General features: G+C 51.3%; 96 protein-coding genes (2 of these 96 cut by a window edge). 35 read left to right on the top strand and 61 right to left on the bottom strand.

The window, feature by feature from the left end:
• From ACYU87_RS11070 to ACYU87_RS11050, 5 genes are all read right to left on the bottom strand, one after another.
• Positions 1 to 1,136, bottom strand: the 5' end (the start) of a protein-coding gene (locus ACYU87_RS11070) for an FtsW/RodA/SpoVE family cell cycle protein (protein ID WP_461134127.1). The gene continues 2,833 nt to the left of window position 1, outside the view; the window shows 1,136 of its 3,969 coding nt (coding positions 1–1,136); its start codon is at positions 1,134 to 1,136; its stop codon lies beyond the left edge, outside the window.
• Positions 1,137 to 1,172: 36 nt separating this feature from the next.
• Positions 1,173 to 2,462 carry a serine/threonine-protein kinase gene (locus ACYU87_RS11065; protein ID WP_461134126.1) on the bottom strand — a complete coding sequence of 430 codons (1,290 nt, stop codon included), beginning with the start codon at positions 2,460 to 2,462 and terminating at the stop codon, positions 1,173 to 1,175.
• A gap of 6 nt (positions 2,463 to 2,468) precedes the next feature.
• Complete coding sequence (locus tag ACYU87_RS11060; protein ID WP_461134125.1) at positions 2,469 to 4,034, bottom strand: serine/threonine protein kinase; 1,566 nt, start codon at positions 4,032 to 4,034, stop codon at positions 2,469 to 2,471.
• A complete protein-coding gene (locus tag ACYU87_RS11055; RefSeq protein WP_461134124.1) occupies positions 4,034 to 5,503 on the bottom strand; it encodes a PP2C family protein-serine/threonine phosphatase in 1,470 nt (489 codons plus the stop codon). Before ACYU87_RS11055 ends, ACYU87_RS11060 begins: the two co-directional genes overlap by 1 nt.
• Before the next feature lie 172 nt (positions 5,504 to 5,675).
• On the bottom strand, positions 5,676 to 6,692 hold the full coding sequence (locus ACYU87_RS11050) for an FHA domain-containing protein (protein WP_461134123.1): 1,017 nt from the start codon (positions 6,690 to 6,692) through the stop codon (positions 5,676 to 5,678).
• 309 nt (positions 6,693 to 7,001) lie between these two features.
• Here ACYU87_RS11050 and ACYU87_RS11045 point away from each other — a divergent pair, with 309 nt between their 5' ends.
• A complete protein-coding gene (locus ACYU87_RS11045; protein ID WP_461134122.1) occupies positions 7,002 to 7,526 on the top strand; it encodes a hypothetical protein in 525 nt (174 codons plus the stop codon).
• A 22-nt stretch (positions 7,527 to 7,548) separates the two neighbouring features.
• On the opposite strand, the gene ACYU87_RS11040 is transcribed toward ACYU87_RS11045, so the two are convergent.
• The 5 genes from ACYU87_RS11040 to ACYU87_RS11020 all read right to left on the bottom strand — a co-directional run bounded on the left by ACYU87_RS11040 (position 7,549) and on the right by ACYU87_RS11020 (position 14,488).
• Positions 7,549 to 8,685: an acyltransferase family protein gene (locus ACYU87_RS11040; RefSeq protein WP_461134121.1), complete on the bottom strand. Its 1,137-nt coding sequence runs from the start codon at positions 8,683 to 8,685 to the stop codon at positions 7,549 to 7,551.
• 169 nt (positions 8,686 to 8,854) lie between these two features.
• Positions 8,855 to 11,404, bottom strand: a complete 2,550-nt coding sequence (locus tag ACYU87_RS11035; protein WP_461134120.1) for a family 20 glycosylhydrolase — start codon at positions 11,402 to 11,404, stop codon at positions 8,855 to 8,857.
• A 91-nt stretch (positions 11,405 to 11,495) separates the two neighbouring features.
• Positions 11,496 to 13,214, bottom strand: a complete 1,719-nt coding sequence (locus ACYU87_RS11030) for a GMC oxidoreductase (protein ID WP_461134119.1) — start codon at positions 13,212 to 13,214, stop codon at positions 11,496 to 11,498.
• Between the two features lie 42 nt (positions 13,215 to 13,256).
• Positions 13,257 to 13,796, bottom strand: coding sequence for a gluconate 2-dehydrogenase subunit 3 family protein (locus tag ACYU87_RS11025; RefSeq protein ID WP_461134118.1), 540 nt, complete (start codon positions 13,794 to 13,796; stop codon positions 13,257 to 13,259).
• A gap of 251 nt (positions 13,797 to 14,047) precedes the next feature.
• The gene (locus ACYU87_RS11020; protein WP_461134117.1) at positions 14,048 to 14,488 is read right to left on the bottom strand and encodes a response regulator; all 441 of its coding nucleotides are present in this window, start codon (positions 14,486 to 14,488) and stop codon (positions 14,048 to 14,050) included.
• A gap of 689 nt (positions 14,489 to 15,177) precedes the next feature.
• On the opposite strand from ACYU87_RS11020, the gene ACYU87_RS11015 reads away from it, so the two are divergent.
• Positions 15,178 to 15,465, top strand: coding sequence for a GNAT family N-acetyltransferase (locus ACYU87_RS11015; protein ID WP_461134116.1), 288 nt, complete (start codon positions 15,178 to 15,180; stop codon positions 15,463 to 15,465).
• A gap of 26 nt (positions 15,466 to 15,491) precedes the next feature.
• A complete protein-coding gene (locus tag ACYU87_RS11010) occupies positions 15,492 to 16,448 on the top strand; it encodes a polysaccharide deacetylase family protein (protein ID WP_461134115.1) in 957 nt (318 codons plus the stop codon).
• Positions 16,449 to 16,470: 22 nt separating this feature from the next.
• Here the strand turns inward: ACYU87_RS11010 and ACYU87_RS11005 are convergent, their stop codons facing one another.
• From ACYU87_RS11005 to ACYU87_RS10995, 3 genes are all read right to left on the bottom strand, one after another.
• Positions 16,471 to 17,202 carry a potassium channel family protein gene (locus tag ACYU87_RS11005; protein ID WP_461134114.1) on the bottom strand — a complete coding sequence of 244 codons (732 nt, stop codon included), beginning with the start codon at positions 17,200 to 17,202 and terminating at the stop codon, positions 16,471 to 16,473.
• A complete protein-coding gene (locus ACYU87_RS11000) occupies positions 17,199 to 17,909 on the bottom strand; it encodes a hypothetical protein (RefSeq protein ID WP_461134113.1) in 711 nt (236 codons plus the stop codon). Before ACYU87_RS11000 ends, ACYU87_RS11005 begins: the two co-directional genes overlap by 4 nt.
• Before the next feature lie 95 nt (positions 17,910 to 18,004).
• A complete protein-coding gene (locus tag ACYU87_RS10995; RefSeq protein WP_461134112.1) occupies positions 18,005 to 18,685 on the bottom strand; it encodes a response regulator transcription factor in 681 nt (226 codons plus the stop codon).
• A gap of 339 nt (positions 18,686 to 19,024) precedes the next feature.
• Between ACYU87_RS10995 and ACYU87_RS10990 the strand changes: the two genes are divergently transcribed.
• The 3 genes from ACYU87_RS10990 (at position 19,025) to ACYU87_RS10980 (ending at position 24,711) form a co-directional block, all read left to right on the top strand.
• Complete coding sequence (locus tag ACYU87_RS10990) at positions 19,025 to 20,347, top strand: TolC family protein (RefSeq protein ID WP_461134111.1); 1,323 nt, start codon at positions 19,025 to 19,027, stop codon at positions 20,345 to 20,347.
• Between the two features lie 3 nt (positions 20,348 to 20,350).
• Positions 20,351 to 21,454 (top strand): efflux RND transporter periplasmic adaptor subunit, encoded by a 1,104-nt coding sequence (locus ACYU87_RS10985; protein ID WP_461134110.1) that lies wholly within the window; start codon positions 20,351 to 20,353, stop codon positions 21,452 to 21,454.
• 110 nt (positions 21,455 to 21,564) lie between these two features.
• Positions 21,565 to 24,711 (top strand): efflux RND transporter permease subunit, encoded by a 3,147-nt coding sequence (locus tag ACYU87_RS10980; RefSeq protein ID WP_461134109.1) that lies wholly within the window; start codon positions 21,565 to 21,567, stop codon positions 24,709 to 24,711.
• A 75-nt stretch (positions 24,712 to 24,786) separates the two neighbouring features.
• On the opposite strand, the gene ACYU87_RS10975 is transcribed toward ACYU87_RS10980, so the two are convergent.
• The 3 genes from ACYU87_RS10975 to rho all read right to left on the bottom strand — a co-directional run bounded on the left by ACYU87_RS10975 (position 24,787) and on the right by rho (position 29,093).
• Complete coding sequence (locus ACYU87_RS10975) at positions 24,787 to 25,632, bottom strand: ThuA domain-containing protein (protein ID WP_461134108.1); 846 nt, start codon at positions 25,630 to 25,632, stop codon at positions 24,787 to 24,789.
• Between the two features lie 36 nt (positions 25,633 to 25,668).
• On the bottom strand, positions 25,669 to 26,559 hold the full coding sequence (locus tag ACYU87_RS10970) for a sterol desaturase family protein (RefSeq protein WP_461134107.1): 891 nt from the start codon (positions 26,557 to 26,559) through the stop codon (positions 25,669 to 25,671).
• Between the two features lie 143 nt (positions 26,560 to 26,702).
• Positions 26,703 to 29,093 (bottom strand): transcription termination factor Rho, encoded by a 2,391-nt coding sequence (gene rho / locus ACYU87_RS10965; protein WP_461134371.1) that lies wholly within the window; start codon positions 29,091 to 29,093, stop codon positions 26,703 to 26,705.
• Positions 29,094 to 29,641: 548 nt separating this feature from the next.
• Between rho and ACYU87_RS10960 the strand changes: the two genes are divergently transcribed.
• The 3 genes from ACYU87_RS10960 (at position 29,642) to lptC (ending at position 32,466) form a co-directional block, all read left to right on the top strand.
• Positions 29,642 to 30,442 carry a type III pantothenate kinase gene (locus ACYU87_RS10960; protein WP_461134106.1) on the top strand — a complete coding sequence of 267 codons (801 nt, stop codon included), beginning with the start codon at positions 29,642 to 29,644 and terminating at the stop codon, positions 30,440 to 30,442.
• A complete protein-coding gene (locus ACYU87_RS10955; protein WP_461134105.1) occupies positions 30,399 to 31,703 on the top strand; it encodes a hypothetical protein in 1,305 nt (434 codons plus the stop codon). The genes ACYU87_RS10960 and ACYU87_RS10955 overlap by 44 nt, the downstream gene beginning before the upstream one ends.
• Positions 31,704 to 31,875: 172 nt before the next feature.
• A complete protein-coding gene (lptC, locus tag ACYU87_RS10950; RefSeq protein ID WP_461134104.1) occupies positions 31,876 to 32,466 on the top strand; it encodes an LPS export ABC transporter periplasmic protein LptC in 591 nt (196 codons plus the stop codon).
• A 17-nt stretch (positions 32,467 to 32,483) separates the two neighbouring features.
• Here lptC and ACYU87_RS10945 read toward each other — a convergent pair whose 3' ends face one another.
• The 10 genes from ACYU87_RS10945 to ACYU87_RS10900 form a co-directional block, all read right to left on the bottom strand.
• Positions 32,484 to 32,906 carry a c-type cytochrome gene (locus ACYU87_RS10945; RefSeq protein ID WP_461134103.1) on the bottom strand — a complete coding sequence of 141 codons (423 nt, stop codon included), beginning with the start codon at positions 32,904 to 32,906 and terminating at the stop codon, positions 32,484 to 32,486.
• The gene (locus ACYU87_RS10940; RefSeq protein ID WP_461134102.1) at positions 32,903 to 33,571 is read right to left on the bottom strand and encodes an SCO family protein; all 669 of its coding nucleotides are present in this window, start codon (positions 33,569 to 33,571) and stop codon (positions 32,903 to 32,905) included. The genes ACYU87_RS10945 and ACYU87_RS10940 overlap by 4 nt, the downstream gene beginning before the upstream one ends.
• Positions 33,537 to 33,992 carry a viral A-type inclusion protein gene (locus tag ACYU87_RS10935; protein ID WP_461134101.1) on the bottom strand — a complete coding sequence of 152 codons (456 nt, stop codon included), beginning with the start codon at positions 33,990 to 33,992 and terminating at the stop codon, positions 33,537 to 33,539. Before ACYU87_RS10935 ends, ACYU87_RS10940 begins: the two co-directional genes overlap by 35 nt.
• Before the next feature lie 62 nt (positions 33,993 to 34,054).
• The gene (gene recN / locus ACYU87_RS10930; protein WP_461134100.1) at positions 34,055 to 35,728 is read right to left on the bottom strand and encodes a DNA repair protein RecN; all 1,674 of its coding nucleotides are present in this window, start codon (positions 35,726 to 35,728) and stop codon (positions 34,055 to 34,057) included.
• 65 nt (positions 35,729 to 35,793) lie between these two features.
• Positions 35,794 to 36,699, bottom strand: a complete 906-nt coding sequence (gene porD, locus ACYU87_RS10925) for a type IX secretion system protein PorD (RefSeq protein ID WP_461134099.1) — start codon at positions 36,697 to 36,699, stop codon at positions 35,794 to 35,796.
• A gap of 35 nt (positions 36,700 to 36,734) precedes the next feature.
• Positions 36,735 to 37,955, bottom strand: coding sequence for a bifunctional phosphopantothenoylcysteine decarboxylase/phosphopantothenate--cysteine ligase CoaBC (coaBC, locus tag ACYU87_RS10920; RefSeq protein WP_461134098.1), 1,221 nt, complete (start codon positions 37,953 to 37,955; stop codon positions 36,735 to 36,737).
• A 123-nt stretch (positions 37,956 to 38,078) separates the two neighbouring features.
• Positions 38,079 to 38,393 carry a DNA-directed RNA polymerase subunit omega gene (locus tag ACYU87_RS10915; protein ID WP_461134097.1) on the bottom strand — a complete coding sequence of 105 codons (315 nt, stop codon included), beginning with the start codon at positions 38,391 to 38,393 and terminating at the stop codon, positions 38,079 to 38,081.
• Between the two features lie 98 nt (positions 38,394 to 38,491).
• Positions 38,492 to 39,391 (bottom strand): outer membrane protein assembly factor BamD, encoded by a 900-nt coding sequence (locus ACYU87_RS10910; RefSeq protein ID WP_461134096.1) that lies wholly within the window; start codon positions 39,389 to 39,391, stop codon positions 38,492 to 38,494.
• A gap of 122 nt (positions 39,392 to 39,513) precedes the next feature.
• On the bottom strand, positions 39,514 to 40,161 hold the full coding sequence (locus ACYU87_RS10905) for a T9SS type A sorting domain-containing protein (RefSeq protein ID WP_461134095.1): 648 nt from the start codon (positions 40,159 to 40,161) through the stop codon (positions 39,514 to 39,516).
• Positions 40,162 to 40,256: 95 nt separating this feature from the next.
• Entirely contained in the window at positions 40,257 to 42,122 is a 1,866-nt protein-coding gene (locus ACYU87_RS10900; protein ID WP_461134094.1) for an OstA-like protein, read from the bottom strand.
• Between ACYU87_RS10900 and tilS the strand changes: the two genes are divergently transcribed.
• Both tilS and ACYU87_RS10890 read left to right on the top strand, forming a co-directional pair.
• Positions 42,123 to 43,463 carry a tRNA lysidine(34) synthetase TilS gene (gene tilS / locus ACYU87_RS10895; RefSeq protein WP_461134093.1) on the top strand — a complete coding sequence of 447 codons (1,341 nt, stop codon included), beginning with the start codon at positions 42,123 to 42,125 and terminating at the stop codon, positions 43,461 to 43,463.
• 136 nt (positions 43,464 to 43,599) lie between these two features.
• Complete coding sequence (locus ACYU87_RS10890) at positions 43,600 to 45,882, top strand: OmpA family protein (RefSeq protein WP_461134092.1); 2,283 nt, start codon at positions 43,600 to 43,602, stop codon at positions 45,880 to 45,882.
• A gap of 70 nt (positions 45,883 to 45,952) precedes the next feature.
• On the opposite strand, the gene ACYU87_RS10885 is transcribed toward ACYU87_RS10890, so the two are convergent.
• The 6 genes from ACYU87_RS10885 to ACYU87_RS10860 all read right to left on the bottom strand — a co-directional run bounded on the left by ACYU87_RS10885 (position 45,953) and on the right by ACYU87_RS10860 (position 50,924).
• Complete coding sequence (locus tag ACYU87_RS10885; RefSeq protein ID WP_461134091.1) at positions 45,953 to 46,144, bottom strand: hypothetical protein; 192 nt, start codon at positions 46,142 to 46,144, stop codon at positions 45,953 to 45,955.
• Positions 46,145 to 46,250: 106 nt separating this feature from the next.
• Positions 46,251 to 46,760 carry a DinB family protein gene (locus ACYU87_RS10880; protein WP_461134090.1) on the bottom strand — a complete coding sequence of 170 codons (510 nt, stop codon included), beginning with the start codon at positions 46,758 to 46,760 and terminating at the stop codon, positions 46,251 to 46,253.
• Between the two features lie 9 nt (positions 46,761 to 46,769).
• Entirely contained in the window at positions 46,770 to 47,558 is a 789-nt protein-coding gene (locus ACYU87_RS10875) for a glucose 1-dehydrogenase (RefSeq protein ID WP_461134089.1), read from the bottom strand.
• A gap of 100 nt (positions 47,559 to 47,658) precedes the next feature.
• Positions 47,659 to 48,855, bottom strand: coding sequence for a hypothetical protein (locus tag ACYU87_RS10870; protein ID WP_461134088.1), 1,197 nt, complete (start codon positions 48,853 to 48,855; stop codon positions 47,659 to 47,661).
• A 76-nt stretch (positions 48,856 to 48,931) separates the two neighbouring features.
• Positions 48,932 to 49,774, bottom strand: a complete 843-nt coding sequence (locus tag ACYU87_RS10865) for a type 1 glutamine amidotransferase (protein WP_461134087.1) — start codon at positions 49,772 to 49,774, stop codon at positions 48,932 to 48,934.
• A 49-nt stretch (positions 49,775 to 49,823) separates the two neighbouring features.
• On the bottom strand, positions 49,824 to 50,924 hold the full coding sequence (locus ACYU87_RS10860; RefSeq protein WP_461134086.1) for a carboxylate-amine ligase: 1,101 nt from the start codon (positions 50,922 to 50,924) through the stop codon (positions 49,824 to 49,826).
• Positions 50,925 to 51,053: 129 nt separating this feature from the next.
• On the opposite strand from ACYU87_RS10860, the gene ACYU87_RS10855 reads away from it, so the two are divergent.
• From ACYU87_RS10855 to ACYU87_RS10845, 3 genes are all read left to right on the top strand, one after another.
• On the top strand, positions 51,054 to 51,311 hold the full coding sequence (locus tag ACYU87_RS10855; RefSeq protein ID WP_461134085.1) for a hypothetical protein: 258 nt from the start codon (positions 51,054 to 51,056) through the stop codon (positions 51,309 to 51,311).
• A gap of 77 nt (positions 51,312 to 51,388) precedes the next feature.
• A complete protein-coding gene (locus ACYU87_RS10850; protein WP_461134370.1) occupies positions 51,389 to 51,940 on the top strand; it encodes an RNA polymerase sigma factor in 552 nt (183 codons plus the stop codon).
• A 4-nt stretch (positions 51,941 to 51,944) separates the two neighbouring features.
• Positions 51,945 to 52,283, top strand: a complete 339-nt coding sequence (locus ACYU87_RS10845) for a hypothetical protein (RefSeq protein WP_461134084.1) — start codon at positions 51,945 to 51,947, stop codon at positions 52,281 to 52,283.
• A gap of 185 nt (positions 52,284 to 52,468) precedes the next feature.
• On the opposite strand, the gene ACYU87_RS10840 is transcribed toward ACYU87_RS10845, so the two are convergent.
• From ACYU87_RS10840 to ACYU87_RS10765, 16 genes are all read right to left on the bottom strand, one after another.
• Positions 52,469 to 54,112 carry a hypothetical protein gene (locus ACYU87_RS10840; RefSeq protein WP_461134083.1) on the bottom strand — a complete coding sequence of 548 codons (1,644 nt, stop codon included), beginning with the start codon at positions 54,110 to 54,112 and terminating at the stop codon, positions 52,469 to 52,471.
• A 25-nt stretch (positions 54,113 to 54,137) separates the two neighbouring features.
• A complete protein-coding gene (locus ACYU87_RS10835) occupies positions 54,138 to 56,348 on the bottom strand; it encodes a hypothetical protein (protein WP_461134082.1) in 2,211 nt (736 codons plus the stop codon).
• On the bottom strand, positions 56,345 to 57,538 hold the full coding sequence (locus tag ACYU87_RS10830; RefSeq protein ID WP_461134081.1) for a BatA domain-containing protein: 1,194 nt from the start codon (positions 57,536 to 57,538) through the stop codon (positions 56,345 to 56,347). Before ACYU87_RS10830 ends, ACYU87_RS10835 begins: the two co-directional genes overlap by 4 nt.
• Positions 57,539 to 57,576: 38 nt before the next feature.
• The gene (locus tag ACYU87_RS10825) at positions 57,577 to 58,428 is read right to left on the bottom strand and encodes a DUF58 domain-containing protein (RefSeq protein ID WP_461134080.1); all 852 of its coding nucleotides are present in this window, start codon (positions 58,426 to 58,428) and stop codon (positions 57,577 to 57,579) included.
• Positions 58,429 to 58,646: 218 nt separating this feature from the next.
• Entirely contained in the window at positions 58,647 to 59,633 is a 987-nt protein-coding gene (locus tag ACYU87_RS10820) for an AAA family ATPase (RefSeq protein ID WP_461134079.1), read from the bottom strand.
• Between the two features lie 88 nt (positions 59,634 to 59,721).
• On the bottom strand, positions 59,722 to 60,339 hold the full coding sequence (locus ACYU87_RS10815) for a DUF4159 domain-containing protein (protein WP_461134078.1): 618 nt from the start codon (positions 60,337 to 60,339) through the stop codon (positions 59,722 to 59,724).
• 178 nt (positions 60,340 to 60,517) lie between these two features.
• On the bottom strand, positions 60,518 to 61,027 hold the full coding sequence (locus ACYU87_RS10810; protein ID WP_461134077.1) for a GNAT family N-acetyltransferase: 510 nt from the start codon (positions 61,025 to 61,027) through the stop codon (positions 60,518 to 60,520).
• Between the two features lie 15 nt (positions 61,028 to 61,042).
• The gene (locus tag ACYU87_RS10805) at positions 61,043 to 61,714 is read right to left on the bottom strand and encodes a Uma2 family endonuclease (RefSeq protein ID WP_461134076.1); all 672 of its coding nucleotides are present in this window, start codon (positions 61,712 to 61,714) and stop codon (positions 61,043 to 61,045) included.
• Between the two features lie 210 nt (positions 61,715 to 61,924).
• On the bottom strand, positions 61,925 to 63,262 hold the full coding sequence (locus ACYU87_RS10800) for a TldD/PmbA family protein (RefSeq protein WP_461134075.1): 1,338 nt from the start codon (positions 63,260 to 63,262) through the stop codon (positions 61,925 to 61,927).
• Positions 63,263 to 63,367: 105 nt separating this feature from the next.
• Positions 63,368 to 65,008: a TldD/PmbA family protein gene (locus ACYU87_RS10795; protein ID WP_461134074.1), complete on the bottom strand. Its 1,641-nt coding sequence runs from the start codon at positions 65,006 to 65,008 to the stop codon at positions 63,368 to 63,370.
• A 298-nt stretch (positions 65,009 to 65,306) separates the two neighbouring features.
• A complete protein-coding gene (locus tag ACYU87_RS10790; RefSeq protein ID WP_461134073.1) occupies positions 65,307 to 66,671 on the bottom strand; it encodes a TldD/PmbA family protein in 1,365 nt (454 codons plus the stop codon).
• A 90-nt stretch (positions 66,672 to 66,761) separates the two neighbouring features.
• Positions 66,762 to 68,420: a TldD/PmbA family protein gene (locus tag ACYU87_RS10785; RefSeq protein WP_461134072.1), complete on the bottom strand. Its 1,659-nt coding sequence runs from the start codon at positions 68,418 to 68,420 to the stop codon at positions 66,762 to 66,764.
• Between the two features lie 377 nt (positions 68,421 to 68,797).
• Positions 68,798 to 69,208, bottom strand: a complete 411-nt coding sequence (locus ACYU87_RS10780) for a hypothetical protein (RefSeq protein ID WP_461134071.1) — start codon at positions 69,206 to 69,208, stop codon at positions 68,798 to 68,800.
• Between the two features lie 96 nt (positions 69,209 to 69,304).
• Positions 69,305 to 70,402: an ATP-grasp domain-containing protein gene (locus tag ACYU87_RS10775; RefSeq protein ID WP_461134070.1), complete on the bottom strand. Its 1,098-nt coding sequence runs from the start codon at positions 70,400 to 70,402 to the stop codon at positions 69,305 to 69,307.
• Between the two features lie 155 nt (positions 70,403 to 70,557).
• Positions 70,558 to 70,998, bottom strand: a complete 441-nt coding sequence (locus ACYU87_RS10770) for a DinB family protein (RefSeq protein WP_461134069.1) — start codon at positions 70,996 to 70,998, stop codon at positions 70,558 to 70,560.
• A gap of 10 nt (positions 70,999 to 71,008) precedes the next feature.
• Positions 71,009 to 71,713, bottom strand: coding sequence for an esterase family protein (locus ACYU87_RS10765; protein ID WP_461134068.1), 705 nt, complete (start codon positions 71,711 to 71,713; stop codon positions 71,009 to 71,011).
• A gap of 146 nt (positions 71,714 to 71,859) precedes the next feature.
• On the opposite strand from ACYU87_RS10765, the gene ACYU87_RS10760 reads away from it, so the two are divergent.
• Together ACYU87_RS10760 and ACYU87_RS10755 are read left to right on the top strand one after the other, a co-directional pair.
• On the top strand, positions 71,860 to 72,699 hold the full coding sequence (locus ACYU87_RS10760) for an alpha/beta hydrolase (protein WP_461134067.1): 840 nt from the start codon (positions 71,860 to 71,862) through the stop codon (positions 72,697 to 72,699).
• Positions 72,700 to 72,799: 100 nt separating this feature from the next.
• Complete coding sequence (locus ACYU87_RS10755) at positions 72,800 to 73,618, top strand: glycoside hydrolase family 16 protein (RefSeq protein WP_461134369.1); 819 nt, start codon at positions 72,800 to 72,802, stop codon at positions 73,616 to 73,618.
• Between the two features lie 206 nt (positions 73,619 to 73,824).
• On the opposite strand, the gene ACYU87_RS10750 is transcribed toward ACYU87_RS10755, so the two are convergent.
• Positions 73,825 to 75,060 (bottom strand): PQQ-dependent sugar dehydrogenase, encoded by a 1,236-nt coding sequence (locus ACYU87_RS10750; RefSeq protein WP_461134066.1) that lies wholly within the window; start codon positions 75,058 to 75,060, stop codon positions 73,825 to 73,827.
• Between the two features lie 330 nt (positions 75,061 to 75,390).
• On the opposite strand from ACYU87_RS10750, the gene ACYU87_RS10745 reads away from it, so the two are divergent.
• Complete coding sequence (locus ACYU87_RS10745) at positions 75,391 to 76,110, top strand: YciE/YciF ferroxidase family protein (protein ID WP_461134065.1); 720 nt, start codon at positions 75,391 to 75,393, stop codon at positions 76,108 to 76,110.
• A 112-nt stretch (positions 76,111 to 76,222) separates the two neighbouring features.
• Here the strand turns inward: ACYU87_RS10745 and ACYU87_RS10740 are convergent, their stop codons facing one another.
• From ACYU87_RS10740 to ACYU87_RS10730, 3 genes are all read right to left on the bottom strand, one after another.
• The gene (locus ACYU87_RS10740; RefSeq protein ID WP_461134064.1) at positions 76,223 to 76,525 is read right to left on the bottom strand and encodes a hypothetical protein; all 303 of its coding nucleotides are present in this window, start codon (positions 76,523 to 76,525) and stop codon (positions 76,223 to 76,225) included.
• A gap of 47 nt (positions 76,526 to 76,572) precedes the next feature.
• Positions 76,573 to 77,013, bottom strand: a complete 441-nt coding sequence (locus tag ACYU87_RS10735; RefSeq protein WP_461134063.1) for a hypothetical protein — start codon at positions 77,011 to 77,013, stop codon at positions 76,573 to 76,575.
• Between the two features lie 141 nt (positions 77,014 to 77,154).
• A complete protein-coding gene (locus tag ACYU87_RS10730; protein ID WP_461134062.1) occupies positions 77,155 to 77,904 on the bottom strand; it encodes an SDR family oxidoreductase in 750 nt (249 codons plus the stop codon).
• 116 nt (positions 77,905 to 78,020) lie between these two features.
• On the opposite strand from ACYU87_RS10730, the gene ACYU87_RS10725 reads away from it, so the two are divergent.
• From ACYU87_RS10725 to ACYU87_RS10660, 14 genes are all read left to right on the top strand, one after another.
• On the top strand, positions 78,021 to 78,923 hold the full coding sequence (locus ACYU87_RS10725) for a histone deacetylase family protein (protein WP_461134061.1): 903 nt from the start codon (positions 78,021 to 78,023) through the stop codon (positions 78,921 to 78,923).
• A 98-nt stretch (positions 78,924 to 79,021) separates the two neighbouring features.
• A complete protein-coding gene (locus ACYU87_RS10720; protein WP_461134060.1) occupies positions 79,022 to 79,783 on the top strand; it encodes an HpcH/HpaI aldolase family protein in 762 nt (253 codons plus the stop codon).
• A 126-nt stretch (positions 79,784 to 79,909) separates the two neighbouring features.
• Positions 79,910 to 80,227, top strand: coding sequence for a 50S ribosomal protein L21 (gene rplU / locus ACYU87_RS10715; protein WP_460935569.1), 318 nt, complete (start codon positions 79,910 to 79,912; stop codon positions 80,225 to 80,227).
• A 98-nt stretch (positions 80,228 to 80,325) separates the two neighbouring features.
• The gene (gene rpmA, locus ACYU87_RS10710) at positions 80,326 to 80,607 is read left to right on the top strand and encodes a 50S ribosomal protein L27 (protein WP_461134059.1); all 282 of its coding nucleotides are present in this window, start codon (positions 80,326 to 80,328) and stop codon (positions 80,605 to 80,607) included.
• 206 nt (positions 80,608 to 80,813) lie between these two features.
• Positions 80,814 to 81,416: a NifU family protein gene (locus tag ACYU87_RS10705; protein ID WP_461134058.1), complete on the top strand. Its 603-nt coding sequence runs from the start codon at positions 80,814 to 80,816 to the stop codon at positions 81,414 to 81,416.
• A gap of 371 nt (positions 81,417 to 81,787) precedes the next feature.
• Positions 81,788 to 83,224: a DUF5723 family protein gene (locus ACYU87_RS10700; RefSeq protein ID WP_461134057.1), complete on the top strand. Its 1,437-nt coding sequence runs from the start codon at positions 81,788 to 81,790 to the stop codon at positions 83,222 to 83,224.
• Positions 83,225 to 83,394: 170 nt separating this feature from the next.
• Entirely contained in the window at positions 83,395 to 85,503 is a 2,109-nt protein-coding gene (gene recG / locus ACYU87_RS10695) for an ATP-dependent DNA helicase RecG (protein WP_461134056.1), read from the top strand.
• 167 nt (positions 85,504 to 85,670) lie between these two features.
• Complete coding sequence (locus ACYU87_RS10690) at positions 85,671 to 88,886, top strand: SusC/RagA family TonB-linked outer membrane protein (RefSeq protein ID WP_461134055.1); 3,216 nt, start codon at positions 85,671 to 85,673, stop codon at positions 88,884 to 88,886.
• Between the two features lie 16 nt (positions 88,887 to 88,902).
• Positions 88,903 to 90,759: a RagB/SusD family nutrient uptake outer membrane protein gene (locus ACYU87_RS10685; RefSeq protein ID WP_461134054.1), complete on the top strand. Its 1,857-nt coding sequence runs from the start codon at positions 88,903 to 88,905 to the stop codon at positions 90,757 to 90,759.
• A 99-nt stretch (positions 90,760 to 90,858) separates the two neighbouring features.
• Entirely contained in the window at positions 90,859 to 94,281 is a 3,423-nt protein-coding gene (locus tag ACYU87_RS10680) for a VCBS repeat-containing protein (RefSeq protein WP_461134053.1), read from the top strand.
• An 18-nt stretch (positions 94,282 to 94,299) separates the two neighbouring features.
• Positions 94,300 to 95,598, top strand: coding sequence for an McrC family protein (locus ACYU87_RS10675; protein WP_461134052.1), 1,299 nt, complete (start codon positions 94,300 to 94,302; stop codon positions 95,596 to 95,598).
• Between the two features lie 17 nt (positions 95,599 to 95,615).
• Complete coding sequence (locus tag ACYU87_RS10670) at positions 95,616 to 96,932, top strand: gluconate:H+ symporter (protein ID WP_461134051.1); 1,317 nt, start codon at positions 95,616 to 95,618, stop codon at positions 96,930 to 96,932.
• A gap of 59 nt (positions 96,933 to 96,991) precedes the next feature.
• A complete protein-coding gene (locus ACYU87_RS10665) occupies positions 96,992 to 97,441 on the top strand; it encodes a hypothetical protein (RefSeq protein ID WP_461134050.1) in 450 nt (149 codons plus the stop codon).
• 216 nt (positions 97,442 to 97,657) lie between these two features.
• Positions 97,658 to 97,894: a hypothetical protein gene (locus ACYU87_RS10660; protein ID WP_461134049.1), complete on the top strand. Its 237-nt coding sequence runs from the start codon at positions 97,658 to 97,660 to the stop codon at positions 97,892 to 97,894.
• 145 nt (positions 97,895 to 98,039) lie between these two features.
• Here ACYU87_RS10660 and ACYU87_RS10655 read toward each other — a convergent pair whose 3' ends face one another.
• On the bottom strand, positions 98,040 to 99,341 hold the full coding sequence (locus ACYU87_RS10655; protein ID WP_461134048.1) for an esterase-like activity of phytase family protein: 1,302 nt from the start codon (positions 99,339 to 99,341) through the stop codon (positions 98,040 to 98,042).
• 290 nt (positions 99,342 to 99,631) lie between these two features.
• Between ACYU87_RS10655 and ACYU87_RS10650 the strand changes: the two genes are divergently transcribed.
• Complete coding sequence (locus ACYU87_RS10650) at positions 99,632 to 99,910, top strand: hypothetical protein (RefSeq protein ID WP_461134047.1); 279 nt, start codon at positions 99,632 to 99,634, stop codon at positions 99,908 to 99,910.
• A gap of 75 nt (positions 99,911 to 99,985) precedes the next feature.
• Positions 99,986 to 100,243, top strand: a complete 258-nt coding sequence (locus ACYU87_RS10645) for a hypothetical protein (protein WP_461134046.1) — start codon at positions 99,986 to 99,988, stop codon at positions 100,241 to 100,243.
• A 538-nt stretch (positions 100,244 to 100,781) separates the two neighbouring features.
• Here the strand turns inward: ACYU87_RS10645 and gndA are convergent.
• From gndA to tal, 3 genes are read right to left on the bottom strand one after another with little or no spacing between them, the layout of a single operon-like run.
• On the bottom strand, positions 100,782 to 102,248 hold the full coding sequence (gene gndA, locus ACYU87_RS10640; RefSeq protein WP_461134368.1) for an NADP-dependent phosphogluconate dehydrogenase: 1,467 nt from the start codon (positions 102,246 to 102,248) through the stop codon (positions 100,782 to 100,784).
• On the bottom strand, positions 102,223 to 102,873 hold the full coding sequence (locus tag ACYU87_RS10635; RefSeq protein WP_461134045.1) for an HAD family hydrolase: 651 nt from the start codon (positions 102,871 to 102,873) through the stop codon (positions 102,223 to 102,225). Before ACYU87_RS10635 ends, gndA begins: the two co-directional genes overlap by 26 nt.
• Positions 102,874 to 102,884: 11 nt before the next feature.
• Complete coding sequence (gene tal / locus ACYU87_RS10630) at positions 102,885 to 103,991, bottom strand: transaldolase (RefSeq protein ID WP_461134044.1); 1,107 nt, start codon at positions 103,989 to 103,991, stop codon at positions 102,885 to 102,887.
• 233 nt (positions 103,992 to 104,224) lie between these two features.
• Between tal and ACYU87_RS10625 the strand changes: the two genes are divergently transcribed.
• Positions 104,225 to 106,192, top strand: coding sequence for a hybrid sensor histidine kinase/response regulator transcription factor (locus ACYU87_RS10625; protein WP_461134043.1), 1,968 nt, complete (start codon positions 104,225 to 104,227; stop codon positions 106,190 to 106,192).
• A 41-nt stretch (positions 106,193 to 106,233) separates the two neighbouring features.
• Here the strand turns inward: ACYU87_RS10625 and ACYU87_RS10620 are convergent, their stop codons facing one another.
• Positions 106,234 to 106,764, bottom strand: a complete 531-nt coding sequence (locus ACYU87_RS10620) for a DUF4269 domain-containing protein (RefSeq protein ID WP_461134042.1) — start codon at positions 106,762 to 106,764, stop codon at positions 106,234 to 106,236.
• Positions 106,765 to 106,879: 115 nt separating this feature from the next.
• Between ACYU87_RS10620 and ACYU87_RS10615 the strand changes: the two genes are divergently transcribed.
• Positions 106,880 to 109,435: a glycosyltransferase gene (locus tag ACYU87_RS10615; protein ID WP_461134041.1), complete on the top strand. Its 2,556-nt coding sequence runs from the start codon at positions 106,880 to 106,882 to the stop codon at positions 109,433 to 109,435.
• Here ACYU87_RS10615 and ACYU87_RS10610 read toward each other — a convergent pair.
• The 4 genes from ACYU87_RS10610 to ACYU87_RS10595 all read right to left on the bottom strand — a co-directional run.
• A complete protein-coding gene (locus ACYU87_RS10610) occupies positions 109,432 to 110,787 on the bottom strand; it encodes a glycoside hydrolase family 2 TIM barrel-domain containing protein (RefSeq protein WP_461134040.1) in 1,356 nt (451 codons plus the stop codon). The two genes, ACYU87_RS10615 and ACYU87_RS10610, sit on opposite strands and share 4 nt — an antisense overlap.
• Before the next feature lie 183 nt (positions 110,788 to 110,970).
• Positions 110,971 to 111,168 (bottom strand): hypothetical protein, encoded by a 198-nt coding sequence (locus ACYU87_RS10605; protein ID WP_461134039.1) that lies wholly within the window; start codon positions 111,166 to 111,168, stop codon positions 110,971 to 110,973.
• A 253-nt stretch (positions 111,169 to 111,421) separates the two neighbouring features.
• Positions 111,422 to 112,375, bottom strand: a complete 954-nt coding sequence (locus ACYU87_RS10600) for a glutaminyl-peptide cyclotransferase (RefSeq protein ID WP_461134038.1) — start codon at positions 112,373 to 112,375, stop codon at positions 111,422 to 111,424.
• 395 nt (positions 112,376 to 112,770) lie between these two features.
• Positions 112,771 to 115,343: the 3' portion of a DUF7133 domain-containing protein gene (locus tag ACYU87_RS10595; protein ID WP_461134037.1), read on the bottom strand. It continues 52 nt past the right edge of the window; 2,573 of the gene's 2,625 nt are visible here — the last part of the coding sequence; its start codon lies beyond the right edge, outside the window — the gene reads right to left on this strand; the stop codon is at positions 112,771 to 112,773.

Here is a 115,343-nt window from a genome sequence, read left to right as displayed (position 1 = left end):
AACCGGACCGAAGAACGGTTTTGCCAGGTAAATAACCAGTCGTAGCGCCAGGTAGCGTAGAAACGACCTACGTTAAGCTGGGACAAAACCGTCATACCAACCAGTCCGAAAATGATGCCTTGTACCGTTTGCCCGGCGAAAAGAGTATCCTGCAATGGGTCTTGAATAGCTAGTAAAATGAGCACCGACAAGCCCGTGAGAAGCATCAGGATCGGTAGCAGAAAAGGGTCCGGGTGAAAGCGCCGAAGGGACCAGACGCCATTGACGGCCCAAAAAGCCAGGAAAAAACCGGCCACAATGCCCCAGAATAGCCAGGTAAACGAAGCCGGGGTTCGAACAGTGAACGCGTGGTCCGTTTTGAGTTGCCCGTACACGGTCGATCCGATCAGGCGAAGCTGGTGCGGCCGGGCGGTAAAGTCAACGGTCTGGTTGCTGGTCAGGTGAGCGGTGCCGCGCCGACTGCCAAACTCGAACCCCGGCTTCAACGGTACGACGCTATAACCCGCTCCCGACGTCAGCCCTGCGAAGGTAAACTGGCCGTCGGTATCCGTTCGGGCATAAACAAAACGGTCGGGCAGCGTATCGGGCTGGGCCGTTGCCGGATGCCGCTTTAGCTGAACCAATACTCCCGACATGGGTCGATCATCCCGACGGACTCGCCCTTCAAACGAAACCGAGCCACTCCCGACCTGAACAACGGCCGGATAGGTTTTGGGGTTGTTCAGTTCCCGGTTGTACAGCACCGAGTCGAAACCCATTTGCTGGCGCGACAATCGGAGTCGGCTCTGAAAGTCGGCACCGCCAATCCGGCTGCGCCACGAAACCGGAGCCAGGACCGAAAACTGACGCTTATTGATTGCCCCCAGGTTATCGAGCGTTCCGGTCCGGGCGAGTTTGGCGGGCAGTGAATCCGCCACCAGGTCAATGTCGCGGCTGTCGGTATAGTAATTCCCGTTCGTCAGCAGCCGTCGAATAGCGGATGATTTTATTCCTTTGTCAAGGGTAAGCGATTGCCCGGTAGTGTACGCTTGTTTTGCCTGATTGAGGGCGGGTACGAGGTTGGTATACAGCCGCGTAAACAGCAGCAATAACAGAATTGATGCACTCGGCAAATACAAACGGTCAAACGATTTCATTCAGTAACGGGAGGGTCTACAGTAGGTGAACGTAGGTCAGTGGCCGGTTGAGTCAGTGACGGCTGTTGAATCGGCTGGCGCAACCGTCGTCGGGGTTGTTGCGATCGTCTCCGAAGGGGGTGTGCTGACCACCGCGGAATCGGTTGCCGTCTCTTCATCAACCGGCTCATTAATAGGGGCCATTGTTGAATCGATAAACAGTTCGCCCGACTTTACCGAATCAGTGTTGGTCACCGTCGAATCAGGAAACGGTTGCGCAGGTGATTCCTTGTGGCGTATATTGTACATAAAGGCAAAGACCGCCAGAATGACTACGAAAACTACCGCCAGAATGACTGGCCAGTTTGTGGTTCTGGCGGGCACTTCGTCTATCGGTTCAGGCGGGTACGCGCTGACCGGCCCAGGGGCGGGTACGGGAGCAACCCGCGTTTGGGAACGGGGAACAACAGATGCCTGACGACTACCAGGGCGATTCGCCTGTAATAACTCTACGTTGGCCTGGCCCAGCAACAAGGCCAACTCCGTAACCTCATTCAACCGGTCGGCTGGATTTTTGACCAGCGCCCAGTCCAGCAGTGTTGTTAGGCTGGGGGGGAGGTATTGACCGGATGGTAAGGCTAGTGCCGGTGGTGGCGTGCGTAATACCTGGCTCATGAAGGTTGCGATCCCCGCCGTATCAGCCATCGAAAAGGGCACCCTGCCGGCCAGGCACTCATAAAGCACAACCCCCAGCGAGTAATAATCGGTGGCGACATCGACGCCTTTGGGGTTATCGAACTGCTCGGGCGAGGCATATTCGTAGGTCATCAGCGACTGCCCCGTCATGGTTTGCGACTGTTCCCGAATGCGGGCTACGCCGAAGTCGGTAATGAGAAAATGCAGTTCGCCACTGGGTAACGGCCGGTAGAGAATATTCTCGGGTTTAATGTCCCGGTGGATAATGCCCTGCGGATGAATAGCGTGGAAAGCTTCCGACATCTGCAACCCAAGCCGGATCGTTGTGGCTACTGTCAGAGAACCCTGCTCATCGATAAGCGTTCGAAGACTGCCGCCTTCCACCCATTCCATAACAATGAAAGGCAGGGGCATATCGAGTTGTACCTCGCGCACCCGCACCACGTTCGGGTGGCGGATGCCGGTCATAATCTCCGATTCGACCCGGAACCGCCGAAGGGTTTCCAGGTCTGTATGCAGGGTAAAGTGTTTAATGGCGACCAGATCTCCCGATTCCAGATGGCGTGCTTTCAGAACGCGGGCGTTGGACCGCCCCAGTTCACCGATAATTTCATAGCCCGGGAAATGGGTATTTATACTGACAGTTGGCATTGATACTTAGTTTAACGGCTCGGCTGACGTAGTCAGCGAGTCTGAATTCTGGGGGATGTCTGGCGACTCGTACCGCAGCACTTTGCACGTTACTTTCGTTCCCCGATCACTATCCGGAGCGGTCTGGATAGGTGATGAGTTTGGCTCCACGTTGTTGAAATAGACGGTTTCCGTTTTGTAGAGGCCGCCACCGTCCTTGATGTAATTGACCTGCACCACGACGTAAGTAAAGCGTAAACGGGTTGGATTGCTGAGTTGAAGCTGAAGCTGCTTGATCCCGCCAAACAGCCCAACCTTAAAATTGGTGGCCTTGGCTTTAACGCTCTTAACGGCAATCAGCGCTTCCTGCCGTAATTGCTCCAGTCGCTGCGCTTCTTCGGCTTGTTGCTGGGCCCGAATCGCTGCGGTATCGGGTACGGCGTTGGTTGCCAGCGTAGTCGCACTATCTACAGGCTGGTCTGTCAGAACCGAACTACCGGTTCCGGCTGTAGGTTTGGCTGTTGGCCTGGTTGTGATGTAATAAACACCCGCCAGAATAACCAGCACGAACGCGAGGAAACCGATAATCTTCGCCGGACTCATGCTTTTAGGCGAGCCAGAATCCACCGTTGACAGATCCCTGTGTTTCACTGGTTCTGTCGGTTGCTGATGCGCTACTGTGCGAGACGCCAACGGGGGAACAGAAGTTGGTATCGAAGAGTCAGTCCGGCCAGTCCGACCGGCCTGTAAATAAGTAAGTTCGGCTTGTTTAAGCAGCCAAGTCAGTTCGTCGGGATCGCTTAATCGCTCGGCGGCTTTCTTCTGTAACAGACCTTCCAGCAGGGGGGTAAACGGCCCCAGCGACTGCCCATTGGCGGCAACCGTTAAAACGGGGGGAGCGTCGGATAGTACCTTGTTCATGAAAGTAACAATGCCCGAATGGTCACCCAGCGCGAAGGGTACCTTGCCGGTCAGGCATTCGTAGAGCACAATCCCCAATGAATAATAATCGGTAGCGACCCCCACGTTTTTAGGATCGTTGAACTGCTCGGGAGAAGCATATTCGTAGGTCATCAGCGACTGCCCCGTCAGGGTTGTTGACTGTTCATGCAGCCGGGCCACGCCAAAGTCGGTGAGCAGAAAATGCAGTTCGCCACTCGGTAACGGGCGGTAAAGAATATTGTCCGGTTTTACATCGCGGTGAACGATACCCTGCGCGTGGATAGCCCGAAAGGCCCCCGCCATTTGCAGACCCAGCCGGATGGTGGTTGGCACATCCAGATGCCCCTGCGCTTTGAGCAAGTCGCACACGCTGCCTCCCTCAATCAATTCCATCACGATATAAGGCAGCTCGGCTTCCAGCTGCACCTCCCGAACCTTAACGATGCTGGGGTGGGCAATGCTGGTCATGATGACCGATTCGCGCTGAAACCGGCGAAGTGTTTCCGCGTCGGTGTTCAGCGCGAAATGTTTAATCGCAACAAGATCACCTGAGTCCAGATGGCGGGCCTTCAGAATACGGGCGTTGCTACGGCCCAGTTCACTCAGGATTTCGTATCCGGGAAACTGGGTGTTAAATCGAACGGTAGCCATCAGGGATGAGTTGGTTTAGGGGCAACGGTTTGTTTGGGCGTAACAGGCTGCTTTTGTACAGAAATAGAAATCACGGTATTCAGGCAGGTATCTTGCCGAACGGTTGCCCGAACGGGAAAATCGACTTGTCTGAAGTAGACGTTGCTGAGTTGAAGTGTTGCCTCTCCGGTGGTTTCAATACCTGTTTTGAACCCGCGAATAACCACATTTTCCAGCGTAACAGCACCCCGTCGGTCAACACGTATGGCGAGCTGCGCGCGGGTTGAATCAAGCGGTACAATAACGGTCTGGGGGCTGCTGCCAACAATAGCCAGTAACGAATCCGTTAGTATCAACGGTTCATGGATACGAATCGTATCGTCGGACAGCATAAGCCGATGGTCGGGACGTCGGTTTGCCATGTTGATCAGCGAATCCATTCGGGAGCGGCTCGTCGACAGGAGAAAGGTTGTATCGTCCGGTGCAGATCCATTTGCACGCAGGCTATCGCTTGTCGCGGGGGTGTTGCCCGATGGCCAGGACTGGTACCAGACAATACCTGCCACCAGCGCGGCCAGTAAAGCGAACGACAACACCCAGCGGCCCGCCGATGAACGGTTGGCTGGCGCAGCTGCCGGGTGGGGTTGCTCCGATGGTGGAATCGCCGATGCGGCCGTGCTGTGGGTACGGCTGGGGGAGGAGGTAACCAGCGGTTCAGTACCCGATGGGTTGTTTACCTGCTTCGTGTTTCGAGCCAGCACAACCGTAATGTTATCATTACCTCCCTGGTGGTTCGCCAGCCGGATCAGTTCGGAAAGTTGATCGTCCAGCGAAATGTCCCGGTTCAGGATCGCCTTAATCTGCCCCTGCGTGATCATATCGGTTAGTCCGTCACTGCACAACAGCAGTTGATCGCCCGGCAGAAAGTCGGTTTCATCCGATTCCAGAAAATCGGGATCGTCGACCCGGTGCGTGGTGGAACCCACTTCGCGCAGGATTTCGTTTCGGCGGGGGTGGTTCATGGCTTCCGCTTCAGTCAGTTCGTTGGCGTCTTCCCGAACGCCCACCATCGAATGATCGCGGGTAAGCTTGATCAGATTTCCCTGCCGGTAGCGGTACAGTCGGGTATCCCCCACGTGAACAAAATAGAGTTTTCTACTTTGGCTATCGGCCAGCGCGGCCGTCAGTACGCAGCACATCTGGCCTATCTGACGATCGTTCTGCCGCTCGTCGTTGATCCGGTTGTTGGCAAAAACGACGGCCTCGCGGAGCATGGACAGCGGATCGCCGTTCGGCGTAGCCATGTATCGCTCAATCGACTCTTTGGCAATGGCAGCTGCCCGATCACCACCGGCGTACCCGCCCACGCCATCAATCACGACCAGCAGGGCGCTGGCTTCCGACCAAAGCGTGGTGCAGATAAAGGTATCCTGATTATCCTTGCGCCGTTGGCCCACATCGGTCTTCCCGGCAATCAGCAAGTCATTCATATACGGTAAGTCAGAATTAGTAGTTGTGGCATGTTGTCGGTTGTGCCGATAAAGACAAACAACCGACAACATGCCACAAACAGAATTAGCGGGGTAAGTCCTGAAAATGCCTGATGACTAATAAGCAGACACCGAGGAAAAGCAGCAAAACAAGCAGGCCGTCGATCATGGGTTATGCGTTGCTTTGAAAGGTAAGGGTGACCATGCTGTTGAGCAGAATCTGCGCTTTGTCGGGCAACTCAAACCAGTTTGGACTCGCTGGTTCACTGCGCGGAATAAGCCGCTCGTTGACACGGGTTTCGTTGCGGCTGAAGGAGGCTATCTGAAACGAACTGGTCGCGTCGTTGTATCGAATTCGAGCGTGCGGATTGGACACGTAAGCTGATTCCAGCAGCAGGTAGTTCGGAAAATGCTGGTTGTCCGTATCCTTTCGGGCGATTACAATTTCCCGGTCGCGCATCGGGTACGTGTCTTCCTTGTTCAACTCCGAAATATAGTAGCTGATGTGGGCCAGTCCGGCGTCGAGACTACGGGGCAGCGCTGAGGGCACTAATTTAGTCGCACCGGCTACGGCTGTATTACCGGCCGAGCCGGACGAAGGTAACGATGCATCGAAGTTGAATTTTACAATAAACGCACCCGGCTCACGAAAATCAATGTGATGAAACGAATTCAGATCGACATCTACTTTCTCGTAGCGGTTCGTTTGTTTCACGCGACGCGTAACGTTCAGTTTTTCGGCTGGCGCATTGGCCTGTCCGTTGCCGGGTAAAATGCCGGTCAATGCCCCAATTACTTTTACGTCGGTTGGGCTGATCTCCTCATTGCCAAACTCACGGCCCGCGCCAAACTTGAAAAACCAGCTCGATGCAACCGGCGATACCCGTCCGTAGGCGCTCTTGTTCGATTCGATCACGGCCTTGAATGACTGAACCGCTTCGTTGACGATCACCGGGAATGCATTCTGGCGATCTTCGTACGTGTCAGGGTGCAGAATGATCAGAAAGTGAGCGTTGAACAACAGGCTCGTGCCGACAGATTCGCGCTGGATGGAGTCTTCGAAACTGGCGATGAGCTCGTCGAGGATACGTTTGTTGGTAACGGCAGGGGCTGTTTTGTTGTCGGACTGGCTGGGTGGGATAATAAGGTTACTGAGCTTACCGAGCCAGCCACCGGGCTGATTGGCCATGTATGGACTGTTTAGAGGGGATTTTCACTCCTATAAACGTTAACTACATCGGCTTTCGTTGGTTCGATCTACGGTATTTTTTCGTTTCTGCCCTAACTCAATTCATTATTGGATTAATAGTCTATTTACTTGAACGAAGGCTTCTTCACTAATTTCACGGGTCATGCGGTTGGCGCTCCGATCCTCACGGACTTTACTTTATTGGCATAACTGCAGGGGGTACGTTACATTGACGGGTAGCTTATAGTGCCGAAACACTCATTTTTACTATATTTCCAAACGTTTGAATGATTCCTAAAAAAGATAAAGATGAAAGCCAGTTTGATTTTTGTCGCATTTCTGTTGACTATCAACGCCAGCTTTTCGCAGGTTAATCGTCCTGTGCTTGATTTAAATAAAGATCCTGTTTTTATTGACGTAGTCACTCATAGAATTCACTACCCCGTTCAACCGGCTCGCAGGGCTATTTATGGCCGATATTACGCCGGGTTTACGATTGACCAGGCCGGGCACATTCGGGATATTGCCGTGTTATACCCGAAAATGAGCAGACAGACCAGTAAGCTATACGGCTTTGAAGGAGAAATTGTAGCTGGCCTGAAGCACATGCCTCCGCTCAACCCTAATCTGGTGGGTAACTATTTATTGCCCATTGCCTTCTGCTTTACCCACTATTCAGAAGGGCCTGCCCCGATCGTACCTACGAATGTTTTGCCATTTGGTTATGAAGTGGGGGACCGAGTTCTGCTTAACGAAGCCAAGATTTTTGCCAGTAGTCCCAGTTCGTTACGTAGTCTGAATGGCTTTCCTCCGAGCAGGCAAATAGGGCAATAAGGCTAACGGGAACGCATCAACGTTACACCCTCACATAGATTCTCCGGCGGTCGAGGAGCCAGCCGACACCCCAGCAAATCATCATGAACGAAAGCGCAAACAGGAGTGAACCCACCGGCCCCGGAACCAGTTTTTGGTACACATTATCATTGATAGCCGAGAACAGATTTTTACCAGAAGCCGCCGGGATCATGTAGAGCGCGATGACCAGCAGCTCGGAAAGCAGGTAAATGAACAGGGGATTTTTGCCGGGAATAACAAAGAATCTTGTCCAGTTGGCGGGGTTCCATTGCCTGATTTCGATGACGTAGATCAGCGTTGCCATAATGGCCAGATCGAGGCCCGTGGTGAGCAGCACAAACGAACTGCTCCACAGCTTTTTGTTGATGGGGAAAACCATATTCCAGCAAAGGGCCGCAACGATCAGCGCACTGCCAACCAGCAGCAGTTTCGCTACGCTCTCGTAATTTTTGCCTTTGTGCTGCACAAACTGACCCGCGTAGTAGCCAATCACCACATTCACAATGGCGGGCAATGTGCTCAATAAACCTTCCGGATCAAAAGCCACTCCCTCGCCATGATACAGGTGCGCATTGCCAAACAGAAACCGGTCAAGCTGTGTCCCGGCATTACCCGCTAAACTATACGGATCGGCGGGGTCACCCCAACCGAGCAGAATAAGCCAGTAACCGACCAGAAACGTAAGGCTGATCAGGATAACTGTTCTGAATGATAGAAAGTAAACCAGCAGCGACGCCATGCCGTAGCAAAGAGCGATCCGTTGCAGAACGCCCCAAATACGCGTTTCACTGATGGGAAAGCTGGTTATAGTACCCGATTCACTGAGCCGGAAAAAAGGGAACCAGTACATCAGGTAGCCAAGCAGAAAAATAAGTGCCGTTCGTTTGCCAATTTTGGTCAGTACGGCTGATGTGCCCACCGAACTGTGCTTTTTCATGGCAAAGCTCATGGCATTGCCCACTGCGAAGAGAAAAGACGGAAAGACCAGATCGGTGGGCGTGAAGCCATGCCAGTGGGCGTGTAGCAACGGGGCAAAGGGCGTGGCACCACTCCCCGGCGTGTTCACGACAATCATGAAGCATATTGTCAGGCCCCGGAATACATCCAGAGACAAAAAGCGCGTATTGGTATCGGTCATTAGGTCGTCTGGCTGATGAATGGGCTAGTTAAAATAGCGTAGCTTATTTTGTATCACGCTGCCGAAGCATCTTTGGATGAGGCTGTGTATCCAGCTACCAAAGATGCTTTGTGGCACTGGCCACCCGGCTTCGGCAGCGTGACAGCAGTTTATGAGCAAATAAGCAAGCTTACTTACCAATCGTAACCGTCTGACCAGCTCGGCCAGTAGCATTGAATACTTTGAATTTAACGGGGCCGCTGCTAGCAACCGGACTCGAATAGACCGGGCTTTGGGCGGTTGGTTCCGTACCGTCCGTCGTATACCGGATCGTTAACCCTGGGAACTGAACATTGGCGGCCACTTTTCCATTAATGACCTTTGCCCCCACCGGAGGAATGCGGTAATCGTATCCGCCCGCGTAAACGTCCAGGCGGGGAAGCTCCCGCTTGCCAATTGTGTTGATAAATTCAGACCAGGCCTGGTTGTAGAGCTGCTCGCTTTTTGCTTCGTTTTTCTCCGTTGCCCAGGTGGGGTCTTTGGCCCAGGCCCGTTCCGCTACCGCCAGCAATTTCGGGAACATTTTGTACTCGAACTGTTGCGGGTTTCGGTTCGTTTCCGACCAGAGGGGGGCTTCGATGCCCACAATATTGGCTTTTCCCTTGGCGGTCAGAACTTCCCGACTCTTGATAAGCGACGGGCTGATGCGGTTGCCGGTATTATCGTCCTTCAGGTTTCGGAGGTAATCGTACGGAATGAAATAAAAGGGTTTGTCGATGTCCACATAGCCACCCCAATACTGGCCGGGCTCTTCCGATAGTTGGTTGTACGCCAGGTCCAGATACATGTGCGTAACGCCGGTCAGAATTACCTTGTATCCGGCATTGGCCATGCGGTAGGCAAGGTCTTCGGCACCCGATCCGGGACTATTTTTCCAGACATTTACCCGGAAGTTTTCGCCCGCAAAGGCTTCGTTCGGAACCCACGTTACCCGGCCGTTCTGCTTTATTTTCTTCAGGCCAATCTCTTCCCAGCCCGAGAGGAACAAATTACGGGTTTTGAGCAACTTGTTGACTTTGCCGAAGTAGTAATACCAGACGTCGTCTGTGTTCTTAACCGCCGGATTGCTGGCGATCAGTTTCTGCACGGAAGGCGACTTTTCCCAAACACCACCCGGAACTTCGTCGCCACCAAAATGAATCGTCTGCAAAGGCGCGTCTGCTTCTTTATACATGTCACGCAAATCATCGACCACCCGCTCCATGAACGTGTAAGCCGACGGAAGCGACACATCGATTACGTTATCGTCCCAACCCTGTACCGACCGATAAACCGATTTGTCGGCCGCATCCTGGAGCAGATACCGCTCTGCTTCGGCCTTGTTACCGGCTTTCATGAACCGCTGATAGCGGGCGTTCATGGCTTTTATCGCGGCCCGTGCGTGCCCCGGCGATTCGATTTCGGGAATCACGGTGATATGACGGTCACGGGCGTACTTGAGTATCTCAATAAAATCAGCTTTGCTGTAGAAGCCCGTACCCGAAGGGTTCGATAAGTCGGAACCGGAGCCGTAGGAAGGAATAAGACTCTTGGTTGGATCCGTGGTATGGGCTCGTTTAGCACCAACGTCCGTCAGTTCGGGTAACGAAGGCATCTCCACGCGCCAGCCTTCGTCTTCGCTGAAGTGAAAATGAAAGGTGTTGAGCTTGTACAACGCCATGGCATCCAGCACTTTAATTACCTCTGATTTTGGCTGAAAATTCCGGGCCATGTCCATCATGAATGCTCGGTAAGGGAAGCGGGGTGCGTCGTTTACGTCTAGTCCTGGCAAACTCACCGATCCGCTTTTACCCGATAGGGCGGCTGCCGGAAGCATGGTTTGCAACGATTGAATCCCGTAGAAAATACCGGCGCCCGACGCGGCCGACAGGACTACACCATCCGAACCAACGTGCAAGGAATAGCCCTCCGGGGCGAGCGATGGGTTTTTACGAAGCGTGATTGTTTTACCGTTTCCCTGCGCCTGAACGGCGGGTTTTTTGCCAGTGACCATTTTCAGGCTGTTGGCTAAATAATCCGCTTCCCGATCAAAGGCTTTGTCGGTCACAATGACCACCTGATTATCCAGCACAAAGGGTGCTCCTTTTTCCTGATACGAAACCGGGGTTGGGAATAGTTTGGGAAGCTTATCATCGGGAATAGCCTTAATTCTCGCGTTCTGGTCGAAAATCTTTTCGGCTAGCATCCGGTCCGCTTTCTCGTAGATCGTGCCCGTCTTTATGGTTACCTCAACGGGGTATGCCTGCTCCGGGTTTTTGTCCAGCACCAGGTAAAACCCACCGGGAAAGTCGGTCTTGTTGCGAATCTTCCCAGCTAGCACTTGTATGCTGGCTGATTTGCCGGGTTCCAGCCTGGTAAACTTTGGTCCTGGGCTGATATAGTGCAAATCGCCGTTGAAAAGTTTCACCTGGGCAACCGAAGCATCGAAACTACTGGGGTTTCCGCCATTGAAGAACAGCTTCCAGCCGGTAGCGGGCAGAGCTTCATTGCCCGTATTGGTCAGCGTCAGTACGGAGCGGGAACGGCCCTGATTCTGGTAATTATTGTCGGTTAGTTCGAAGGTAATGGCCAGCGGCTTCGACGTATTGACTGACGCCGGGGACTCACTGGTTTTTCTTAGTGAGCAATGAGCAAAGAAGGGTAAACAAAACAGAAGTAGTAGAAAAAAATACGTTCGCATTATAGCAACAGGAAAGTGGTTTTATGGTTTGTCATTTGTGGTTTACGACGGTCCGTCGCACGGTTGATTGACCGCCATAAACCACAAAAAATTACAAAAGTCCTTTTTTCATTTCTTTCACGGCATGGTCGGCGGCTCGCGCGGTGAGGGCCATGAACGTGAGCGATGGGTTTTGGGTGGACGTAGACGTCATGCAGGCACCGTCCGATACAAATACGTTTTTACAGTGGTGAAGTTGGTTCCACTTGTTCAGCATGGATGTTTTGGGGTCTTTTCCCATGCGAACACCGCCCATTTCGTGAATGTCGAGGCCCGGCGCTTTGTCGGGCTTATCATGCGTCTGGATGTTGGTGAAGCCCGAAACCGTCAGCATCTCCGTCATTTGCTCATGGAAGTCGGCGATCATCTTCTCATCATTATCGTCGTAGCCCACCGAGATTTTCAGTTGCGGAACGCCCCAGGCGTCGGTCAGCGTCGAGTCGAGCGCGACGAAGTTGCTTTCTTTGGGAATCGTCTCGCCCATCATGTGCGAACTCACGCGCCAGTTTCCGTATTTAGGCTGCATCAGGCTGGCTTTCAGAGATTCGCCCATGGCCGAGGTGTCGACGCTGGTAGCACGGCTGGAACCGAAACCGGCGGCATAGCCGCGCAGGAAGTCCGTCTCCTGCTTCTGCACGTTGCGGAAACGGGGAATATAACTGCCATTGGGACGAATGCCTTCGGTTGTTGTATCCTGAAATCCTTCGTGCTCAGCCGAGATGGTGGTGCGGAAATTATGGAATGCCACGTATTTGCCCAGTAGGCCGTTATCATTTCCCAGTCCGTTCGGAAAGCGGTTCGATTTGGAGTTTAGCAGAACGAGGTTGGTATTCAGGCAGGCCGCGTTCAGAAAAATGATCTTGGCGTAATACTCGGTCATCTCCTTCGTATGCGCATCGACCACGCGAACGCCCGACGCCTTGCCCAGCTTCTCGTCGTAAATAATTGAATGCACAACCGAATCGGGGCGTAGGGTCATTTTGCCGGTCTTGGCGGCCCAGGGCAGGGTGGATGAGTTGCTGCTGAAATAACCGCCGTATGGGCAACCGCGCTGGCATAAGGACCGATTCTGGCACTGAGCACGACCTTGCTGATAGTGAATGGGCTGCGGTTTGGTCAGGTGGGCACAGCGACCAATAATAACCGGCCGAGTGTCGTTGTATCGTTTCGCCATCTGATCCGAAAAATGCTTTTCTACGCAGGATTGTTCGTGCGGAGGCAGAAATTCGCCGTCGGGCAAAGCCGCCAGACCATCTTTGTTGCCGGATATACCCGCAAACTTCTCCACATAGCTATACCAGGGAGCAATGTCGGCGTAACGTATTGGCCAGTCTACCGCAAACCCGTCGCGGGCGGGACCATCGAAATCATACTCCGACCACCGTTGCGTGCCCCGTGCCCACATCAACGATTTACCCCCAACGTGGTAGCCTCGAATCCAGTCGAATGGTTTTTCCTGTACATAGGGGTGCTCGGCGTCTTTAACGAAAAAGTGCGTGGCGTCTTCCCGGTTGGCGTAGCACCGGCTGGCCACCGGATTGGCGTCCCGGTATTCTTTCGAAAGCTGACCAAGGTGCGCGAACTCCCAGGGTTGCATCATGGTCGTGGGGTAATCGGTGATGTGCTTGACATCCCGGCCACGCTCCAGAACAAGAGTACGTAATCCTTTGCCGGTCAGTTCTTTGGCTGCCCAGCCACCACTAATGCCCGACCCAACCACAATGGCGTCGAAGGTGCGGTCTTTAATTGAATCTATGGTTAAAAAAGACATGCAATAACGGGAATAAGAGTACGTAAGAAACGGATGAGTCGATCACTTGCCGCCGTTTACGGCCAGCTTGGAAACGGGAACGCAGCCATGATAAAAACCGGGTGCCATGTTGAATTTCTCCACATTGACCAGATAATACTCGGAGTTCATATACCCCTGAATGGTCAGTCGCTTGACCAGATCGACGAAGGCCTTGCCGGTAGGATCTGTGGAGGTACTTAACCTGGTCAGTACTTCCATGCGCTGGGTGGTGTCGCCGTCTGAAAATGATTTGTTGTACGTCTGTTGCGCCGTTGTGTCGGTCAGGGTCAGCCCCTGCTGAAGCGTTTTTTGAGCGGCCTCATCGTAGCAGTCGTTGATCATTCGCATAACGAACTTGTGCACCTCAAGCGATCTGGCACCGGGGGTGGTTGTTTCCGGGATAAAGGTGTCCACGATATTGGCCAGGAGCGCTTCGTTATCAACGGATAGGGTAGACGTAAACCCCGGCGAATCGGGTGTCCAGCCAGCAGCCCAGGCCGGTAACCTGACCAGACCACCAGCAGCCATGGCCAAGTTCTTTAAAACCGAACGTCTTTGCATAAATAGAATGAGTCGTTAGTTGAGGATTCAGGAGAAAGAGTGCCTTACTGAAAGAGAATAATTGTCCGGAATAGTTTACGTAACGAACAATCAACTATACTGTAATATACAAAGTGGGTTAGTAAATATTTTTACTAATTAAGCTCTGATAAACAAAAGCCGAACTTCGAAAAGAAGTCCGGCGTGAAGACGATGTTTGTTGAGGTGTACGGATCAACTAGCTGGGCCAGTTCGAATAATTACTTACTTAATTATCCTTCCTTGTAATGCCTGACATCCAGCAACGTAACCGTCTCATACCAGTACGTTTTCAGATTACTCAAATACGTTTTCCAGTCAGCGTAGCTAAACGGTTTGAGAGTAAATGACGAGGCTCCAAATGAGTAAGCCCGTTCAACTAAGCCCGGCGTTTTGTTCGCCGATAGCATAACTACGGGTAATATACGTCCCTTTGGATGGGCCCTTAATAAAGCCAGGAAGTCCAGGCCATCGACTTTATCCTGTAGGTCAATATCCAGCAGGACTATCTTTGGACCTCGTCCTTCCAGTTCTTCAATGTACGTTTTAGCATCTTCAAAATTACTCACATGGATGAAAGAAGCTTCCGGAAAGCTGCCTTGAGAAGCTCTTTGTAAAACTTCGGCAATCAGTGGGTCGTCGTCTACTAGTAAAATCGGAAATTGCTGCGGCATGAAATTTTTTAGGCAGTTCTACTGCTATACTTACGGTGTTTTACCTGCTTAGATTCAAACAAAAAGAAAAGGATTAATTAAACGGCTATTAAATTAAGCTAAATATAGACACTTGAGTTCTAAAAGAGTCGCTGTGGATTCAAATCATGGTACGAAGAGCGAAAAGCCCTGTAGGAACAAAAGGTATATAAAGTCGAATTCAGGCTAATGACACCCGATTAATTAGAAACATGTAAACAATACTTTCTGTCGATTATACCCTTTACCACCGGTTTTTTTTGGGTAAAATTTACATGGCAAAGATAACATCTGTTGCGTAAATACCATCGTTAATTTACGAATTTACCACCTGGGTAGACCTTGATTTTCTTGGCGTATGTAGTCAACACCCTACCGAATTGTAATTATAGTTTTTCAATTTAAAAATAAGTATTAATACTCAATGGCGTTTAGCTGTTATTTTGGTAAATACCTATTGAAAAATGTAGACGTCGAGCTGATTTGCGTTGTAAGCCCATGTCTCTTCGACCGGGGCCAGAGTCCCGTTCTTTCGATGATCGAGTGGTAGGGTAAACGGCTTGCCGATGAGTCAGGGCAGGAATAGAGGGAAGTCGATTACAATTTACGGTTCCTGACGTGAACAAGTAGGCCTAATTTCGTGTAAGGGAAAGAATAACCGTTTGACTACTATGAGCGAAACCAACATCAAAAATAATACGCATCAGCATCGCTTCGAGTTGGAAACCGATGGAAAACTTTCCATCGTAGAATACCAGCAGATTGATGAGCAAACCCTCGCCCTGACGCACACCGAGGTTGATCCCAGTATGGAAGGGCATGGTGTCGGGTCAAAACTAGTGGAAGGGGTATTCCGGTATGTTGAGCAGCATAACCAGAAAATTGTGCCGCTCTGTCCGTTTATCAGTGTTTATCTGAAACGCCATCCAGACTGGAACCGGGTAGTGTCAACGAATTAGATGATCAACGATTTTTGACTACGCACATGCCCCGCCCTTTACTTTTATTGACGCTGATTTGTTGGGCCAATGCCAGCGTCTTTGCCCAGTTAACCGACTATCGAATATTTTTTGGTATCACAACCCGGCAACCCCACCAGGTAGTGCTGCGGCAATGGCGGCAGGAAGGCCAGACCCGCCACCTGACCCTGAATCCGCAAACCCTCGAAACGGCAGTCGTCAATCTGCCTGCCAGTCAGATAAAACCTCTGCCCTGGCCCAGTATGCTGCAATCAGTCAGCCAGACACCCTATCGTCGGGCGCTGCGCATGGAGCAGCAACGGGATGCCAATTTACAGGATGCTGGTATTGAACGGACGGACACCACCGAACGGGGTTTCAGCCTGACAATCGATTTGTGTCCATCGACCAAGCCCCTGACGCGGTCGGTATTTGAGCAACTCATCGGTGCGTTTGAGCCGGAAGAGAAACCTATTCCCATCACGATCACCATTACGGGGCTCTGGATGGAAAACCATGCGCAGGATTTGGCTTATCTGAAAAGTCTGGTTAACCGGGGCGATTTGGCCATTACGTGGGTAAACCATTCATTTCATCACCGCTATAATCCACAGTTGCCGCTGCCGATCAACTTTATGCTCGAATCCACGACCAATGTCAACGATGAGGTTTTACTGAACGAGCAGGCCATGTTGAAAAATGGGTTGAAACCCTCCATCTTCTTTCGGTTTCCCGGTCTGGTTTCTGATAAAGGCGTCTTCGATCGGATTTTGGCATTCGGCCTGTTACCCATCGGCAGTGATGCCTGGTTAGCGAAAAATCAACAACCCAAACAGGGAAGTCTGGTGCTTATCCACGCAAACGGAAACGAACCGGTAGGCATTGCCGATTTCATTACGCTGATCCGAAAAAAGTCGTCGTTTATCCGTAACAAAACGTGGCTACTCTACGACCTTCCCGAAAGTGTCGCCAGCGAAAAATGATGATCAACGTAATCATTCATTTTTACAATCGCTTTTCCATTTCCTCAATCTTCTGCCGTAGCTGCCTGACTTCGCCAATCAGGGTCTGCATGTCGTTATCGGTTTGTTCCTGATCGTCTTCAACGAAAAAATTGGCGACGTAACTGGTAAACGTACCAAAAAGACCTACCCCGGCAACCATAAGAACCGCGGCAATCAGGCGGCCTACATTTGTAACGGGAAACCGATCGCCGTACCCAACGGTTGTGATGGTTACGAAGGCCCACCAAAGGGCATCCGACGGCGTCTTGATATTGGCATCCGGCACCCGCTCGACGTAGAGAATGGCTATCGCGCCAAAAATCATCAGCAGAATAGAGCTTAATAAAACGACGGCCAGCGTACCATTGGCTCTGTCGCGGAACAGATAGTGCAGAAAGGCTCGGATAGATCGGAAGGAACGTACCATCCGCAGGATTCGAACGACCCGTACCAACTGGCCCAGCCTGAACCAGTCGAAAGCCGGAATGCTAGCCAGTAGGTCAATCCAGCCCCATTGCAGAAACGTCCACTTGTCGTCGGCCTGGTAAAGTCTTAAGAAGAAATCATACAGGAAATAAAAGCAGATACCCGTGTCGATCTGGTCGAGTAACTGCCTGGTCTGCTCGTGCATGGGAACCAACTCCCGAATCAGCAGAGCAACAACAACATACACCGATAACACCAGCATGATCAGCTGATGTAGCGTTGGCTTTGGCGTACCGTTCGGCTTCATTTCTTGTCCAACGGACGAGGTTTAGGTGGGTGAATCGGCGAAATACGATCTCCTTTTCTCACCCATCGCCAGATGTCGGTGGGCAGCGCCGGGTAGATCGATACGCCGATACTGTAATAACTTCCGTTGAAATTCTGGTCAATATCGGTCTGAAAAATGGAAACACGGTAACCTACCTGGGCCGAAAGGCCAACCCAACGTGTTGCTTTCCACTGCGCATATGCGCCGATCTGGAGGGGGGCAAAGAAGCTCCGGCGCGTTCGGTCGATTGGATTATCCTGGGCCAGGTCGCGTGGCAGGGCATAGGCAACGCCCCCGCCAATATCGACGGGTATGCTGATCATCCAACGCCGGTTGTTGGTCATGTTCCACCAGTACTGAATGTTCATAAACCATAAATCAGTACGGGTATAGTAATTGAGATTGATTCGCCGGGCAGCGTTCCGTTGCCAGTCAATCAGGCGCAGGTAGGTGGCATACCCAATCCAGTAATAGCCCAGCGTTAGTTGGTGACGTTTGACGCCATAGGTAATACCCGCGTTGATACCCCAGACGTTTACATGCTGGCGTTCAAGAAAAGAATCCCGGAAGTCGAGGTTAAAGGCGGGGCGAATTGTTGAACGAACCGAATGAGCCGTGTCTTTCGGAGCCAGTGAATCGGGCTGAACAGTCAGAAGGGAGTACGCAAGCAGGCAAACAGCAATCATAATGAACTACTAACCCAAAACCCACCCAAGAGGTTAGACGGAGCTACACCGTGTCGTATATTCCGGCTTATGCCACTGGTATAAGGTACTCCTCTTTAGCTTGCTGCCCGCAGTAAGTAACCCACGCCCATAGCCGTATGAATCAGTTTATGGTCGAAGTCACGGTCAATTTTCTTCCGTAAAAAGTTGATGTACACCTCAACTTTGTTTGTGCTACTGATGGGCGTATTGTCCCAAACTTTTTCAAGAATCTGTGCTTTCGTAACAACCCGCCCCGCGTTCTTAATCAGAAATTCGAGTAATTGAAACTCACGGGCTGTCAGCTTGATTCGCTGGTTGGCGCGGTAGGCTACTTTCTCGGCAACGTTCAGTTCAAGGTTATCGATGCTCAGGATAGAAGGGGCATTGAAGCCCCCCGTCCGTCGGCGGTGAAGTGCATAAATGCGGGCCAGTAATTCGTCGGAGTCGCATGGCCTTCCCATATAGTCATCCGCCCCGGCATAAAGTCCTTTGGCTTTATCGGCTGAATCGTTCGAATCGGAGAGGAGCAGAACGGGAGTTGAATCATTTTCCTGCCTGAGCCGCCGGATAACGTCCAGCCCATCCATGCGGGGTAGCTGTGCATCGAGAACAATCAGGTCAAAACGGGCATGAAGACCCATGGCAAGTCCGGTATAGCCATCCGATGCTATTTCGAGGGTATACTGGCGTTCGGCCAGGGTACGATACAAAAACTCAAGGTAACTGGCGTCACTCTGGATAAGGAGAATTTTCATGTTCTCGTATGCAGTTAATTGGAAGTCAGCCGCAAAGGTGTTGCCCTGACTTTAAAGACAGTTTAAAGCTTAATTAAAACTTCTTTAAAATTTCAAACGTATAAGTATTCATCCGGTTGTTATAGTAGTCTTAACAGCTAAAAAAAACCTTTGTACTGGATAAAATTCGAGGTAAAAAGACCAAAACGGCCGAAAGTTGAGTACAGTTACCGGCGGATCATTCCTTAAGGGAAATACTTATTTTTTAAGAACTTATTAATAATGGTTTAACCACGCCTTAACAATCCGGGCTGTACTTGCCGCTCAAATCAGCCGGGTTTATTTCCGTCACTTTTTATTATGAATCGGTTTAGCTCATTAAAACAATTTGCTCTTTTGCTGCTTCTGGGGTGGCTGGGGGGCGCATCATCCCTACTCGCTCAACGGCCCACTGCCGCGCCTGATACACTCCGGCAAAGTCTCCCTCAACTTGAACAGTTGTTTCTGGATCGTAACTTTCAACTGCTCGCCCAGCGGTACCAGATCGACGTGGCCAGTGCAGCCATTACGCAGTCTGGTCTGCGTCCTAACCCGAATTTGTGGTTTCAGGGGAATTTGTATAATCCCAATACGCATAAGTTTCTGCAATACGCGCCCCCTTCGGCAACCGACCGCCAGTCCGGGCAGTACAACAGCGGTTATTATGCGGTGCAGTTACAGCAGGTCATTTTGCTGGCGGGCAAACGGAGTAAGCTGGTGGCCCTGGCGGAAAGCAACCGGTCATTGGCGCAGCTAGCGTTTCGTGACCTGATGCGTACGCTGCATTATCAGCTCTACACGACCTACGCCAACCTGTACTATGATTTACAAACCATCCGGCTATTCAATGACGAAATAGTGCGGCAACAACGGCTTCTGGAATCGTACCGTATTGCGCTCCGGACGGGGGGGGTGGCTCCCTACGAGGTAACCCGGCTGGAAGCCGCTACCCGGGATCTGCAATCGAACATTGCTAATTACCAGACCCAGATTGCCGACGAGCAAGCTACGTTACGGGTACTGATCCGGCAACCATCCGGCACGTTTATTCTACCGACCGAATTGCCTGCTTTGCGGAATACACCGCCCCTGCTGGCAACGGCGCTCGACTCGGCCCAGGCTAACCGGCCAGACATCGGCCTATCGCAGGAGCAGATCAATAACGCCCAGCGCAGCCTGTCCCTCGAAAAGTCCCGCCGGACTCCCGACCTGACGACCGGATTGTACTTCGAGAAGTACAGCAACGCGTACGATAATTTCACCGGGTTTCAATTGGCGATGGATTTACCCGTTCGGAACCGCAACCAGGGAGCCATTCGCTCGGCCGAAGCGACACTGAAAAGCGTAACCAGCGGACTGGAGAATCAGCAGGTGGTGGTGCAGAGCGATGTGCTAAACGCTTACGATAAACTGAATACCTTCTACGATCAGCTCAATACCCGGCCCGAGGGGTACCTGGAGCGCATCCAGAACATTTCGGTGGAGGCTACCAAAGCGTATAACGCCCGGGCAATCGGTTTGCTGGATTATCTGGATAAAATCCGGACGTACCAGCAAGCCCAATTGAACAACATCAATCTGCTGAATAACCTGTACAATACCCAGCAGTTGTTAAATTACACGACCAACACCCGCTTCTTTTAAGTTATGAGAAAGACGTTGATCCCCCTGCTGATTGGCCTGGGGCTGGCTTCCTGCGGCCACAAAAATGAAGAGACAGAAAAAGCACCAACCTCCAGTGCCGATTCGAGCAGTAGCTACCTGACTGACTCGGTCCGGATGATGAATCCCGAAGATGAACTGACCCTGAACGGAACGGTTACGTTCGATCAGGACAATGTAGTACGGGTGTTTCCACTGGTTAGTGGCAACGTTGAAAAAACGAACGCTACGCTGGGCGCCTATGTGCAGAAAGGGCAGGACCTGGCTCTGATTCGTTCGGGCGATATTTCGACTTACACAAACGATTACCAGTCCGATAAATCAGATCTGGAAGTGGCTCAGCAGCAGTTGAAAAACGTGTCGGCGCAATATAAATCGGGTTTTGCTTCGGAAACTGATTTTTTAACGGCCCGAAACAATGTTAAGAAGGCGCAGGACGAACTTAGTAAATCGAGCAATATTCTGCGCATATACGGTGGCAGCACGGCCGGCACGGGGCAACCCTATTTCTCGGTGAAAGCGCCAATTGCAGGTTACATTGTAGAAAAAAACGTGAACACCGGTCAGGATTTGCGGTCCGATAACCAGGACCCGCTCTACACTATATCGAGTCTTCAGCAAATCTGGGTCGTGGCCAACGTGTATGAACAGGATATTCCGGAAATAAAACAGGGACAATCCGTTGATCTTCAGGTACTGGCGTACCCCGATAAAACCTTCCGGGGTACCATAAGCAACGTGAGCAGCGTACTGGATGAACAGGCTCGGGTGCTGAAAGTGCGCATTGTGCTGCCTAATAAAGACGGTCTGCTGAAGCCGGATATGTTTGCCACCATTCATGTACACTTGCCTAATACCATGGCCAACAATGGCGGTGCGTCGCTGGCCGTTCCGCAGAAAGCCGTTGTCTTCGATCGCGATCATTATTACGTAATCGTCAAGACCGGAAACGACAAATACGAAGTTCGCGAAGTAAGCGTAACGAAAAACACGACGCGCTTCGCCTTCGTCAAGGGCGGTAATCTTAAACCGGGCAATACGGTCGTAACAGAAGGCAGTCTACTGTTATACAATGACCTAACGGACTAAAATTCAATTGCGAATGAGCGAATGAGTGAATGAGCGAATACCATCCGGCGGAATAGTTTGCGCCAACTATATTCATTCATTCACTCATTCGCTCAATCACTCAGTAGACTATGAACAAGTTCATCCGCAGCATCATCACATTTGCCCTGACCAATCGCTTTGCCGTGTTTTTCGGCATAGCCCTGATTGTGGTCGGGGGCGTTGCCGCCTTTATGAATACGCCCGTCGAGACGTTTCCCGACGTAACCAACACCAATGTCATTGTGATTACGCAGTGGCCTGGTCGCTCGGCCGAAGAAGTAGAACGGTTCGTTACCCTGCCCCTCGAAACCGAACTCAACTCGGTACCCCGGAAGAGTACGCTTCGTTCCGTTTCGTTGTTCGGTCTGTCGGTTGTTACAATGATCTTCGAGGATGGCGTAGACAACTTTACCGCGCAGACCAACGTGGCTAACCGCATTGCCAGCGTTGACCTGCCCGACGGAGTCAGCGCCGAAGTGGAGCCACCCTATGGCCCAACAGGTGAGATCTACCGTTTCACGCTCGAAAGCAAAACAAAAGACATTACGGAATTGAAGACCCTGCAAGACTGGGTCATCGAACGCCAGATCAAAAGTGTGCCGGGGATTGCCGATGTGGTCAGTTTCGGGGGTAAGGTCAAAACGATTGAGGTCAGTCTGAATCCGACGCTGCTGGCCAATTACGGATTTACCGCTCTGGACGTGGATCAGGCCATTCAGCAGAGTAACATTAACGTGGGGGGCGATGTAATCAAGCAGGGAAACCAGTCGCTGGTGGTGCGCGGCATTGGCTTGCTAACCAAACCCGACGATGTTGCAGGGATTATCATCGACAACGTAAATGGCGTGCCCATCAAAGTGCGCGATGTGGCTACGGTAAAAGAAGGCTTCCAGCCCCGCCTGGGTATTGTTGGGCGCGACAAGCAGGACGATGTGGTAGAGTGTATCGTGGTGATGCGTAAGGGTGAAAATCCCAACGATGTCATTCCGGCCCTGAAGGCTAAAATCGACGAGTTGAACAACCAGATTCTGCCCAAAGATGTCCGGATCAAAACGTTCTACGACCGTACGACGCTGAATAACTACACCCTACACACGGTGGGCGAAAACGTACTGACGGGCATTTTCCTGGTAACGCTCATCTTGCTGATATTCCTGGCTGACTGGCGGACAACCCTCACCGTTGCTATTGTTATCCCGCTGGCGCTGTTATTTGCCTTTATCTGTCTGCGCTTAAAAGGAATGACGGCGAACCTGCTCAGTATCGGTGCGTTAGACTTCGGGATCATCATCGACGGGGCCGTTGTGATGGTGGAAGGTTTATTTGTTATGCTGGCGCATCGGGCCGAGCAAATGGGCATGATGAAGTTCAACCGCCGTTCCAAACTAAGCTGGATTGCGCAAAATGCCACGGAACTGGGTAAGTCGATCTTCACCTCGAAAATCATCATTATCACGGCTTTACTGCCCATTTTCACGTTCCAGAAAGTAGAAGGCAAACTGTTTAGCCCGCTGGCCTGGACCATCGGTTTTGCTTTGATGGGGTCGCTCATTGTGAGCCTGACGCTGATACCGCTTTTGTGTAGCCTGCTGCTGAACAAAAATGTCCGGGAGCGGCATAACCCGGTTGTGTCGGGTGTCGAGAAACTGTACGTTCCTGCGCTGAACTGGGCCATTCGGCAGCCAGCCTCTATCATGGCTATTGCCTTGGGCTCACTGGGCTTTTCGATCTACCTGTTTCTGTTTCATATCGGATCGGAGTTTCTGCCGCAGTTGAACGAGGGCTCTATTTACGTTCGGGCCAGCCTGCCTTACTCGGTATCGCTGGACGAGAGTTATGCCTATACACGCAAGTTTCGCGCCATATTCGATGAGTTTCCAGAAGTACGGGGTGTAATCTCTCAAACGGGTCGACCCAACGACGGGACCGATCCGACGGGGTTCTTTAATAATGAGTTTTTCGTGGATCTTTACCCAAAAGAAGAGTGGAAGCGAGACATCACGAAAGACGAGTTAGTGGCGCAGATGCAGCAGAAACTGGCCCGTTTCCGGGGTGTTTCCTTTAACTTCTCGCAGCCTATCTCCGATAACGTAGAAGAAGCCGTTTCGGGGGTAAAAGGCTCGATGGCAATCAAGATTATCGGTCAGGATCTGGACGTGCTGGACAAGGAAGCAACCAAGGTGTTCAACGTGATGAAGAACGTACCGGGTGTGAGCGACCTTGGCGTATTTCGAAACCTGGGCCAGCCGGAATTCCGGATTCAGCTTGACCCACAAAAGCTTGCCCGGTACAACGTGCCAACGGATGTGGCGCAGTCGGTCATTGAAACGGCCATCGGTGGGAAAACCGCTACGCAGTTTTACGAAGGGGAACGGCGGTTCGATATCAAAGTGCGCTACGATGAACGATTCCGGTACTCACCCGATCTGATTGAAAATCTGATGGTTCCTACTCGCTCGGGCTCCAAAATTCCGCTGAAAGAACTGGCCGATATTGGCACCCGTTCGGGTCCGGCGTTCGTCTATCGCGAAAACAATGCCCGCTTTATTGCCATCAAATTCTCGGTGCGTGACCGTGACCTCGGCAGTACCATCGCCGATGCCCAGCAGCGTGTAAAACAGCAGGTTAAACTGCCCGATGGTTTCCAGATGCGCTGGGCGGGTGAGTTTGAGAACCAGACCCGCGCCGAGCGTCAGTTGGCTATTGTTGTGCCTATCAGCATCACCATTATTTTCCTGATTCTGCTGTTTACCTTCGGTAGTGCGCTCGATGCCGCCCTCATTATTCTGAACGTACCTTTTGCGCTGATCGGGGGAATGCTGGCACTGTGGTTCACGGGAATTAACTTCAGTATCTCCGCCGGGGTGGGTTTTATCTGTCTGTTCGGTGTATCGGTACAGGACGGGGTTATTCTTATCAACCGATTTAAGGAAAACCTGCACAACAAACTGCCGATCAGTGAGGCCATTCGAGAAGGAGCTCTGACGCGGGTGCGCCCCGTCGTGATGACGGCCCTGATGGCCTCGCTGGGTTTGTTGCCCGCGGCTCTCTCAACCGGTATCGGGTCTGAAACCCAGAAGCCATTGGCTACCGTTATGATCGGTGGTCTGATGACCTGTACGGTGCTGTCGCTGCTAATTTTACCGGTTACGTATGAGCTTATCCACAGCCGCCGAGCCCGGAAAGAGCTGGCCCGGAAAGAAGCCAAAACCGTTGATATGCCCCACCATTCATAAGTAAACGGCAGGGAAATTGGTAGAGGGTTGTGCCACGGTTATCTGAGCTTCATGCAAGAACCGTGGCACAACCCTCTACCGTTTACCACTGCCCAGCCACAGGAGTCCATCAAGAATCAGCTTGTCCTGAACGGTATTGCCGAAAGTAAAAGACAGCTCCTTGTCGGTTTTGTGGTCATAATCAATGTCATTGTGCCCCATGTTCACATAGAGCATCCGGTAGTTTTTGTTCGTCCAGACAACGGGGTAATACCCGCTATGCCAGATTTCGTGGGGTTTGGGACCCGTACCCAGCGGAAAACTGGTGGAGTCAATTGACAGCAGAATCCTGATAGCTGGGTTGGTACGCAGATCATTGGTCCACCGGTACCATTCATTCGGCGAGGATTTGAAGGTAACGGGCAGGTGTCTGGTGGCAGGGTGTTTTCGGTCTTCTACGCGCAATACAGCGGATGTTGGACGCCAGGTATTGCTGGCATAAGAACCGGAACCCAGAAACTCGTTATGATACCAGTCCCAGTTTTGTGGATAGGTGGACGGAGTAAGCGCAAAGCCCGCAAAATGGAAACCCATCCAGGCCCCTCCATTGGCCATGTATTTTTCAAACGCTTTACGCTGCTCGGGTGCTTCAGGACGCGTATCCAGAAAGAGAACGACCTGGTAATTGGCCAAAAAATCGGTGTTGAGATTCGTCCAATTTGCGGTCGAGTCATACGTGAAGTTGTGTTCGGAGGCCATTCGGGCAAACCACTTGTTAGCCTCATGTACGTAGCTGATATGGGCTTTGTCGTTCCTGGCCGTATAAAAAGCAATAACCCTGAATGACGGCTTATTGCTTTTGCTTTGGGCCGCCTGAACAGAACTTACAATGAGAAGAACGAATAAGATAAATGAGGAAGTTTTTTTACTGAAAAAAAGCATCAGGTTAAGGAGGAGAGCTAATTAAAATTCCGAAGGTTATACGTGTTGTGTCGGTTTAGGATTGGGCTGTTGCTTTGAGCGAAGTTCTTTGGTCGTTTTCCGGGAACCGTCATGGCTCCAGCCCGGTGGCCCGAAAATATAGCCCAGAGCTACCTTTGCCGATGGCGCTTTCCGAATATCCTGCCCAATGGCAACCCACTCGTGAAACGCGATGCGTACGGGATTGTGAGAATTTATGTTTGTTGTCAGACCATAGGTAGGCCGTTTTTTCTCCGGCTCGAAGGTGCCAAACAGCCGATCCCAGATAATGAGAACACCAGCGTGATTTTTATCCAGATAATCGAGGTCCGAGCCATGATGCACCCGGTGATGCGAGGGCGTGTTGAAGATAAATTCGATGGGGGCGGGAAACTTGCTAATGTGTTCCGTATGAATCCAGAACTGATACAGCAGACTAATGGATTGCATAGCCATAACCGCTATCGGCGAAAACCCGATCAGGGGTAGCCAGAGCCAAAAAACGAATGCGCCTGACAGATTTCCGGTCCAGGTCTGGCGAAGTGCCGTTCCCAGATTGTACTTCATGGAGGAGTGATGCACCACGTGCGAAGCCCAGAAATAGCGACTGCTGTGGCTGATTCGATGAAACCAGTAATAGCTGAAATCATCGGCAACGAACAAAAATAGCCAGGTCCACCACTGCGTCATGTCGATGGTAAACAGCCTGAATTGGTATACGAGAGAGTAGGTGCCAAAGACAAGTGCTTTCCCCACGAAACCAATAATAACGTTGCCAATACCCATGGTCAGGCTACTGGCCGTATCTTTTGTATCGTAATAGTCTTTGTGCTGAATGGCCGTCACGATCACTTCCGCAACGAGCAGCAGAACAAAACCAGGGATGGCATATTGAATGAGATCTCGCATAGTTAGTCTAACCAGTATTAAAGTTAGAAAATTATCGGTCAATACTCATTGATTTTATTGGATGCCAGAATGCCAATTGCAAAAACAGGGAGTATAAAGAACATACATTCTCTATACTCCCTGTTTATTGTTTGCTGAAAAAACTACCGATTCATCGAGATAAGAAACTCTTCGTTGCTCCGGGTGCCTTTCATGTGACCGAGCAGGAAGTCCATGCCTTCCATTGCGTTCATATCGGCCATGTGTTTGCGTAGAATCCAGACGCGCTGTAGCGTTTCCTTATCCAGCAATAGATCTTCCCGACGGGTACCCGATGCCATAACGTCGATAGCGGGGTAAACCCGTTTGTTGGCCAGCTTGCGGTCAAGCTGAAGCTCCATGTTGCCGGTGCCTTTGAATTCTTCAAAGATAACTTCGTCCATTTTCGAACCCGTATCGATCAGGGCAGTAGCGATAATGGTCAGCGACCCCCCGTTCTCAACATTCCGGGCCGCTCCGAAGAAACGCTTCGGCCGGTGCAGGGCGTTGGCATCCACACCGCCGGACAGAATTTTACCCGACGAGGGAACAACCGTGTTGTAGGCCCTGGCCAGACGCGTGATCGAATCCAGTAGAATGACTACATCATGCCCGCATTCAACCATCCGTTTGGCCTTCTCAAGCACCATGCTCGACACTTTCACGTGGCGATCAGCCTGTTCATCGAACGTTGAGGAAATAACTTCAGCGTTCACACTGCGGGCCATATCCGTTACTTCTTCAGGACGTTCGTCGATCAGCAGGACAATCAGATATACTTCCGGGTGGTTTTTGGTAATCGCATTGGCAATCTCTTTCAGCAGAACGGTTTTACCCGTTTTTGGTTGAGCTACGATCATACCACGCTGACCTTTACCGATAGGAGCGAACAGGTCCAGAACGCGCGACGAATAATTGTCGGGGCGGTTGCTCAGATGAAGTTGCTCTTCCGGGAAAAGGGGGGTAAGGTACTCAAAGGGAATGCGGTCGCGAATTTCTTCGGTTGTTTTGCCATTGACTGTCGAAACGCGCAGCAGGGCAAAATATTTTTCGCCCTCCTTGGGTGGACGGATAGCGCCCCGCACCGTATCGCCGGTTTTTAAACCAAACAGTTTGATTTGCGAGGGCGATACATAAATATCATCAGGGCTGGCTAAGTAGTTGTAGTCAGCGGAGCGGAGAAAACCGTAGCCACCGTCCTGCATAATCTCCAGAACACCTTCATTATCGATGATGCCATCGAACTCGCGGATGTGCTGGTTATACTGACGACGAATGCGGTTCTGGTATTCCTGGGCTTCGCGGGAAGCTTGTGGCACCTGAGGTTGAGCCGGTTGATCCGTTTGACCTGATTCTGACTGTGGTTGCTGATTTTCCTGCGTTTCGGCAGGTGTTCCTGATGGTTGCGCCACGGCAACCGCATCAGCGGCCGAGTCGGTGCTGGCCGTTTGCATATTAGCTGCGTTGTCTTCGGTGACAACGGTTGGCGTCATGAACTCTTCGTCGGCCTGGCCGCCATAGTTGAGGCCCGTTTCATCCGTTACAACGCGTTGGGTGCGTGGACGTTGGTCCCGGCGCTGGTTATTGTCACGCATTCCGTCTGTCCGGTCGCGGTTAGTAGCGTCAAACCGTGGGCGTGCATCCCGTGGATTGGATTGTGACCCCTCCGAACGCTGATTTCGCTGCTGGTTTGTCTCCTGCCGACCATTCCCGTTGCTGCTACCAGTGCGGTCGTTGCCACTACGGTCGTTGCCACTACGGTCATTGATACTGCGGTCGCTACCACTACGGTCGTTACGGTCATTGCGGATATTGTTTGTCCGGAAAGTACGATCGTTTGGATTCGATGTACCCTCATTATCGGTACGATTCCGAACGGGTTGACCGAACGAAGACGTACGCTGTCCCGGATTTGTCCGTTCTCTGCTTTCCCGAGGCTGGCGTGTGGTCTGCTGGTCGTTACCAGCTTCAATGACCGGTTCGGTCGATGCACTTCCGTCAGCTACCGGGGCCTGTGCTGGCTCGTTTGCTGGTGTGGCGCTGCTGTCAACCGCAGGAGAACTTTCCGCTTCGGCAACCGGTGATTCGGCTTTTTCCGTAGAAGTTGCTTCGTTAACCGGTACGGCTGTTGCTTCAGTTGTTACGTCAGCCGGGGCTGCTGCTGGCGCAGTAACATCCCGATCCCGGCGGGTGCGTACCCGGGGCTTGGCCGTATCTGAAGTCGTTGTTGTTGAATCATTTGCAGCCGGCTCAGCCGCCGGACTGTCCGACGGTTGAGCCGTTGTCATGTCGGCTACGGCTGGTATGACAAGTTGTGTATCAGGGGCGGAAGTCGCTTTTGTGCGCCGACCACGCCGGGGCGTTTCCTCCGTGGGCGCCGTTACTTCAGCAGCCGGAGCCGGGCTCTCGGATTGTTGTTTTATAATTTCGTAAACTAGTTTTTCCTTATTGAATTTGCCAATGTTACGAATCCCGAATTGCTCGGCAATGGGATGAAGCTCCGAGAGAAGCTTCATATCTAATTCTTCTTTCTTAAACATAAAGGTCAGGTTAGCAATAAACCTTGGAAGGACCGCTGGAGCGGTAATAATGAAAGTTGGGAGTTGTTTTGTGATCCAGACGGCCGTTCTGGCGGTCAACTTGGCACGTTAAAAGGGGCCTGGAGAAGGTTAACGGATGTAATAGGCCCAATTAACCTCAACAAATTCAAATAATTACGTAATGAAATAAATCAAAAATATGAATTGGGGTGATTTGCTTGATCCAAACACAACCGCCTGGTGGGGCCAGACGCGGAGGTTGTCAAAAACGTTTGGAAAACGGAGGTCTGCCGTAGCTACAGGTTGCCGCTTTGGTAGAAGCACTACTTGCCGACCAGATTGATGGTAGCAAAGTTAGTATTTTGTTCCGGTTTTGTCAACATAACACCAGCTTCATACAAATGTTTCCATTTTTTTGATATTATCTCAAATTCATCCGATCGAAATCTGCCGTTAAAAAAGCTTAAAACGCTGGCCCAGGCCAAATTTTGTCGTCTAAACCATCGTTGATCTACCAGATACGAATGGAAACAGAACTACCGCAAAATACCTCGTCGCTGGCCTTGAACCTGGTTGTCGACTGGGGAAACTCAAGTCTGAAAGCAGGTTGGTTTCAGGAGCAGGAATTAATAGACGTCTGTCGATATGAGTCACCCGACGCCCTAGTGGCCGATTTTAGCCAGCGTTCCGCAAAGCACGTACTGGTTTCGTCGACGAGTCGACCGGCTACGGATATTCGTCGGCAGTTAACCGAGTTAGGATCCAGTTTTTGGGTATTGGATAGCCAAACGGCCTTACCCATACGTAAGGGGTACGATACACCAGCCACGCTCGGGGCCGACCGGGTGGCAGCCGCTGTGGGGGCTGTCACGCTGTTTTCGAATCAGGCTTGCCTGGTGCTTGACCTGGGAACCTGCCTAACGGCCGACCTGATCGATCAGGACGCCGTTTTTCAGGGTGGACTGATCTCCCCCGGACTAATGATGCGCTTTCGGGCCATGCACGAGCAAACCGCCCGCCTTCCGTTGGTAGCGTTGCCGGCAGAAGTAGACTGGCCTGCCCTTACGGCGAAGAATACGGTACAGGCCATGCAGAGTGGCGTACTGAACGGATTGACGTTTGAAATGAACGGTATAATTGAAAACTATCGTCGGGAATGGCCGGGGATTGTCGTCCTCGTGTGCGGGGGTGATGCGTCTTCCTTTGAAAGTCGTCTTAAACCGCCGATATTTGTGGTACCTGAATTGGTTCTGATTGGGTTGAATCGAATTTTACGCTATAATGTTGAGAATTTACAAGCGAATACGCCAGACGTTAACGCATAGTTTGCTGGCTGTTGCCGCGACATCGCCGATGGTATTGGCGCAGGGACTGGGTAACTCCCCTTATTCTGCCCAGGGTATCGGTGAACTATACAGCCCCGGTAATATAACAAACATGGGTATGGGTGATGTAGGTGTCAGCAACGCCAACCCATTCTATTTGAACTTGCAAAATCCCGCTCTGCTGGCTCGCCGGTCGCGTTTCACCGTGTTTGAAGTAGGTCTGATGAGCCAGTCGAAAACCATCAAGCAGAACATTAGCAACGATTTGAAAACCCAGAGCAATTTCGCGGGTAACCTGGGCTATCTAGCTTTGTCTTTCCCCGCCAACACTCGCTGGAATATCTCGCTAAGCCTGAAACCCTATACGTACGTCAATTACAATATCCAGCGAACCGAATCGGTGCCCGGTACGGCTTTTCCGGCCGTATATAATTACACGGGTAAGGGCGGACTGAACAAGGCGACGTTTGCCAATGGATTTCGCCTGACGAAAAATATTTATGCGGGCGTAGAGGCTTCTTTTCTGTTTGGGAATATCACCAATTCGGCCGATGCACGGGCTGAACTCAGTGGCTCCAGCGATATACTCGTAACCCATTTAAACCGGGCGAATTACAGCGATATTGTCTATAAGTTAGGGGCTGCCTGGCGGCCCAAGCTGAATGATACCTGGACGCTTAACGTTGGGGCTACCTACGACCCAAAAATCCGGGTCAAGGCCACCCAAACGGACATTTATCAGCAGACGACGATATCCGGGCAGGCCATTACGTCTCCTGATACGATGCGACTCAACTCTAATGCCCTCTCCACGCTGCCGCAGCAAATGCATTTTGGTGCCAGCCTTGAAAAGGGTAATACGTTGTTATTCGGCGTAGATGTTGGTTTTCAGAAGTGGAGTGAATATCGAACCGCCGATAACCGACCCGGTAATCTCGCTGACGCAATGAACGTAGGTGCCGGGGTTGAGTATACACCCAAGCCCACCTCGAACCGCTACCGTGATTTAATTACCTACCGGGCTGGTTTTCAGTATAATAAGCTGCCGTATCAAACGAACGGCACACAGCTCACCGACGTAAACGGTAGTCTGGGTTTATCCATTCCATTGGGAGCCTACTACGTTAATCACGTAACGCTCTCTCTGGTGGGTGGCCAGCGGGGTGTGCTGACGGGTACACAAATCAAGGAGCAATACGTCCGAATCGGCGTTGGCTTCTCCCTGAATGACGTTTGGTTCCGGAAAACGGTTATTGACTAATTACCCGGTCAGCCACCGTAAGCTGGTAACTTTTCTCTGCTATATGAGCAGGTATTCGTGGATTCATTTCCTGCGAATACCTGCTTTTTGTCTGTAGCCCGATGAATGAATAAGGGCAAACTGTGACCGTTTTATGGATAGAATAGTTCTTTCGATAACATCAACCACTTAAATGGGAAACGTAGAGTTCACGAAAAAGCGAGATCGCACGGAATGGATAAGAACCGTTTTCTATTCCGTTTCTATCATCCTGCCATTATTCGTTCTAACCGCCTGCGAGGAAAAAAAGCAGATTCGGAAAGTAAATCCGTACTCCGGGCCGATTGAAGAAATAAATGATGTAAAGCTGCTGTACAGCGAAGCCGCCAAACTGAAGGTGAAGCTAACGACGGCCAAGCAATTTCGGTACACAAACGAAGATCGTCGTTACCCCAAGCCGGTCAATATCGTCTTTTATAGCCCAGCCGGGGAGGAGATTACAACGATTCGATCTGACTCGGGTCGCTACGATAAAGCCAAAGACGTATACGTCGTTATGGGCAATGTTGTTGTGGTCAACAAACAAAAGCAGGAGAAGCTACTGACCCCCGAGCTTAACTGGAAACCACAGACCAAAAAAGTCTTTACCGATAAACGGGTGACTATTCTAAGTCAGCAAACGGGGGAAAAACTTTACGGAATTGGCCTGGACGCTAATCAGGATTTTAGCCAGTATTCGATCCGTAAACCAACCGGTATATTCAACATGGAAGGAGGAATTTAACCTGCGTCGGCGGTCACTTACTTTTTGCAGTCGTTCAAAATGGGTGTAACCGTCTTGACATCAGTTAGTTTTGTTTCTCCACCCCATTCATTGTAAATGTAGGTAATCAATTCGGCCACTTCCAGATCGCTGAGCTGGGGTTGTGCCGGCATTGGCCGGTTATACGGTTTACCATTAACGACAATTTTTCCTTGCTGGCCGTACCGAATTAAGCAGATCACGCTGTTTTTATTGGTTAAATAATCCGATCCGGCAATGGGTGGGTACAGGGCAGCCAGTCCCTGACCTTTGTCCTGGTGGCAGTTGGCGCAGTTGTTCTTAAAGACCAGAATACCTTCCGTAATGTACCGCTGCCGTTTAATTTCCTCATCGGTCTGGCAGGAAAAAACAACGGTAAAGACCAAAATAGCTGCGACGAATCCGCTTAAGCTGCTGCTCATTGTTTGTACTCGGCTAGTAAGCGATCCATATCCGTCATTAATTTATCGACACCGGCTTCCGTGGTTCCATCATAAATACCCCGGATGTGCTTGGCTTTATCGACCAGAATAAAAGCCCCGCTATGGACAACACCCCCTGGCGCTGTTGAGTCAGCCTGCGCCGTGACCATATAACTGTTCTGACCAATATCATAAATCTTCTCGCGGTCGCCCGTAACGAACAGCCATTGCCGACCCGTTACGCCCAGATTTTGCGCAAATTCTTTCAGTACCGCTACTGAGTCGTGAGCCGGGTCGATGGTGTGAGAAAGCATCATGACATCCGGGTTTCCCTTAAACTTTTCATACACCCGCTTCAGTTGCACCTTCATTTTAGGGCAAATGGTCGGACAGGTAGTAAAAAAGAAGTCAGCAACGTAAATTTTGTTGTCGAAGGATTTAGCCGTAACGGTGTCGCCATATTGGCTGATAAACGCAAAATCCGGAATCGACTGGTAAACCGAGTCGGTCACAGATTGGCCATCAACTGTTTTCGTAACGGCCTCCCGCTGGCCCAAAATAGGCAACTTGTCATCCGTTGAATGGCACGAAGTAAGCGTGATCAGCGAGCAGACAAGGAGTAGCCAGCTATTATTTCTTACCCAAAAACTGACGAGCCTGTTCAATGCTGGTATTAACTTTTGTTTTGACATCAATAATTTGGTTTCTCTGACCGTCTAAATAGCGTAGTGCCTCGTCGGATGATAGTTTGGTGAGCGTATCACCATTATACTGGCCCATCCAGTCCATCATCAGGCTATCGGCAACATCCAGATCACGGTGCAGGCGGCTGGCTTGTTCTTTTTCTTCGCCGGTGCGGAGAGTGGCTGATGCGGAACCATTGGCTTTGAGACTGTCGAGAGACGTAATACGCACTTTCAGCTGTTTGCGCAGCTTCATGATGTCATCAATTTTGGGCATCACTTCGTCGTGGATGGCAAAAACATCGTTTTCAGCCTCTTTAACCTTGTCATCATCAGAATGACAGGCGACCAGACAAACAGAAAAAGTAAGGACACTGGCAAGTAAAGCGATACGTTTGTGCATTGAAAATAGGTGGTTAAGTCGATGTGTTGCCGAATGGTGGGCTGAGGGTAAACCGCCGTTCACTACCTGGCTGTCGATACGGCTCGCTGTTTCAAAATTTCACGGGCGTTTTTGAGCGCGCTGGGTGATGGGTTCTTGCCGCCAATCATCTGGGCAATTTCGTTCACGCGCTCATCCAGGGTCAATCGTTTTATTCGGCTAACCGTTTTCGCGGCCGAATGATCTTTATAGACAAAGTAATGCGCCGTACCCTGCCCGGCGATCTGGTGAAGGTGGGTAATGGCTATAATCTGGTGACTATGGGCCATATCGCGCATCATATTACCCATTTTGATTGCAATCTCGCCCGATACACCGGCGTCAATTTCATCAAAGACAATTGTGGGTAATGAACGTTTGCTGGCCAATATGTATTTGATGGCCATCATCAGCCGGGAAAACTCCCCGCCCGAGGCCACATTTTTCAACTGTTGTGGCTTGACTCCTTTGTTGGCACTGAATAAAAAGGAGATGGTATCGACACCCGTTGGCGTTGGTTTGCCGGTTTCTGCATGAATTTTCAACGATGCGTTGGGCATACCAAGATCGTTCAGCAAATGACCAATTTCGGTTTCGATGGGTTGCAGAACAACGTCCCGGGAAGTCGACAAAGCACTGGCGCTGCTTTGCAACTGGGCGCGAGCCGCATCGGCCTGAGCTTTTGCATCCGTCAGGGCATCGTCCAGGTTTAATACTTTACTGACCTTCTGGCCTAGCTCATCACGTAGCGCGATCAGAGCCGTTACGTCTTTCGCCTGGTGCTTGGTCTGAAGCTGATAGACCAAATTGAGCCGTTCGCGGATCGTTTCGGCGCGGGTATCGTCAATATCAACACGGTCCTGCTCGATACTTATTTCATCGGCCAGATCGCGTAACTCAATCAGGCTGCTCTGCGCCCGCTGCAGCAATTGCTCGTACTGACTTGACAGTTTGCTGATGTACGTCAGGTTACTGACTGTACCTTTCAGAAAGTCAATGACCGACTGTTCCGTATTGTCCAAATACTCGTATGCTACCTGCAGGCGTTCCTTAATGTCTTCGGCATTTTCAAGAATCGTCAATTCCTGTTCCAGTGATTCCTGCTCATCGGGCAATAGCTGCGCTTTGACTAGTTCTTCGTACAGAAAATTGTTGTAGTCGAACTCTTTACGCATCGCCGAGGCCTCGCTCTGAAGCTGATCGTAATGTGATTTCTTAGCCCGGTAGGTTTGATAATCAGCCCGGTAGGTGCGAAGTTGCCCCTCGTTTTGAGCATACGTATCGACAATCTCCAGCTGGTACTCGTTGGAACCGAGCAACACAGAATCGTGCTGCGAGTGAATATCCATCATCTGGCTGGTCACGCGCCGAAGCGTTTCCAGATTAACGGGCGTGTCGTTCACAAACGCCCGCGACTTCCCGCTCACGCTGATCTCGCGCCGAACAATGCAGGAGTCCGAATAATCGAGTTCTTCTTCCTCGAAGATTCGCTCAATCCGATAGCCCGAAACACCGATGGTGCCTTCAATGATGCACTTCTGTTCAGGATTATACAGCACGCGCGTATCGGCCCGGTTGCCAAGCAGCAACCCGATAGCCCCCAGTATAATTGACTTGCCGGCTCCCGTTTCGCCCGTAACGATGTTGAGTTCACGGTCGGGCGACAGTTCGAGTTCGTCAATTAACGCGTAGTTTTTTATGAGTAGATGCGAAAGCAAAATCAGTGATGGTTAGCAGTAAGTAGGTAACAGCGATAAAGGCAAATTCACTCCCTGATAACGCTTTACTGAATTAATTTCCGGTAGCTTTCCGTTTTGGACGGATCTAGAAACGAAAGCAGATCGAAGGCTTGCTTACGCTCTGCGGGTGTTCCCTCGTACAGTATGTTGTACAATTCCAGTGACTTAGCCTCGAAAAACGAATTAATCAATACCGAATTGGGTAATTGTAAGCCAATGGTACGGATGATAGACAGAAAGTTGAGCGTCTGCTTACGGGCTTGTACTGGATTGGCCGCAAAAACGTCCAGGCCCTGCCGATGGTAGGTGTACAATCCATCCCGAAATGGAATCAACTGCTGGTTCTGCATATTTTCGATCAACCAGAACCGATTTCGGCGGTCACCTCCCGTCTGCCAGGCGGCATTGGCAGACCCCTGCTGAGCCAGGTTTGTGATCGAATAAGCCCGTTGCACGTACGGATTGCCACCCTGTTTGCTGAACGTGTCGTAATCAACAGCCAATATGACATTGGCGTAGAATGCCAGCAGGGAAGTCAGGTCATCCGAAAACTGGTTATCCCGAAAATACACGGGTGTTGTGGGCAGATAGACAAAGTTGAAAGCCCGGTCGACGTAGGTGAAAGTGGTTGTTTCGTAATTTGTTCCGTACACTGGCCGCGTAACGGTAATCTGTGCGGTAGCTTCGAATACGCCCTGCGTCAATGACTTCAACAGATTGATATTCATCGAGCAGTTAATGCGTTCTGAAACGCCAAACTGATCGTTGCTCCAGCGCCGATTATTCATAAACTCGGTTATGATACCTTTTAGCTGGCTTAAATAGGCAAAATCAGTTTTTTGCTGAGCGAATAGCTGATCTGAATTAACGGTTATCTGACAGTTCAACTCCTGAGCCTGCGCTGAACCAATCAGGCAGCTTACCAGCAGAAAAATTCGTATTGCGTTCATTATGTCTAACCTTGTCGTCGCGATGTAGCTGTGTATCAGATCGATTGTATAACTAACCGTACCAAATCCCGTGCCACCTCCTGTTTCGATTTCAGGGGAAATTCGTGGATTTGCTCGTCTCTATCAATAACGGTGATTTTGTTCGTGTCGTGCCCAAAACCCGCTCCCGAATCGCGAAGTGAATTTAGCACAATCCAGTCTAAATTTTTAGCGTAAAGTTTTTTCAGTGCATTCTCGCGTTCATCATCTGTTTCCAGCGCAAAGCCCATCATCAACTGGCCCGGCTGTTTGCGGGCACCAAGGGTAGCTGCAATATCGATAGTTTTGGTCAGGTCCAGCGAAAAGAACGCTTCCTTCTTCTTGAGTTTTCGATCAGCGGGATGGGCGGGGGTATAGTCCGCCACTGCTGCGCTCAATACCACAATGTCAGCGCCGGGAAAAGCGTTTTGCGTAGCCTCGAACATTTCCTGCGCCGTGTGAACATCTATCCGATGAACAGACGGGTCGGGGAGGGGCAAGGCCGTCGGTCCGCTTACCAGCGTGACCGCTGCTCCCACGTCCGAAAAGGCTTTGGCCAGTGCATAACCCATTTTTCCTGTTGAATGATTACTGATGTACCGGACCGGATCAATGGGTTCCTGGGTTGGCCCCGCGGTAATCAGGACTTGCTTTCCCGACAACGCTTGTTCAGGGGTTACCGCCCAGAAAGTAGTAAGCTTTTCCAGAATAGTTTCCGGCTCAGCCAGTCGGCCTTCCCCAACCAGTCCACTCGCCAACTCGCCGTGTTCAGCCTGTATGACGTGATTACCGAACGACTCGAGCCGACGTAAATTCTCAACCGTTGTCGGATGATGATACATATCCACGTCCATTGCCGGCGCAAAAAAGACTGGACAACGGGCGGATAAATAGGTAGCAGCCAGTAAATCGGTACAAAGACCCGTCGCGCAGCGGGCCAGTGTGTTTGCCGAAGCGGGCGCTATGACGAACGCATCAGCCCACAAGCCAAGCTCGACGTGGTTGTTCCAACTACCATCGCCGGGGCGGTCACTTCGGGTATTCACAAACGCCGACAACACAGGCCGTTTAGACAACGTGGCCAGCGTAAGGGGGGTAATAAACTGTTGGGCAGAATCAGTCATGATGACCTGCACCTCGGCACCGGCCTTTACAAACAACCGAACCAGTAAAGCCGATTTATAGGCCGAGATGCTACCTGTTACACCCAAAAGAATGCGCTTGCCCGCAACTGACATAGAGAGGTTTGGCTAGAGAATACACGGATTGATGGGTTTGTATGACAAAACCCGGAACACTAAAACACCAATGACCGCACAGTGTATACCATGCGGTCATTGAAAAGTTCAGTCAACACATACTTACTGTTGAGCTTCGTCGTCGCTATAACGCCAGTAGACTTTACCCTCCAGAAATTCATCGGTTGCGATAGACGTTGGCTTTGGCATACGCTCGTAAAATTTCGAAATTTCGATTTGCTCGCGGTTTTCAAAGACTTCTTCGAGGTTGTCGACTGCCGAAACGAATTCCGACAATTTGTTGCTCAGCTCCTCTTTGTTCTTTGTTGCAATCTGGCGAGCGCGTTTCGAGATGATCGATACCGATTCGTACAGATTCCCGGTCTGAATTGCAATTTTGTCGCTGTTGCGGGTAATAATCGATGGATTCGTTGCCATAATGATTAAATCTCGGTACTTGGTTTATAATCTACGGTAGTTGATGAGGCATATTGACCGAAAATTCCGTCGTGAGACCGTACAACCCGTAAACTGTGTTAATTGGCTGCCGTCACCTTTGCCGGGCGGTTGGCATCTTTTAGCCGTTCTTTTTCTTTTTCGCGTTCCTGCTCCAATTTATCCAGACGGTCAATTTCTTTCTGACTGGTTTCGAACATTTTCTCCGACTGCTTCAGAAATTGGCTGTTCGGGTACTTGTCGATAAAGGACTGGTGATAACTGATCGCTTCCTGATAACGTTCCTTCTGCTTGGTTTCAAGACTATTTTGGGCTAGACTGAATTCCGCATCGACTTTCAGGAATGCCAGTTCTTCGTTGTATTCCGAATCCGGAAACTCCTTCTGAAAGTTATTGATCGCAATGACGGACGATTTGTAAGATGCGATATTGAAACCACTCGTTTTGTAATATAATTTGGCTTTTTCGTACGCCTTCCGTTCCAGCTTTCCGCGCAGTTCAAGAATCAGTTTTGTCGATTCTTCTTTGTACTTGCTATCGGGATAGGCGTTGATGAAATCCTGAAGGGCCGATGTCGCCGTCAGGGTGTTCGATTGATCCAGGTTAAATGAAGGCGTGTCTTTGTACAGTGAGTAGGCATACATATACATAGCCTCCTGGGCGTAATCGGAACGCGCAAACGTCTCGTAGAATTTCTTGAACAATGTGGCGCTAAGCAAATACTGCTGTTGCTGGTATTGGGTGTAGGCATAATAAAACTGAGCCATTTCTGACTCGGTGCTACCCTTCAATATAGGAATTAACTCTTCGAATAATAAACCTGCCCGGTACCAATCCCCCTTTTTATAATATTGAATAGCCCCTTTGTATTTCTCGTCATCGTTCCCACTTTTCTGTAGTTTCGAAAACGGGCTACAGGATCCAAGCAGAAACACTACCCAAATCCCTAACAGAATCTTACCAATATGACGGTGTTGCATATGTTTGCAAAGATACAAAAAAAATATAGGCTACACCGTTAAAACGACGGCGTAGCCTTGCATAGTGCTTAAAATGATAGCTGGCGTAGTCTGTTTATGCTATTTTAACATATTGGACTCTGTTACTGATGGCGAACGAGGAGCCGTTTGGTAGCTACTTTTTTGCCATCTACCGACAGTTGATACAAATAGTAGCCCGTATCCAATAAACGTGTCCCGATCCGAACTCGGCTTGCGTTTCGTTCGAGTTCATACTCGGCAATTGGCGCACCCAGTACATTCAGCAAAACCAGCTTTGCGTCGCCCGGACCACTGAATTGATATTCCAGCTCGGCCGTATCGTCGGCCGGGTTCGGGAAAGCGTTGGACACCCAAAGCTTGTCCGCTGAGTACAATTTATTCTCTTTCTCCGGCCTGCCTTCCTGCGCGGGAAGTGGCGGACGGGCCGTGCTCTCAACCGATGGTGTGTTATCGACCGCTGCTGCTTTATTACCCGAACGGGCCATCATCAGGGAACGGTAATGTTCGTTGATTGCGCTGTTTTTGTGCAAGACCATGGACCGGTCGAGGCCAGACAAGGCTGTATTGGGCACAATCGAAAAGCGCTGTGCTGGCAAGCCTGTCGTTGTTTTGCGTACTGACGAGGTACGACCCAGTTCGAGTCGGCTTCCTTTACGCGCATCTGAGTCTCGCTGGGCGACTTGCGCCTGGAGCGGGACCATTGCCGTTAGCAAGCCCATCAATACACCAATAAGTATAGTTTGTTTCATGTAAGTCTACTCCATGTACGCAAATATTCACCACAAACCTATTCATCTTAAAAGACAAAGTCAACGGGCTATTATCTAAAAAATTGTTAACAAGGTCAATTAATAGTCTTTTGAACCAGTTTTTGGGCTAAAGGTTTAACGGCGTTCTTATTTTTTAACGGTTTTCTAATCACTGGTTGTTCTGCGGGCGGTTTTTCAAGCCACAAAACCTGATTTTTCGTCGGCTTTTCGGACTCGCGCCAACGGAAGCCATCCAATTGCTGCACCTCCGCCGTTAATTCTTTTGGTGGAATGAGTTGCGAATCCGGATGACCGTAGAATCGAATCTTTCCCACCTTGTTATCAATAAATTCAATGTTCATTCGGCTTGACTCAACGTGGTTCAGACCAATTAATTTATTTTTATCGTCAACGGCGTAATACAGACTTTGCCCATTTCCTTCGACCAGTACCCGGTCAAGCACGGTTTGTTCCTGGTTCGCAGCGGTTGTTGAACTGGGCGATCCTCCCTTGGGAGTTAATACGCGCCTGGGGGGGAGTTTCGTTGCAACGGCCGAAACCGAACGTGGTCCACTGGCTGAAGCTGTGGTGGTTGAGACGGGCAAATCGGCGTTGGTAACGGTGTTTGATACCGTTTTTGTGACAAAAAAAGCGGTTATCGTTCGTCCCTTTACCTGATTGTAGTTACTGAGTGTATCCAGTGAAATAACAAACGATTTCGTCTTTAAAAGCATAGTATGAATTCGATTATTCTTCATCACCGCCCGCATCGAATCCGCTTCCATCTGGTATTTGTTCTGGCTCCAGACAATTGGTTTTTTGTAGAAATAAATAGTCGAATCAGCGGTATCGTAAATAAGCGAATCGCATTTACTTTGAAGATCTGATTTATAAAGAAATACGTTTTTCTGACCTAATAACCGGCGTGTATTGGTTACTTTATTATCGAAAGAAAACAAGGTATCGGCCCGTAAATAGAGTGTGTCTTTTGTTGTTTCATTGGCCAGACTTTTGGCTACCGGGTGGCCTGTTACCCGCGAAATACCGGCTTTTCCATTGTATCGAACGTGGTCGCCCAGAATGACCGCCTGGCGATCTTTGGCAACCATGATAACGTTGCCTTTGGCAATGCCCAATTCCGTCACATTGTCGTAATAAAGGCTATCGCCCGTCAGGCGATATTTAGGCGTTTCGACAGTGGCCCGGCGTTGAAAATTCGAAATGCCCGTTGTTGTATTGTACTGACCTTCAACCGCCGTAAGTACGCCGTCTTTGTTGGTGATACGGGTTGGGCCCTGAAAAATCGCCATTCGGGTCAGGGAGTTGTAAAGCAGAGAATCGGCGGTGAGCGTACCCTTGGGGTTTACCAGTCGAACGTTTTGCCGGAATGTAAACAGCTTGCTGCGGGTGTCGTAATACCCTTCCCGGCTGGTCAGCGTATTTTCTTTGTCCACAATTCGGCCGGGTGTCGGGTAGTGAGCAATGCCCGAAAGCATGTTGTAATCCAACTGAGCGGTCGTGAGCGTCATCTTCCGATCGCGCATAACGACATGGCCGCGCATATTTGCCTGACGGACATTGCCATAGTAAAACATGGTATCGCCCTGAACCGTAATTGTATCGCCTTGTACGATCTTTACGTGGCCATAGGCTTCGATAACGTTGGTCGTTGCGTTCTGAATAGCGAGGTCACAGTACATGAGAACTCCCTTCTGCCGAAACCTGACGTTGTTATATATCTTACGAACAACCTGCCCCGGCACAGTCAGGCCCACCAGGCTGTCGGCACCGGGTAATAGCTCAACCTTATCGGCTGCGTTGCCCGGCGCTCCCGGCCGGCCGGGCGAAGGAGGGCCAACCTGCGCCAGCGCATCAGCTGAAACAAACCAGGAACAGAGCAGAAGGAAAACGGCAAGCGAACGAATCATACTGACAAAACTACGGCTTAGGGCCGACTCCATATGGTTGAGAAGGAATTTTTAGGATTTATTAACGACAATCAACTGGTCAAATCGACGGATCGGGTGCTGCTGGCCGTTAGTGGCGGACTGGACTCCGTGGCGATGGCCGAGCTTTTTCAGCGAGTTAATCAACCCTTTGCGATTGCTCACGTTAATTTTACGCTACGGGCCTCTGATTCCGAGGAGGATGCTGCTTTTGTTGAAAACATGGCAAAACGCTACGGGGTTCCGTTTCACCTGGCCCGTTTCGATACCGCTGCCTTCGCGCAGGAGCAAGGACTGTCCATTCAGATGGCCGCCCGTGAATTACGCTACACCTGGTTTGCCCAGTTGCTGCAGGAGAACTCGTATGCCTGTCTGGCCACGGCGCATCATAAGAACGATGTCTTTGAAACGCTCTTGCTGAACCTGACCCGTGGAACCGGTCTGGCGGGTTTGCACGGTATCCGGATACGGCAAAATCAGATTATCCGTCCCTTGCTGTTTGCCACGCGAAAACAACTGGAGTCCTACGTAACGGAAGAGGGTTTGCTGTATCGGGAAGACAGCTCCAATGCAAGCGACAAATACGCCCGCAATCGGATCCGGCATCATGTAGTGCCCGTACTGAACGAACTAAATCCGGGTTTATGGCAAACGTTGCCCCGTACTGTTGAGCGTCTGCGAGCTGCGGAGGTGCTTATGCAGGCCGAGCTCGACCGATCCTGGCAGGCTACTGCTGAGGTACAGGATGACAAAATAATGCTGCCCACCCAAAAATTGCTGGCTCTGCCCGAACTGGCTTTTCGGTTGATGGAATGGCTGGCACCAATGGGTTTCACCACCGATCAGGCAAGGCAAATCGCCCACTTGGTAACTAAACCAACCGGACAAGTCATTCAGTCGGCCACCTATCGTGTTGTGCACGAACGGAATGGTTTGCTCATTGAGCCCCTACCTGGAAGAGGGGTTATTGACCTTTGGCTAACGGATTGGTCTACTACCATAGTGAAGGTTTCGGAGACGCATGAAGTAATGGTTGACGTAATGGACAAACCCACCGACTTTACTCCTTTTGGTGGGCCAACGGTTGCCAGCCTAGACGCTGATCGGCTTGTATTACCCCTTCATATTCGCTCCTGGAAGCAGGGAGATAAGCTGCGCCCGTTGGGCCTTAAAGGACACAAACTGGTTAGTGATTTACTCAATGACCTGAAAGTAAGCCGTACGGAGCGGGAGCAGACCGTGGTTCTGGTATCAGACGGCGAAATTGCCTGGGTAATCGGTCGGCGGATTGACCATCGGTTCAGGGTAACCACCCAAACTCGTAGAATCGCCCGGTTCAGCTACAGGGAGAAGTAGCCAAAACGCGTTAATTAGGTGTGAAATAAGTAAATTGCCTGGCGTTTACAGGTAACCGAATCCACAATTGGAAAAATTGGCACTCTATTTGATTAATTTCCGGAAAGCTCCCAATAGTATTTACTCATTGATATCCATGAACCGAATTGTACGTGTCCTGCTGCTGGCAGGGCTGGCCTTCTGGAGCCTGACTGCTCAGGCACAAAGTGCGCGACTACGAGCGGCAAACAAGCAATTTGAGAATCTTAGCTATGTCAGCGCAGTAAGGGCGTACGAGGATTTCCTGCGAACGGATAAAAAGAAAGACCCAGCCGAAGCGCGGGACGCCATGATCAAGCTCGGTTACTGCTATCGGAAACTGGAAGATACACGAAATGCCGAGCGCGTTTATAGCGAACTGGTAAAGACAAACACGGACCTCGACAGCGAGATTTACCTGTATTATGCCCAGTCGCTGGCTCAGAACGGAAAATACCGGGAGTCACAGAAGATATATAGCCAATATGGGGAGAAGCAAAAAGAAGATTTGCGGGGCCGGCGGTTCACGGTCTCCTATATGGACATGAGCCGGTTCTACCAGGATTCGTCGTCTTACCGGATTTCGAGTTTGCCCATCAACTCCCGTCAGGCTGATTTCAGCCCAATGTATTACAAAAATGGTCTGGTGTTTGTATCGGCTCGTGATGAATCGGGCCCGGTAAAGCGCGTATTTAACTGGAACCAGACGCCTTTCCTGGACCTCTATTTTCATCCTGACACCAACCAACTGCGCGTTCCGGGTTCAGATGCGGGCCGTTTGCCCAGTTCGGCAGTACTAGGCGGGGGGAGCGACAGTAACACACCGGGAGCCGACGCAGCCGCGGAAAATGCGCCCCTGACGAAAGCGGAACTGTTTAGCCGGACCCTAAATACAAAATACCACGAGGGGCCGATGACATTCACCAAAGATCAGAACTTCATTGTTTTTACCCGAAATAATTCCAGCAAGGGGAAGTCGGGTAAAAGCGCCGACGGTGTACGAAAGCTGAAATTGTATTCGGCCGTGAACCGGAACGGCAAATGGGGCGACATTCAGGATTTACCTTTTAACAACAATGACTACTCGGTTGGTCATCCTGCGTTTTCAGCCGACAATACGAAGATGTACTTCGCATCGGATATGCCGGGCGGATACGGGGGCACCGATATTTACGTAGTCGAGTTTGACAACGGCCAATGGGGAACGCCCGTTAACATGGGCAAGGAGATCAATACCGAAGGAAATGAAATGTTTCCGTATGCCGCCGAGGGTGATAACCTTTATTTTTCTTCCGATGGCCACGAAGGGCTGGGGGGGCTGGACGTTTTTGTTGCTGAACTTAAAGATGGGGTCGCCTACAGAGGGGTTCAGAACGCCGGTGCGCCGATTAATTCGGAGAAGGACGATTTTGGATTTATAACCGACAAGGGCCGGACAACGGGCTACTTCAGCAGCAACCGAAAGAAGGGAATCAGCGATGATGACATTTACTCATTCCGGCGCACCTGCAAGCAACTGAATATTTTGGTATATGACGCCAAAACAAGTACGCTTCTCGATAACGCGGACGTTCGCATCCTTCGAAATGGGGTTAACCAGGAGCTTCGAATCACGAATGTAAAAGGCCGGGTCGATCTGTGTGTGGATTCGAATACGGAGTATGAGTTCAGAGCTATAAAAGAGGGGTACGCCATGAACAGCGTTCGTTTCTCAACCCTTACGCAGTCGCCGAAGCCTGTTCTGAATGTGTCGATCTACCTGGAGAAATCAGAGAACACGGTCGTGAAAGGGGTGGTTAAAACGGAAGTAAATCAGCAACCCGCAACCGGGGTAAAAGTGACGTTGCGGAATGACAAAGACAAGTCAGAGCAAACCGTTACGACTGGGGCCGACGGAGGCTATGAGTTTGATATGAAGCCCGGTGCACCGTATACCATTACGGCCCAGAAAGATCGCTACGCCACGAAAAAAGCCCAATACAGTAAATTGAAGCGTAAAAGTAACGTGGTTACCGATTCGCTTGGCTTATACGGCGTTGGGGATGTGTTCGAATTGAAAAGCATTTATTACGACCTGAACAAGTTCTTTATTCGTGCGGATGCGGCTCGTGAGCTGGATCATGTCGTGTCTATTCTTAGAGAATACCCTAAAATGCAGATCGAACTGCGCTCCCATACGGACTCCCGCGCAACGGATACCTACAATATCCGGCTATCGGAAAACAGGGCCAGAGCGGCCATGGATTATTTGGTATCGCGCGGCATTGCGGCTAATCGGTTAATGGCACGCGGTTATGGCGAATCGGAGATTGTGAATGGCTGTGTTGATGGGGTCAACTGCTCGGAAGGCGAACATCAGCAAAATCGTCGTACAGAGTTCAAAATTGTAGCTGTTCAGTAAAAGAACCCGTAGATACAGCCTAAAAAAAATACCCTGCCTGGCAGGGTATTTTTTTTAGGCTGTAGGCTCTCTATTCTGAAGTCTTAACGTGCTTTTTGTGCATCGTTTTGGTTGTTGTCGACACCTTGCTCGGGGTCGATTTCTTTACCGTTGTGGTGGTTGTCGTTTTGCTCGCTGGTTTGTCTTGCGAAGGCGCGCTGGCAAACACCGTGTTTACACAAAGGGCGGCTACTATGCAGGCAGCCAGAATGGACTTTTTCATATGATTTGGAATGGTTTAAGGTGATAACCCACCACCGTGGTGGACTTGTCGCTCGAAAGGTCGGTTGGTTTTGTTAAACGCCGATGAATGATAACTTAAAAAAAGGTTAAACTGTTATTACCCGAACCGTTACCGATAGTTGCCCAACATGCCGCATGGTATGCTCGGCGGCATGCGTCAATAACCCAATAACTGTGGAGGGGATCTGTGTCCGTCCCACACCCCGGCCATCCGTAAGCGTTTTTTCATCTGTACTGCGCAGTTGAGCCAGTGCCCGATCGACCTGTTTGCCGAATTGGCTTACTAAGTCCTGAACGGATGACGTAGTTTGATCGGCTTTCCCTTCAGATGCCAGAGCGGTTAGCTGCTCGGCCGACAGGGCTTCGTTGCGGGCATAGGTGAAAAGCCGATCGAGCACACCCGTCAGGTGCTGTAGATGAAAGCCAACGGAGGCTACACCCGCCGGTCGTTCCCACAGGAGCGATGGCGGAAAATCGCGCATCAGCGTGGTCACTTCTTCCTGAGCCTGCATCAGTGCATGCGCAACCGGTTGCACTAGGGGAGGTATGTCGGCTAGGGGACCCCGCAGCCAAACTTCGCGTGTTTCCAAAGACATAACGATGCATTAAATTACGGTACCACCGTCCGCGTAGAACAAACTACCCGTGCTATACGACGAAGCATTCGACGCCAGAAACAGCGCCAGCGGACTTATTTCATGCGTTGTGCCCATGCGAGCGATGGGCAAACGAGTCGTGAAGTGATCGAGCACTTTTTCGTCCTGCCAAAGTGCCTGGCTGAATTTGGTTTTGATCAGGCCGGGGCAAATCGCGTTGACTCGAATGCCATCGACACCCCATTCCTTGGCCAGGACTTTGGTCAGCATATTGAGTGACGCTTTGCTGACGCTGTAGATGCCCAGACCAGGATCGGGCGTATGGCCGGCAATACTGCTGATCATAATGATACTGCCTCCGCCACGGGCTTTCATGCTTGGATAACATAATTTGCTCAGCTCGAAGGGGGCTTTCACGTTGGCCTGCATGATCTTGTCAAACGCCCCGCCGTCGCAGTCGAGCGAAGGGCCGAAGACCGGATTGGAGGCCGCATTATTGACCAGGATATCAAGGCCGCCGTACGTGTCGATGCTCTTACTGACCAGCTGCTGAAGCTGAGCCATATCGCCTACATGGGCGGCTATGCCTGTCGCGTTGCCCCCCTGGGCCTTAATGTCATTGGCAAGCGCATCACAGGCATCCTGTTTACGGCTGCTAATGATTACGCTGGCCCCGAAGCGGGCGAATACACGGGCTATGTCCTCGCCAATGCCTTTGCTGGCCCCCGTAATAAGGGCTACTTTGCCGGTAAGGTCAAAAATGGCTTTTTCCGCCCCGGTAATCTGCTGGGTTTCCATAGAGGAGGGAGTAAAAGAAAGATCGCAGATAATTCGTTACGATCGCAAAATAGGCAGCTGCGCTCCCGTCGAATTATGTACGGTCTGTACGCTGAACGGGTTATTGCTCAAAAAAGCACACAGTTCCGCCTACCCAATCCTTATTTTTGTTGAAGTTGACGCCAATCATTTCGCCCCGACTCAAACGGCTGAGATTCGTAATCAAGGTCGGTTTTGCATCATTTTTGGGCCAGATAAATAACATCCGGATTTCGCATTTGACCAGTCCGTCGGGCGATTGGATGACGGGTTCATATTTGACCTTTCGCTGAAGTAAATACCCGTCCCGCTGGTGAGCCGGAATGGCATCGAGATCGGCAGCGGTAATCGCCAGCTTAACCCCACTACCCGCAAAGGAGAACAACGGTTTCAGGACGTAATTCTCCAGATCAGCCGGGTAACTGCTCAGGTCGGATAAGTAATAGCTGGCTGGCACATAAGGACTCTTGAGCAGGGGCAGCGTGTATTTACTGATGCGGAAGAACCAGTTCGGGTGACCAATCCACTCAACGTCTACATCGTCGGTAAGGTGAAAATCGCTGCGTAGATCCGGGAAATTTTGTAAGTCATCGAAAATCAATCGGTTATAAATTCGCTTAATGCGAATCTGCCGCCCGTCTTTCTCGTAGTACAACGCTTTACCCTCTTTTCTGATTTTGGTCAGGCAAACGGGCGCTACGCCCAGGTATTTCTCCGTCAGAATAAAGTCGATGCGGGTCTTTTGCTTTTCGGGATAAATTTCCAGCAGAATTACCTCTTCCGGTTGGCAGTCGCCCACAATCATTTGGCGGAGCTGTTCGATGTAATCAGCGTTATTGTCAACTGTAAAGAGATGAGAAAGATTAGCCGGAATAGGATATCGTTCGCGAAACGTGCTAGCCAGGAACGCCTGAAAGGCATACAACGATGGGAAGCCCTGTAGCTCGATTAACTGCGGGGTTAGCTCCCCATTGGCGTCATGGCAAACGGCAAAGTCGATGGCCATGAACTGCGTATGCTCGTCTTCGTTCGGAACCCGTTGCTCCGCCGGAATAGCCTTATCGGTCAGCGCTTTAAAATCTTTGCGGGTTATAACGGCGATAATATCGTTGCACGCGGCCACTAATTTATCCGTCAGTACTTTCGGGATGAAAACAGGTGTTTCTGCCACACGAAAATCCATCTGGCCAGGAAAATCGGTATCAATTTTATCCAAAAAAGCCCGGTAACTCTCCGGGCTGAAGGCTTGATTATAGGCTTGTCGGGCGGCTTTAATCATACATGTAGGGATTGGGAAAGAAGGCAATAAATGTAGATGGGCGCGAGCGTACGCTGGTGCGCGCCCATCTATAACGCTATTCCAGGATAAGCTCCGGCGATAAAGTTCGGATGGCCTGTTGCAGAAAGCCCGGTAAAATGACGGATGCCGTTAGGGCAATCTTGTCGGGATCCTGCAAATAAGCTACCATGTCATCGTACTTTTCCTGCCCGAAATTAGACACGATGTGGTTTCGTTTTTCAGGCTGCATAAAGTAGCGAAGCATGCCCTCATTATCGGCCTCGGGGTGGAACTGGGTACCAATAATTTCAGGCGAGAAACGCATCGACATCACAGCCCGGTCGAGCAAAACGTGAGGTCTGATCTTTTCAAGACACAAAATCTCCGCACCCAGTTTGATCATTTGCTCGGCGTCGGGTTCGGTGATCTGGTAATCGCGGGAGTCGACGGCGAAGAACGGATCCGGTAATCCTTCGAGTAACTCTTCCGAGTCGCCCTCTTCGGTTTTATGCACCGGAAAAATACCAAACGACGTCGATTTTCGCCGACTCAACAGGCCCAGCCCGAGGTGACGAACCACCAGCTGAAACGAATGACAGATCAGGAAAACAAACTTCTTCCGTTCATTAGTCCGATTCCACTCGAAGATCTGGTCGATCAGCGAAAAGTAGCTTGCTTCCCACGCATCCGACGAGGCCATTGGACTTCCCGGTCCACCTGACGAGATATATACGTCATAGGTTAGGTCAGGAATTTCGTTATTTGCCCGGACGTCATACACGTCAAATTCCAACTCGGTGTTCAGGTCCGTCAGTTGGTTACTCCCCTGTACGTTTCGAATGGTATGCAAAATACAACGCATGCCCTCATTGGCATGGTTGTTATTCATATCTAGAACAGCAATCTTTACTAAGCTCATAAACTGTGTATTACGGCTAACTATTAACCAGTGATGCCTCGGAAAAGAACTACCTGATGCCGAAAGAAGTTTCTTCGACAATGTAATTTACCACTTGCTTCAGGTCGTTGGTTTGCTGGAAAACGGCCAGTTGGCGGTCGGCACCCGTACCCATTTCCAGGATTTTCAGAACGTATTCACATTCTTCGCGGCTACCAAGCTCGTCCATAACATCGTCGATAAACGTTAGCAATTCGTGAATCAGGTGATGCGTCGGAACTTCTTCCTGTTTGCCAAAGTCGATCAGTTTTCCTTCAATACCGTAGCGAGCGGCCCGCCATTTGTTTTCGTTGATCAGGATTCGGCGATAGGGCCGGAAGTTGAGATTCTGCTTGTGAAGCTTGTCAATTTTGGCAACCAGCGCCTGCATGATAGCGGCCAGACAAATGGTTTCATCAACCCGCATCGGAACGTCGCAGATACGAAACTCAATGGTGTCAAAGAACGGGTGCAGCCGGATATCCCACCAGATTTTCTTGCCGTTGTCGATGCAACCTGTCTTGACCAGTAGCTCAATATATTCGTCATACTCCGCGGCCGATGAGAAGTAGTCAGGAATACCGGTTCGGGGAAACTTATCGAACACTTTTGAGCGGTACGACTTAAACCCGGTGTTGCGTCCTCGCCAGAAAGGGGAGTTCGTTGACAGGGCGTAGATGTGGGGTAGAAAGTACCGGACAGCGTTCATGATCTGGATGCCTTCGTTCCGGCTTTCGATACCAACGTGAACGTGCAAACCAAAAATTAAGTTGGAACGGGCCACGTCGCGCAGCTCTTCGATGAGTCGATCGTACCGTTCGTTGGGCGTAATCAACTGCTCCTGCCAGTCCGAAAACGGGTGCGTACCGGCAGCGGCAATCTTAAGGTTCTGTTTCTCGGCCAGTTCGATAATCATTTGCCGCAGATACGTCACTTCCTGACGCGCTTCCTGAATATTTCGGCAAATATTCGTGCCCACCTCAACAACCGCCTGGTGCATTTCGGCCTTTACGCGCTCATGAAGGACAATCTGGCCACCGTCAACAATCTTCGACATGTGCGAACGCAACTCGCCGGTACTGGGGTCAATCGTTTGAAACTCTTCTTCAATTCCAAGGGTGAAAACGGGCATCGTTAGTATAGGTTAGTATCAGGTTGGCTAGCACAAAAGCTGAAACAATGGGATAAGATACATTTTTTTTGTAAACCTGATGCGGTGTCAATGGTTTTCTCTAAATAATTGCATTTAGACACGTACATCATGAGAAGTCAACGCGAAAAGAAGCTGATTACGAAATATTGGCTGTTTGGGGGAGGTGGGGCGATGCTTCTGGGGAGTGGACTGGCGGTGCTCCTGCATGGGTCGAAACTTCGTGAAACCAATACCGATCCCTGGTTTTGGGTAAGTACCGGGGGCTTTGCACTAATTATGACAGGATTGGGTTTCATTGGCGATGCCAATCGGTTTCGTACCTTGGCCGATGTGTTGCAGGAGTTAGATAAACGCGCCAATAGCTAGCCCAAAAGGTCGGAATGAGTTGGGCTGACGCACAGGCTGTTCGACTCATTCCGATTTTTTATAGTCAGGCTTGCAAAATGGCTGAAACGCCCAGACGGAATATACTCGAGACAGTTAAGCAGTACGGAAACCGACTGTCACGGTTTATTCGTGGGCAGGTGAGATCTGACGAAGACGCCGAAGATATTTTACAGGATGTCTGGTATCAGTTAACCAAAGTGGTCGATCTTGATGGCATCGAGAGCATGAGTGGCTGGCTTTTTCAGGTAGCCAGGAACCGAATTACGGACGCCTATCGAAAGAAAAAGGAAGACTCGCTGTCTGACCTGATGGGCGAGGGAGAGGACGATGCTTTTCAGTTTCGGGAGATTCTGCTGGCCGATGCCCAAACACCCGAAGACCAGTTTTTTAAAGACCTGTTCTGGGAGGAACTGATGAAAGCGCTGGACGAGTTGCCCGACAATCAGCGCACCGTGTTTGTGCAGAATGAGCTGGAAGACCGAACCTTGCAGGAAATTGCGGATCAAACGGGCGACAATCTGAAAACCATCATCTCCCGAAAACGATACGCCGTTCAGCACCTTCGGAAACGGCTGCAACGCCTATACGACGAACTCGATAACTTATAAGCTTATGAAAACTTCTCACCGACGGTTCCGACTCTTCATACCGCTGGCTATACTGCTTGCGTTGCTGGCCGTATCGTACGTCGTATTCTGGCTTTGGAACACGGTGCTGGTAGCCGTTGTGCCCGTTAAGCCGGTTACTCTGTGGCAGGCCGCCGGGTTGCTGCTGCTGTCCCGAATCCTGTTTGGCGGATTTAAATTTGGCCCACCGGGTGCCCGCTACGGCAATGGCGAGGGACCATCATCCTGGCGTAGCCGATGGCGACAGATGAGCGATGACGACCGGAGCAAGTTTAGACGGGAGTGGAAAAGACGCTGTAACGATCGGCCCGACGCGCCGAATTGATCGAGAATCTGTTTGCACTTGCAAACGTAGTTCCCCGGCGCGTCATGCCGAACTTGTTCCGGCACCTCCAACTTGCCTTTTAGGAGACATAATGATGCCGAAACAAGTTCGGCATAACGCGCTACCTGGCGAAATCTGCCCGAATAGAACATCCCTATACCTTCAAACAAGTTCAAAATAACCATTTACAGCACTTTTGGCTCAATCCAGAGTGCGGTAAAGCAACTGACAATCAACAGCAGCCATACCCAGTTTGGCACTTGTGCGGTCGATGTACGGGCTGGTGAGTCGCCTGTTGTTTGGTATGACGCATGCGCGGATATGAATCGCCGAATGAGTTGCCGGTCAGCCAGTGGACCGGCTTTGGTACGGGCATCCACATACAGTGCCAACGAATCCTGAATGGACTGCCAGCCAGCCTGTCTGAACAAAGACGAGCCCGAAGCCGAGTGTTCGTTGAGGGGCGATTTTACGAGCGATACTGTATCCTGACCAACGAGCAGTACGGACGGCAGGCTGCCCGCGTTGTTGATCAGAATTTCCTGTTGCAGGCCGCTGTAGAGCGGGGCATCTACCTGAATCGTGTTCTTGTCGGAGGGCGACAACCGCGCCAGTACCGCGGTCCAAAGCCGGGTGTAGGTTACGCTATCGCCACTGAGCGATAACGGAAACGTTTCGCTTAACAGGCTGGCACCAATCCGTCCGGCGAGTTTGCGCTGAACCGCTACCGGATAGCCCGTCACGGAAAACTGATTCAGATTATCCGTAAAACGATAGGGGAGCGCACTGACGCCATTACCAACCGGAACGACGGGTTCACTCGACACCTTCCTGACCTGCCATTTGCTACCTAGTGCCTGATTGATGGTCCGGCAATCGCTTTCCGGGTTGGTCAGGTTAATGAACAACACCGCTTTCCCTGCCGCGAGTACCTTCTTCACCGTCGTATTGGCCGCGTTGGCGGGGTCGGTGATCAGTAGATCCGGCGTTGTTCTATCGACAGATGTGCCGGCTTTATTAATGTTTACCGTACTGTTGATACGGGTCGAAAGTGTTGTTACGACCTGTACCGTATGCCCCTGCTTCCCTAGCCAGCCAGCCAGTGTATTGCTTTCAAAATCAGGACTGTCGAGCAGAAATTGCACCTTCAATGGCTCCGTTGGCCGGGCGAAAAAACGGATTGTGTCGAGGGTAGTGCTGCCCAGGATTAGTTCAGCCTGGCTGCGACCCCGAACAAACGCCGGAAACTGGAGCGAAAACGCATTGTCTCCCGCGTGTACCGAAACACTATCCAGCGTCCGATTGCCAAAGCGAAGGCGCAGCAGCTGCTTTTCCGAAGCGTTCACCCGCCCGGTAATTCGTTGGATTTCTCCCTGACGAACGATGCCTTTCCAATGAAGACTTTCCAGTTGATCCGGTGCGGTGTAGGGTACCCAGTTGATGGACGAATGGCTGAGTTCCGTCAGGGTTTCGACGGGGAAACGCTGGCCGACCAGCGTTACGGAATCATACTCATCTGTCAGGTTCCGGCTGGTAAAGCTATCCTGGATGTGCAAACTGTCTTTAACCTGACGGGCAACTGCCGATGGCACTTCATCACCGATCAACAACGCATGACTGGAAGGACGTTGCGTCAGCCAGTGAAATTGCCAGAAGTAAGCCACCATCATCAGCCATAGGGTGACGTTCAGGCCGGTTTTGATCCATTTCCGGCTACTGGACAGTGATTGATTCCGGTGAATCATCCAAAGTTGACCCACCAGCAGGATCAGCAGCGCCAGGGCGATAAACCAATTAATCGGGCTAGTCCAATTGATACTTGTTTGCATTCGAATAAGCAGATCGTCTGCCGGACTAATTAATGTGTCGCCAGAAAGCCTGTTGCAGCGCGCGGTCGCTGGTATAGGCCGGTCCCGTCCGCTCCGACGCGCCCACCAGGCTGTATAATTTTGTTTTCAACTGCGTTTTCTCGACGGGGGTGAGCGTTTTCCCTCCGGCCAGTTTTTGCAGCGAGGCCAGCATGGACCAGTTCTGAAGGCCGCTGTTTACGACGCCATTCGCCAGCGCATTGCCAAGCTGCTGGACCGTCTGTCGTTGCCGGGCGCTGAGTTTGGGTATATCCAGATACCCGAGCGCTTCGGCAACCAATAACTCAATTCGCTGCTGGCTGTAGGTACGCTCCTGGTTAAAGACCGTCGTTACATTCTTCATTTCGCCCGTTAGCCGGGTTTCTTTTTCCTTCGTCTGGGGTGGGTCGAAGCCGCTTTTCCTGACATAAGACCGGGCTTTTTGCTGCGACATTTTCAGGTACTTAAGGGCTTCCTGTTCAAACGGCAGCGCTTTTTCGGGCTCGTATAACCGTAAGTGCAATTCGGACTGCCACATGTTTTCCAGCGCCATCTTTAACAGCGACCGGGTCGATTGCTCGTGGAAGGTGTTCGTTTCGGCGTTGTCGTGCGAGTGAACGTACTGCTCCATCAGGGCGGCTACCGGATCCTGATTATCAGTGGCCTGGGCTGCCGGGCTGCCGTGGTCATGATGGTGTTCTTCTTCATGATGAGCCTCGGCATGTTCCTCGCCCTTATCGTGGTCATGAACAAACCCTTTGAGCGGGTCGCCGTCTTCATCGGTAGGTTCGATATGGCCACCCCCGGCCGAGGTTTCGAATTCTTCGCCCAGAAACTGGCCGTACCGCAACCGAAGCACTTTCTGGTCGAAGCCAATCTCGTTCGATTGACTTTTAAACGCATGGCTTGTCTTCACCGTCGTTTTCTTTCGGGTCGCTATCAGCTTTTCTGTGTCGATGATAATTTGCCGCTGGCTTCTGAAGTACTCAGGCATAATGTTAACCACCATCGTGGCCAGCTCACTTTCCTCCACTTCGGTTGTGTCTTTGTAAACCAGAAAATACGTATCCGATTTGGTGAAATTCGGTTCTGGCTGGCGGTTATCGAAGGCCGCCCAGTAATAGTACAGCTCGTCGCCCGGCGTAAATTTCAGTTCGTTGAGATCCAGCGTTTTGGTGAGCCTGGCATCCTTGAAATTCGCCTGACTCAGCGGCAGCCGCACTTCCCTGAACTTAACGTTCTCACCCGAACCCCGGGCTACAGTGGCGACAAGAAACGTCTTCGAAACCGAAAAATCATCCGAAATCCGGGCGCCGATTGTCAGAGTCTTCGGGTCTTTGATGGTATGAAAGCTGTACAGTTCTTTCGAGTTTGGCTCAATTTTGGGAGCCAGATCAGGGCGGGCTTCGAGCCGGTAAAAGTCCGATTGGTAGATAACCGAATCTTTCTGCTGATTGGTACGCCAGTAGGCCTTGATGGCGTACAAACCGGAGTTAATCAACTTATCCTGATACGTATAGGCATCACCGGATTTCCGGAACATAAGCTCCTTTCCCTGGTTATTCACGAGCCTCACTGACACCTGATTGGTTGTGCTGAACCGCAATGTCCAGGTCAGACTAGTGCCCACAACACCCGACGCGTTCAGCGTTGACGAGTTGATTTCCGGAAGCCGGGTGTAAGCTGGCGGCTGAATGCGCAGACTCGCAGATTCAAATGTTGGTGCAATCGGTTTGCTATCGGGCGTGAACGCGGCTAGTAAACCCTGTTTTTGGGAATTATGGGCCGGATCATTTTTCAGTAAAGGATACCCGATGTAAACGGCCAGCGCAGCAACCAGAAACAGGCCATATTGACCCGCCTTGGCCAGTACCACAATGGGTACTCGAACCGTTTGTACGTGTGTGTTCAGGCGGTCGAGCTGGAGTTGTTCAGCCAGGTTTAGCTGAGGTTTCGTTAAGAGGGGCAAGCTGTATTCGACATCGCCGACCGTTTGGTGGATGAGTCGAATCGCCTGCGGTTTCTTGTCCTGATACAGTTTACTCAATACGGCTCCCAGGCCAAAACCAGCTATACCCAGCAGCAACGACCAGACGGTTGGCCCGGCAAACGTAGCTGTGAGCAGATAGGCCGAAATGGCTAACAACACACAGCGTAGCAGAGCGTTGGCGTACAGTTGGTACGTGACCGACGAGACAAGGCGTTTCAATTCGTTCATGCGTTTTTGGTCAAAGCAAGCCAGCGTTCAACAAGTAATAAACTAACGAAAAGCAGCAGAAGCGTGTCCTGAAGACCTGCCTGTTGCGCGGCTGTAGGTTTGGTTGACGGAATAAAAAGAGACGTTAGATCCGGTTGACTCAAGGGTTTTTGGCTGGAAACAAGGCCATACTGATGCATTAATTGAGCCCCGAGCCATTCGGGTAATTGCCCCGTGGCTGCCCGATCCGATGTTTGTGGCGTCAGTAAGGCATTCGTAAAGACTACGTTTGTACTACCTGCTGACGTTTCAGCCCCGGAGACAATATAGAAGGTTTGTGGCGATGGCTTTACCGGCGGCTGATCGGTAAGTATCCAGGCATAGGAGCGGTTTGGTTGTGGCGATTCGTCAACGACAAGGTCAAGAGCGTAAACGTCCGTCAGGGCGTTGAGAGCGGCCTTAACGGTTTGCCGTTCCCGTTCATTCCGGTAAGTAAGCAAGGTGAAAATCGGTCCTGAATTGGCGGGAGCAAACCGGAATTTCAGCGTTGGGTCAAGGGAGGGAACGCTGGTTAGTTTACCCGTCCGATCAATAAATAACTTTCTGCCGTTTTTGCCAGCCAGGTAGTGGCGGGGTTGGCTCACCGAGTCAATGACCGAATGAAGTTGAAAGCGCGCGGGTACGGTGATGGCTGGCAAGCTGGCCAGTGCCTGATTGTTGGCGATGTATAGGTGAAGTTCGGTGTTTTTTGTGTCGAGCTTAGCCAGGGCCGTTTGCAACTGCAATGGATTAACTACCACCGATTTTTGAGCGCCAGACGATTTTTCGTCGATACTGCTCAGCCGCTCGTCGGCCCACACAACTCGTTCCTTCTTCCTTTGTGCGTCCGTCAGTTCAAATTTAAAGTTTTCCGCAACGGCCAGGCTGGGCTGAACCAGGTGAAGCTTCTGAATAACGGGCGGCTTCGTGAACCAGGAAAGAATGGGTTGAGCCAGTAAAACGGCCAGCAGCAACAGCAGTAAACACCGGCAAATGAGCAGCAGCAGGTTGTCGAGTCGGAGCCCGCGGCTTTGTTGCTGCTGCTTGTCAATAAGCCATTGCGTCGCGGCCCAGGGCAAGGGTTTTCCCTGCTTCTGGTGCCAGAAGTGAATAGCCACCGGAATCGCTACGGCTAGCGCACCCCACAGTAAAAATGGCTCAACAAACGGCATGTAGGGTATCGGGTTTACGGGTTTGGGTCAACGGTATGTCAACTCAGTAAGAACTGCTTTAAAACAAGGGCAATGGGGTCACTCAGGCGAACGCGAATTAGGCGGACATGCGGCATGCGTAAACTTTCTTCTAGTTTCGTCAGGTAAGCTGTTGCCCGTTCCCGAACAATATCTCGAATAGCGTCGGCCTGTAATTCGATTTCTTTGCCCGTTTCCAGATCCTGAAACCGGTAGAAACCGTTCATGGAAAAATTGATTTCTTCATCGCCCAGTATCTGAAAAATAACGATTTCCCGACGTGGCCCGGCTACTCCCTGAATCAAGTTTACCCACTCCTCATCGACCTGCAAAAAGTCTGATGCGATGATCAGTACTTCGGCCTGTTTACGCCCGAAGTCGGGGACGGATGGATTACGGTTTTCCCAGGCCCCCAACGCAGGTGTTGCTTCGAGGATGGCCACAATTTTCTGGAATGCCTGTTTGCCGGGGGGGACCAGCGTCTGAACACGGCCCTGTTGCAGCGCATACAGACTCAATTGGTCGCCCTGGCGATTGCTCAGATACGCCAGCGAAGCCAACAGAATGCGGGCATACTGTAACCGACTGACATTCGCTTCCGTGTAATTCATGGAACCCGACAAGTCGATCAGTAACCGGACCTGCTGATTGCTTTCCGTCGCTGATTCCCGAACCAGATAATGCCCCGTTTTGGCGAAGAGTTTCCAGTCAATGCGCTTTGGATCATCGCCGGGGCTGTAATGCCGAAACTGCTCGAATTCGGTTCCGATGCCCGACCGTCGACTGGTTTGAATACCCAGCAACAACTCATCACTAACCAGTTTGCTGGCTAGTTGCAGGTTGTTCAATTTTATGAGTTCGGTGATGAGCATGTATCTACCGGTTTATGGTCTGTTCGGTTCCTCGCCGGGATGTACGGTTGTACCCCCGTGGGCCGTGTCCTTGTTGGCTATTTACACGTTTGTAAACGTTTCCGTGGTTCGTGTCCTCACGAACCATTCGTACGGGTCTATCAGATTGACTCTGCCGGAAAAGGTGGGCCGTAAGGACACGGCCCACGGAGACACAACCACAATCCACAAACCGTAAACTAGTTAATAACCGTCAGTAACTCCTTGATCACCTGATCCGTTGTGATGCCTTCGGCTTCCGCGCGGAAGTTCAGGGCAATGCGATGGCGTAGGATGGGGTAGGCGAGTGCCTGAATATCATCGGGAATAACCGAGAAACGTTCGTGCAGTACAGCACGGGCTTTGGCACATAAGACCAGGGCTTGTCCGGCCCGTGGACCTGCGCCCCATTCGCCCCATTGCTTCACGAAGGCCGACGGAGAATCGACGGGGCGGGAAGCCCGCACCAGCCGATTGATGTACTCAATCAGTTCGTCGCTGATGTGTACTTCGCGGGTAAGTTTCTGTAATTGAATGATATCCTGGTCAGAAAGAATGGTCTGCAGTTTCGGACGTGAGGTGCCCGTGGTACTTTTCAACACATCAAGCTCTTCCCGCTCTGACGGATAACTAAGTTTGATGTACAACAGAAAACGGTCTAGCTGGGCTTCCGGCAGCGGGTACGTGCCAGCCTGCTCGATTGGGTTCTGCGTCGCAATGATCAGGAATGGCTTGGGTAATTCGTAGTCATTGCCGCCATACGTGACCTTGTACTCCTGCATGGCTTCGAGCATGGCAGCCTGCGTTTTAGGCGGAGTCCGGTTGATCTCATCGGCAAGTACAACATTGGCGAATAGGGGCCCCCGGTTGAAAACGAAGACTTTGTGGCCCGTTTCATGGTCGTCTTCCAGGATTTCCGTTCCAACAATGTCGCCGGGCATGAGATCGGGCGTAAACTGAATTCGTTTGAATCGCATCGCCAAGGCATCAGACATGGTCTTAACCATCAGCGTTTTAGCCAGGCCGGGTACGCCTTCCAGCAGGCAATGGCCACCCGCCAGCAACGAAATAAGGACTTCGTTAATCGCTTCCTGCTGGCCTATAATAACTTTCCCGATCTCGTTTCGTAGCAGAGGCAGCTTGGCTACCAGTGCTTTGTAATGCGTTAAGTCTGTTGTTGAATCCAATTTTCTGTCTGTCAGGTTGTATGAAGAGGAATGTGAATTGGCAGGAATTAGGGCATACCGTGATTGTCCATACACCGTATATCTTGCTTTATGCCGTCAGCGCGTAGGTGACGATATTGACGCCAAACTTGGTATTGTCTTCGGCCAGAAACCGTTTGTTTCGGAAATCATAATCCCATTCGCAGCCATAATCTTTGTTGCTGTATAATACCCCGATCCGGCCGTTGATCGTGATGGCTTTGAGGTAATCATGCACAAGGTCATCGCCCCAGCCGTTCAATTCGAACGAGGTGGTTGGAGGACCCTCCTCAAACTTGAAAAAACAGGTGTAGATCGGGTGATTGTTCGGAATTTTCTGCAGGGCTTTAGGACCAAACGTACGACTCATTTCCTGCTCGAACGATTTGGCGAATAAACCGTCCAGATCGTGGTTACAGTCGTCGACAAAAACGAAGCCGCCATTCTGTACATATCGTTTGAAGTGGTCGCGTTCCTGAGTCGAAAACTCAACTAATTTATGACCACTCAAGTAACAGAACGGGCTTTTGAACAGATCGGGGCTACTCAATTGGACCACTTTTTCCTTCTGGTCAACGGGCAACGTCGTGTACTCCACCAATGAATGCATCAGGTTCGACGGCATTCGCTGGTCAGTATCCCAATCGCCGGAGGTGTATTGAATACGAGTGAAGAAAAAAGGTTTCAAGCGCGTTTGTTGAGAAAGAAATTAAACCGGCCTAAGCCGCAATGGCTGTTGGATCGGCCGTTGATGTTATTATTACTGGTTACAGTTATATTCATTTTAGAGTTTCTTTAATGAATATTGAAAAACAGTCATAGAGACACATTTTATGCTTAAAAATAGCCCTTTTGCCGTTATTTTACTAGGTGTTCAATGGTTTTTCCATGATATGATCCTCCATTAGAAAACCTGCACCAATATCGATTGTCTCACTATCTATAGTAGAAAAACCCATTCGTTTGTAAAACTGAATGGCTTTGTTGTATTTATTCACGTTCAACGACAGACTCGCATTAGCCCGTTCGGTCGCCAGCGTAGCTACTTTATCAATTAGTAGTCGACCAACGCCTTTCCCCTGGCTGGCTGGCAGCAGGTATATCTTGTGGATTTTGGTTTTTGCCTGATCCTTGTAATCAAACTCATACGAGATAAAGCCTAGATACGCTTGGCTTTCTGACTCCTGAGCCAATAAAAAAACATGCTTCTTGTCCCTGATCTGCGCCGTAAGCGAATCGAGACTATACATCATGTTCAGCATGTAGTCAATCTGAGCAGGCGACAGAATTTCCCCAAACGTGGCAGGCCAGGTCCGGTAAGCAATAGCCTGAATGACGGGCAAGTCCTGTTCAGTAGCTTCGGTGATTATAATCATCTGGTTAGGAATCAATCAGGCGGGTTTTGTCAACAACTTTCTTAAGGTATCCAGATTGGTTTGCTTGTCAAAAATTGCCAGAACAGGAATCTGGAACCCGTTTACAGTCAGGCTATTCAGTACATCATGGACATACAGAACAGCGACGACAGCAAACGCCATCGTTGCTTCATCTAACTGATATTGCTCTACTGATTTGCGAACCGGGTCGATAATCCAGTATTCCCGAACCCCATGAGCCGCATAATCGTCAAACTTGATGCCTCTATCGCGGCCTGTCGTACTTTTAGACAGAATCTCCACGATTAAGTCGGGGGCTGGATGCTCCATCTGATCATCCCCAAAAGAATCCGCCGTTTCACTAGTCCAATAGCATATGTCTGGCTCGTAATCGTTGCGTGTCAGGCCGACAAGCGCTTTCTCTGAATCGACTACGCCCAGATCATTCAACAGAACAAAGTTTTGAAGCAGGTTTTCAAGGTATTTAGACGCATCCAGGTGTCGGCGTTTAACGGGCGAATGCATGATGACTTCACCGTTGATAAACTCGGCTTTGATATCATCGCGCAGCCATTCCCGAAAGGCCCGGCGCCGTTGCGCTTCATCGGCCAGAATCGCCTGCGCCCGTTCAATGACTAGTTTAGCATCGGGCGCTTCTAAAAGTTCAGCAACACGGGTTTCAAGCATTTGACAGTAGATAGGTTATTCGTGAAGTTACGGAAAATTCTGTCAGGTCGAGTCGCCAGACATACAGGTTCACGTTGCCCTTCGAGGGGTAATCATAATCAGTCGTGCCTATTTTCAGTGCTCGGATTAGCAGCGCCAAATGCTAAATCTGGCGCTGCTATCATAACTTAATACCTAATCGGCACATCTTCCAACGGAAAGCTCGTGGTTTTATACGGCATCCGACAAACTGGTAAACGTAAACTCCCGAATCTTCATGGGTGGAATCAGATAGTTTTGTTCTGATTCCGTACTGACAACCCGTTCAGGTTTTCCCAGCGACTCAAGGTTGTTTAGCATAATGACCGGGCTTTCGTTGAAGCGGAAGTTTTTGACCGGGTGTTTGATCTTACCGTTCTCGATGTAGAACGTCCCGTCCCGTGTCAGGCCCGTCAGCAAAATGGTTTGTGGGTCAACTTCGCGGATGTACCAGAGTTTCGTGACCAGAATACCGCGCTGGGTGCTTTTGATCATGTCTTCTAGCGAAGCCGATCCGCCCATCATGATGAGATTATTTGGGAATGGGGTCGCTTTCTTGCCCTGCTTTTGCGCCCAGTAGCGCGAATAAGCCAGGTTTTTAACGACTCCTTTGTCAATCCACATCGTTTTTTCCTGCGGCCGTCCATCGCCCGACCAGGGAGAAGCAGGCAGCTCTGGATTAGTCGGGTCCGAGTAGAGCGTAACGCGTTCGTCGACAATCTTATCGCCCAGCCGAGATTTCCCGCCGGCTTTACTGAAGTACGATCGGCCTTCATCGGCGGAGCGGGCGTCCAGATTGAAGAAGATGTTTTCGAGTAATACGGCAGCCGCGGTGGGCTCCAGAATAACCGTGTATTTACCGGGCTCTATGGCCCGTGCTTCGGCCGATCCTTTCGCTTTCTGAATCGCGATCCGGGTAGCAGCCGCCGTATCCAGTTTGCTGAAGTCACTGTAGCCACGGGCTACGTAGCCCGACCCTTTCCCGTCGTTTGTGCGGACAGTTAAGGAGAAGTTTACGTTGGTGCTTGGGTAATACGCAAACAGGCCTTTCGAGTTCATCATGGCCGAGTAGCTATAATTATCCTGCAAAAACCCCGCAGCCGCCAGGTTCTGGGCACGGGATAACTCGAGGCTTTTAGCGACTACTTCAGCGCGTGTATCGGGGGTAACCTTAGCGGTCGAATCGAAAAAGCCCGTTGCCTTTTGGTATTGTTGTGGTCCTAAAAGGCCAACGTATTCCGGGTTTTCGGGAGCAAGCTTGGCCAGTTCTTCGGCCCGGCGAACTACTTTTTCGAGCGAGGCATCGTCGAATTCATCAATTGTAGCCACGCCGACTTTTTTACCGAACGCCGACTGTACCTGTAGGTTTTGATTGACCAGGGATCCACTGGTTGATACTTCATTGCGGGCGTAACGAAGGTTTCCGCGCTCTTCAACGACCAGATTAACTTCGCATTCGTCGGCTTTTGAGTAACTGAGAACTTTGGTAAGCAGGGCTTTGGCTTCTGCTTCAGTAAGTGTAATAGCCATGTTTAGTCTGTGGTAGTGGGGGATATATGGTTTACGGTTTGAGGTATACGGGGCTGACGCGTCAATTGTTCGCGTCAGCCCCGTATACCTCAAACCGTAAACCGGTCAAATCTTCCGAGCTGTATTGATCACATTAACACCATTGAAACGGGCCGTGCTGCTGCCGTGCGAAACCGCACTCGATTGCGAAGGCTGTCCTTTACCATCAAAGAACGATCCCCCAAGTCGATAGTCACGTTCGTCGCAAACCTGTACGCAGGAGTTCCAGAACTCCTGGGTGTTCGACTGGTAAGCCACATCTTTCAGCATACCGGCAATCTGGCCATCCTTAATTTCGTAGAACAACTGCCCGCCAAACTGAAAATTGTAGCGCTGCTGGTCAATAGAGAAGGAGCCATCGCCAATGATGTAAATGCCTTTTTTTACATCTTTTATCATTTCCTGGACGGATAATGGAGTTTTGCCAGCCGCCAGCGATACGTTGGCCATGCGCTGAAACTGTACCGAACTCCAGCTATCGGCGTAGCAGCAGCCCTGCGACTCTTTCTCGCCAATAATATGAACCTGATCGCGAATGGCCTGGTAGTTTACCAGCGTACCATCTTTTACCAGATCCCACTTCTTGGTTTTCACGCCCTCGTCGTCGTAGCCAACGGCGCCCAACGATCCGACCTGTGTTTTATCGGCGATAAGGTTTACCTGTTTGCTGCCATAGTTGAAATTCTTGGACTGCCATTTATCGAGGGTTGCGAAGCTGGTTCCGGCAAAGTTGGCCTCGTAGCCCAATACGCGGTCGAGTTCGAGCGGGTGCCCAACCGATTCGTGAATGGTGAGCCAGAGGTGGGATGGGTCGAGGACGAGGTCATACTTACCGGCTTCTACCGACTTCGCTGAGTGTTTGGCACGCGCTTGTTTGGCGGCCGCTGTCACGTCTTCCAGCATATCGTAGCCCATGTTGTAACGGGTTGTAATTCCCGTTACTTTATCCGCTGGGTTGACCTGTAGGTAGTCGTAGCCCATGCCCATGGGGGCGCTGAGGGTATTACGGGTTTCAAACTTGCCCGTTTTCGGGTCGATGGCCGTAACAGTGAAGTTGGGCCAGATCCGGTGAATATCCTGATCGGCGTAGGTGCCATCCGTTGAGGCAAAGTATTTTTGCTCGTTGACCATAAACATCACCGAGTTTACGTAGTTGGCCCCGTTTTTCAGAGCCGCACTATTGACCGAAAGAAGCAAATCGACTTTCTCCTGAATGGGTACTTCAAACGCATTGCGTTTGATGGGTGCTTTCCAGGAAACTTCGCCGTAGCCTTTCTGGGGGGCCAGTTGTACGGGCTCTTTCATTAAGCGGGCGTTGGCTTTGGCGATGGATACGGCTTTTTCGGCGGCTCTGGCCATATCAGCCTCGTTTTTCGCATCAACAATGGCGGCAAAACCCCAGCAGCCATCGGCAATAACGCGAACGCCAACCCCATAGGATTCGGTGTTAACGATGTTCTGAACTTTGTCTTCCCGCGTAATGACGAACTGATTCAGGTAGCGGCCAATGCGCACATCGGAATAAGTGGCCCCTTTACTTTTGGCTGCGTTGAGCGCGGCATCGGCCAACCGTTTTTTCTGGGCAACATCCATACCTACTTCCAGCAGGGCTTCCGGACTGACAGTGCGCGAAAACGCGGGCAAACTCGGCAATAGGATACCAGCGGTTCCCATGCCTAAAAGTTGATTAAAATCTCGGCGGTTCATGTTAATTTGGTTGGGTCACGGAGATGCACAGAGAAAGATCCATAAATCGTTTACTAACGGTGGGCAACATCCTGACGCTAAAATAATAGGTAAATTGTCTACAAATCTTACGTAACTCGTTGAGTATTCTTTAACGAGGTTGTTTAATATTTTACTGTTGGCTTTTTCGTCATTGCGACGCAGAAGCAATCTTCGGATGGTGTAAAAACTCCTCACCTGAAGATTGCTTCTGCGTCGCAATGACAGAAAAGGAACTTGCCGTCATTCGGTTTTAGAAAGTTCAACCTACGCCTTACGCCTATACCGCATCCGACAAGCTCGTGAACGTAAAGTCCCGGATTTTCATCGGCGGTATTAAATTGCCACCCGCCCGAACCGGTTTGCCTAGTGCTTCAACGTTATTGAGCATGATGACCGGACTTTCATTGAACCGGAAATTCTTGATCGGAAATTTGATCTTACCGTTTTCGATGTAGAACGTACCGTCGCGCGTCAAGCCCGTATAGAGCTGCGTTTGTGGATCAACAGCGCGGATGTACCAGAAGCGGGTGACCAAAATGCCTTTATCAGTGCTCTTGATCAGATCCGCCAGTGACTGCGTTCCGCCCAGCATAATGAAGCCGCCGGGGGCTGGAATTGGCGCAACGCCTTTTTTGTCGGCCCAGAAACGCGAATAGAACATATTCTTGACGACGCCATTTTCGATCCAGGTTCTTTTTTCCTGCGGAAGCCCATCGCTACCACCCCCACCGAAACGGCCGCCCCCTCCGCCACCCCCACCTCCTCCGCCAAATGGCGATAGGGGAAGGTCAGCATTCATGGGGTCACTGATAATGTTTACCCGTTCGTCGAAGAGTTTTTCATTTAAGCGGGTACCACCGCCTTTCTTGCTCAGAAAGCTACGGCCTTCGTCGGCGGAACGGGCATCCATGCTCCGCATCATGTTTTGCAGTAACTCAACCGAAGCCGTAGGTTCCAGAATGACCGTGTACTTACCGGGCTCCAGCGCTCTCGCACTGGCTGACGCCAGCGCTTTTTGCATCGCTATTTCGGTAGATGCCTTCGTGCTGAGTTTGCTAACATCGGTAACGTCTGGATTCGCATAGCCCGAACCCAGTCCATCGGCCGTGCGGACCGTGATCGAAAAATTGACGTTTGTGTCCCGGTTGTAGCCGAAAAGCCCCTTGCTGTTTCCGAGGGCGGCAAACCCCGTTGAGTCTTCCATGTAGCCAGCAGCTGTCAGGTTTTTCTGGCGGCAGGGATCCAGACTATCAAAGGCGGCCTTCGCCCGAAACTCAGGGTCTATCTTGGCGGTGTTTTCCGAATACGTACTGGTTTCCAGGTATTTTTGCGGCCCCAGCATGGGCATGTATTCCGGATTTTCGGGGGCAAGCCGGGCAATTTCTTCGGCCCGCCGAACGGTTTTTTCGAGCGAGGCATCGTCAAACTCGTTGATGGTCGATGTGCCGGAACGTTTGCCAAACACGGCCGTTACGGCCAGCGACAGGTTATCGGATTCGCCACTGGTCGATACGGAGTTACGGGCGTATCGAATGTTGCCTGTCCGGCCACCTGTTACACTCACACTCATTTCATCGGCTTTGGAATAAGCCAATACCTTATCAATTATCTTCTTTGATTCTTCTTTGGTTAAGATTGCCATCTTTTGAGAGTTTTTTAGTTTACGGTTTTTGGTTTACGGTGGCTGACGCATGACCGCTTTGCGCACCGTAAACCAAAAACCGTAAGCCGGTTATATCTTCCGACCCGTATTAATCACATTAACCCCGTTGAAGCGGGTCGTGGCGCTGCCGTGCGAAACCGCACTAACCTGCGAAGGCTGCCCTTTGCCATCGAAAAACGAACCGAACGTACGGTAATCGTCTTTGTCGCAAAGCTGGGCGCAGGAGTTCCAGAATTCCTGGGTGTTCGACTGGTAAGCTACATCATCCAGCATCCCAACAATTTCACCGTTCTTGATTTCGTAGAACAACTGCCCGCCAAACTGGAAGTTATAGCGCTGCTGATCAATGGAATACGAGCCGCGCCCGATGATATAGATGCCCTTGTCAACGCCCTTGATCATGTCAAATACCGACCGTTTTTCGGCACCTGCCTTTAACGAAACGTTCGGCATGCGCTGGAACTGAACAGAGTCCCAGTTGTCGGCGTAGCAACAGCCGTTCGACTCTTTTTCGCCCAGAATAGCCACCTGGTCGCGAATGGCCTGGTAGTTCACCAGAATCCCGTCTTTAATCAAATCCCACTCTTTGCAGGGAACGCCTTCATCATCGTAACCAACGGTGCCGAGGGTATGGGGCTGGGTTTTGTCGGCGACAATGTTGACCAGCTTGCTGCCGTAATTGAATTTCTTTGTTTTCCACTTGTCGAGGGTCGCGAAACTGGTGCCGGCGTAGTTGGCTTCATAACCCAATACCCGGTCGAGTTCGGTTGGGTGACCGACGGACTCGTGAATGGTCAGGCCAAGGTGATTGGGATCAAGCACAAGATCGTATTTGCCGGGCTGCACCGTTTTGGCCGTCAATTTTTCTTTTGCCTGTTTAGCGCCTAGTATGGCATCTTCCACCATATCGTAGGAATTTCGGTAACCGATCAGGCCGTTGGGCGCGGCAATCTTTTCCGACGCCAAGCCGTCCAGGTATTCGTAGCCCATGCCCATGGGTGAGCTAAGCGCATCGCGGGTTTTAAATTTACCCACCGCCCGGTCAACGGCCGATACTGTGAACGTCGGCCAGATGCGGTGAACATCCTGGTCAATGTAGGAGCCATCCGTTGAGGCAAAGTACTTCTGCTCATTAACAAAGAACAGATTCGATGTAACGAAGGCCGCCCCGTTTTTCATGGCCTCACTGTTCACCTTCATCAGCAGATCGATCTTCTCCTGAACCGGAATCTCGAAGGCATTCTTTTTAATCGGGGTTTTCCAGGTTACCTCGCCCACCCCCTTTTGCGGAGCCAGTTGCACGGGTTCTGTTTGCAGGCGGGCATTGGCTTTGGCAATGGCCACGGCGGTTTCAGCGCATTTGGCAATGCCCTGGGGGGTTACTTCGCTGGTAGCGGCAAAACCCCAGGTTCCGTTGGCAATGACCCGGATGCCTATACCATAAGACTCGGCATTGGCAATGTTCTGAACCTTGGCCTCACGGGTAAATACGAACTGCTGTAGATAGCGACCGATACGGACGTCGGTGTACGTAGCTCCCTTGCTCCTGGCGGCATTGAGGGCTATGTCGGCCAGTCGCTTTTTTTCGGCATTGTCGATGCCCACGCCCCGGCCGCTTGCTTCAAGCAGGTATTCCGGCGATACAGCGCTTCCCAGCACGGGAATAGAAGCTGTCAATAAACCGCCAATGCCTAAGCCAGACAACTGGATAAAGTCACGTCTCTGCATGTACTAAGAAGAAGTTGAGTGTTGATGATTGAGCCTGAACTGTTCTTGGAAAACACGAATATGGCTGAAAAAGCCGAATGAATTAATATATAACTTGCTTTTTGTGACGAACGGTAAGGGGCTACTACGGATAAACACCCAATTTTATTTGGTATAATTGCTTAGACTCAGTTGATTCTTTATGGACGAATGGCTCGATAATATGGCAAACATTATCGCCGTAGAAGCGACAGACATCATCCTGTATGCCAGAAATGAACAGACCCTATTGCTGACGCATAGTAAGGGCAAAAGGAAACCGTTAACGCAATAAGTACTGCGTTGGGAACTAGTAATCTACATACGTTTTAACCGTGAGCAGAAAGTCGATTCAGGGATTATAAGCGAACGAACGTTCGGGTAACCGTAGCGGGCTGATTAGGAGCTAGCTCGAAGAAGTTGTCGATCAGCAACTTTTTGTCGCTTTGTTCAATCCAGTAATCTGTGAGTTGCGACGAACTGGAGAGGGTATTCCGTACGCTGATCCGATTATTCAACAGGCTATACTGGTAGAACCCGCTGCCCAGTTTAGGGACCAGACTCCCGCCCTGATTGACTTCTTTCCCGCGTCTGACCAGTAAGGTATTCGGCAGTGATTTGCCGGATTGATCGAGGTTAAAGAAGAGGGTATCCTGTCGGGCCGTTTCCTCAATCCATACACCCGTCAGCGCATCGGGCGTAACAGATTCTGATTTTGTACAAGCCGTAAAACCACACAAGAAAACGATGGAACAGACAAGTAAACGCATAAACAAGCTTTTTCGGTAAGATACCTTTTATCAATGACTGTGCCGTGACTGGTACGAAACTAGCCACGGCACAGTCATTCACAAAATTAGATGTTACTATTTTTTGCCCTTCTTTGGCTTTTCAGGTTTTTCTACTGCCTTCTCGGCCTTCGCCGGCTTTTCGCCTTTGGGCTCTTTTTTTGGCTCTTTCTCTTCTTTCGGAGCCTTTGGCTCTTTCGGCGGAGCCGGTACGGGTCCCGGATGCGCTATAGAATGGCGAACAAAGGTACCCCAGGTCAAATTGTCACCACCTTTTTGTGCTTTCTTCGCCCGGTCAATAGCCATGTTCGCGGCAGCCTCAACAACCCACTCAAAGTTTTCCTGACCAACCGAATGAATGTCCGCGTCGGGGGCTGGATTGCAGAAGTCGATGGCGATAGGGATACCATCACGCACGGCAAACTCAACCGTGTTGAAGTCATAGCCAAGGCCGTGGTTCAGTTTCAATACGTAATCAGTCATGGTTGCCAACAGCTTCTTGCCCGCGTCGCCAGTGGTCTGCATTTCGGCGGCATAACGCAGATGATGGGGATTCCGTGGCTCGTAAGGCATGATCCGAACATCTTTTCCGCCAATGCAATAGCAACGGAAATAATCCGTGAAGTCAATGGCTTCCTGATACAGCATAACGAGTTGTGCCGTTTCGTCGTATGCCTTGAACATCTGGTCCGGGTTGTCTACTTTATAGACACTTTTCCAGCCTCCGCCAGCGTGGGGCTTCATGAAAGCCGGAAAGCCGATGTGGTTGAAAATACGATCCCAATCCATGTTTTGCAGATTGCGGAACGAGTTGTGGTTAGTATCGTCGGGTCGCTCTTTTGAAGGAAGCAGAATGGTTTTAGGAACAGGAACCCCTAGCTGGACTGCCAGTGCATTGTTAAAGAATTTCTCGTCGGCACTCCACCAGAAGGGGTTATTGACAACGGCAGTACCCGTCAGGGCCGCATTTTTAAGAAACGCTTTGTAGAACGGCACATCCTGAGAAATCCGGTCGATGATTACGGCATAATCGGTTGGGACACTTTGTTCAACCTGATCGATGCTGACAAACTCGGCCGGAAACTGGCTTTGCTTTTCATTGACGCGATCCACAAAAGCCTGCGGAAATGTATTCTCCTGGCCAAATAAGATGCCTATCTTGTTTTTAGTGCTCATAATAAGATAGTTAGAGGGGGCTTTTGTTATTGTTGATTAATGAAACGAAAAAGTGTTTTGTTCTGATTGGTGGTTGATGAGGTAAACCTATCGCTTTCTGGTTTGTTTGACCCACTCATGTATTAATTTCACCTTAACCTGGATACAAAAGCCGGTTACAAGAGTGTTTTTAGGTGATGTTCTAGGTGAGCAACGTAATCATGAACAAGCCACTCCAACGTTCTGGGTTCCATGTCGATCTGGCCGAATTGAACTGGTCGGCTTAGGGCATTCACCGGTATAGACCGGGTAACAATTATAAGTTGCCTGTTAAGGCTTTGCCAAAGTATCAACAAATGTTCCAATGGTGCGCATTGGTATTTGTTCAGCTTTACTAATTCATCCTGATTGTACGGCTGAACCAGATAAGAATCATCCGCAAATTGCGCATCTGTAAACCGCTTCAGATTATTGATGGCCGAGTCGATCAGATGTCCCAGAATTTCTTTCCTGGACCATTTTCCGGGCTGCTGATTCAGAAGTTGATCGTCTGGTAAGCTCCGCAGATGAACGGGTACCTGGTCAACATAGGTAGCAAGGCGGTCGAGGGAATCCATTGGGCAGCGGTTAAATCATGCTTAAATAACGCGGAAACTGATCTTTCCAGACGGGCCAGTCGTGGTTACCCCAGGGTGTTACATCCAGCTGATGACGAATGCCTTTTCGGCTGAGAATGCCCGATATACGGTAATTTGACTCTTTGCAGAAATCGTACTCCGACGTTCCCAGTACGATATTCATGTGGTAGAACTCGTTATTCTGGGCATTGGGCAAAAAGTCGGGTGGGTTGTTCAAATAGACGTTTTCGTCGTAATACCCGCCCAGAAACGAGCGAATGTCAAAAGCCGCGCCCATCGTGAGCAAATGGCCCACCTGTTCCGGGTGCCGAAAAGCGAAATTGAGGGCATGATAGCCACCAAACGACGCGCCCGAAACGCCAATTTTTTTAACGTTGCACTCCCGTTGAATGCTGGGTACTAATTCCTCGTGCAAAAAACGGTCGTAGAGTACGTGGTTCCAGATTCGGGTGCCGGGATGCAGGTGTTTGGCGTACCAGCTATCGCGGTCGATGCTGCCGATGCAGTACAACTTTACTTTACCCGTCTCAACAAACCAGCGGGCTGTCTCGGTCAGACCGAAGTCTTTGTACTCGTAATAGTGCCCCATCGACGTTGGGAAAAGTACCACCGGGTACCCCCAGTTGCCATAAACCAGCATCTCAATGTCGCGCCCGAGGTGGTGCGAATAGAATTTCCGATAATCTTCCTGCACAAGTATGTTCGTTTGATGAGACCGCCACAAATTTGGTATGAAAATAGCCGAAATAGCTAATGCTGACGAAAAACAGGCCGGTATGAGTTGAAAAAATCTCAATTTTGTAGCTCGTGATTGTACTTATCCTGACATTATTTTCCTGTATGGCTGACTCTTTACCGGTTTATAACCCTGTTGAACGAGTCGTTGCAACGGCTTCGCAGCCCGATTCATTGCAGTCCGTTCCGCTTAACCGAACGGTTCATCTGACCATCATCTTGCCGCCTGGCTATCGAGCCGACGATACCGCCTATCCCGTACTTTACCTCAACGACGGGCAGGATCTACCGCGTTTGCACATGACCAATGTTCTGGATTCATTGTATCAGAAAAGGGCTGTCCGACCGTTCGTACTGGTTGCCGTGCATGCGGGTGACCGGATTCAGGAATACGGCACGGCGGCTCAGGCCGATTACATGAATCGGGGCAGCAAAGCCGCTCTCTACACGGATTTTGTTTTGACGGAATTGTTGCCGTATATCAGGAAGCAGTATCGCGTACGTACTGAACCCAACCAGTCGGTGTTTGCCGGATTCTCGCTGGGTGGGTTATCGGCTTTCGATCTTGTTTTTCACCACCCCGATCGCTTTGGTCGGGCTGGCGTATTTTCGGGTTCGTTCTGGTGGCGGAGTAAAAGTACGGCCGACGGCTACCGGGATGAAACCGACCGGATTATGCACGATCTGGTTCGAAAAGGAACATACGACGAGAAGCTTAAATTCTGGTTTGAAACCGGTACCGAAGACGAAACCAGCGACCGAAACAACAACGGTATCATCGATGCGATTGATGACACAACTGACCTGATGGATGAACTAGTCAAAAAAGGATACGACCGGGATCGCGCCATCCGTTATGTCGAACTAAAGGGCGGCAAGCACGATCAGGAAACGTGGAGCGCCATCATGCCCGATTTTTTGACCTGGGCCTTTGCCAATGAGTAAGTCGCCAAACGTAAACCCTTTGCCATGCCGAGCAAAGCCGCAAGCGGTGATGGATCTTGCGACTATTATCAACCTCAAGATTGCTTTTAAAAACCTAAATATGGACGGAGTGAAGTTACTGGCAACGTTGGTTGTGGGGCTCTTGCTGGCTTGCAAGAGCCCTTATGTACTGGTTCCTATGCGTTCGCCGAACCCGCCCCGAAAACTGGTCTGGAGTGATGAATTCAACAAATCCGGTCTGCCGGATTCCGCCAAGTGGGGATATGACGTTGGCGGAAACGGATGGGGTAACAATGAATTGCAGTACTACACAGCCCGGCGTCCCGAAAATGCCCGCATTGAAAACGGGACGCTATTTATTGAAGCTCGAAAGGAAGACCACCAGGGGCAGGCATACACATCGGCGCGGCTGGTAACCCGTAACAAGGCAACCTGGACTTACGGGCGGATTGAAGTCATGGCAAAATTACCGAAAGGAGTAGGTACCTGGCCCGCTATCTGGATGCTGGGAGAAAACATATCGACGGTAAAATGGCCCCGCAGTGGCGAAATAGACATCATGGAACACGTTGGCTATGATGAGGGCATCATTCACGGAACGGTTCATACGGAAGCCTACAACCACGCTAAAAAAACCGAGAAAGGAAAAGCTGTGTCAATAAAGGATGTGACGGGATCCTTTCATCTATACGCCATCGAGTGGACTGCGGGCCAGATTGATTTTTTTGTGGATGATCAGAAATACTACACCGTTCAAAAGTCGGTTTTAGGCGATAGCGAAGCCCAATGGCCGTTCGACCAACCCTTTTCCCTGATTCTGAACGTGGCCGTTGGCGGTAACTGGGGCGGTCAGAAGGGAGTGGACGAAACAATCTGGCCGCAACGCATGGCTATCGATTATGTGCGGGTGTATCAATAGTTCGTTCACCAGTTCAACTGGTGAGGCCTTTATCCTTGGTTTGTGAAGACACAAATCATAGAGGATAAACAAGCCGGCTGATTCATCTGGCGTTCAGGACATTGCCCTTTCACGGCGGCAGTACAGGTTCGATTCCCGTATCGATCACTATCTAAAAACAAAAAAAAAGCCCACCTTCTCGGGCGGGCTTTCCTTCGTTCAGAAAATCATTTCTTATAGCTTACGCGATAGATGATGCCATTGTTGTCGTCGGTGAACAGGAGGGAGCCATCTGGCATGGTAGCTATACCCACGGGGCGGCCAAACTGAGACTGGTTGTTTTCGACCACAAAACCCGTTACCAGGTTGTCGATCCGGACTGGTTTGCCACCTTCGAAATGCACCCGTACTACGTTATAGCCCGATGGCTGACTGCGATTCCAGGAGCCGCGCATGGTTGCAATGGCGTCGTTCCGATATTCAGCCGGAAAACTGCTCGTTGCGCTGGTTCCCGCCGTATAGAATACCATACCCAGAGGAGCTGCGTGCGCATCGTACTGTAAAACAGGCAAGGTGGTTTTTGCCAGGATCTGCGCATACGTCGTATCGCCCATCGGTCTTGGGTGCGGGTTGTAGTTGCCATCACCGTAGATGTAAGGCCAGCCGTAAAACGCGCCATCCTTAATAACATTCAGCTCTTCTTTCTGTTGGTCGTCGCCCAGCCAGTCAATGCCGTGGTCGAAGCCGTAAAGTTCTTTTGTTTCCGGATGCCAGCCAAAGCCAATGGTATTGCGCAATCCTTTGGCGAAAATCCGCCGACCTGTTCCATCCGGATTGGCGCGTAATATAGTGGCACTTTCCGGATTCGTATCGGCGCAGGCGTTGCAGGTGCTTCCTACCGTAATGTACATAAATCCATCTGGCCCGAAAGCAATTGTGCGGTTCGGGTGCTGCCCGGCATCCGGCAAATTGCCAATCAGTTGCTGCGGAGTTCCTAATGTACCGTCGGCATTGATGGTAGCTGAGAATACCTCGTGAATCGATACCATGTACATTTTACCCGAGTAGATTGCCAGGCCATGCACATCTTTAATCGTTGCGACGACCTGTCTCTGGTCTGCCTGCCCGTCATTGTTTGTGTCCCGAAGTAAAGTAACTGTTCCCGCTGCCCGGCTTGTTACGTATACGTTTCCGGTTTCACCAACGGTCAACATTCGGGGTTTACCAAGCTGGTCAGCAAACTTAGCGATACTGAAGCCAGCAGGTACTTTGAGCTGCGCAATGCGTGCGTCGGTGGCTGGTACCAGGGCGGGTTCAAAAACGCTGCCCTGCACCTGGGCAGCGGTGGGTTGCTGATTTGTTTCCGGAATGCGGGTGTTGAACACCTCATCTTTACTACAGGAGACGAGTAGCGATGCCGCCACTATACCCGGCAAAATCATTGGTTTGACTACGTTTCTCATGTTGATGCTGGCTTTTTTTAGTACGTTGAGGGTTGTGCCGTTTTTTTTGCTGAATGCTATATTTTAACCTTCATTAAAAAACGATTAATATTCCTTAAACCTGAAAGTTGTACACATGTTTAAGCGTTCAGGCTAGTCCGTAAAGCCTTGTTTCAGAATTGATCGGGGTATAGAAATGAGTAGCATGACCAACACTCTACAAAATCTGTGGAAAAACATATGCACTAGTCGTCCTGATAAATAGCTAACTGCCACACGGTCAGTACATGGCACAGTTTTAGCTGACCCGTTGACTGAATTCAACGTTAAACCATTTAACTGATAGACAACATGGCTTCTTTAGGATCTCAAATTGCTAATTTTTTCGGTGGTAGTGATAACGACACACGGGAAGGACTGCACGGCCTTTTCATCAATGAACTGCGGGGTATTTACTACGCCGAAAAACAAGCTGTCGACGCACTTGGCGAACAAGCCGACGCATCGACCACGGACGAAGTAAGAGACGCGTTTCTTCAGCATCAGGAAGAAACCCGCGGCCAAGTTGCCCGGCTGGAAGATGTATTTCGCAGCATTGACGCCGACGCTGATGATAAGACGTGTGCCGCTATAGATGGTCTGGTCGAAGATGCACAAACTGTTGTTTCGAGCACCGAATCCGGCTCCTTAACGCGTGATGCCGGTCTGATCATTGCCGGACAGAAGATTGAGCACCACGAAATTGCGGCCTACGGATCGGCGGTGACGCTGGCCAAGGTACTGGGTTATACGGATGCTGCCCGCCTGTTGCAGCAAACGCTGGAAGAAGAAAAAAATACGGATCGTAAACTGACCAAAATAGCCGAGTCGTTCATTAACCAGCGCGCTGCTTCGGAAGATGATAACTCATCTGATTCAGAGTCTGTTCAATATGCCGATCAACGCAATACAGCGGTGAACCCCGATGGCACTCGTTACAGCGATGATACGATAACAACGGGCTACGGGTCAACGACTTCGGGCTATGGCTCATCGGACGGGAGCCTGCTGGGCGGCAGTCGCTCGCTGTAATTCTTAACCAGATTTTACAAAAAAAAGCCGGGCGTCAAAATTTGACGCCCGGCTTTTTTCATTAATAAATCGCGTGGTGAGTAAACTACCTGACCTCGCTAGTCTTCGTGAATTACCTGTTGCTGACAGGGTCAGTCAGTTCAGGATCGGTTTCTGTGCCGTCATTATTGCCCAGTGTATCTCCGTTGCCGTAATTGGACTTATCTACCTCCATATTTGGGCTGCCCGATGCGGCTCCAGTGCCGTCGTTCTCCATCGCTTCTTCCTCATCGGTAGGGGTGGTCGGAGGATTGTTCACATCACCAGCCAGATCAGCCGGATTGTAATCCTGGTTGATCATAATGCTGTCGTCCGGCGTCTGGGCAGTTCCGCCGGTAGTCGATCCAATAGTTGAGTCCTGATTCATGTTTTCCATAATCGTTCGTTGTTAAGGAGAAATAGGTTATGTCAGAAGGGCCTCGCTCAACCTTTTGTGAATACTTCCCACAAACGGCTGTACAATTTACTCGCGTAATTTTTTACGTCGAGGTGCGAAGCGTGGATGGTAAAGGGCACAAACTGATTGGCCGACGAGGGTAGGGGCTCTATCCGCACGGTCCGGCCGGTGGTCCAGGTGCCCGCCAAGCGTCTAACAGAACCCGTGAGCCGAAAACCAGCATCAACCAAATCCGTCTGGCAGGTTTCGGGATGATGCGCTACGGATAAATCCTGCGAAAACCGCTGGAGCTGGCTGGCGTCGAACCACGACAGTTCTGGCATCTGCAACTGGTTGGTGTACCGATCGTTACGATAAAGAAACCGGACCGAAAGAATTGATTTGCCAGCCTTCGGACGAGAGGATACCTGCAAATCAATTACTTCAAAAGGGGACGATTCTGAGGCAGTAGAGAGTTCAATGTTCATCGTTGACGAAGGATAAAAACAGGTGTATGGTTATGATTAAGCAAGACAATTCAATCAACAGGGAGTAACGACCGCGTAAGGTCGCCCTGTGTCGTTCTGAAATAACCCCGTATGTATCGGGGATGTTTTCTTGATGTGTACTTACACGTAAATCATTTTACGGGTCATGCCGCCGTCGACCACGAAATTCTGACCCGTAATAAAGCTATTTTCGGGAGCGATCAGGAACAGAATCATACGGGCGATATCATCGGCCTGACCTACCCGGCCGGCCGGATGCTGCGCGTTGTCTTCCGGGCTGAGTTCGTCTGTTTTCGCCTTTGCTTTTTTCTTCAATCCCGATACATCGATCCAGCCGGGACTGATTGCGTTGACCCGTACGTCGGGACCTAAACTAACGGCTAATGAATGGGTTAATGCCACAATACCACCCTTGCTGGCTGAGTAAGCAAACGTATCGGGCTCGGACTGGAACGCCCGGGTCGAGCTGATGTTGACGATACTGCCTTTTTGAGCGGCCAGAAACGGAGCGGTGTGTTTTGCGCAGAGAAAAGAACCCGTCAGGTTGGTGCCAATGACGCGGTTCCACTCATCAAGCGTCAGCTTGTCGAGTGATTTTTCGATCATGACAGCGGCATTATTGATAAGCGCGTCAATCTGACCAAAATGGCCAATGGTCTGTTCGGTCGCTTTTTTTACGTTGACTTCGCTGGACACGTCACAGGACACAAACAGGATTTGCGCCGAAGAGGCTTTGAAGGCTTCGCGCAGTTCGGCAAGGGCATCCGTATCCGCTTCCCAGATGGCTACCCGGTAGCCGTGTGTCAGTAAATACTGCGTAGCCACCCGGCCAATGCCCTGACCTCCTCCGGTAATAATTGCTGTTTTCATAGGGGTTGGATAAACGCTCCAAATGACCAAACTACGCGCTTTTGGTAACACAACGCTAGCTCAACCGGTTAACTTATGCCTAACTTTATCGAACGGGCCGGGCTATTTTTGCTGCTATGCTTCAGATTGCTTTTTCGCCAGTTTACCGGCTTCGGTTGCCCGAAGGGCATCGGTTTCCCATGCTCAAGTACGAATTGATCCACGAACAACTGCTTTACGAGGGAACCTGCACGGAGGCTAATTTCTTCGGTCCGGCACCTGTCGATGACCGTTGGGTGCTGGGCGTGCATACGCCGGAGTACGTGCAGGCCCTGAAAACGGGTACAGTCGACCCCAAAATGATGCGCCGAATCGGGTTTCCGCTAACCCCCGAACTCATTGAACGGGAATGGATTATTACGCAGGGAACCATTGACTGTACACAACTGGCTCGCCGGGATGGGGTGGCCATGAACATTGCGGGGGGCACGCACCACGCTTTCCCGGAGCGGGGCGAAGGGTTCTGTATGCTCAACGACGTGGGCGTAGCGGCACATTACCTGCTCGAAACAGGCCAGGCGCGGCAAATTCTGGTGATCGATCTGGATGTGCACCAAGGAAACGGAACCGCCTGCATGTTTCAGCATGAACCCCGGGTTTTTACGTTCAGTGTGCAGGGACAGGACAACTATCCACTTAAAAAAGAGCAATCGGATCTGGACATCAATCTACCATCCGGCACGACCGACGACGTGTATCTAAATACGCTTTATGATCGGTTGCCCGGTCTGATTCAACAGGTGCAGCCTGACTTTTTATTTTACGTGTCGGGTGTCGATATTCTGGCGTCTGATCGGTTGGGTAAGTTGAGTGTAAGTCGGGACGGGTGCAAACAGCGCGACATTTTCGTGTTTGAACAGGCCCTCAAACACGGGTTGCCGATTGCTGTCTCGATGGGGGGGGGCTACTCACCCCGCCTGACCGATATCGTAGAAGCCCACTGCAACACATTCCGGGTGGCCGCCGACCTATTTTTTTGACCAGAATTTTTGGATTAATTCGGTTGTATCTTGCTCGCTCAAAAATTCGTTCACCGAAACGTAGTAAAACAGGACACGGCGTTCGTTTTACCTAGACTATGAAGCAGAATATCGTCAAAACCAGACTCAAAAATAACCAGCCCGTACTGGGTGTCCTGTCCAATAGCAATGATCCGACTGTGGCCGAATTGTGCGGGTATTCCGGACTGGATTTTTACATGATCGACGGCGAACATAGTTCCGTTACGACATCCGAGGTGCAGAACATCGTGCGGGCCTGCGAACTAAGCGGTATTACGCCATTGGCCCGGGTGCGTAGCAACGACCCCAAGTTGATTCTTCAATTTCTGGATGCGGGCGTAATGGGTATTATGATGCCGGCCATCAGTACCGTTGCCGAAGCCGAAGCGCTGGTGCAGGCGGTGAACTATCCGCCCGTAGGTTCCCGTGGTTTTGCGCCCGTTCGGGCCAACGACTATTTGTTGGGGAGCATGAACCAGGGTGAGTTTGTCTCATTTGCCAACGAGCAGTTGCTGGTGCTGGCTCAAATTGAAGACAAAGAGGCAATAGACAACCTCGACGATCTGCTAACGGTAGAGGGAATAGACGGATTTGTGATCGGCCCCCGCGACTTAGCCATGAGCATGGGTTACTACGATGGTCCCGGCCACGACGAGGTCAAACGAACGATTGCCGGTGTGGTTGAAAAAATCAGGAAGGCCGGGCTCATTGCCGGAACCACAGCCGCTACCGGTGACCAGGCGCGGGCGCTGATTGATCGGGGCGTTCTGTTCTGCCTGAACTCTTTTGCTGGTTTATTGAAAACGGCCTCGTCGGATTTTATGAAGGGAAGAGGGTAGGGATGTATGATAGATGTGTAAGGTATAGAATCTGGTGTTGACGTATTTTTTATATCAAAACTCATATACCATATATCACACATTTTTTTTACCTTTGCACCCTCATTTCCAATTTCATACAAACACATGTACGCAATCGTAGAGATCGCAGGGCAGCAATTCAAGATCCAGAAGGGTCGCCACATCTATACCCATCGGTTAGAAGGTGACGTGGACGCTGCACTTGCCTCCGACAAGGTGAAAATTCTCCTTGTTGACAACGAAGGGAGCATTACCGTTGGTGCTCCAACTGTCGCAGGAGCGGCAGTATCGGCTAAAATAGTCGAACACCTGAAAGGCGAGAAGGTTATCATCTTCAAAAAGAAACGCCGGAAAGGATACAAAAAGAAAAACGGCCACCGTCAGTACCTGACGAAGGTCATGATTGAAGACATAACTCTATAACTAGTAGATAGGAATAAGAAGGAAGGAGTGAGAATGGCTGACTCAAGTGCACCAGAAACTCCTCGATTCTCAATCCTGACTCCTAACTTCTAAAGAAAATGGCACACAAGAAAGGTGTAGGTAGTTCCAGAAACGGCCGTGATTCGCATAGCAAGCGGCTGGGTGTTAAGTTGTTCGGTGGCGAGTCAGCCATCGCTGGCAACATCATCGTGCGTCAGCGCGGTACGAAACACCACCCCGGCAAAAACGTCGGTTTAGGTAAAGATTACACGTTATTTGCGCTGGTAGCGGGTACGGTGAAGTTCCGTCCGGGCCGCGACAGCCGTTCGTACGTGGACATCGTTCCAGCTGAAACAGCGGCAGTTGAAGTAGCTGCTTAAGGAAGGCATTAAGTCAACAGAAAATAGGTGACTGACCGCAGATAGTATATCTGTATTGAGTTGCTTCTGACGCTGAAGACTTTTCGAAACCCGCTCGACAACGTCGGGCGGGTTTTTTCGTGCATAAAAACTAAAAAAACGTTGTTACTGTTAGGCCTGTACGAATGCCGCACAGGTGCATACGTAAACTGAAAACACTCTTGCCGATGAATCCTACGCTAAGCCGTCCTGTATCCATCTTTACAGAAGGAAGCCCCAATCCGAACTCTATGAAGTTCGTCGTTAATTTTGAACTGGTTCCGGAAGGGCTCTCCTTTGATTACGCTACGCCAGGGGATGCCCTGCTCGAAGGAAAGGCCTCTCCATTGGCGGTTGCGCTGTTCGGGTTCGATTTTGTACGCCGGGTGTTTATTTCGGCCAACTTTGTCACGGTCACCAAAGACGACGAAACGGATTGGGATGAGGTGTTGCTGGAGCTCAAACTCTTTCTTAAAGACTACTTTGGCGGACAAAACCCCGTTTTCTCGCAACGAACGGTAGATACCAACACGACGAAACTCGACATGGACTCCGAAACGGTCCAGAAGATAAAAGCCGTATTGGACCAATACATCAAACCTGCCGTTGAATCAGATGGCGGAGCCATTAGCTTTTATTCGTTCGACGAGCCAAGTGGCACTGTAAAAGTGCTGTTGCAGGGTTCGTGCAGCGGTTGTCCTTCGTCTACACTTACCCTGAAATCCGGCATCGAAAACCTGTTGACCCGCCTGGTACCCGAGGTTAAATTAGTTGAAGCCGAGGGCGTTTAATGCAAGTAGCTTACCGGGTAACTGGTATACCGATAGCTGACTGCCGTTTCGTAACTCTTTATAGTTACGGAAACGGCAGTTTTTGTTTAGTGTATTGTCTGCTACGACAAACCCTTGTTTACTACGCTATCTGCTTACTTCCGTGGTTCGTGCAGTCGGCGCTCCGATCTTCACGAACCATTCGTGCCACTTTATTTAACGCTGTGATAAGGACATACTTCACGAAACAGACAGCGTAATAAATGGTTGAAAAATGCATGATTTACCCGCCTGCCCCAGACCAATAAATCAAAATAAAGCTGGTTTTAGTAACCCATGCCCGTCGGTAGGGGTTTACTTTGCAGTTCATTGTGCCATTCAACTCCAACTGCATGAAGTATTCGTTTGCGTTACTATCCTCTCTGCTTCTGTCAACAACCGGCTTTTCGCAAAATTTACTTGGTATTTCGACCAGTCGTTACGGTGGAACCAACCGCCTTTACATCAACCCCGCCCTGGCTGCCGATTCTCCGTCGAAGTTTTACCTGAATCTTTTTACGGGCAACGGCCACGTCGATAATAACTATGTCCGGTATCAGGCTCCTTTTTCGTTGGTGCGTTTGGTTACAGGGACTGTACCAGGCCAATACAAAAGTGCGGATGGGTCGGTCAAGTTCTCGTCCGACTACACCCAGGAAATGTTGAACGGGAGACCCAAGAACGGTACCATCTGGGGCGAGGTGCGAGGACCGTCCTTTCTGGTTAAAACGGGGCAGAGCAGCGCTTTCGCGGTTACCACGCGTTTCCGGGCCGTTGGTCAGGTTGTTGGCGCTTCTGAACCGCTTCTGTCGGCGCTCCGGGCGAGCCTGAGCGATGGTGCTTTTTACAGTGTTCCCAGCAACGACAATAAGTTTAGTGCAAACACCAATACCTACGCTGAGCTGGGCCTGACGTATGCCGGCGCTATTCTGGAAGGCGATGGCCGTAAACTCTTGTTGGGAGCAACGGCTAAATTTTTGCTTGGTTACAATGCTCAACAGCTGATCAACCGGGGGCTGAATTATCGTATCGTGACAGACCCCAACAACGCAAACACTGCCATTCTGGAAGTCAATAAACTCGACGCTACCCTGGCGTACACGACGTTTCTGGGAAATCGTAGCCTGACCCCAAATACCCTGTTCAGCACGTCGGCACCGGGTAAAGGACTGGGCCTTGATATTGGGTTGACCTACATCGATCAATACGACGAAGACAGCCCAACGTTACAACTGGGCGCTGCCTTAACCGATATTGGCGGGCTGACCTACTCGGGTCCGAAGTATGAGTACAATGATTTAAGCGCGAATCCGGCCAAGTTTAAAGGAAGTGATTTCAATCAGGTCAGTGGACCACAAGGTATTGCGGAAGTCATACAGACAAAACTGAACACGGGCCGTACGCCGGATAGCCAGCGGTTTAATGCCGGCTTGCCAACGTCGCTGAACCTCTCTGCCGATTATCAATTGCCCGGTGGGCTGGGTATCAACGTGACGTATTTGCGGGATATGCGGTCGGTGCAGGCAAGCGCCATTCACCAACCAACCCTCCTGGCCGTGACGCCCCGGTACGATGCGCGCTGGTTGAGCCTGGCGGCCCCTATTGCCTATTTGAATGGCGGGTTAACAGCCGGTGCTTCGGTGCGGGTAGGACCGGGCTGGCTTGGCACTGATAACCTGCTGGGACTACTGGGTACCGGTACCAACAGCATCAAACCTCGTGGCCTGGATGTTTACCTCGGGCTGGCTTTCGGGATTGGCCGAGCCAACAGAGAACGGTACGATCGTTGACATTTGGATGCTGTTTTTGCGTAAATTTGGTCAGGCACTGCGCTGAGTCATCAGTAGCCGCCAGTAAGTCTGCAAGTCAACAGGTAGTCAGGACCCTTTGGGCACTCCTGGTTTTCCGACGAATGGCTGATCAGCTTTCTAACGTATAAAACTGCATATAAAGGTCTGTTATGACCGAACGAGCTACTTTTTTCGATACACCGCTACTTTACCTGAAAGGATTAGGGCCCCAGCGTACGGAACTGCTCAACAAAGAGTTGAACCTATTCACGTATGGTGATCTGATTCAATATTATCCGTTTCGTTACGATGACCGGACCCGCTATTATACAATCAGCGAGTTGATGGATTCGATGCCGTCGGCCCAGATTCGGGGGCGGCTCCGGGACTGGTATCTGGAAGGGGAGGGACCTAAAAAGCGGCTTGTCGGTACCTTTACAGATGGCACGGGCTCCATGAGTCTGGTCTGGTTTCAGAGTATAACTTATCTGGAGAAGTCGCTCCGGCGCGATGGCGAATACATCGTATATGGAAAACCGCAGTCTTTTAACGGCCAGTTCAGCATCGTGCATCCGGAGCTGGAAAATGCCAATGCGGCCTCCGACAATGAGCCCGGTTTCTTTCCGGTCTATAACCTAACCGAGAAGCTACGTAAGCGCCACCTCGACAGCAAGGTGCTGGGCAAGGCCATGCGTAGTCTGATTGAACTAGCGTGGCCGCACATTCGCGAAACCCTGCCGGACTCGCTTATTCAGCAGTACCGGCTGATCAGCAAGCAGGAGGCTATGTGGAACATCCACCTGCCGCAAAATCAGGGCTGGCTGAAACAGGCCCAGCGCCGACTGAAGTTCGAGGAATTATTTTACAACCAGCTACGGCTGATCAAGAACAAGCTTATTCAGAAGGAGGAATTTCCGGGGCAAGTTTTTCGGGATACCTCACTGATGAAGCATTTCTACAAAGAACTCCTACCCTTTGAACTGACCGGAGCCCAGCAACGGGTAATTAAGGAAATCTACTCCGATTTTCTGACGGGCAAGCAAATGAACCGGCTCTTGCAGGGTGACGTCGGCAGCGGTAAAACCATTGTGGCGTTCATTGCGTGTCTCATGGCTATTGGCAATGGTGCGCAGGCCTGCCTGATGGCTCCAACCGAAATTCTGGCCGATCAGCATTACAACGGACTCAAACCCTTTGCCGATGCGATGGGCCTGAACCTGGGCATTCTCACCGGGTCGACCAATAAAAAACGCCGGGTCGTACTGCACGACGAACTTCAGTCGGGCAAGATGCACATTCTAGTCGGTACGCACGCCCTGCTGGAAGATGCGGTGCAATACAAGAATCTGGGCCTGTGTATCATTGACGAGCAACACCGATTTGGCGTAGCCCAACGGGCCAAACTCTGGCGTAAAAACGAAACAGTGCCGCCCCACATTCTGGTCATGACCGCTACGCCCATTCCACGTACGCTGGCCATGACGCTTTACGGCAATCTCGACGTATCGACCATCGACGAACTGCCTAAGGGGAGAAAACCCATCAAAACCGTTCACAAATACGATAAGCACCGCTCCGAAGTGTTTGGGTTCATGCGGCAGCAGATCGAACTCGGTCGCCAGGTGTACGTTGTGTATCCGCTGATTGAAGAATCGGAGAAGCTGGATTACAAAGACCTGATGGATGGGTTCGAGAGCATGCAGCGGGCTTTCCCCCGGCCAACGTATGAGATCGGAATGTTGCACGGAAAGATGCTGGCCTACGAAAAAGACGACGAGATGAAACGGTTCCTGAAACACGAAACCCATATTCTGGTCGCCACAACGGTTATCGAAGTGGGTGTCAACGTGCCCAATGCCAGCGTCATGGTCATTGAAAGCGCCGAGCGATTTGGCCTGTCGCAGTTGCACCAGTTGCGCGGGCGGGTAGGGCGGGGGTCCGACCAGTCCTATTGCGTGATGATGACGGGTTATAAACTCAGCAGCGACACCCGTACCCGGCTCGAAACAATGGTTCGTACCAATAACGGATTTGAAATCGCCGACGTGGACCTGCAACTGCGCGGCCCCGGCGATTTGACGGGTACCCAGCAAAGTGGCGTAATGGATTTGATGATTGCCGACCTCGCCAAAGACGGCGCTATTCTGACAGCCGCCCGCGAATCAGCGCAGGCTATTCTGGCCGAAGACCCTGAACTTTTGCTCCCCCAGCACGCGCCCATCCGCAATCACGTGGACAAACTCAAGCAAACTGAAAACAACTGGGGCCGAATTTCATGAGCCAGTAAAGCCCTAATTGGCTGATTAGGTTGATTTTATCTTAATAATTGTGAAATCCCATTAAATAATGTTAAAAAAAAGTATGAATTGGGTAATAATCAGTGAGTAAAAACCCTCACTGACCATGCTTTAACCGTCTATTAATCTCTATTAAAGACAGGTTAACCATGCAAAAACAATTTACTAATCAGAGGGTATTCTTCCTACGAAAAGATACCTTCACAAACTCGACCTGGTTGCGCAGAAACGCATTCTGCCTGTTGCTCAGCCTGGTTTGCTCAGTCAGCGCGATGGCCCAATCCAAAATCACGGGTAGAGTGATTGATGAGCAGGGGCAAGGGCTGCCCGGCGTGAGCGTTGTCGTTAAGTCAACGACAACAGGATCTGTTACTGATACGGATGGGCGTTACACGCTGACCGCGCCATCCGGAGCTGCTGCGCTGGTTTTCTCGTACATCGGCTACACAACCCAGGAGGTGCCGATTGCTGGAAAAAGCACAATCAACCTAACGTTGGCTACGGATACCAAATCACTTAACGAAGTTGTCGTTGTTGGGTATGGTACGCAGCGGAAAGAAACAATTACAGGTTCGGTTGTGGCCGTTAAAGGAGCCGACCTGGTAAAATCGCCGACGACAAACCTGTCGAACTCACTGGCGGGTCGGCTACCGGGCGTAACGGCGGTAAACCGCAGCGGTGAACCAGGCTACGATGGCTCGACCATTCGGATTCGGGGTACAAATACGCTGGGTAACAACAGTGCCCTGGTCGTTGTCGATGGTATTCCTGACCGGGCGGGTGGTCTGGACCGGATCAATCCGGCCGATATTGAAACCATCTCGGTGCTGAAAGATGCATCGGCGGCAATTTATGGCTCACGGGCTGCCAACGGCGTAATCCTGATTACCACCAAACGGGGTAAAACAGGCAAGCCACAATTGTCGTACTCGTTCAACCAGGGTTTTGCGCAACCAACTGTAGTGCCTAAACTGGCAAACGCGGCTCAGTACGCAGGCATGCTGAACGATCTGAACGTCTATGAATTACCCGTTGGCGAGTGGTCGGCAGCAACGCAGGCCTACAAAACAAACGGAACCTACACCCGTCCGGATGGCACGGTTCGTACGGCACCCTATTCGCCTACAGATATTCAGAAATACAGTGATGGCTCAGATCCCTGGGGCCACCCCAATACCGACTGGTACAAGTCGACGCTGAAAACCTGGTCGCCCCAGTCGCGGCACAATCTACAGCTGACGGGCGGAACGGAAGATTTCAAATACCTGGCTTCTCTGGGCTACCAGAACCAGGACGCTTTCTACAAGAACTCGGCAACGGGCTACAAACAATATGATCTTCGCCTGAACATTGACGCGAACATCAGCAAGAACCTGCACGTAGCGCTGGGTATTCTGGGTCGCGAAGAGTTCCGGTTCTACCCGACACGGGGTGCCGGTGCTATTTTCCGGATGCAAATGCGTGGCAAACCCAATCAGCCTGCTTTCTGGCCTGATGGTCGCCCAGGTCCTGATATTGAGAATGGTGAAAACCCCGTCGTTATCACGACAAACGCGACCGGATACGACCGCGACAAACGGGATTACATTCAGACGAATGGTCAGCTGGATTTGAAAATACCTGGTGTTGAGGGGCTTAAAATCTCGGCAACGGCGGCCATCGATAAATTGAACCAGAACAACAGACGCTGGGAGACGCCCTGGACGCTGTATGAGCGGGGTACGGGTGTTGATGCCAACGGCAACCCAAACCTGACGGCCAGCGTACGTGGACCTGCCGAACCCCGCCTGACGCTGGGAAACAATACGCAGTTGAACATCCTGTTGGGTGCCATCGGTACGTATGAACGTAAATTTGGTGATCACGGTCTGACCGCCCTGATTGGGGTAAACCGCGAAACGATTTCGGGCGATAACTTCAATGCTTACCGCCGGTACTTTATCTCGCCGGCTATCGACCAGTTGTTTGCGGGTGGTGCCCTGGAGCAGAACAACGGTGGTAGTGCGTTTAACCGGGCTCGTTTGAATTACTTCAGCCGGCTTGCCTATAACTACAAGGACAAGTACCTGTTCGAATTCCTGAGCCGCTACGATGGATCGGATATTTTCCCACAGGCAACCCGTTACGGATTCTTCCCTGGCGTAATGGCCGGCTGGGTTGTATCGGAAGAAGGCTTCTGGAAGAATGCTGTTCCCGTGATGAACTATTTCAAAATACGGGCCTCGTTTGGTCAGTTGGGTAATGACCAGATTTATTTTCCTGGAACGACCACGCTGGCAACGTATCAGTATCTGCCAACGTACGGGTTCAATACGTACATCATTAACAACGCCCAGCAGCAGACGCTGTCGGAAGCCCGGATTCCTAACCCAACCATTACGTGGGAGGTGGCCAACAACGCCGATATTGGTATTGAAGGACAATTCTTCAATGGTAAAGTTTCCTTTGAATTCGATTACTTCAACAACCTGCGGACGTCGATTCTATACCCACGTAACGCGTCGGTACCCCGTACAACGGGTCTGATTTTGCCGCCTGAAAACATCGGACGTGTGCGGAACAGCGGTTTCGATGGACAGATCAGCTACAATGGTCAGTCCGGTGCACTTCGGTACAGTGTAGGCGTTAACGGTGGCTATTCGCAGAACAAAATTCTGTTCTGGGATGAAGCTCCCGGTGCTCCAGAATGGCAGCGCACAACGGGTAAGCCAATCAACGCGTACATGGCCTACCAGTATGATGGCGTATTTGCTACGCAGGGTGATATCGATGCCAACAAACTCGATTACTCGGCTATCGTGAAAACGCTGCGTCCCGGCGACATGAAATACAAAGATTTCGACGGTGACGGCAAAATCACGCCAAACGATCAGGTTCGGAACAACCGGACAAACCTGCCGCTGTTCCAAGGTGGTATGAACATCTCGGCTTCGTACAAAAACTTCGACCTGACAGTTCTCTTCCAGGGTTCAGCCGGTGCGCAGCAATACATCAGCCTGGGTGAGTCGGGTAACATCGGTAACTACCTGCAGGAGGTTTATAACAACCGCTGGACCGTAGAGAACCCGAGCAGTGTACATCCTCGCATTGCCAACCGTAGCGACCAGTATTATTCGGGTGGCAACACCTACTGGCTGCGTTCGGCAGATTACATCCGGCTGAAAAACTTCGAAGTCGGCTACACTATTCCAGAAACCCTTGGTAAAAAGATTGGAGTAGGTAGCTTACGGGTGTACGTCAACGCGTTGAACGCGCTGACACTGGTTAACCGGTTGGGTTCGTTCGATCCAGAAGCTGACAACGCAACTGGGCAGTACTACCCGCAATCGCGCATCATCAACGGGGGGCTGACGCTTCGTTTCTAAACGCTTTTATTACAACATGATACAGAAAGTCAAAACTATAAGTCTGGCACTGCTCGTTACGTCAATCAGCATAACGGGCTGTAACGACAATTTTGTCAATACACTACCGCTTGACCAAGTGGCTGGTGATGCGGTCTGGTCGGACCGAGCCCTCACGGAAGCTTTCGTTACGGGGATTTACGCCGGTCTGGGGCAGGGTGGATTCAATGAACAGCAACTTTCTTCGCTGACTGATGAAACCATTTTTACGCACCCCGGTCGGGGCATTACGACGATTACAGAAGCCCGTTCGAACCCAGCTGATGCAGGCTGGATTAACGAAACGATCGACTGGAACCTGATGTACCTGCGCATTCGGGCTGCCAACCTGGCCATTCAGAATTTATCTGCACCTAAATTCGCTAATACAAGCGGGATCGTTGACCGATTGATGGGTGAGGCCAAGTTCATGCGCGCTTACTACTACCACCAGTTGGTTCGGTATTACGGCGGAGTACCCATCGTTGATAAAGTATACGGATTGGGTGAGGCCGATTATACCACACCGCGTAACACGATGGAGGAGTGTATCAACTTCATTACGAAAGATTGCGATGACGCGGCTACGCTGCTGAAAGGCAAGTCGTTAGCTAAAGGTCGTGCCAATGAAGTGGCTGCTCTGGCGCTAAAAGCTCGTATTCTGACGTACGCGGCCAGTGATCTGTACGATGCGACAACGGCTAAATCGAAATCATCGACGCACGCTGCATTCGCGCAGCCCGCGTTGTTGGGTTACGTAAGTGGTAGCCGGTCGGATCGTTGGCAGAAAGCAAAAGCTGCCGCGAAAGCGGTACTGGATGCAACCAGCGGGTATCAGCTTAACCTGTCGGCACCCGCTTCGAAAGATGCTGGTACGGCGAACTACATGAACATTGCGCTGTCGCGGAGTGGTGGTGAGCAGGATGTTTTGTTCTCGCGCTCCTTTATCAATCAAAAGCCAGAAGCAGGTGGTCAGATCGGTTTGTACAACGGGCCGAACGGGTACCACAACTGGGCGGGTAACACGCCGGTATCGTTGCTGGTCGATGATTATGAAATGATGGATGGGTCGAAGTTCAGCTGGAGCGATCCAACCAAAGCCACGACGCCTTACGCCAACCGCGATCCCCGTTTTTACGCGTCAATTCTGTATGACGGTGCTTCCTGGAAACCGCGTACGGCCGATGTAGCGGCTAAAGATCCGGTCAACCAGATCCAGACGGGTCAATACGAAGTGACCAGCGGCAGTGGTAAAGTAGCCGTGGCTGGTCTGGATACCCGGAAGAGTACCGTTGAAGACTGGAATGGTAGTTATACGGGCTACTACATGCGGAAATTCACGGACCCAAACCCAGCGATTGTTGATCAGAATACGTATCAGCAGATTCCCTGGCCGTTCTTCCGGTATACGGAGGCCGTGTTCAACTACGCTGAAGCCTGTATAGAACTGGGCGAGGATGCCGAAGCGAAAACGTGGCTGAACAAGATTCGTTACCGGGCAGGGATGCCTGCGCTTACGGAAACCGGCGATGCACTGCGTCAGCGGTACCGGAATGAACGCCGGATCGAAATGGTATTCGAGGAGCAGCGTTACCACGATGCCCGTCGCTGGATGATTGCCCCGGCAACACTGGGCCGCAAAGCCAATATCATCAGCATTACGGGTACGCTGAAATCCGGTAAAACGGTTTCGTTATATCAGTACGATCCAACCAGCTACGATTACGCCTATCGTGTTGTTGAGATTGATCCGGGAAAAGAAAACCGGGCCTGGCTCGATAAAATGTACTTCCTGCCCATCAGCCGGGATGAAATAAACCGGAATAACAAACTGGTACAGAATCCGGGTTACTAATAGGCAGCTGGTTTTCCGAATTAAGTAAAGTAAATCCCCGTCGGTATTCACAAACCGACGGGGATTTTGCGTAAATTTCTCCGTTGATTTTTCTATAAAATGCTGATCGCTCTCCGTAACCAATTACTCTTACTAACCTGGCTGCTCTGTATGGCCTGTGGCCGCTCGTCAGACAAGCAGGAAACAGCCGGTAACACCGCTCCTGAATCACCGCCCCTTTTTACGCTGCTCTCGCCCGACCAGACTGGGATTACGTTTGCCAACAATCTGACCGAAGGGCTGAATACCAACGTGCTCATGTATGAGTACTTCTACAACGGGGGCGGGGTGGCTACCGGCGATCTGAACGGAGACGGGCTGGACGATATTTTCTTCACCGGGAATATGGTGCCCAATAAATTGTACCTCAACAAAGGGAATATGAAATTTGCCGATGTTACGGCTACGGCGGGCATTCTGGGGCGCGAGGAACCCTGGAAAACAGGCGTTTCCATGGCGGACGTTAATGGGGATGGTCGACTGGATATTTACGTCTGCCGATCGGGTAGTACACGGCCTGAGAGCCGGGTGCCTGAACTGTTTATCAATGATGGCCCCGACGCCAATGGCGTTCCTCATTTTACCGATCGAACGGCAGCGTACGGGTTGAATAAACCCGCCCAGACGACACAGGTGGTGTTTTTTGACTACGATCGGGATGGTGATCTGGACATGTTTCAACTCAATCACAACCCGCGGCTGCTGCCCATTCTTGATGCAGCCGCTACGGCTTCGTTGCTGAAACAGGCCAATCCGGAAATTGGCGTCCGGTTATACCGTAATACAGGGAACCACTTCGAGGATGTAACGGAAAAATCGGGGTTAAGCAGCTCGGTACTGACCTACGGACTTGGAATTGGCGTGGCCGACCTGAACGCTGACGGCTGGCCGGACATGTATGTTTCCAACGATTACGGTGTTCCTGACTACCTCTATCTGAATCAGCACACGGGCAATCGGCACACCGGGTTTCGGGATGTGCTGAAGTCCAGTGTCGGTCATATATCTAATTTTTCAATGGGTAATGCCATTGCCGATGTCAACAACGATGCGCTCCTCGACATCTTCACCCTTGATATGCTGCCCGAAGACAACCGACGGCAGAAGCTGTTGATGGCTCCGGATAATTACGACAAATACAACCTCAGCGTAGCATCAGGCTTTCATCACCAGAATATGCGTAACATGCTGCAGATCAGTAATGGAGAAGGTCGGGAAGGCATACCGTCTTATCGGGAAGAAGGTCAGATGGCGGGTATCTCTAATACGGACTGGAGTTGGTCACCGCTTTTTGCCGACTACGATAACGATGGATGGAAAGACCTCTATATCACGAATGGATATGTTCGTGACTATACGAACCAGGATTTCCTGAAATACATGACCGATTACATGAAAAACCGCCCGGCGAATTTTCGGCGCGAAGATGTGCTGGAATTGGTTCACAAAATGCCGTCATCGAATGTCCCGAACTATGCTTTCCGTAACCGGGGTGGCGAGCCCAGGGTCCGGCGTTCTGACGAAGTTGGCTTTGCCAACAGTGGCCCAGCCTGGGGACTGGCTCAGGCATCAAACAGCACCGGCGCGGCTTACGCCGATTTGGATAACGATGGTGATCTGGATCTTGTGGTAAACAATACCAACCAACTGGCCTTTGTCTTTCAGAACGAAGCCAACAAAGAGCGCAACCATCATTACCTGGCGGTGAAACTGGTTGGCAGTGGGGCCAATACACAGGGCGTAGGAGCTAAATTGACACTCTATCGGAAAGGAAATCAGCAGTATGTCGAACAGATGCCAACGCGGGGTTATCAGTCGAGTGTGTCGCCCCGGTTGCATTTTGGCTTGGGGACTGATTCGGCCATTGATTCGCTGCGGATTGTCTGGCCAACGGGTAAACAGCAGGTGATTGCCAACGTAAAGGCGGATCAACTGCTGACCGTGGAGGAGAAAGCCGCTCGTTCTACGTATAAAATTCTGCCGTCTACCCCCCAGCTTTTCCGGGAAGTGAGTTCGCCCGTTGCGTTCACCGACCCTATCAAGAAGATCAACGACTTCAAGCGGCAACCGTTGCTGGTCAATGCACAATCCTTCAATGGTCCATGCCTGGTTAAGGCTGATGTCAACGGCGATGGGCGGGAAGATATCTATGCTGGCGGAGGCAGCGGCCAGGCGGGTGCATTATACATTCAGCAGGCTTCGGGGCAGTTCAGTCGGCTGTCGCAACCGGCTTTCGAGGCCGACAAACAGAGCAGCGATGCTGATGCCGTTTTCTTCGATGCCAATGCCGATGGGTTTCCGGATCTGTATGTTTGTAGTGGCGGCTACGACGATTTCCTGCTCGATGATCCAGCCTTACAGGATCGGCTGTACCTCAATGACGGCAAGGGGAAATTTACCAAAAGCCCTGGTGCTCTACCCGTTATGCGTACCAGCAAAAGTTGCGTTCGGGTTGCCGATGTCAATGGCGATGGTCGACCGGACCTGTTCGTGGGTGGGCGAGTAATTCCTGGTCGGTATCCCGAAACGCCGACCAGTTACCTGCTTGTCAACACGAGTAAAGCGCGGGGCGGGCAACCCAGTTTCACCAATCAGACGGCCACCCTGGCCCCCATGCTGTCAACGCTGGGTATGGTGACGGATGCTGCCTGGGTGGACCTGAATGCCGACCGGAAGCCCGAATTAGTGGTTGTTGGTGAGTGGATGCCCGTAACGGTACTTGGCCTGAGCAATGGACACCTGACCGATCAGACGAAAACGTACTTCGAAAAGGAGTATCGGGGGTGGTGGAACAAGCTACTGGTCGATGATTTTAACGGCGACGGACGCCCCGATCTGGTGGTGGGCAACCAGGGGCTTAACACCCAATGCCGGGCTACCGACAAAGAACCCGCCGAACTGATTTATAAGGATTTCGACAACAACGGAAAAGTAGATCCGATTCTGTGTCTGTACGTACAGGGAAAATCATACCCGCATGCCACTCGCGACGAATTACTCGATCAGCTTGGCGTATTGCGTCATCGCTTCACCAACTACGAAAGTTATTCGAACGCCACGCTGACCGACGTATTCACCGAAGCCCAGTTAGCCGGAACAACCAAGCTGACCGCTAATCAACTGACAACGACTTATTTTGCCAGTACGTCCGCGGGTAAACTGACCGAAAAGCCGTTACCCATGTCGGCGCAACAGTCGCCTGTTTTTACCCTCACGGCGCTGGATTTCGACCAGGATGGGCATAAAGACTTACTGCTTTGTGGGAACACCGCCCAGGTCCGTCTGCGTTTTGGCCGGGCCGATGCGAACGCTGGCTTATTGCTGCGGGGTGATGGCCGGGGCGGATTCGCTACGGTGCCACAACCACAGGCTGGCTTTCGGCTGTCGGGCGATGTTCGATCGGTGTTGCCAATCGGGAATACGCTGCTTTTTGGCATCAATCAGCAGAGCATCCGGGCCTATCAACCCGCTAGTACTAAGTAGCTTACGGGATTAAAACTTATGGCTGCTCTCATTTCGGTTGCCGAAAATAGCCTGATTGGAAAGTCTGATTCAACTACGGAGTTGATACCGGGCAGGGTCGGTGTATCCGAAACGGTGTTTGACGCACTTCGTCAGTTTGTGTTTGAGAATGAGAACGCTGATGGACTGTTCACCTTTACGGTACAGAAAGGTGTCGAGTTTATTCGGGTCCGGAATTACGTGGGGCTACTGGCGCTGCCCGATGGAACGATGCTGGAGCTATTGCCCAAAATGGAGCAGCAGGCCAATGCCCGACCCCTGTTGCTGACTATGCTCCGGTACCTGCGCCACAGCCCGTTCCGGACGATACGCGGGGCTCAGTCAAGGGCCGTTAAGCTGCCTTTGTGGGAGGTGTTCATCACCGCTTTTCTCGACACGGTAGAACCGCTGGCACAGCAGGGTATTCAGCGCGCTTATGTATCCGTTGAGAGTAATGAACGCTTCTGGAAGGGACGGTTTCAAGCCACGCGGCAACTGCGTGAAAACAGGTACCACGCTGAACGGCTGGCGGTTGTGTACGACGAGCTAACCGCCAATGTACCACCGAACCGTATCCTGAAATCGACGTTGCTCTACCTGGCCAACCGGACTACGGACAGAGCCAATCAGCGCCGTATTCAGCAACTGCGCTGGGTGCTGGACGATGTACCCGTTTCGCATTCCATACCTGATGATCTGAATGCAATTCGTCGAAGCAGCCGATTATTCGCCCGGTACGAAGCGGCACTGCTCTGGGCAAAAACACTTTTGCTGGGGCAGGGGCTGGGAGTGAAGATGGGTAAAGCCAAAAGTTTCTCCCTGCTCTTTCCGATGGAGCGGGTATTTGAAGATTATGTGGCGCACGGCATTCGGACGTACTGGCCCAGTTCCGACGATGTTCGGGTGCAGGAGTCGTCTGCGCATTTGGTTGATGAGCACGTTGGATTACCTAAATTCAAGCTTCGTCCCGATATCCTTATTCGCCATCACGACCGAACATTCGTGCTGGACACCAAGTGGAAACACGTGAACGGACAGGAGCCAGGTAGCCAGGTGAGTACCGGTAATTATGGAATTGAGCAAGCGGATATGTACCAACTGTATGCCTACGGGAAGAAGTATGCCGCCAGCGACCTGTTTTTGATCTATCCGGTTAGTGAAACCTTCGTTAAGCCATTGCCCGTATTTAGCTACGACGCGCACACGCGCCTGCACGTTGTTCCGTTCGATCTGACCAATTCGCTGGCTGATGAAGTAGATAAACTGGCTACGTACGCTTTGTCTCCCAACGGATCGTAAACCCTCCTGCGTCGTATATGCCCCTTATTTTAACACTAGCCGGTATTTTAACCCTTGTTTTCCTCGTTGCCTTTGTCCGTTTAGATACCTTTATTTCATTCGTTATTGTAGCGCTGGGTATTGGTCTGGCGTCGGGTATGGATGTGGTCGCGGTCGGGAAATCCATTCAGACCGGTATCGGCGGTACATTGGGCGAGCTGGTGTTGATTATCGGATTCGGGGCTATGCTGGGACGATTGGTGGCCGAAAGTGGGGCCGCCCGCCGAATTACCGATGTTCTGATTGGCTGGTTTGGCGTCAAAAATATTCGATGGGGGCTGGCTTTAGCGGGCTTTGTGATCGGTATTCCGCTGTTTTACAATGCCGGATTTATCATCGTTGTTCCCCTGATTTTTACGATTGCAGCCTCATCGCGTTTGCCATTAATGTCCGTCGCGGTACCCATGCTGTCGGCGCTTTCCGTGGCGCATGGCTATCTGCCCCCGCATCCGTCTCCGTCGGCGGTGGCGGGTCAGCTGAATGCCAATATCGGGCAAACGCTTCTTTACGGGATTATCGTCGCCATTCCGGCCATCATCATTGCCGGGCCGCTGTTCGGTAAAACACTGGTGAAGATCAACGCAACACCAAACCGCGAGTTGTTCAAGAATCGGGAGATCCCCGCTGATCAGTTGCCGGGGGCAGGTATCAGTTTTTTTGTCGCCCTATTACCCGTTCTGCTTTTAACCACGTTCGGTCCGCTGAAAAATGCCATGCCGGGCGAGTCACCCCTCAAAACGGTGATAACGCTCCTGGCCGAACCCTATATCGGGATGCTTATATCGGTGCTGACAGCCATGTACGCGCTGGGTATCCGGCAGGGGCAGTCTGTGAAAGCGATTACCAAAGATATGGAAGAGGCCGTTAAGGCGATTGCGCCTATTTTGCTGGTCATTGCGGGCGCGGGCGCGTTGAAGCAGGTTTTTGGGGATAGTGGCACCAGCAAATACATTGGCGGTTTGCTGGCTGATGCTGCCATTCCGCCGTTGTTGCTCGGCTGGGGCATTGCCGCTTTTATTCGGGTGTGCGTTGGTTCGGCAACGGTCGCGGGCCTCACCACGGTGGGTATTGTTTTACCGCTGCTGCAATCGCAGGCTATAAAGCCGGAGTTGATGGTGCTGGCCATCGGATCTGGAAGCCTGATGTTCTCGCACATCAACGATGGTGGTTTCTGGCTGTTCAAAGAATATTTCAACCTGACCATCGGACAGACGATCCGGACATGGTCGCTGATGGAGACGATTGTGTCCATTGTTGGCTTGCTGGGCGTGTTGGCCCTTAACCTGGTGGTGTAGGTACGTGGCTTATAAATGGAGTCAACGAGTTCGGGGAGTAATTGTAAAAATACGCAGCAATGAGTAACGAGAAGCTACAGGAGGTAATTAATAAGTTGTTTGACAGCTTATCGGCCCAGATACCCGCTTACCAACGTAGTGAAGCCGACTGGAGTATTTCGAAGGGTAATGTGGCGGTTTGTCTAATCGACGACGCCGGGAATATCTACGGAAAAATTTGGGGCAATGACAAGGTGAGCGGACGGAGTTTCTACGATGTAGCCTATCGCAAGGCGTCACAGGTCTGGATAACCGGCTACAAAACCGGCGAGTACGAGCGGTTGGTGTTTTCGGACCAGCTCAACTACAAAGATTTCGGTATCGAACTACCCGACCTGATGGGCTGGGAGGGCGGTCAGCCTATCCAATTGGATGCTGAAACCCGTATCTCATGCGGATTCAGTGGATTTGAGGGCGTCAATGATCTGGCCATCGTGAAAAAAGCGGCTGAAGAAGCCATTGGTTCATAAAATTCAGCGCTCAGTATCGGATGAATGGAGCAGACTATCGCTAGTTTGGGGCCATCTGATAATTAAACTGAAAATGGGTTTGCCGGTTTACTTATTGATCCCGTAAATGGAGTAAAACAGAAACGAAAACTTAACGTAGACCTTTCGTTTCTAACTTTTTATTCGTATTTATTTGTGGAATTTTTTCCTGGTATTCAGAACCCATAAAATACACGTTTGAAATCAGCTACAAAAGCACTTGCTTACCTATTAGCAACCTCAGTTGAGGAGAAACTAAGTGAGTCGACCGAGCCGTCAAAAAAGGTCAGAAAAGCAATTGAGAAATCAACAAAGAAGCTTGCCAAGCGGTTGGTAAAACTTGCCAAGCGGTTGGTAAAACAGGTAAAGAAAGAAGACAAGAAAAGGCAGGCCATTCCAGCTCCAACGCCGGATGCTGTCAACGCTGAAGCGTAGATCAACCCCATAACCGACTACGTAAGCTCCACCGGCTTCGAATAACAAAAGGGGGCGGATTCCAGCTGATCAGCTTAGTGATGATCAGCTGGAATCCGCCCCTCGTTTATTTTCAGTGAGTATGGTACGGCTAAACGAGACGTCCTTAACGAAGCGCCGTAGGTAAGGTGACGAAGTAAATGCGATTGCGATCTACCTGACCGGTAGCGGGAAGAATTTTGGCCGCAAATCCGTTCTGACCATTGTCAACTACCCCGAAATCATCGTCGTTTGAAATGGCCAGCCGGTTCGATCCGATCAGCGAAATCCCTTCCGCTTTGTCGTGCGGGTAAACAGGCGAGATGTCGGTTAGCAAGTTTAAGACCAGCGTTTTGGCAACGGGAACAACGCCAGCGTTCTGGAGGCCGGCTTTGTCTTTAAGTTGCTCCACGGTTAGGCCGTTGTACAGTTTTCCGCTATCGCTGTTCGCTGGATCCGATATATCGGTGGCACCCGCCAGATCGAATTTGTACACACGTTTGAAGGTCGAGGGCTTAACCGGGTCACCGCCATAATTACCATCCCGTTCAATGGCCAGAAACGTGGTGGCCGAAATAGCAGCAATCTCGCTGCAACCTGTCAGGCTGGAGTTTTCCATCAGGTACACATACTGTTTCGTAGCCCCGCTGGCAATGTCAAATGTAACGACTCGGATAACGGTAGAACCCGAAACGGCTGCTGATGATGGGTTATACATCGGCGACTGCATCAGGCCGACCAGCGTTTTTCCGTCGGGCGTAATCGTTAACCCTTCCATACCCCGGTTGGGCCGACGGCGGGCCAGGACTTTAGGCAGTGTACGCCCGCCCGTTCCCGTACCAAATGGATTGATCCGTTCGATGGTGTTGCCGCTAGCGTCGAAGTGTACGAGGTGGGGGCCATATTCATCACTTACCCAAAACGTCCCGTCCGACGCTAGTGCCAGTCCTTCGGAGTCGAGTCCATCGGCATTGGGCGCAATGGTTTTACCGCTCAGATCAAGAGCGATTTCGCCCGTATTACCTTGGCCGATGGGGTTTGGCAGGCCCGTGAGTAGCTGTCCGGCCGCGTTTTTGAGCAGAATGGTCTGCTCGAGCACCAACTGATTGCCAACGACCCGAAATTTTCCGACCTGGGGGGTAAAGTCGGCTTTACCGAATATAATCGAATTTGCCGCTGATCCGGCAGCATTCGGTCCGCGATCAGTCAGTAAATAAAAAACGGCTGGGTCGCGTGGGTCCGCTACGACGGCCGAGCCGAAGCCCCCGTTGTAAATGACCGTACCGTTGGGGGCGGTTGCCAGCACCTTCGGATTGGTCGCTTCGGCAAACGTTGGGTAAGCAATAGCGGGCAGACGATGATCTTCGCAGGCCGTAACCGCGATGCCGGCAGCGATGACAAACGAAAAAGGTAAATACGTAAAGCGCATGATGGGCTATATGGTCTAATAATTCGACAAAGCTAAAGGGCCTTGTGTTATCCATTTGTAACCGATTGTGCTGGCCTGTTATGCATATATTAATTTTTAAGAATGAGTAGGCCGTTTAACCCGCTCGGTAGCCGGAGAGGGGGTATCCGTTGTCGATGCTGAACCTGATCCGAGCATTATCCTACCGTTAGCGAATTAGGCCGGATGCCGTCGGTTTCATAATGAAGGGGTAACACCCCTTGCTTGGGAACGCATTACTTTTGTAGCTCAACGTACTAGACTAATGACGCATGCGCTTTATCGCCGTTTATAACCAGCTTCAGACTGCCACCGGTGTCGGTTTCGACAGTTTGATTGACGCGCTCGATTTTCTGTTCTGGGGGTATGAAGATAATGATCTGACTCCGCAGGGAATTTACGACGTACTGACTGACGAATCCATTCCCTACGACCACGCCGGTAAACCCCTGTCTGTGAGCAGCCTTGATTCCATTCGGTCGATTGCCAAAACTTATTTGAAAACTTCTTACCGATTCAGCGGTTTGATTCCCTCAGGCAATGTTGACTAAAATTGGGGATCGAGCGTTATACTACGCAAACAAGCGTTGGACGACTATCCATAACCAGTAAACATAAAACAGGAAATGGCTCATCAGTTAAAAGTAACACCAAGTAACATTATTGGTCTTTGGTTTGGGGCCGATACCCCGCTTCGTCAATACAAGATACAATCGAACCCCGTCTTGTGGGATGCCTGTTTACGGGCTCACATTGGATTTGTTCCACCATCGGGCGCAGCCTCTCTGGACCAGTACCGGAAATCAGATAAAAATGCGTTTGCCCGTGCCGTTGAACGCGAGTTGATGCAGTCGGCTACCAGCACGCTTCATCAGCCGGTATAGGCTACCCTCTTTTTACAAGGCGGAGTCGGTTTTAAAAACTGACTCCGCCTTATTTTAGGCATATCGACCGGGCGACGCACTACATACATAACCAACCATTAATGAATCGTTGGGCTTGGGCGCAGATAAGTGCCATCGGTAAACTGGATGGTGTAGTCAGATGAGGCACTAACTCTTTGCGTAATAGCCGGTTGTGATGATTTGAGCTAAGATACGGACAGGCGTATTAAGGGAACCGTAAGGAACCAGGTGCGCCATTAGAAGCGTTGAACGCTACGGATTTAAGAAGGGTGTCTGCTCCACGATCTCTCTGTAATCAGTTGATCATTGATTTTTCGGCGGACCTTAGGCTAACAAACCTTACCAATGGGTCTTTGGCCGCGGTTTGTCCGGTGAGCGCACTGGTAAAAATCAGGCCCTCCTCACTATGGCTTGTTTCGAAAATCGAAAACCATAGTGAGGAGGGCCTATCATGTCGCTCATCAGGTACGCAAGCCCGAACGATAAACGTTCTGTCGTTACCGATTAACCTGATTCGTTAAGGTCGGTCGGCTTCTTTTTCCTGCCACTGCGCGTGGAACACACCGTCTTTGCCAATCAGCTCGAACGTATGGGCGCCAAAGTAATCGCGCTGGGCCTGAATCAGGTTGGAAGGCATGTTGGCCGACCGGAACGCGTCGAAATAACTCAACGACGTGGCGTAGGTTGGCAGGGCAATACCGGCCGCAACAGCCGCGCCCACAACCGTACGAATACCCGGTACTGTTTCCTGAATGATGGACTGAATGGCGGGGGCCAGCAACAGGTGTTTGAGTGCCGAATCAGTCTGGTAAGCGCTCAGCATCGTTTCCAGGAACGCGGCCCGGATAATGCAGCCACCCCGCCAGATTTTGGTGATCTCCGCCAGATTCAACTCATAACCAAACTGCTCCGATGCCGACGCCAGCAGGTGCATGCCCTGCGCATACGTCGTGATCATCGAGAAGTAGAATGCCTGTTCCAGACTAGCCAGAAACGCATCATTGTCGACGGCTAACGGGGCAATTTCGTCGCCATACATCTCGGCTGCCTGCACACGCCACGCCTTGTATTTCGACAAGTCACGCATGGATACGGCACTATCGATGGCCGGAATCGGGGTGACCAGATCCATGGCCACCTGCGAGGTCCATTTACCGGTTCCTTTCGAGCGGGCTTCGTCCTTGATGCTGTCGAGGAGTAGCTGCGTTTCGCCGGGTTCGTGGTACTTGAAAATGTCGCTGGTCACTTCGAGCAGAAACGATTGCAGCCGCCCCGCGTTCCAGTCACTGAACACCTTGCCAATGGCCTCATTGTCCAGTTTCAGCCCTTTGCGCAGCACCTCATACGTCTCGGCAATGAGTTGCATAACCGCGTACTCGATGCCATTGTGCACCATTTTTACAAAGTGGCCGGCCGCTCCGGGGCCAATGTACGTTACGCAGGGATCGCCGTTTACTTTAGCCGCTACAGCGCTCAGAATCGGCTTCACGTATTCGTAGGCCGTTTTATCGCCACCGGGCATCATGCTAGGTCCACGACGGGCACCATCTTCTCCCCCAGAAATACCCATCCCGAAGAAATGGTATCCTTCGGCTTCAAGGGCCTTGTCGCGACGGGTCGTATCCGTAAAGTGTGAGTTGCCACCGTCAATAATGATATCGCCCTTATCGAGCAGGGGCAGCAGTTCGGAAACAACGCTATCGACAATCGGGCCGGCCGGTACCAGCATCATGATGGCCCGGGGACTTTTGAGGCTGCCCACAAACGCTTTAATGTCAGAAAAGCCTTTCACGACGGTATCAGCCTTTCCATCGGAATCATTGGCCCAGGCCTTTTCGAGCAGTTCCGACTGAGCCGGATTTTTGTCGTATCCAGCCACAGAAAAACCATGGTCGGCCATGTTCAGCAACAAGTTGCGGCCCATGGTACCAAGGCCAATCATGCCAAACGTAAATTGATCACTGGTTGAATTGGTATTCATAATCAGATAGGGGTGAATGGGAGAGGTCTTCGAGAATTTGTCTGGTTTTGTTAAAGGTCTGGTGATGGTAAGCTCGGATTCCCAGCTTACTGGCTGCCCGCGCCAGCATCAGCCGGTCGTCAAAGTAAACACATTGTTCCGGTTTGGCCTGGGCAATGCCCATGGCCAGGCGCCAGATATTCGGATCCGGTTTGACCATACCAACTTCACTCGATGAAATAAACCCGTCGAAGACCCGGTGTAAATTGAATGTATTGATCCGGTGCTGGTTTAGCTCGCGGCCTTCATTATTAACGGCAAAAATACGAAATCCGCAGTGGTTTTGTTTCCAGGCAGTGAGCCACGCCAGCATATCAGGTAACTCAACCGACTGGGCAAACATAAAATCCTTGAATTCCGCCCGGCTGAACGCACGCGGATGATTGAACACAACCGTGTCCAGGTATTCGTCCAGGGTGATTTTTCCGGTTTCGTACGTGGAAAAAATAAAATTGTGCAGTACGTTCATCTCCTCGTAGTCGAGACGAAAAAGATCGGCGGCCTCCCTGCGCGACTCATGCCCCCAGGCATTGTTGAGCAGAACACCGCCGATATCGAGGAGCAGAATGTTTAATTCAGGCATTTTCATGACTAAAGGAGCTACGCCAGGGCTTTCTTGCGTTGGGTTTCGATGGCATCCAGCAATTTCTGGTAGGGGGTATTAAATTTCTCGATGCCTTCATCTTCCAGTTGCTGGGTGAGCGCAGCCAGATCGATACCTGCGTCGGCCAGCCGTTGCAGGGTTTGCGTCGCTTTGTCGAGGTCGTTCTCCAGCCGATCGGCGGCTACGCCATGATCGCGGAACGCCACCAGCGCATCCATCGGAACGGTGTTGACGGTTTTGGGACCAATGAGGGCTTCCAGGTACTTGACGTCGGAAAACGACGGGTCTTTGCTGCCCGTACTGGCCCATAACAGCCGTTGTGGGGTAGCTCCTTTGGCCGCTAATTTGAGGAAACGGTCGCTGTTGAACACCCGTTTGTAAATTTCGTAGGCCTTTCTGGCCGAAGCAATGGCTACCTCGCCTTTCAGATCCGACAGTCCTTTTTCGGGAAGCATCGGGTCAATCAGGGTGTCGATCCGGCTCAGGAAGAAGCTGGCTACCGACGAGATGTTGTTGATGGGTAATCCTGCCTGGTCCCGTAGTTCAAGACCCGTAATGTAGGCATTGGTTACCGCTTCGTACCGCTCCAGACTGAACAGTAACGTAACATTAATATTTAGTCCCTCCGAGATGCAATGCTGAATAGCGGGCAACCCTTCAACCGTTCCGGGAATCTTGATCATCACGTTGTTGCGCTCCACCGTTTTCCAGAGTTTCAGCGCCTGAGCGATGGTTCCATCGGTATCCCGGGCCAGAAACGGCGATACCTCCAGGCTTACGTAGCCATCGGCACCGACCACTTCGCCATCGTTATAGGTCGGCCAGAAAATGTCGGCTGCCCGTTTAATATCACTCACGGCCAGGCTATAAAAGAGGTCTTCATTGCTCAGATCGCTCTGGGCAAGCTGGCTGATGTCGGCATCGTAATCGCTGCTGCTGCTGATCGCTTTTTCGAAAATGGCCGGGTTGGAGGTGATACCCCGAACGCCGTCTTCGTCGATGAGCTGCTGCAATTCGCCGGTATTCATGATTTTCCGGTCAATGAAATCGAGCCAGATGCTTTGGCCGAAGTCGTGGATTTGTTTTACGTTGTTCGTTTCCATAAGGAATAGACTTCAGTTGATTTCTAATTGTTTAACATTACTTAATCCACCGTCAACATTTAATCGGCCATTAACGTGCCGGGCATCTATACCAGAACAGGCCAGCCGAAGCGGGCGCATCCGTGCCGCGCTTAAAGGTACTAAATGATGGCATCGGTCAGGGACAAGATGAGCGTGCGGACAAGATAGCGTTCCTTTCGTACCTTAGCACCTGGTATAGTATACTACCCGCCATGAAAACCAAAATACTCCTGGTAGATGACGAAGTCGATCTGGAAGTTCTCTTTCGACAACGGTTCCGCCAATCGATTCAGAAAGGCATTTATGAGTTTGTTTTTGCCCACGACGGCCGGCAGGCGCTGCGCCTGCTGGAAGAGCAACCCGATATCGATCTTCTGCTGAGCGACATCAACATGCCCGGCATGGACGGCCTCACGCTGCTGGATCAGCTTCAGCAAATCAACCCGATGGTACGCACGGTAATGATTACTGCTTACGGCGACATGACTACCATTCGGGCGGCTATGAACCGGGGTGCTTTCGACTTCATTACCAAGCCCATTAACTTTGACGATCTCGAAGTGACCATCGAGAAGACCAGCCGGTACGTTCACCAACTGCGCGAAACGCAGGAACTGAAGGCGGTGGATGCGATGAAGACGCGTTTCTTTACCAACATTACGGACGAGTTGCGGTCGCCATTGTCGCTCATCATTTCGCCCGTAGACAAGCTGCTGGAAACCCCGGACTTATCGGTGCCCTTGCAGCAACAGTTGCTGACGGTCCGTCGGAATGCCCGGCAAATTTTGCGGTTGCTCAACCAGCTACTGGCCATTAACCAGCTCGAAGCCCGGCAAATGGAACTGGTCGAGCAGGTGGGCGATCTGCCCGGCTTTATTGAGCAATTGGTGGATCTGTTTCGTCCTTCGGCGGATATCAAGCAGTTGGCGCTGGTCTACCAGACGGATATGCCCACCGGAAATTACCGTTTCGACGCCAGCAAATGGGAGATAATACTCGCCAATCTGCTGACGAACGCCATCCAGTTTACGCCCACGGGTAGCATTACTGTTTCGCTTCATCAGACTGCCACCGGCGCCCGTTTGTCGGTACGGGACACGGGTATTGGCATTACGGCGCATAAACTGCCCCACGTTTTTGACCGTTATTATGAGGGTGATAATCTCCGGATCCGGGCCAACGACACCACCGGTATCAGCCTGGCGCTGGTTCGTGAACTAACGCTGCGTCTGGGTGGCCAGATAACGGTTCAGAGCCAGGTCGATGGTCCGCCGGAAACGACGGGTACGGAGTTTGTGCTGGAATTACCCCTCCAGCGGGTCAAGGCGTACGATGAAACGGCCTTGCCGGTTGAGGCTCCTTCGCTGCTCGTTGACCTGCCAGCGGTTCCCGGTGGGACTCCCACGGCCAATTCATCCGGTGTTGCCGAACCACCCCCGCTGGTTTTAGTAATCGAAGATAATCCCGAACTGCGGGAATTTATGGTGGCTGAACTGGCCACGACCTACCGGGTTCGGTCGGCAGCCAATGGCTACGAGGGCTGGGTGCTGGCTAAAGAGGAACTGCCTTCGATTATTGTGACGGACCTGATGATGCCTCGCCTGGATGGCTACGCCCTGATTGAGCGCCTGAAGGCAGACCCCGTAACCGACCATATTCCGATTGTGCTATTGTCGACCAGTGCGGGAGACACCCACCGCCTGAAGGGGCTGGCGCTGGGTGCCGATGACTATTTGACAAAACCTTTTCATCTGGACGAACTCCGGTTACGGTTGCGCAATTTGTTGAACCGTCAGCAGCGATTACAGGAACATTACCGGCAGCAACTGGCCCAGCCCGACAGTACCACGCCCTTACAGACGGTCAGCGATCAGTTTCTGCGTAAGCTGTATACATTGATCGAGGAGCACCTGGACGACTCGACGCTGAGCGTCGAATGGCTGGCCGAAGAACTGGCCATGAGCCGGAAAGCGCTGTACCTGAAGGTACATAACCTGACGCATCTGTCGCCCATTGAGCTGATTCGGCAGTATCGTTTACGTAAGGCTATCGACCTGTTACGACTGGGGCATAGTGCGGCCGAAACAGCGTATCTGGTCGGTTTCGAGACACCGTCGTATTTTACCAAGGTCTTCCGGGAGTTTTACAAGCAAACCCCGACGGCTTACGTAAAGGGGTAGTTAGCCATGCCGGAGATAGCAGAATTATAGATGTCACAAAATTAGCGGCTTTCGTACGCGAGCAGCTCCTCGTAAGGGTTCGTTTGAAAACCAAGTAGTTTCCCGAAGGCGGGTTCGGTTTTATAACCTTGTTGTTTGAGTGCAATGATTTGTTGTCGGAACGCTTCTCCGTGCTCCGTCAGCAGCCTGTGTTCGATAAGCATGTGCCGATAGGCCAGTTGCTGCCGGGTGGGAATAGGTTGCCCGAAGATTTCGATTTCAACGGTATCGATCATAAAGTTAGCGACCACGCAGTCGGTGCCGTGCAACCGATAGTCACGAATCCGGAATCCCGTCTGCTGGTTGAAGGCATTGAGAACGGTTGAATAAAAAGCCCGTTTGTCGTCCCAGTGGCAAATGATGTCGAGGTCGCTGGAATCAATGGCAATGTTAATGGGAACGGTGCCCACCAGAATAGGGGTAAACCGGTCCAGTTTTTCCATCACCTTGTTGTTGGTCAGTATGGAATACGCCTGTTTCTGCCGGGCGTTTCCTTCGTTCAGGTAGTCGAGCGTATCGAAAGGGGTGGTCATAATCAGCTTGGTGAATGAGCCTCAATTCGCCTTGACGGATGACGGCCCGGTTAACGCAGAACGAATAAACGGGGTCTCTTGCGTAACCGTTTTCGGCCCAGGCAGTCAACAGAGTATGAAATGGCTAACATCTACCCACCCCGCCCCGAACGAAAACTATAATTTTACGTATAAAGCAGGCGATGTTCGGCTGATACGCGCACTAATTGTTGTTGGTCTCCTGTTCGTCCTGGCGTTTCTCTGGGTGTTTTTTCAGCCCCGGAACCAGGGCTATTCCTGGCTGTTCGCGTTGCTGTCGGTGTCCGTATTGTTTCGGATTGTGCGGCTACTGCACGAATGGTATCACTACTGGCGGGTAGCGCCCCCCGTCCCGCCCGCTTTAACCCGAACCTGGTCGGTGGATGTGCTGACGACGTACTGCCCCGGCGAGCCGCACGAAATGGTCATCAACACGTTAGAAGCCATCGGTCGAATTACGTACCCGCATACGACCTATCTCTGCGACGAGGCCAATGACCCGTATCTGAAACAGGTCTGCGACCAACTGGGCGTCGTTCACGTTACCCGAACCGATAAGACTGACGCCAAAGCGGGCAACATCAACAACGCGCTGCGACAGGCTACGGGAGAGATCTGCCTGGTGATGGATCCTGACCACGTGCCCGTACCCAATTTTTTAGACCATGTGTTGCCCTATTTTGACAAGCCTGACGTGGGTTTTGTGCAGTGCGTACAGGGCTACTATAACCAGAAAGAAAGCATCGTTGCCTTCGGGGCTGCCGAGCAGACCTACAGCTTTTACGGGCCTATGATGACCTGTATGGGTGACTACGGAACCGCGCAGGCCATTGGCGCTAACTGCACGTTTCGGCGGTCAGCGCTGGATTCGATCGGCGGGCACGCCAACGGGTTATCGGAAGACATGCACACGGCCATGAAGTTGCACGCCAAGGGCTGGCAGTCGGTATATGTGCCGCTGACCCTATCTTACGGGTTAGTGCCCGCCACGCTGCCTGCCTATTACAAACAGCAGCTCAAATGGTCGCGTGGTACGTTTGAATTACTGGTGACGACCCTACCCAGGGTGTTCGGGAAGTTGAACTGGCGACAAAAACTGCATTATACTACGCTACCCCTGTACTACCTGCTGGGTACGGTGCAGCTTTTCGACCTGCTTATTCCAATCCTGTCACTGTTGACTATGCTGTTGCCGCTGCAACTGGATTTACTACGGTTCGCTACGGTTTACGTACCGCTGCTGCTAACGGGTTTTCTGATCCGGCAATATGCCCAGCGATGGCTCATTGAGCGCCACGAAGCGGGTTTCCACCTGGTTGGGGGCATTCTGGCCAGTGGCACGTGGTGGGTATACCTGCTCGGCCTCATTTACACGATATTCCGGGTAAAGGTGCCGTACATCCCGACGCCCAAAGATGATCGACCGCGCAATAATTTCTGGCTCATTCTGCCTAACCTGTTTTTTGTGCTGGCTACACTCGGGGCCATCGGTTACAGCATTTTCTGGTATGGCCGCTTTGCGCTCTACAATATTTATTTCCAGATGATGCTGGTATTCGGGCTATTGAACATAGTGATTCTCAGCCTTAACATTGTTGCTGGTCAGGAAAAAACAATGCATCAACTGGCCCGTTGGTTCACCCGGTCGTCGGGGCATTTTGCGCCGGCGGGCCACCTGCGCCGAACGGCCTGGCTGATTCGTTATGGTCTTTATGGATGGCTCCAGCGACGGGCAATCCCCCTGTTTACCGGCATGGTGCTGCTGGCGCTGAGTCTGTTGTTTTTCACGTACCGCATCAAAACCAGCGCCCTGCCTACCGATCTGCGTTTTGCCAATACGCAGCCTTTTTACGTGGGGCTTACCGATCCGTCGGCGGGTCAGCCTGCTCTCCCGGCGTCCGTTACGCTAATAACTCCCCACTCCGTCGATTGGCCGATGGCGGCTAATTCAACCATTCATTTCTCGCCCAGGGCCGTGGATGGCCAGTTACCGTTGTTGTACATCCGGGCGAGCGGGCCGACTGATACAACCGAGCGCTCTACGCAGGCATTTCTGAAAAGCATTGTGCGTGGGCAACGAGATGCAGCCTTGCGGACATGGGCGCAAAACGTCCGGCAGATGCAACGCCCGGTCTTGATCAGTTTCCTGCCTGAATTTGATGATCCGGCTCACCTGTACGGGTTGCGGCAGGACACCAGCCTGGGTTTGTACCGACAGGCGTGGCAGTACATTGTCCGGGTATGCCGACAACAGCGGGCAACGAACATTACCTGGGTTTGGTGCCCCACTCAGCCATCGACGGTGGTTACTTACTATCCGGGCACCACGTATGTCGACTGGCTGGGGTTTGCGGTCGTGAATAACCCGGCCCTGGCGGTCGATCATAAAGAGCATTCGTTTGCCGCCCTGTTTCAGCTTCCCCACACCACGGTGCGTTCGCACGTTGCCTACAGCATCCGGCAGAAACCGATCCTGATTACCCGGCTGGAGTCCGTAACCGACAATACCCCCGACCGGCAATGGACCCTCGACGCGCTGGAGCTGATGAAGGAGCGTTATCCGACAATTCGGGGTGTTGTCTTCTCGAAACCCAGCGATTTACAGGCGGTGCCCGTTACCTGGCTAGCCATCTACCAGCCAATCCGCCGTTAGTCGTCGGCGGGGGTTGGTTCCGTTGACGACTTACCCGCTACTTCGAACGAAAAGTTGGCGGTGGATACGTGGCGGTGGGTGTCGTACACATTGACGAACAGGCGGTACGCCCCCGGTTTTTCTGGTAAGTGAAACTGCACCTTTTTGGTATCCGAACGCTCCAGCAATCCCTGTAGAGCGGGCCGGGGTACTCCCACAAAGTCGGCACCGGGTTGCGCATGGGGTTTAATTTCCCAGGAAAACGTGAGCGAATCACCTTCCGGATCATGCACCCGAATTTCGGCCTGGTGCATAGCTGATGCGGATGCGTAGGAGCGGTTTAGTATACGTTGCCCGTCGATGAGCAGACCGTCTACAACAGGAGCCAGATTACTGGGCTTCGTATCCGACCAAAGTTCCTGCATCAAGGCTACGAGCGGAGTTTGCCGCCCCTGCTCATCGAACAGGCTGAACCAGGTATGCGTTTCCTCCTGTTTGTGACCCCAGTAAAAAATGTACGCACCAAAACAGTTGGGAAGCTTTGCGCCAATGTATCGTTGATAAAACGGCTTGACGAACGCCACTTTACTGCGGCTGTCGGGCTCGTCGGGTGCGCCCCAGGCAGACGCGGTCGTTTCCCAGTAGGCTTGTGCCCCATATTCCGAAATGAGATACGGTTTTGTCCAGCCGCCTTTCTGAAAGAACTCGTCCAGCTTCTCCGTCAGGGCGTAGGAATTCACCCCCAGAATATCGACATCGGTACACCGCTTACTGACCAGCCAGATGGCCCGTTCACTATCAGGCGAGATAACCGTCGAAACCGGATGGTTCGGATCGAGCTGGTGTACAAGCGTCGACAGGCGGTTGACTTCGTCGTAGACTTTAAAGTTTTTAGCTTCCTGCGCCCATTCATTACCCACACACCACAGCAGGAGGGCGGGGTGGTTGCGGTATTTCAGAATGGTTTTGCGAATGCGCTCGTGCTGCCGCGCTACGGCCTCCTGGTCATCGTAATCGAAACCCTCGATTTCGCGCTCAACCCACAGACCTAACATCACCGTTAAGCCCAGGGCCTGTGCTTCATCCAGGATACGACTGGCATCGATATCGTCCCAAACCCGGATGGAGTTGCCTCCGCACGCTTTGAGTTCGTCGAAATGACTGACGCCCCCGGCTCCCTTGATGAAGTAAGGCTGTCCATGCCGAAGTAACTGGTACGAGGTGCCGTCGAAACGGATTGCCGTTGGTACGGCCAGGTTGGTTGATAACGGCTGTTTCTGCTGGGTGCTGTGGCAACTGCACAGGCCCCAGAGCCCTAAGACCAGGAGCCACTTTAGTAAGACTATCGGTTGGTGCGAATAAATAATCATCATATACTGATGACCCTTTAACCGCCCCCGGTCACATTATTCGAAGGAAAATAATGTGAGTACCTGCTTGTTTGATTTGTCTTTTCGGCAACGTAGCGATCTTCGGATGATGCAAAACGCCCGGTCAGAAAATGGCTTCTAATGTTGTAGTGACAAACAAGGGTATTGACAAGCAGAAAGCCTCTTTCAGGCACAGATGCGAACCCGGGACAGGCGAATATCCGAGCGGTTTAGCTGGCGTTGCATTTCCGAAAATACCCAGTCGATCGCTTCGTCGGGATCCGTGGCGGCAACGGACAGGTCTTCATCGAGACGGAGATTTTGTTTCATTTCATCCAGTACGTCGAATACGACCCGGATTAGTTGTTTCTTTCTATTAGCCATGGCAAAGGAATGGAGTAGTCGGACTGTTCAGTTAGTCGGTTGAATCTGCTCAGCAGTTGTTTACGCCCTAAAATTAATAGCTGAATGTTATAGTTGTATTATATATAGCAAAATAAAAATATAATAAATAGGGTTGCGTGTCAGGGAGAGTGCTTATAGACGTTGCGTCATGAATGCCGACTGATATAAAACAGAGAAGCCCGCGAACGCATAGTCGCGGGCTTCTCTGTTTTCAGGATACCTGTTCGTTTGTCTACCGGAACCGCTGGATGCTGAAATCACGGGCGTTGCCGGTTTCGCCGATGCGGGCGTTGAGCGTGTAAACCTGGTTGTTCACCGCTACGCTTGTGGTGGCACCTGTGTAGCCATCCGCGTCGTATTTGATGATGGAGGCTGTCTGCCAATTGTCTGTGCTACGTACTTGAGCTACCCGGTTGCCGCCCGTTACAACGTACAGGTCGTTGTTAAGAAACGTGAGTCCATCGCCGGGTAAAGACCCCGTACCACTTATTTCCGAAACCGCATTGCCATTCCGTAAATCCACTTTGTAAAGTTTACCTTGCCCGGTATTGGCAACGATAAGGTAACCGTTTGGATGGTAAGCAATGCCGTTCAAACCAAAGGTTGCGCTGGAGAACCGGACATCATCTCTAACCAGAACGCTGGCTACTCCGGCAGCGGTAACTTTATAGATTACCGGCGAAAATGAGTCTGTTACATAGGCTGTTCCATCGGGAGCAATCGTCACGTCGTTTGCAAAGTTGGGTTCGGCCGCCGGAATCAGGGCGTCCAGATCCGTGCGTCGCTCCAGCTGGCGTGTGGCTAAATTAAAGACCAGAAGTTCGGCCGTTTGGCGGGTAGTGGCGGGGGTACTCTTGTCCGAACGGCCCTGATCGCCATTACAGACAAATACCCGCCCGTCGGCAATCTTCATCCCGATGCCTGCAATGAGACTGGGATCGGTCAACAGATCGTCGTACCGGCCATCCGTATCGACCGTACCGATTTTGCCTTGCGGAATCGAGGTAACTAGAAATTTCCCCAATTGCGACGAATAAGCGATGCCTTCCGGATACTGGCGTTCGGCTACAAAATTGATACGCTCCGGGAAAGGGGCGTTTGGGCTATCCCGGTGATCTTCGCAGGCTGTTGTTAGCCAGGCAGCAGACAGAACAACGAGCGAACGGGCAATAAATGATGGGTTCATAACGGACGGGGCTATTTTTGATGAACATCGGTTTTAATGTTATTTTAATAAGTGATGTTTGTCAAATTTGTTTAGCATTCCGGCTCAATCAGCCCCCTTTTTACGCCCCAGGCGGGTAATCCTTATCCATTGGTTATCAATTACTGATCGATAAAGGGTATGCTGTCCAAGCGTTTTGTCCAGCAACGTTCCACTCAGAAATGATTTCACCCAGTCGTACGTCATGCCGAACTTGTTTCGGCCTCTCCAAGTCCTGTATGAGGCAAGCTTGATATGCCGAAACAAGTTCGGCATGACGCGCCACGGAACAACTTCTATAAGCATAAGCCGATTCAAGACATGAATCGTTTACTCTTCAAAGTAGCAGGGGCCGGGTACTCCCCGGCCCTTGCTACTTACTTTTGCTGTGATAAAAAAGTAATCAGCGAAGCAAATTCGTCGTATGACAAGGCATTGGCCAGGCCCGTTGGCATCATGGAAGTATCCATTTCTTTGCGGCTGGTGATCAGCGATTTCTTGATCGTGTACACCTGCCCGGTAATGTCACGCATAACAAGTTGAGACGAGGATTCTTCGGTTATAAATCCGGTATAACTCTTGTTTCCTTTGGCCGTGATCAACACGGTGGAGAAGCCCTGCGATATGGATGCGTTGGGTTTAAGGATCGACTCCGCAATCTGCTCCCGGTTCATAATCGACCCGATCTGGCCCATAAACGGACCTTTCATGGGGTCATTCTTGCTCAGGCTATGGCAGGCCACGCAACCCTGCTGGGTGAACAGGGTTTTGCCCAGGGCGGCCTCTCCCGGTATTTTGGCAATGGCCAGCATGACATCTTCGATCGAGGTTGCGCCAACCTGCCCTTTCTTACTTCTGATTTTTTCCAGATCGACTTTATTGTCTTCCTGGACGACTACCGGTGCCTCTACCCCGAATTCTGGAATTTCTAAACGAAGCCGACTGTTCAGGTCGGTAAAAAATTGCTTGTCCTGAGCCTGCTGCCATTCGTTAACCAGCAGTGTTCTGATGGCAGGGGAGGCCTCCCAGTCAATGGCTTTGTAGTAGGGGCCGTGCGTATCCGGACGGGTGCTCCACCACCAGGAAGCGTCGTATGGCGCTTCTTTTCGGTACAGGCGCGCCAGGGTGATCAGGATTTGCTTTCTGAGTGCTTCGTCTTTTGTCTGCTGGTAGGCCTTCGTCAGACCTGCCACAGCGTCGGGGGTGTGCATGTAGCGCAGCGCCCATAGTGCCAGCGTGGTGTTTGGCGAGCCAATGGCCTGGACGCAGGCATCTGCAGCGTTGAGTTTTACGAGGGAACGAACGGCTAGGTGAGCCGGTACAATATCGGCGTTAGGGGTGGCGTGGGCACCTTCAACGCCCTTGGCTGGTGCAACAAACGAAACAGGTACCTTTACCTGTAACAAAGCGGGTATCGCTTCTTTGTTCTCCAGCCGACCCAGGCCGACGAGGGACGCTACCTGTACGCGTTCGGAAGGATCGTTGACGCCACGAATGAACGGGTCCAGGGGCACTTTATCCGTGAACGGCTTGCGGTCGGCCAGAGCCCGGAGGGCAAACTCCCGCACCGACGCATCCTGTGTTAAGCTGACCAGGTTCTCGATACCCGCTGCCTGAGCCGCCTGAGCGTATGTGTAGATAGCCGCTACCCGGCTGGCCAGGGGCAGGCTTTGATTGGTCGCTAGCTTCCAGGTACTTTTTGCTGCCTGTTTGGCCGGGCGGGTCAGCAGCTCCTGAGACGCGTGCAGGCGCAGCACTGCACTCTGGGAGGTAAGCATGGTGGCCAGTTTTTTCACCGAAGCCTTTTTTAAGTCGGGGAAGGCGGTGTAGGTCCAGTTTTGTGGAACGACGCGATCTACATACCCTTTGCTGGTACTGCCTACATAACTCGCTCCGTTCCAGGCTGCCAGGTACATCCGGCCCGAGCCATCCACGTCGACATCCGTGATCTGTGGCAGTTTGATAAACTCTTCTTCCTGTTGGGTGAAAGACGCTTTTACCGGTGTGACCCGATGAATGTACAGTTGGTTTCTACCCCAGTCGGCCATCATGGGCGTCTGGTTGTACGCCTTGGGCCAGGTAGGCTCGTCCAGGTACAAAGACCCGGTTCCCGATCCGCCACCGACATCGACCAGGGCCGGAATAATTTCGTCGGTAAAATGCTTGAACAGCACGGGGTAGCCATACTCAGCGGATTGAATCTGGTGACTGAACCGGATATTCCAGCCCCCCCCGTCGTTGGTATTGTCGCGGGTGAAGATGTTCATGTACGGGTCGATGGCCACATCATAAATGTTGCGCATACCGTGCGAATAAATTTCCATTTCGGTGCCGTCGGGCCTTACCCGCACAATGCCCCCACCCAGCATGGTCAGCTTTTTGCCCGAGCGGTCTACGGCGTTATGAAAGCCAAAGTCGCCAACGGCAATATAAATCCAGCCATCGATGCCCATCCGTATGCCGTTCGTGGCATGGTCGACACCCCGCTCCTGAATGAACGTCGTATTACTGAGGTTTTCGATCAATGGTTTGGAAGGCCCGTCGGCCACGCCATCCCCGTTTTTATCGGTAAACACGACCAGATTCATGCCCGTAGCAATGCCGGTTTCGGGCGAGAAGGCGGCATGCAACACAAACAACTGATCGCCCAGCGCGAAGATGCCCCGTGGGTTATCGACTTGAGCATACAGGGTGTGCTGGTCTACTTTGCCGTCGTTGTCTTTGTCTACAAGCCGGACAATACTGCCCATATTTGGTTTTTTACCCAGCGATCCCTGCTTGTCGACACCGACAAATACCTCACCCGTCGGGGCCACCGCCAGGCAGGCCGGACTGGGGGTCAAGTCCGGCCCCGAGAAGGTAGTGACCTTCAGATCGGCCGGGACATCGGGTGATTTAATCCGGGTAACGACTTCTGGTTGTTTTTTGGGGAAGATTCCGGTGTCGTTGA

It is taken from the genome of Spirosoma lituiforme, from assembly GCF_054776635.1.
This window is presented reverse-complemented; position numbering and strand designations above follow the sequence as displayed.

What these genes read in the sequence shown, in the direction of transcription:
- ACYU87_RS11065 (WP_461134126.1), bottom strand. Translation starts at nt 2,462, where the DNA reads ATGCCAACTGTCAGTATAAATACCCATTTCCCGGGCTATGAAATTATC.
- ACYU87_RS11060 (WP_461134125.1), bottom strand. Translation starts at nt 4,034, where the DNA reads ATGGCTACCGTTCGATTTAACACCCAGTTTCCCGGATACGAAATCCTG.
- ACYU87_RS11055 (WP_461134124.1), bottom strand. Translation starts at nt 5,503, where the DNA reads ATGAATGACTTGCTGATTGCCGGGAAGACCGATGTGGGCCAACGGCGC.
- ACYU87_RS11050 (WP_461134123.1), bottom strand. Translation starts at nt 6,692, where the DNA reads ATGGCCAATCAGCCCGGTGGCTGGCTCGGTAAGCTCAGTAACCTTATT.
- ACYU87_RS11045 (WP_461134122.1), top strand. Translation starts at nt 7,002, where the DNA reads ATGAAAGCCAGTTTGATTTTTGTCGCATTTCTGTTGACTATCAACGCC.
- ACYU87_RS11040 (WP_461134121.1), bottom strand. Translation starts at nt 8,685, where the DNA reads ATGACCGATACCAATACGCGCTTTTTGTCTCTGGATGTATTCCGGGGC.
- ACYU87_RS11035 (WP_461134120.1), bottom strand. Translation starts at nt 11,404, where the DNA reads ATGCGAACGTATTTTTTTCTACTACTTCTGTTTTGTTTACCCTTCTTT.
- ACYU87_RS11030 (WP_461134119.1), bottom strand. Translation starts at nt 13,214, where the DNA reads ATGTCTTTTTTAACCATAGATTCAATTAAAGACCGCACCTTCGACGCC.
- ACYU87_RS11025 (WP_461134118.1), bottom strand. Translation starts at nt 13,796, where the DNA reads ATGCAAAGACGTTCGGTTTTAAAGAACTTGGCCATGGCTGCTGGTGGT.
- ACYU87_RS11020 (WP_461134117.1), bottom strand. Translation starts at nt 14,488, where the DNA reads ATGCCGCAGCAATTTCCGATTTTACTAGTAGACGACGACCCACTGATT.
- ACYU87_RS11015 (WP_461134116.1), top strand. Translation starts at nt 15,178, where the DNA reads ATGAGCGAAACCAACATCAAAAATAATACGCATCAGCATCGCTTCGAG.
- ACYU87_RS11010 (WP_461134115.1), top strand. Translation starts at nt 15,492, where the DNA reads ATGCCCCGCCCTTTACTTTTATTGACGCTGATTTGTTGGGCCAATGCC.
- ACYU87_RS11005 (WP_461134114.1), bottom strand. Translation starts at nt 17,202, where the DNA reads ATGAAGCCGAACGGTACGCCAAAGCCAACGCTACATCAGCTGATCATG.
- ACYU87_RS11000 (WP_461134113.1), bottom strand. Translation starts at nt 17,909, where the DNA reads ATGATTGCTGTTTGCCTGCTTGCGTACTCCCTTCTGACTGTTCAGCCC.
- ACYU87_RS10995 (WP_461134112.1), bottom strand. Translation starts at nt 18,685, where the DNA reads ATGAAAATTCTCCTTATCCAGAGTGACGCCAGTTACCTTGAGTTTTTG.
- ACYU87_RS10990 (WP_461134111.1), top strand. Translation starts at nt 19,025, where the DNA reads ATGAATCGGTTTAGCTCATTAAAACAATTTGCTCTTTTGCTGCTTCTG.
- ACYU87_RS10985 (WP_461134110.1), top strand. Translation starts at nt 20,351, where the DNA reads ATGAGAAAGACGTTGATCCCCCTGCTGATTGGCCTGGGGCTGGCTTCC.
- ACYU87_RS10980 (WP_461134109.1), top strand. Translation starts at nt 21,565, where the DNA reads ATGAACAAGTTCATCCGCAGCATCATCACATTTGCCCTGACCAATCGC.
- ACYU87_RS10975 (WP_461134108.1), bottom strand. Translation starts at nt 25,632, where the DNA reads ATGCTTTTTTTCAGTAAAAAAACTTCCTCATTTATCTTATTCGTTCTT.
- ACYU87_RS10970 (WP_461134107.1), bottom strand. Translation starts at nt 26,559, where the DNA reads ATGCGAGATCTCATTCAATATGCCATCCCTGGTTTTGTTCTGCTGCTC.
- rho (WP_461134371.1), bottom strand. Translation starts at nt 29,093, where the DNA reads ATGAAGCTTCTCTCGGAGCTTCATCCCATTGCCGAGCAATTCGGGATT.
- ACYU87_RS10960 (WP_461134106.1), top strand. Translation starts at nt 29,642, where the DNA reads ATGGAAACAGAACTACCGCAAAATACCTCGTCGCTGGCCTTGAACCTG.
- ACYU87_RS10955 (WP_461134105.1), top strand. Translation starts at nt 30,399, where the DNA reads ATGTTGAGAATTTACAAGCGAATACGCCAGACGTTAACGCATAGTTTG.
- lptC (WP_461134104.1), top strand. Translation starts at nt 31,876, where the DNA reads ATGGGAAACGTAGAGTTCACGAAAAAGCGAGATCGCACGGAATGGATA.
- ACYU87_RS10945 (WP_461134103.1), bottom strand. Translation starts at nt 32,906, where the DNA reads ATGAGCAGCAGCTTAAGCGGATTCGTCGCAGCTATTTTGGTCTTTACC.
- ACYU87_RS10935 (WP_461134101.1), bottom strand. Translation starts at nt 33,992, where the DNA reads ATGCACAAACGTATCGCTTTACTTGCCAGTGTCCTTACTTTTTCTGTT.
- porD (WP_461134099.1), bottom strand. Translation starts at nt 36,699, where the DNA reads ATGAACGCAATACGAATTTTTCTGCTGGTAAGCTGCCTGATTGGTTCA.
- coaBC (WP_461134098.1), bottom strand. Translation starts at nt 37,955, where the DNA reads ATGTCAGTTGCGGGCAAGCGCATTCTTTTGGGTGTAACAGGTAGCATC.
- ACYU87_RS10915 (WP_461134097.1), bottom strand. Translation starts at nt 38,393, where the DNA reads ATGGCAACGAATCCATCGATTATTACCCGCAACAGCGACAAAATTGCA.
- ACYU87_RS10910 (WP_461134096.1), bottom strand. Translation starts at nt 39,391, where the DNA reads ATGCAACACCGTCATATTGGTAAGATTCTGTTAGGGATTTGGGTAGTG.
- ACYU87_RS10905 (WP_461134095.1), bottom strand. Translation starts at nt 40,161, where the DNA reads ATGAAACAAACTATACTTATTGGTGTATTGATGGGCTTGCTAACGGCA.
- ACYU87_RS10900 (WP_461134094.1), bottom strand. Translation starts at nt 42,122, where the DNA reads ATGGAGTCGGCCCTAAGCCGTAGTTTTGTCAGTATGATTCGTTCGCTT.
- tilS (WP_461134093.1), top strand. Translation starts at nt 42,123, where the DNA reads ATGGTTGAGAAGGAATTTTTAGGATTTATTAACGACAATCAACTGGTC.
- ACYU87_RS10890 (WP_461134092.1), top strand. Translation starts at nt 43,600, where the DNA reads ATGAACCGAATTGTACGTGTCCTGCTGCTGGCAGGGCTGGCCTTCTGG.
- ACYU87_RS10885 (WP_461134091.1), bottom strand. Translation starts at nt 46,144, where the DNA reads ATGAAAAAGTCCATTCTGGCTGCCTGCATAGTAGCCGCCCTTTGTGTA.
- ACYU87_RS10880 (WP_461134090.1), bottom strand. Translation starts at nt 46,760, where the DNA reads ATGTCTTTGGAAACACGCGAAGTTTGGCTGCGGGGTCCCCTAGCCGAC.
- ACYU87_RS10875 (WP_461134089.1), bottom strand. Translation starts at nt 47,558, where the DNA reads ATGGAAACCCAGCAGATTACCGGGGCGGAAAAAGCCATTTTTGACCTT.
- ACYU87_RS10870 (WP_461134088.1), bottom strand. Translation starts at nt 48,855, where the DNA reads ATGATTAAAGCCGCCCGACAAGCCTATAATCAAGCCTTCAGCCCGGAG.
- ACYU87_RS10865 (WP_461134087.1), bottom strand. Translation starts at nt 49,774, where the DNA reads ATGAGCTTAGTAAAGATTGCTGTTCTAGATATGAATAACAACCATGCC.
- ACYU87_RS10860 (WP_461134086.1), bottom strand. Translation starts at nt 50,924, where the DNA reads ATGCCCGTTTTCACCCTTGGAATTGAAGAAGAGTTTCAAACGATTGAC.
- ACYU87_RS10855 (WP_461134085.1), top strand. Translation starts at nt 51,054, where the DNA reads ATGAGAAGTCAACGCGAAAAGAAGCTGATTACGAAATATTGGCTGTTT.
- ACYU87_RS10850 (WP_461134370.1), top strand. Translation starts at nt 51,389, where the DNA reads ATGGCTGAAACGCCCAGACGGAATATACTCGAGACAGTTAAGCAGTAC.
- ACYU87_RS10845 (WP_461134084.1), top strand. Translation starts at nt 51,945, where the DNA reads ATGAAAACTTCTCACCGACGGTTCCGACTCTTCATACCGCTGGCTATA.
- ACYU87_RS10840 (WP_461134083.1), bottom strand. Translation starts at nt 54,112, where the DNA reads ATGCAAACAAGTATCAATTGGACTAGCCCGATTAATTGGTTTATCGCC.
- ACYU87_RS10835 (WP_461134082.1), bottom strand. Translation starts at nt 56,348, where the DNA reads ATGAACGAATTGAAACGCCTTGTCTCGTCGGTCACGTACCAACTGTAC.
- ACYU87_RS10830 (WP_461134081.1), bottom strand. Translation starts at nt 57,538, where the DNA reads ATGCCGTTTGTTGAGCCATTTTTACTGTGGGGTGCGCTAGCCGTAGCG.
- ACYU87_RS10825 (WP_461134080.1), bottom strand. Translation starts at nt 58,428, where the DNA reads ATGCTCATCACCGAACTCATAAAATTGAACAACCTGCAACTAGCCAGC.
- ACYU87_RS10810 (WP_461134077.1), bottom strand. Translation starts at nt 61,027, where the DNA reads ATGATTATAATCACCGAAGCTACTGAACAGGACTTGCCCGTCATTCAG.
- ACYU87_RS10805 (WP_461134076.1), bottom strand. Translation starts at nt 61,714, where the DNA reads ATGCTTGAAACCCGTGTTGCTGAACTTTTAGAAGCGCCCGATGCTAAA.
- ACYU87_RS10800 (WP_461134075.1), bottom strand. Translation starts at nt 63,262, where the DNA reads ATGGCTATTACACTTACTGAAGCAGAAGCCAAAGCCCTGCTTACCAAA.
- ACYU87_RS10795 (WP_461134074.1), bottom strand. Translation starts at nt 65,008, where the DNA reads ATGAACCGCCGAGATTTTAATCAACTTTTAGGCATGGGAACCGCTGGT.
- ACYU87_RS10790 (WP_461134073.1), bottom strand. Translation starts at nt 66,671, where the DNA reads ATGGCAATCTTAACCAAAGAAGAATCAAAGAAGATAATTGATAAGGTA.
- ACYU87_RS10785 (WP_461134072.1), bottom strand. Translation starts at nt 68,420, where the DNA reads ATGCAGAGACGTGACTTTATCCAGTTGTCTGGCTTAGGCATTGGCGGT.
- ACYU87_RS10780 (WP_461134071.1), bottom strand. Translation starts at nt 69,208, where the DNA reads ATGCGTTTACTTGTCTGTTCCATCGTTTTCTTGTGTGGTTTTACGGCT.
- ACYU87_RS10775 (WP_461134070.1), bottom strand. Translation starts at nt 70,402, where the DNA reads ATGAGCACTAAAAACAAGATAGGCATCTTATTTGGCCAGGAGAATACA.
- ACYU87_RS10770 (WP_461134069.1), bottom strand. Translation starts at nt 70,998, where the DNA reads ATGGATTCCCTCGACCGCCTTGCTACCTATGTTGACCAGGTACCCGTT.
- ACYU87_RS10760 (WP_461134067.1), top strand. Translation starts at nt 71,860, where the DNA reads ATGGCTGACTCTTTACCGGTTTATAACCCTGTTGAACGAGTCGTTGCA.
- ACYU87_RS10755 (WP_461134369.1), top strand. Translation starts at nt 72,800, where the DNA reads ATGGACGGAGTGAAGTTACTGGCAACGTTGGTTGTGGGGCTCTTGCTG.
- ACYU87_RS10750 (WP_461134066.1), bottom strand. Translation starts at nt 75,060, where the DNA reads ATGAGAAACGTAGTCAAACCAATGATTTTGCCGGGTATAGTGGCGGCA.
- ACYU87_RS10745 (WP_461134065.1), top strand. Translation starts at nt 75,391, where the DNA reads ATGGCTTCTTTAGGATCTCAAATTGCTAATTTTTTCGGTGGTAGTGAT.
- ACYU87_RS10740 (WP_461134064.1), bottom strand. Translation starts at nt 76,525, where the DNA reads ATGGAAAACATGAATCAGGACTCAACTATTGGATCGACTACCGGCGGA.
- ACYU87_RS10735 (WP_461134063.1), bottom strand. Translation starts at nt 77,013, where the DNA reads ATGAACATTGAACTCTCTACTGCCTCAGAATCGTCCCCTTTTGAAGTA.
- ACYU87_RS10730 (WP_461134062.1), bottom strand. Translation starts at nt 77,904, where the DNA reads ATGAAAACAGCAATTATTACCGGAGGAGGTCAGGGCATTGGCCGGGTG.
- ACYU87_RS10725 (WP_461134061.1), top strand. Translation starts at nt 78,021, where the DNA reads ATGCTTCAGATTGCTTTTTCGCCAGTTTACCGGCTTCGGTTGCCCGAA.
- ACYU87_RS10720 (WP_461134060.1), top strand. Translation starts at nt 79,022, where the DNA reads ATGAAGCAGAATATCGTCAAAACCAGACTCAAAAATAACCAGCCCGTA.
- rplU (WP_460935569.1), top strand. Translation starts at nt 79,910, where the DNA reads ATGTACGCAATCGTAGAGATCGCAGGGCAGCAATTCAAGATCCAGAAG.
- rpmA (WP_461134059.1), top strand. Translation starts at nt 80,326, where the DNA reads ATGGCACACAAGAAAGGTGTAGGTAGTTCCAGAAACGGCCGTGATTCG.
- ACYU87_RS10705 (WP_461134058.1), top strand. Translation starts at nt 80,814, where the DNA reads ATGAATCCTACGCTAAGCCGTCCTGTATCCATCTTTACAGAAGGAAGC.
- ACYU87_RS10700 (WP_461134057.1), top strand. Translation starts at nt 81,788, where the DNA reads ATGAAGTATTCGTTTGCGTTACTATCCTCTCTGCTTCTGTCAACAACC.
- recG (WP_461134056.1), top strand. Translation starts at nt 83,395, where the DNA reads ATGACCGAACGAGCTACTTTTTTCGATACACCGCTACTTTACCTGAAA.
- ACYU87_RS10690 (WP_461134055.1), top strand. Translation starts at nt 85,671, where the DNA reads ATGCAAAAACAATTTACTAATCAGAGGGTATTCTTCCTACGAAAAGAT.
- ACYU87_RS10685 (WP_461134054.1), top strand. Translation starts at nt 88,903, where the DNA reads ATGATACAGAAAGTCAAAACTATAAGTCTGGCACTGCTCGTTACGTCA.
- ACYU87_RS10680 (WP_461134053.1), top strand. Translation starts at nt 90,859, where the DNA reads ATGCTGATCGCTCTCCGTAACCAATTACTCTTACTAACCTGGCTGCTC.
- ACYU87_RS10675 (WP_461134052.1), top strand. Translation starts at nt 94,300, where the DNA reads ATGGCTGCTCTCATTTCGGTTGCCGAAAATAGCCTGATTGGAAAGTCT.
- ACYU87_RS10670 (WP_461134051.1), top strand. Translation starts at nt 95,616, where the DNA reads ATGCCCCTTATTTTAACACTAGCCGGTATTTTAACCCTTGTTTTCCTC.
- ACYU87_RS10665 (WP_461134050.1), top strand. Translation starts at nt 96,992, where the DNA reads ATGAGTAACGAGAAGCTACAGGAGGTAATTAATAAGTTGTTTGACAGC.
- ACYU87_RS10655 (WP_461134048.1), bottom strand. Translation starts at nt 99,341, where the DNA reads ATGCGCTTTACGTATTTACCTTTTTCGTTTGTCATCGCTGCCGGCATC.
- ACYU87_RS10650 (WP_461134047.1), top strand. Translation starts at nt 99,632, where the DNA reads ATGCGCTTTATCGCCGTTTATAACCAGCTTCAGACTGCCACCGGTGTC.
- ACYU87_RS10645 (WP_461134046.1), top strand. Translation starts at nt 99,986, where the DNA reads ATGGCTCATCAGTTAAAAGTAACACCAAGTAACATTATTGGTCTTTGG.
- ACYU87_RS10635 (WP_461134045.1), bottom strand. Translation starts at nt 102,873, where the DNA reads ATGAAAATGCCTGAATTAAACATTCTGCTCCTCGATATCGGCGGTGTT.
- tal (WP_461134044.1), bottom strand. Translation starts at nt 103,991, where the DNA reads ATGGAAACGAACAACGTAAAACAAATCCACGACTTCGGCCAAAGCATC.
- ACYU87_RS10625 (WP_461134043.1), top strand. Translation starts at nt 104,225, where the DNA reads ATGAAAACCAAAATACTCCTGGTAGATGACGAAGTCGATCTGGAAGTT.
- ACYU87_RS10620 (WP_461134042.1), bottom strand. Translation starts at nt 106,764, where the DNA reads ATGACCACCCCTTTCGATACGCTCGACTACCTGAACGAAGGAAACGCC.
- ACYU87_RS10615 (WP_461134041.1), top strand. Translation starts at nt 106,880, where the DNA reads ATGAAATGGCTAACATCTACCCACCCCGCCCCGAACGAAAACTATAAT.
- ACYU87_RS10610 (WP_461134040.1), bottom strand. Translation starts at nt 110,787, where the DNA reads ATGATGATTATTTATTCGCACCAACCGATAGTCTTACTAAAGTGGCTC.
- ACYU87_RS10605 (WP_461134039.1), bottom strand. Translation starts at nt 111,168, where the DNA reads ATGGCTAATAGAAAGAAACAACTAATCCGGGTCGTATTCGACGTACTG.
- ACYU87_RS10600 (WP_461134038.1), bottom strand. Translation starts at nt 112,375, where the DNA reads ATGAACCCATCATTTATTGCCCGTTCGCTCGTTGTTCTGTCTGCTGCC.